Genomic DNA, 115343 nt, shown 5'->3' with positions numbered 1-115343 from the left:
CGGCGATGTGTCGCGGGCCTTCGACCGGGTCTGTGTCAACGGTTCCCAGGCGGCCGCCGCGGGCAGGATCATGCGGTGTAGCACCGCGGTACCGGCCAGCAGGAGCACCGCGATGATGGCGTCGAGCCAGTAGTGGTTGCCGGTGCCGATCACGATGACGGTGGTGAGGGCGGGGTGGGCGAGGGCGAGCCAGCGCCAGCGGGTGCGGGTCGCGGCCACCACGGCGACGGCGAGTAGCAGTGCCCAGCCGACGTGGAGTGACGGCATGGCGGCGAACTGGTTCGACATGCCATCGGCATGGCTTGGGCCGTAGACGGATTGGCCGTGCAGGGCCGCTAGGTCGACGAATCCGCGTTCGGGCAGCATGCGCGGCGGCGCGAGCGGCAACAGGACGTGCAGCAGCAGTCCCGCGCCGGTCAACCCGACCATGAGGTTGCGCGTCAGCCGATAGTGCCGGGGACGGAAGACCCACAGCCACAGCAGCACTCCGACGGCGACGGTGAAATGCGCTGTCGCGTAATAGAAGTTGGCCGAGACGGCCAGCAGATCCCAGCGCAGGAACGGCGCCTGCACCGTGGTCTCCGCCAGCATCCCCAGTCGGCTTTCGACACCGAGGAGATCGTGCGCGTTGCCGTAGGCGCGCGCGGTGTCGTCCGCCGTGATCAGCCGACCGAACCGATAACCGAGGTACAGCACGGTGATCAGCGCCAGCTGCCGGATCGCCTCTCCGCCGCGACCGTGCACCGCCGCCCGCACTCGTTCGAACGTTCCGGCAACCGAAACCCCGAGTTCCAGCCCCGGACCAGGGAAACCGACAGCCACCATCGCCCGTGGCCTCCTTCGCCATTGAACAAAACGCCCGAGACGTTTAACCGGAGGTGCATACTCCGTTTACCGTAACAGCGTCTGCCCGTTGGCAAACCGGTCTGTGACCCGAGGAACAGGCGGTCGGGCTCAGTGTGTTTCGCGGCGGACGAAATTGGGGCGCAGGTCGTCGTCGGGCGGGTCGAAGTAGCGGTGGAAAGTGGGCGTGAGTCCGGACGAGATCGGCGGATTGATCCAGGTCCAGTCGGTGGGGCAGGTGCGACCCGCGGCCTTCTCCTTCTCCACGTGGTCACAGAACTGTTTCGCGACGGTGTGGTGGTCGACGATGTGCACGCCCGCCTTGCGATAACTGTGCAGCACAGCGCGATTCAGTTCGACGAGGGCTTGGTCGCGCCAAAGCGTGCGCGGATGCGAGGTGTCCAGGCCCATCATGTCGGCGATCAGCGGGAGCATGTTGTAGCGGTTGGTGTCGCTGAGATTGCGCGCGCCGATCTCGGCGCCGACGTACCAGCCGTTGAACGGCGCGAACGGGTAGATCATGCCGCCGATCTCCAGATTCATGTTGGAAACAGCCGGTACCGCATGCCATTTCAGGCCGAGTCCGGCGAACCAGTCGAAATCGGGATGCTCGATGTGCACCTCGCGCGCCAGCTCCCTCGGCACGTCGAACCACCTGATCGGTTCGTCGGGCGTACTGATCAGCACCGGCAGGATGTCGAACGGCGTGCCCGCGCCGCGCCAGCCGAGCTTCCTGGCGAACTCGGTGATCGAGACATTGGCCGCGTCGCCGGTGACCGTCCCGTCGCCGTTGCGGTAGCCCGCGTAGCGCAGCAACTGCGGGCTGACGATGCGGTACTCGCGCCCGTCGCTCTGACGCGGCGGACCGACGGTGATCATGGACTGCACCGCGCCACCGTTGGTCGCCATGTGTAGGTGCTGCCAGCACACCTCGGCCAGGTCGCGCGCCGAACGCACCCGCCGCGCGTCGAGCAGTTTCAATGAGCGCCAATGCTTTCGGCCGACGCAGCGGGCGTGGTTGCGCCAGGCCAGCTTGGCGCCGATCAGGATTTCCTCGGCGGTCTGCACGTAGGTGCCGGTCTGGCGCAGCTGTTCGAGTGCGGTGCGGCGGCGCTGTGCGCAGAGGTGGGCGAGTTCGGGTTGCCGGTAGAAGTCGTCGCATTCGCGCAGGCGACGCGCAAGTGCCGAATCGAAAGGCACGGTGTCGGCGGTGTTTTCGAGCGGTCGAGCGGGTAACACGTGGTTCACGATCTTTTCTCCGGTCGGGCATCAGGAACTGCGGCAAACAGACGGACACAACGATCGAGCAGAGAATTCGCGCGCGTGGCGCGTCGGACACACCCGTCTGGTCGGTGGCGCGCGGTCCGGCGTTAGCAGGATCCGTCGAATTAGCCTCTGCGTTGCCGGAAAACCGATCGGACGGTGTGGACGCGGGCGCGCCGAAGGCCGACCTCTGCCGGGGTCACGGCTGTGTACGGTCATCGCGGTCCCCATCGACGCCTGAAGAATCGCCCGAGAGGGAGCGTAAGGCCGGTGTGCTGGCGGTGTGCCCGAATTCGAAACAATCGTGAACGCCCGAATCGCGAAAGTGGTGCTCGTCACAAATCATTCGAATGCGGATCGGAAGTCGAGATCGCGGCCCACGGTCTGGCACCATGGCAGACATGCTGTCTCGGCGTTGGGCGCGGCGACGGCTCGCAGTGGTCGCCATGAGCGCCGCATTGTTGGTCGGTGCGGTCGGCGCCGGTGCGCCTGTCTCGTTCGCCGCGCCCGACAAGCCGAGCACCGGCTCCTCCGATGGGCCCGCCCCGGCCGAGCCGACCACGGCGCCACCCGTCGCGCCCTCGATCGAGCGGATCGAACCGATCACCGACCGCCGGGTGCGCGTGTTCGTGAACTCGCCCTCGATGAGCCGCACCGTGCAGGTGCAGGTGCTGCTGCCGCGTGACCAGAGCCGCAGCAGGCCAACGGTTTACATGCTGGACGGGCGCAGCGCCGAAGCCGACACCAACAATTGGATCGAGCTCGGCAAGGCCGACCGGTTCTTCGAAGACAAAGACGTGAACGTGGTGCTCACCGTCGGCGGCCCGGCCAGCTTCTACACCGACTGGCAGCGTCCCGACCCGGTGCTCGGCACCAACCGGTGGGAGACCTTCCTGACCAGGGAACTTCCGCCGCTCATCGACGCGGAGTTCGATGGCAACGGGCGCAACGCGATCATGGGCGTCTCGATGGGCGCCGAGGCCGCGATGATGCTCGCCTTCCGCAGGCCGGAGCTGTACCGCGCGGTGGCCGCGCACAGCGGCTGCTTCTCCACGGGCACCGATATGGGCCAGGCCCACGCGCGCGCCGTGGTGGCCACCTATCAGGGCGAGCCGGACAACATGTTCGGTGAAGCGAACGACCCGGACTGGCTCGCGCACGACGTGCTGCTGCACGCGGAAGCCTTGCGCGGCAAGGCGATCTACTTGTCCGTCGGCAGTGGCCTTCCTGGCAAGTACGACGCGCCGGGCAACCCGGACCTGGTCAGCACCGTCGCGTTCGGCGGACCGCTGGAGGCGGCGACCAACGCCTGCACGCGCAGGCTGGTCGATCGGTTCACCTCGCTGCGGATCCCGGTCACCGCGAATTTCCGTGCCACGGGCACGCATTCGTGGCCGTACTGGGGGGACGAGCTCGCCGCGTCCTGGCCGACGATCTATCCCGCGATCCGCTGACCGAGCGCCTGGCCGACGAACGGCAGCCCGGTCGCTTTTGTTGATCGCGGTCTACGGGTTGGGCGGGTCGTGGGGGAGCCGCCGGTCGTGCGACTCCACTCGAAGACCTTCCCACGCAACGGCTGGCCGCGCACGTTAGCCCGTTCGGCGTCCTCCCGCGCCGAAGTTCGCCGAATCGGCACTCTCAGACGAAGCGGGACAGGACCTCGGGATCGGTGGCGAACGCGAGGAACTGGTCGTTCTCGTGCGAGTCGCCGACGGTGACCCGCACGCCGTCGGTGCCGTACGGCCGCACAAGCACGCCCGCTTCCGCGCTCGCCTCGCCGAACTCGACGCTGCGCGCGCCGAGCGGCAGCCAGACGAAGTTCGTCTCGCTCGGCGGCACCGAGTAGCCCGCCGCGAGCAGCGCCGCCCGCATCCGGTCGCGCTCCAGAACCACCGCGTCGGTGCGGTCGAGCAGCTCGTGGCGCGCCTCCAGCGAGGCGATCGCGGCGGCCTGGGCCACCCGGTTCACGCTGAACGGGATGTGCACCTTCATCAGCGCCGCGATCACCTCCGGATCGCCGACCGCGTAGCCGACCCGCAGGCCCGCGAGACCGTACGCCTTCGAGAAGGTGCGCAGCACAACCACATTCGGCCGGGTGCGGCCCAGCTCGACGCCGTCCGGACGGTCCTGCGGTGTGAGGCGCAGGTACTCGTAGTACGCCTCGTCCAGCACGACGAGGACGTCCGAGGGGACCGCGTCCAGGAAGCGGATCAGCGCCTCGCGGCCGTGCGCGGTGCCGGTCGGGTTGTTCGGGTTGCAGACGAAGATCAGCCGGGTGCGCTCGGTCACCGCGGCCGCCATCGCGTCCAGGTCGTGCGTCAGCTCCGGCGTCAACGGGACCTGCACGGCCGTCGCGTTGCCCACCTGGGTGACGATCGGATACGCCTCGAACGAGCGCCAGGCGAACAGCACCTCGTCGGTGGGTGTGGCGCAGGTGATCTGAACCAGTTCCTGGCACAGCGCCACGCTGCCGCAGCCCACCGCCACGTGCGCCGGCGTGACCCCGAGGAACTCGGCGAGCGCTGCGCGCAGTTCGGCCGCCTGGTTGTCGGGGTACCGGTGCGCGAGCTCCGCGGCCTCGGCGATCGCCTTGGCGGCCGCGGGGAGCGGCGGCAGGGTGGTCTCGTTGCTGGCCAGCTTGACCGCGCCCGGGTGGCTGCGGCCGGGGGTGTAGGCCGGGATGGCGGAGAGGTCGGGGCGGATGCGCGCTGTCACCCCTCCACCCTAAATGGGCTGCTGGACGGAGTCCGTCCCTAGCCTGCGCACGGTCGGAACGGATTCGGAGGTCTGCGTGAACGGTGGTGCCGAGGGTACGTCCGTTCCCGATTTTCACCGAGCCGGAATCGCGGCTTCCGTACCGGAAAAGTTGCGGGTAATGGCTGCTCACGTGCAAATTCTCGCGAAGATCAGCGGCTCGCCCTACGCTGGTTTCATGTCGGGCATTTATGACGATATCGCCCCGCTACGCGGTGGCGACGACCTCGAGCAGCGCCCCACCGAAGGCAGCCGGGTGCCCATCACCGTGATCGAACCGGAGGGCAACTCGCGCGGCGGAATCGTGGTGTTGCACGAATCCCGGGAGTTCAGCGGCGCACTGCTGGAGTTCATGCGTGCGCTGGCGATCGAGGGATGGACGGTCGTCGCGCCCAATCTGTTCCACCGGGCCAACGGTGACGAGCCCGAACACGAGGTCTTCGGCGACGAGCTCTTCGACGATTTCGACGCCTGCTTCGACTGGCTGACCAGGCGCGGCGTCTTCCCCGACTGCATCGGCGTGCTCGGCTTCGACCACGCGGGCACCGCCGCCTTCCTGGTCGCCACCAACCGCCCGATCGGCGCCGCGGTCAGCATCGCCGCCGCGGGTATCACCGAACCGCTCACCGACGAGGCCGAGGCGCTCGTGCGCGTCGCCCCCAACCTCCAGGCCCCCTGGCTCGGTCTGTTCGGCTCCGACGACCCGAACACCCCGCCCGCCGACGTCGACCGGCTCCGCGACGCCGCCGCCCGCGCCTCCGTCGCCAGCCTCGTGGTCACCTACCCGGGTCTGCACCACCGTGCCGACAACCCCGGCGCCGATGACGACGACAACACCACAGCCATCGCTTCCCAAACCAGGATCTTCGACTGGTTCGACAGCAACTTACGCTGATAACCAGGCGTTTTGTTATCTGGTCGTTGGGTCATGTAACCTTCATGCTCGGCGGTTCGAAAGGACCGGTGCCCTCGAAGAGAAGGCTCCAGGAGGCGTGCCAGAGCGGCCGAATGGGACTCACTGCTAATGAGTTGTCCCTTCACGGGGACCGGAGGTTCAAATCCTCTCGCCTCCGCCACACCCGGTCCGCCGGGTAACAACTGAACACAGCTATGCGCCCGTAGCTCAACGGATAGAGCATCTGACTACGGATCAGAAGGTTGGGAGTTCGAGTCTCTCCGGGCGCACATCGCGAAGCCCCCGCCGATCGGCGGGGGCTTTCGCATTAGTAGGCGAGGCGCAGTCGCATGGTTTGTGTCACACCCCTGGGCTCGTGGCGGACGATCGCAGCCTCTGACCCCGAACGCAACAGCCGGGTTACAGGGGTACGCCGATCCAGGATGCGAAGTTCGACAGGCTATCGGTTCTGCGGCGTTCGGCCGACGCGATGGCGTATAGCGTCTCCCGCACTGATGGATGCAGTCGTGTCTGCTGCGGTGCGACCGCGCGGGCGGCACCAAGTGCACGCAATGCCTTGTCAGGTTGGCCGACCAGTACCCAGGCGCGCGCCACGTCCTGCCAGTGGTGGCCCGCGCGAGGAGGCGCGATTTCGGTGGGCAGAACCAAGGCCGAACCTTCGCGGGCGGCCCGGTCTGGGTCGCCGGATTCCAGCGCGACCGCGCACGCGTGGATGCCAACGTTCCCGGGGCCGAAGAGGGTGCCGTACAGATCGGACTCACCTGGCATCGCGCGGGCGAGGCGGCGCGCGTCCTCGATGTGCTCGGCGGCTGTGTCGGGGCGGAGCCCACGCGCCGCGACGATCGCGCCGCACAGGTGCCCGTACCCGCGAACAGCGTTCGCGGCTTCGTCGTCGCCCTCGATGATGTCCAGCGCGTCATCGACCAGTTGCAAGCCGGTGTCATTCGCGTTGTGGTACATCAGGATTCGCGCGCGCTTGATCTTCGCTTGAGCTGTATACAGCGGATCGTCAGCGGCGGCAGCGGCCCATTCGAGCCGGTCCAGCACGGTCGGGGCCAGATTCACGAACCCGAAGCGTCGGCACAGCCGCTCAGCGGTCACGTACGCGGCCGACAGCAGCGAGAACACCTTGCCCCGGTCGTCGCCGCTCGAGGCGTGGAGAGCGCCGTAGAGCTGGCGCAACAGCACCGGGAGTCGTGCGAGCGCGACGCGGCCCTTGTCGTTGCGGTACGCGGTGTCCACAACGGCCATGTCGGTGGCGAGTTCAGCCAGCGACGGCGGTTCGATGGCGCGCACGTACGGCCCTTCGGCGAGCACCGCACGCAGCTCGGCCAATCCGTCGAGCGGGCCGTCTTCTTCGATGATGTCGTAGTACGGGGCACCAGTCAGATGCTCGGGCTCGACTCCCAGCACGGACGCGACCGCAGCGATGAACGCCGGTGACGCCGGCTCGCGGTTCTGTTCGACCGCGCGGACCATGGAGACGCTGTATCTGGCTCGCTGTGCGAGCTGTATTTGCTTGAGACCGGCAAGTTTGCGAAGGCTGGCGATTCGGTCACCGGTAGTTGCCACCGGGGGACCTCCGTAGCTCGAGGCGTTCACATTGGTTCACGTCCGAGACTACCGAGTCAGTGGTAACCGGATCCGGTTCTGTTACTCGACTGGCACTCGCCGCCAGTGATGGCCGTCACCCTATTGGCAACCCTCGCGTCGGGTCGAGCTGGACTCCTCGACGCGGGGGCAAACCAACGACAGGGAGGACGAAGGGGATGCCCGCGCACAGGAAGGGGGTCGCAATGGGCTCGGATGGAATGGGTCTGGATGACCCGCAGCCACTACGCCGAACCGAGACCGAGGCGACCATGAACACCCCGTCGCCCAGCGCAGTGCGCACGGTAGCTGCTGATACACCCCGTTCCCGCGTGGAGTACTACCGCACGGTGTGCCACCTGCCCGCCGTGGTCCAACCCGACACGGGCCGAATCGGTTTCACCGCGGGAATGGTGTGGGCAGTGTCGATGCCCGCCGACGTCGGCCAGATGGTCAAGGTCGAGTTGGACGCCAAGCAGCAAGGTGGCGGGCCGATCATCACCACACCCCGGACGGCGACGTGGACGTATTTGGTCCGCTCCGACATACCCGCAACGATGATCGCGGCCGAAGCAGCCTTGTACCGCCATCGCCGAATAACGGTGCTCGGTAACGGCGACTTCGTGGCGCTGCCGTCCCCGGCCGATCAGGGCTCGGAGTACCGAGGATGGATCACCACCGCGCACTCGGTGTTCCGGCCTTCGGGGCGTGCGGTGCTGTATGCGGTGCATGCCTGTCTGGCCCCGACCCGACAGCCCGCGTTATGAGCACCGCTGCGCCTCCTCCGGCCGGGTCGCCGTCGCCCACCGAACCCGATGTGCACCTGAGTGTGTTCCTGCACGGGCAGCGCATGGACTTCGTCGCGTGCCTGACCGCCGCGTTGATCTTCGTTCAGGAGCATCAGGCCCGCCACTACGTCGACGCGGTGTCCGTCGACTTGGACAAGCGCGCGTTCCCGCGTCTCCCAAACGAACGTCTGTACCTCGAGAGGTAGCACCTGTGACCGACCACGCCAGCCGACCTGCACCGCTTTCCGGACTGGGGTGACATGAAACGTGCAGCGACACAAAACAAGCCAGCGCACCGATCGCAATGGCGGCTCGTGTTGCGCGCCCACCGCAGGAGTGCCGTCCCTACTCTGTGTACGGCGCTTCGTGGAGCCTGGCGTTGTGCGGCACTGGCATCAGCGGCAACCGAATACACATCAGAGGAGGAACCCCATGGGGACCGACGATCAGTTGAGCATGGATCTCGGGGTCGAGGTCGAGCTGACCGCGTGGGATAGGTGGGTCGACCCGGAACGGCACGCGGCACAGGCGCGAGAACTATGCAATCGTGCCGCGCTGCCTGCGATGCCACAGGAGCCATGGGACTTCGAATCGCGCGAGGTAATTCAGCTCAGCGAGACTATCGGTGAGCTGCTTCCCGATTTGGAAGCTGTCACCCTCCCTGAGAACGCAGATACCGTCGATCAACTGGTGTGCCTCATTGGAGAATGGTTTGTCCGATATCTCGATGCGCGATGGATCGACCTGAACAAGATTCCTTCCGGATACAACGACTGCGAATTGTCGATCTACCGTGACGTCAAGCCGGGTATCGCCTTCAAATTCGATGGATGGAAAGCATGCAGTGCTGCGCTGCTCGTGCAGTTCGTTGTCGAGAACGAATTCATCAATATTGCCGAACTGGTGTCCGTGGCATTCTGGCGGCACCGACGCGCGGACGAAGGCGGTTTCTTGCTTTCGGAGCTCAGAACTTCTCTTCCTGATCACCCTCCCTTTATTTGAGTAGGTGATGAGGCCGGTTTGGCGCACGTCGGGGGTGGGGTTTCGGACATGCCGGACGGATACGACAAAGATCGCGGACCCTACGACAGCAACGAGCGCGGCCGGATATTCGAGAGCGGCACCGACCGATTCTACCGAGACCGCGAGCGCGGGTACGTCTACCAATCCCGAATATACGAAGCCGGAGATGAAAAGATCCGCTTCGACAAGGCGAAGGACGACCGCGGCAAAGTCTCCACCATCGAAGACAAATCTGGGAGGATCGGCGGAAAGAAGGACGAGAAGCAACTGAGAGTTTTGCGAGCCCTTCTCGAAAGAGGAGAAGTTAACCAACACTTGCTCCGCTCGGTCGAAGGCGAATACATATCCAAAGAAGCACGTGAACTCATCGACGGCTTGAGCCGAGACTTCCCCAACCAGTTCACCCACCAACTAATTTCACGAGCCGACGCCCGCGAAATCTGGGCACGAGGACTGCACCTGGAGCGGGGCCAACAGCTCGAACTACCTGGGGTGCGCGAGAAGGCGCGCGAACAGGCGGCACGCCAGCGGCAAGCGCCCGCCCCCTCCCTGGTCAAGCAACGCGAATTGCCCGCCGTATCCCTGGTTCGCACCGAAGAACAGCAACGAGACCGCTCCCGCCGCAGTGAAGACGCGCGGCAGCGGAAGGAACGGGATCGCGCAGCACAACTCCGGGAAGCGCAGGAACGGCTGTCACGTGCCGTTGCCGATCAGAACCGACGATTGGCCGCAGCGAGGGAGCAGGGAAAGCCGCTGGCCGCGCAGGAGCTGAAGAGGTCGCACGACAGCATTACGCATCAGCTCGACACGGTCCGGGCTATGGAGGCCGCCCAAGCGCGCGAGACGCTGGAGAAGGCTGGCCTGGGCGCGAAGCAGATAGAGGCGATGGAGCCCATTCTGAAGCAGGGCCGTGAGACTCCGCGGCTGGACATGGTGCGCGATATCGACGCGCTTGGTTCTGCTGTGCAAAATGCGGCGAAGGCTCAGCAGCGGCGCGAAGAGATCGAGCGTCAACGCGAGCAGGTCCGCGATCGCGTCGACCGCAGCCCCCTGCCGCGCGAGGTGGCGCAGATCCTGGAACTGGGCAGGCCGCAGCCGGGAGAAACGCCACGACCCGCGCCGGGGCGCGAGGCGAGTCAGGCGCGATTGCATTACGACGTCGCGAAGGAGCGCCAACGGGAACAGGAGCGGCATCGGCAGCGGGGGCTGGGGCGCGAGCCAGAGGGAAGCGCATAGCGGCCCGTGACAGGGCCGGGTTTCCTGTCTGTGTCAGGCGGCCGAACCCGCCCGGAATCTGCGGATCTCCTCGATCGGCGTCGCCAGCTCGCCGTCCTCAGCCGCACCGGCCGACCAGGCGCTGCGCCAGGGCGTCACGAGCACCGCGCGGACCCGCGACAGTGGCTCACCCTTGGCCTGAGGCAGCGTGATCGCCGACTGGTAAACGACAGGGCCTCCGCACCCTGTGCGGAGGCCCTGTCAGCTGTTTCTTATGTCCGTGAGGGGAGGCTTTCGCCCGCGAATCTCTCGGCTCGTGACGTCAAGTGTACGTTTTCCGCGTGCCGAGCGCCAAGCCTGCCAACGAGTCAGCGATTTGCGACGTGTTGAGCGTCCCCCGGTCGACCACCTACATCCTCGCCACCGGGGGCGACAAGGCCAAGGCGATGGAGCTATACGGCTGGAACGCGCGGATTGCGGCGGCGTTCATGTTGCCCTCGCACTTCGCCGAAGTCTGCACTCGCAACGCGGCTGCCGATGCGCTCGATGCGATCTACGGTGCGCGGTGGCCGTGGCATCCCACGTTCGAGGGCAGCTTGCCCTCGCCACGGCCGCCGACGTTCAACCCGCGCAGGAACCTGGTCGATACACGCAATCGGGAGTCGACGACCGGCAAGGTCATCGCGGAGTTGAAGTTCTCGTTCTGGCAGGCCCTGTTCACCTCCCGACACGACGTCCGTCTCTGGGAACCGCACATCCTGGCCTTGTTCCCCAACGCTTCCGCGATGACGGCTCGTCAGCTGCGGCGCCGGATCTACGACGATCTCGAGGTGATTCGGAGGCTGCGCAACCGCATCGCTCACCACGAGCCGATCTTCACCCGCAATCTCGGCGACGACCTCATGCGGATGCTCGAACTCGTCGAACTTCGGTCCACGCCCACTATCGACTGGGTCTTGGCGCTGGAAGACGTCAGCGGCATCCTCGCCGAACGTCCCTGACGTCGTTGCCGCCGCGGTATGCGGTCGCTGCCGCGAAGAAGGATGCTGACCGCAGCGTTCCGCAGGGCCACTACAAGCGTCACTGCAAGGAGATCTGAGTTATGTCGGACGAGAAGCGGTTGTGGGAGATTCGCCTGGGCGTGATCGCGTCCGAGGAGCAAGCACGCGCAGTGGCCGAGCAGGTCGAGCGGCTCGTGTGTCCAGACCCCGACCATGCTCCTCCGTGCCGGATTCCGTGGAGCATCAGCGTCGATGCCGAGGAAGATATGAGCGAGGATCGTCGGCGGGAATACGAGGACGTGGTGGAGCAACACCGGATCGAGTCCGGCACCGTCTGACAGCGGATCCCCGAGCAAAGTCAGAACCTGGGCGCACGGTCGAATGCCGCCGAGACAAGTGTTCGGCGGCCATTCAGCATCCGGACAGCAGAGCCACCCACGTCCTTCGGCCTCGGCGCACGGCATGCGTGCATGAAGAGCATCCAACTACGGATCAGAAGGTTGGGAGTTCCGGGCTCACGTCGCCTCTCGCTCCATCGATCCCGACCTTCGGGATGGGATCGTGCGGCACGCGCCCGCGCGGGACGCATGCCCGGTACGGGGCTTCCGTCGGGGCCGACCGGTGGGTATGCGTAGTGGATATCCGAGAACGCGGGTAGCGGGGTACGCGTGTGGTGGGGGTGGGGGTGCGGGAGTCTTTGGGGGAGGCGGATCGGGTCTGTGGATCGGGTTCGGGGGGTGTGCCGATGGTGGGGGTGGCTGCGCCGGGTGTGCAGCGCTGTCGACCGCAACAACTGGCCTGGCATGCGAGGAGACGTCACATGGCCACGAAGCGGGAGCAACTGCTGGTAGCGCTGCGGGAGTTCATCAGGAGCGAAGGCAGCGAGTATTTGAACGACCCGAACATCTCGTCGATCGGCGTCGGATACAAGATCGTCGACGGTGCGCCGACCGAACAGCTCGCGGTGCAATTCACGGTCGACGAGAAAGTCGAACCCGAGGCGCTGGAATCGCTGAATACCGAAGCGATTCCGGATTCCATCGAAGTGGACGGCGTCAGGGTGCCGACCGATGTGATCCAGCGCAGCTACGAACCGTCGTTCCGTGTCGTCGCGGAACCGGAGCCGCCGCCGAGCAAGGTCAGGTGCGATCCGATTCGGCCGGGCATCAGCGTGTCGAACGTCAAGGGCACGGCGGGCACCGTCGGCTGCATCGTCTACGACAAACACGACGGCACACCGCTGGTGCTGAGCAATTGGCACGTGCTGCACGGCCCCGACGGCCGGATCGGCGACACCGTGGTCCAGCCGGGGCCGCGCGACGACAACCGGATCGACCGCAATCGCCTCGGTGTGCTGAATCGCTCGCATCTCGGGATCGCTGGCGACTGCGCCGTCGCGACCGTCGAGGACCGGCGGATCGATGACAGCGTCCTCGGAATCGGCGTCACCCCAGCGCGATTGGGTGAGCCCGAGCTCGGTGACAAGGTCGTCAAGAGCGGCCGCACCACCGGCGTCACGCACGGCGTGGTGCGCCGGATCGACACCATAGTGAAGTTGCGATACGGCTCCGCGGGAGTGCACAACATCGGCTGCTTCGAGATCGGACCCGACCCGGCCCGCCCCGCGGCCCACGACGAGATCAGCCGAGGCGGTGACTCGGGATCGGTGTGGTTGTTCGAAGAAGGCGGATCGACCACGGGTGTGCTCGCGGGCTTGCACTTCGCGGGCGAGTCCGAACACAGCCCCGACGAGCACGCCCTCGCGTGCCTGCCGCAGTCGGTGTTCGAGAAGCTCGAGATTACGCTGCGCCCGCCGACGCCCGTGGAGGCGGCCGAGGCGGTGCGGAAGGGATACGACCCGAACTTCCTCGCCACCTCCATCGACGCGCCGAGCGTCGATACGGCGCTGCGGAACGACCTGGTTCAGCTCGACGGTTCCGAAGTCGTTGCGTACACGCACTTCTCGCTGGCGCTCAGCAAATCGCGGCGGTTCGCCCGCTGGGTCGCCTGGAACATCGACGGATCGAGTCTGAAGAAGATCGACCGCGTCGGAATCGAATTCGTGAAAGACGCGCGTCTGCCCGCCGAATTCCAGACCGGCAACGAGCTGTACCGGGACAACCGCCTCGACCGAGGACACATCGCCCGCCGGGCCGACCTGCTGTGGGCGGCGCTTCCGGAAGCGCAACAGGCCAATACGGATTCGTTCTTCTACACCAACATCACCCCGCAGATGGACGACTTCAACCAGAGCGGCAAGGACGGCCTCTGGGGGCAGCTCGAGGACGCGGTGTTCGCCGACGTCCAGGTGCAGGATCTGCGGGTCAGCGCGTTCGGCGGACCGGTGTTCCACGACGACGACCGCGTGTACCGCGGGTCGCGGATTCCCAGGGAGTACTTCAAGATCCTCGCCTTCGTGGACGGCGGTGATCTGAAGGCCCGCGCCTTCCTGCTCACCCAGGGACTCGATCAGCTCGAGGCACTCGACCTCGACGAGTTCCGGGTCTTCCAGGTCGCGATCGCCGAGGTCGAGGAACGGACCGGCGTGCGGTTCGGCCCGGAACTTCGCAAAGCGGACACGTTCACCGTTCTTGAAGGAGTCGAGCAACGACGGCCACTGGACTCGCTCGCCGATATCCAATGGTGACGCCCGCCGCCCCGGTCGGCGCCGGGAATACCGTCTGACCACGGCGTTCGAGTAGCGGAGTACTCGTGATTCCGGCCGCGAAACGCGCGACCATGAAGATCGAACTCTTCCGCGGACGAACGGACGGAGGCCAGTCATGCGGGACGTGGTCGTGTTGATACCGGGGATCGGCGGTTCCGTGCTGGCCCGCGACGGCAAGGAGCTGTGGGCTCCCACGCCGGGCGCGGTGCTGCGCGGAGTGTTGTCCCTCGGACGCAGCATCAAGAGGTTGCGGCTGGACGGCGATGATCCGGCTGCCGCCGACGTGGACGGCGTCGTCGCGACGCGGGTCGTGCCGGATCTGCACATCGTGCCCGGTCTGGATTGGAAGATCGACGGCTATACCCGTTTCCGCAAACAGCTGATCGAGCGGTTCGGGGCGGTCGAGGGCGAGAACTACTTCGAGTTCCCCTACGACTGGCGGCGCGACAACCGGGTGGCCGCCGCGAAACTCGCCAGGTCGGCGCACGATTGGCTGCGGAACTGGCGGGAGAAGTCCGGCGCCGCCGACGCGAAACTGGTCCTCATCGGGCACTCGATGGGCGGCATCGTCTCGCGGCTCTACCTGGAGCAGCTCGACGGATGGAAGGACACCCGCAGGCTGATCACCTTCGGGACGCCCTATTCCGGGTCGATCAACGCACTCGACTTCCTCGCGAACGGCTTCCGCAAGAGCTGGGGACCGTTCGACGTCGACCTCTCCGACCTGCTGCGCTCGTTCACCTCGGCGTATCAGCTGCTGCCGTCGTACCGCTGCGTGGCGGGGTCCGACGGCACGTGGCTCAATCTCGACGACGCCAGCTTGGACTGGAGCCGCACCGGTGTGGACGCCGCCCGGCTGCGTGATGCCGTCCAGCTGCACCGCGGCTTGCGCGAGCAGGTGAACGACCGGATCGCCGAAACCGGACCCGGTTACGAGATCCGGCCGGTCATCGGCGACTTCCAGCCGACGCGGTGGGCCGCGCGACTCACCGACGGCCGGATCGAGGTGCTGTGGGCGCGCAAGGCGGCTGGCGAGGACGGCGGCGACGGCACGGTCCCGAAAGTGTCCGCGATCCCGCACGAGCTGATGGACGGCTGGCGCAACGCCTCGTTCGTGAGCCAGAAGCACGGGTCGTTGCAGAACGACGATCCGGTACTCGACCACGTCGGCGGCGTGCTGCGCACGGCCGAGTTCGGTGGCGTCGACGTCTTTCCGGCCGTGAAGGACCCGGTCGCGCTCGCGGTGGAGGACGTCACGACCGACGAACCGATGGTCGTTCGCGCGAAGACCGCCGACCCCGCCGCGGCGCTGGTCGCGACGGTGGAGGATCTCGGCCGCGGCGTGTCCACCAGGCATCCGCTGACCGAGGCGTCCGACGGTTGGCGAGAGGTCGTTCTGGCCGACGTTCTCCCCGGTGACTACCGGGTGACCGTGTCCGCCGACACCGTCCATCCGGTGACCGATCTGGTGAGCGTTGTCGACCTCGACGAGCTCGCCCGCAGCGCGGAAGGGCCGGGATAGCGATGCCACCGGACCCCGCGCAGGCCTTCCACCGATTCGACATCAGCGTGCTGGATGCCGGTGGACGCGTGTGGGTTTCGGCATCCTCGCCGCAGGGCGCGGTGTACGCGGTGCCCCGCCCGCCGCCCACCTGGACTCTGCCGGATGGCTTCGAGACGCCGTCCGAGTGGCTCAACGCGGTCGTGCGCAATGCCTGTTCCGGCGTCGAACCGGCCGCGATCGATATCGGGCGGGTACTGACCCGACTGGTGTTCGAGGTACCCGAGATCGACAATCTGTTCGCGCGGACCCGAGGCGCGGCCCGGCACGCCGGGGCGCAGGTGCTCGTCCGCATCCAGTCGGCGCCCCAGCACGTCAACGCTTGGCCGTGGGAGCTGCTGCTCGACCCGGAGAACGGCATCGCCGACGGGGTGGACTTCCTCGGCTGTGCTCGGGACACCCACATCCTGCGGCTCGGGCGCTTCCGCACCTATCCGGTTCAGCAGGCGCCGGAACCGATCGAGGCGCCGTTGAACGTGCTGATCGTCATGTCCAGCCCCATGCCGAAGGTCGGTGAGCAGAACCAGGAGGCGCTGTTCGACCTGTACGCGGCGAAGCGCGCGTTGCTCGACGGCCTGAAACCGCTCGTGCGACAGGGCAGGCTCAACATCGTCGTCGAGGACCGGCCGTCGACCGAGCGGATTCGGCAAACTATTCGCCGCCAAGCCGACGGGTTCCAGATTTTCCACTATCTCGGGCACGCAGCGCCGAACGGCTTCAAGCTCGAAGACGCGAGCGGCCGTGGCCGTTTCGTGCACAACGCGGAACTCTGCAAAATTCTGTCCGAACTGCCCGACCTGCGGCTGGCGGTCTTCGCGGGGTGCGAGACCGCGCGGGCGCCCGCCGCTGCCGCGGGCGACGACTGGCGCGGTCAGATGTCCACCGCCGACCACTTCGTGCGCGACGTCTGCCCGATGGTCATCGGCATGCAGACGGTGCTGCCGTTCGGCACCGAGAAGATCTTCACCAGCTCCTTCTACGAATCGCTCGCCGCGGGACACACGGTGGCGACGGCGCTACGGCTGGCCAGACAGGCGATCGCGACCGACGAATTCTCCGGCGGGGCCCTGCTGAACTGGGTGGTGCCGACGCTGCACGTCGGCGCCAACGAGCCGGGCGCGCTGATCGACAAGCGCACCCGCGGCAGGCCGATCGTGCTGCGGCCGCGCGTCTACCGCCCGTTCGGCATCGCGCAGGGCGACCCGAGGTTCATCTCGCGCCTGACCGAGCTGCGGCAAGCCATCGACGTACTCGGCGGAAAGACGCAGGCCAGGCTCCTGCACGTCAAAGGTGTTGCGGGCAGCGGTAAGTCGGCGTTCGTGGACCGCGTGCTCGACGATCTCGACGACGACGTCGTCCGGGTGTTCGTCGCCGCCCGCTGGCTGCTCGACGAGTCCAAGGTCCGGCGCCGCGATCACAACCCGGTCGGGATACTGCACGACGCCGTGGCCGCCGTGATGACGGACAGCGGAATGCGGCTGCCGCGCGGCAGTCTGGCCAAAGACCCGATAGATCTGTGGGGGAACCTGCTCGGCAAGCTCGAGCACACGCGCTTCGTGCTCGCCGTCGACGAGGCGGAACTGCTCGCGGGCGACGAGCGCGGCGCCGCCGCGTTGCGCGCGCTCGGAGAACTGCTGGACCGCCGCCTGCCCGCCAGGGTCGCGATCACCTCGACCAACGGCGTCGCCGGATTGACCGACCGCGCCGACATGCCATCGCGCACCCGAGAGATACGACTGGACCTGCTGGCCTGGCCCGAGGTGTGGCAGTGGATCCGCAGCAATCAGCCCGTTCTCGTCCGGTTCGGACCCGCCGTCCTCTCGCGCCTGTACGCCGATCTGCCGCGCCTCGAGCAGTGGGACCAGCTCGCCGACCGAGTGCGGTCCCTCGCCACACCGCCGTCGGCGGAATCGCTCGCCGCCCTCGCGCGGGAGAACGTCGAGGAGGTCGCCACACCGGTGGACACGCAGGACCTGTTCACCGCGGCGCCGGACCCGAACCGGACGAAGCGCCCGCTGCGGCTCGCCCTCGCCGGGGCGACGTCGGACACCGCAGGTGAGCTCGCGCGCACGATCACCCAGTTCGCCGGTGAACGCGGCGTCGCGGGACGTGCGGTGCTCTTCGGAACGGCCGACAGCGCGGCGGCGTTCGCCGAAGTGGTTCCCCTCGACAGCGTGACGGATCAAGAGCGGTTCGCCCAGCGGGCGTGCGCCGACATCGTGGTGGTGGACGACGTCTCGGACGCGGCGCTGCTGCACGGCCGGGACCACCTCGTCGTCGGTGGCGCGGCCTCGGGGGTCGAGCACGCCTCGGGCACCGCCCGGCGGCGCCTGTTGATCGCGGGCACCGTCGACCATGCCGGGCCGGTCGATGTCGTCGTCGACCCGACGCAGCCCAGCACGTCCGCGGAGACCGAAGCGGCCATCGCGGCGCTGATCGTCTGGGCGACCAACCGCTCGCAAGACGCCGAACACGTCCGAACGCTGCTGCTGGAGACAGCCGAGAAGAAGCGGCTCTCCGACGGGCGCACGGTGCGACGGCTCAATGTGACGACCGCGCTGGACACGCTGCGCAAACGCGACATTGTCGAAACGATCGGATCGGACAAGCTCGACCTGCCCCAAGTACTGGCCAGGACGGGCGCCAGATCGGATCAGGCCATCTCGCTTGTCGACAAGCTGGTCGAGAACGGCGCGCTGGTCAAGACCGTCAACGACGGCGTCGAATGGTTCACGCGGCCGGATCGGTGACGCCGCTCAGCGCCAGCCGGGGAGCTCCGGCAGCGGGCCGGACAGATCCTCGCCGGACGAGCGGCCGATGAGCCACGCGAGCAGGGAGGGGGCCGGGCCGAGGACGGTGTGGGTGGGGGTGCCGGGGGTGAGGGACGTGGTGAAGTCGAGGTCGCTGGCTTGGATGTCGAAGGGTGGAATGTCGGGGGTGAGGAGGTTGGCGATGTCGCCTGCGACGCGGGGCAGGGCACGGGTGACGAAGGAGGTCGGCCAGTCGGCGGGGGTGTAGGAGGCGGCGAGGTCGACGTGGTGAATCTCGACCTCCAGCAGGCGCATCCACGGGACTTCGGCGGCGGGTATGGCGCGGCCCTGGCGGGTGCGGACGGTGGCGGTCCAGGCCTCCGGTGGCGCGGTGGTTGCGAGGGCCGACCAGCGATTGGCGGCGGCTTCGATGTCGCGAAGTTGTTCGGCGATCGGCCGCGGCGCGCCCGCGTCGATGTCGAACTCGCGTAGGAACGGGCTCGCGTACTGCGGGGTCTCGATGCCGGTGCGGGCCCAGATCAGGAGGTTGACCAGGCTGTCGGCGTTGCGCGCGAGGTGGGCGAGCACGTGCCCGCGGGTCCACCCCGGCAGCAGCGAGGGTTCGATGACGTCGCCGTCGCCGAGACCGCGCACGGTGTCGAGCAACCGCGCGGTCGCGTCGGCGACCTGGTCGAGCAGTTCGTGCGGCGTGGGATCCTGCGCGTCGCTGGTCACGCTGTCGACCTTAACGGGCGAGACCGGCCGCGGACCGTCGAACCGCCCACGGCCCGAGGCCTATTCGGCGACGAGCCGGTCCAAGCTCCGATCGGTGACGACCGCGTCGGCCTCGATCTCCACCAGCAGCGCGGGCGTGATGAGTGCCTGTACCTGGTACATCGACGCGGCGGGCCGGATCGATCCGAACACTTCGGCGTGCGCGGCGGCGACCTCCGGCCACCGCGCGATATCGGTGACGAAGATCCGCGTGCGGACCACGTCGGCCAGCCGCGCGCCTGCCTCGTCGAGCGCAACGGCGATGCGGCGCAAGGTTTCCCTGGTCTGCTCGCCGATGTCGTCGCCACCGACGGCGGTTCCGTCCGGCCCCGCCGCGGTGGTCCCGCTGACCGCGACGAAGTCGCCGACGCGCACCGCCCGCGAGTAGCCGACGACGTCTTCGAACTCGGATTCGGAGGAGATGTTCACGCGCTCTGTCATGGCGACAGCATGCGTCAGCCCGAAGCGCCCTCGCCAACAAATAATTCGACACCGAACCGTCCGCCGCCACTCACTGGGTCCGGTCGACCGGTTCGGCCCACTCCCTGCCCTCGACGACCACGGCGACGGCCAACGTGAGCAACCACAGCGACATCGACCCGACCTGGATCCGCTGGGCGATGCCGAGCGCGTAGTCGCCGGACAGGTTGTCGGCCACCAGCATCCACACCGTCGCCGCGGACCCGACCACCAGCGCGACGACCCCGAACTCGCGCAGAATCCGCCAGCGGTGATAGCGGAACGCCGCAAGGCTGAACGCGAAGACCGAGACGGCGATCGAGGTGACCGCGAGCGTGCTTGTCAGCGCGTGCGGCTGATGCAACTGCGGGAAGAGCTGGTTCGGTTCGCCGCAACCCGGCTCGCCGGGTGTGCAGTCGCGCAGCGGGAGCAGCGCGTCGGCGATGGTCGCCGCGCCGAAGCAGGCCAGCGCGACCCAGCCGACGGTGGTCAGCCTGCGCCGAGGAAAGATCAGCAGCCCGGCGAGCGCGGCCGGGATGAGCAGCGCGCCGGCGATCTTGTCCGCCGTTCCGAACACCTCGCGATAGGGCTTGCCTTCCGCGTCGAGCTCGCTGAGGAAGGAGTTCACCGGGTCGGAGTCGATGGGCAGCACGAACTCCAGCACCCAGGACGAGTAGCAGAGTCCGGCGATCGCGATCGCGGCGGCGATCGGCCAGGACGCGATCGGCGCACGTCGTTCGGCGATCCTGCTCCCGTCGTCGGTCACGCTGCCATTGTCGGCGAACCGTTCTATGGGTGGTTCGAGGCGAAAGATGCGTGTTTCCCGCGGTTCGCACGGCTTCGACAGGCGGTGCACAGGCTACTGTCAGCTTGTCCGGCCAGTCTGGAGTGGAAGCGAGGAGGTTTCCATGATCGGATACGCGACAGCCGCCGCCGGTTTGGCGATGATGGCGACGATGGTGGTGTCGGGTTATCTCGCCGCCCACGCGCCACGCACGCTGGTGCGCGTACGGCACCGTTAGACCCGAGTCAGCCGGGTTCCCGGAGCGCGGCCTGCACGCGATCGGCCGCCGCGGCCGGGTCTTCGTGTTCCCAGATCCGCACCACGTGCCATCCTGCGGCGTGCAGGGTCGCGTCGGTGGCGCGATCGCGCGCGACATTGCCCGCGAGCTTGGCCGCCCACCACTCGGCGTTGTTCTTCGGATAGGTCGCGTGCTCGGGGCAGCTGTGCCAGAAGCATCCGTCGACGTACACCGCGACCTTGCGCCGAGGAAAGACCACGTCGGCGCGGCGGCGTTGGCCGGGTATGGGCGCGCGATCCACGAAATAGCGCAGCCCGCGCCGGAACAGCTCTCGGCGTAGCGCCAGCTCCGGCGCGGTCCCGCTGCGTCGCTGTCTGGCCAGTCGGGCGCTGGTCACGGCGTCGGTGCGTGGACGTTCGATCATCGGCTCAGGCCGCCCAGCCGCCCATGCGGTCCAAGTGGTTCTCCACATCGGTGAGGAAACCGTCGGGGAACCGCAGCGAGCCCATCCCCGCCCTGCGCAGGAATCCGGCGGTGGCGCGCGCGGAGAGCAGGCGCGAATCGGTGAGGAAGTTCTTCAGGTCCTCGTAGGGCTCGTGCACCGGCCAGGTCGACACCGGCACCCGGTAGGCCGTTCCATTCCGGCCCCACGCCGCCGTCGGCCACGGTTGGCCGGTCAGCAGTACCCGGTCGTGTGGAATCGGATCCAGCGGCGCGGCGAGTCGCGCGCCGACCCAGGCCGCCATCCGCACGCTCACCGCGTTGCCGATCAGTTTCCAGCGGTGTCCGTGCCGGATGCCGCGGACGGTGGTGGCGGGCGCGGTCCAGTCGGCGGCGAAACCCTGCAATCGTTCTCCGTCGACAAGGCCGGGCGTCACGATCTCGCCCGACGGCAGTCGCACGGCGGGCGGGCTCGCGATGCCGAGCGCCGACCCGCCTTTCAAGGTGGGCACCGCATTCACCGCCCAGCCAAGTCCGCGCACGCCCTCGGTCCAGTAGAACCCGCACGGGTCGCTGCCCGCGTCGCCGAGCTCGAGCGGTCCCGCGTCTTCGCCGAAGAGCACGCGGCGCGGGTCCTCGGTGCGCGAGGCCAGCATCAGCACCCGCTGGCGGCGCTGCGGCAAGCCGAACGCGCGCGCGTCGACGACGCGGTATGCCCAGGTGTAGCCGAGCTCGTCCAACGCCTCGGTGATGTGCCGCATGGCCGCGCCGCGGCCCAATTGCAGCATGAACGGGACGTTCTCGATCAGCAGCCAGCGCGGCCCGCGCTTGCGCCGCACCAGGCGGAACACCTCGTCGACCAGACCCGAGCGCTGGCCGGTGATGCCCGCCGTGCGGCCCGCTTGCGAGAGGTCCTGGCAGGGAAAACCAGCCGCGACGAGTTCGGTGCCCGCCGGGATGCCGCGCAGGCGGGTGATGTCGGAATGCAGCGGGACGTCGGTGAAGTGCGCGGCGAGCACCGCCTGAGCGCCCGCGTCGATCTCGCAGAGCAGCTCGGAACGCCAGCCGTGCTCGGCGAGACCGAGCTCGAGCCCGCCGATCCCGGCGAACAGCCCGACCATCCGCCCGCCCGTCACAGTCATCCCTTCTCGCGATTCCACGACGGGCGCCAACACGTCCGCGCTCCGCGCCCCGCACAGCACGTTACTCGAGCCCGTCGGCGCGGACCACCGGCAGGACCACCGGGCCGCGCCCGCACGCCGTCACTGCCGCTGTGCGAATTCGCGCGTCTTGCTGCGGATTAGCTCGACCTCCCCGGATAATGCCAATCGGCCGAATCTAGATCACGGCTGCTTCTCTTGCTCTTCCGCTTGGCCTTTCGACGCCGACGGCGTCGACGCGCAGTTCCCGGAACACCCATGCGAACGCCAGGAAAGTGAGTTTCGATGCAGTCTCCGTCCACCAAGCGTGGCAACTTCCCCGACGTCGTGGTGACCAGCCTCGCGGCGACCACCTCGATCGCCGGCGATGTCGACTCCACCTGGAAGGGGTTGTTGAACGGCGAGAGCGGCATAGACGTGCTCGAGGATCCGTTCATCGACCAGTTCGAGTTGCCTGTCCGTATCGGCGGGCACCTGAAGGTCGCCCCCGCTGCCTGCCTGGCCCCCGACGAGGTCCGCATGCTGGCGTACGTCGAGCAGATGGCCACCGTGCTCGCCCGCGAGGTGTGGCGCAACGCGGGCAGCCCCGAGGTGGACCGAGATCGGCTCGGCGTCTCCATCGGCACCGGGCTCGGCGGCGCGGAGGCCATGATCGACCAGCGCGACAAGATGAACAACGGCGGCTACCGCAAGGTCTCGCCGCTGGCGGTGCAGTGGATCATGCCGAACGGTCCTGCCGCGTGCGTCGGCATGGAGGTCGGTGCGCGCGCCGGCGTCTGCACCCCGGTCTCGGCGTGCTCGTCCGGATCGGAGGCGATCGCGAACGCCTGGAAGATGATCGTGATGGGCGACGCGGACATGGTCGTCGCAGGCGGCGTGGAGGGCTCCATCCAGGCGCTGCCGATCGCGGCGTTCACCATGATGCGAGCGATGAGCACCCGCAACGACGATCCCAAAGCGGCATCGCGCCCGTTCGACGCGGACCGCGACGGATTCGTCTTCGGCGAGGCGGGCGCGATGATGGTGCTGGAGACCGAGGCGCACGCCAAGGCCCGCGGCGCGACCATCCACGCCCGCCTGCTCGGCGCGGGCATCACCTCCGACGGCTTCCACCTCGTCGCCCCCGACCCGGAGGGCACCGGCGCCGCGCGCGCCATGACCAAAGCGCTGCAAACCGCCGGTCTGTCGAAAAGCGATGTCTCGCATATCAACGCGCACGCCACCGCGACCCCGATCGGCGACACCGCCGAGGCGCTGGCGATCGGCAAGGCGGTCGGCTCGCACGCGTCGGTCTACGCGCCGAAATCCGCGCTCGGCCATTCGATCGGCGCTGTCGGCGCGCTGGAGTCGGTGCTCACCGTGCTGAGCGTGCGCGACGGCATCGTCCCGCCGACGCTGAACCTGGAAAACCAGGACCCCGAGGTCGACCTGGACATCGTGAAGGGCGGCGCGCGGCAGGGCCGCATCGACTACGCGATCAACAACTCGTTCGGTTTCGGCGGGCACAACGTGGCGATCGCGTTCGGAAGGTATTGAGTCGCGGGAAGGCGGTGAGTGATGCGCGCACCGCATGACTGCGGGCGGCAGACCTGCTAGCCTTCCCGACGCTCCGCTGTCGATCTGTGTTCGGTGTCACCGCGCGGTTCTGCCCGCGGTGCGTTGGAAAAAGGATGGCGATGATCCGCGAGACCTTCGGCGAATATCTCGACGAGCAGGGCAACATCACGATCCTGGGTGACAAGACCCTGATCGACTTCGTCGACAAGCACACCGCAACGAACCCGGACGGCCTCGCGTACCGGTTCATCGACTACTCCCGCGAGCGCGACGGCGAGTACCAGGACCTGACCTGGAGCCAGTTCAGCGTGCGGCTGCGCGCGGTGGCGGCCCGGCTGCAGCAGGTGGCGCAGGCGAGCGACCGGGTCGCCATCCTGGCGCCGCAGGGCCTGGACTACGTGATCTCGCTGTTCGCCGCGGTGTACGCGGGCGCCATCGCGGTGCCGCTGTTCGATCCGGAGGAGCAAGGACACACCGACCGGCTGAACGCGGTGCTCGCCGACTGCGAGCCCTCGGTGATCCTCACCGTCTCCACCGCGGCCTCGGGGGTGCGCAACTTCTTCCGGCACCTGCCCGCCGCGCAGCGCCCGCGCATCATCGCCGTGGACGCGATCCCGGACGGTGTCGGCACCAGCTGGGTGCGCCCGGACATCGACATCGACAGCGTCGCCTACCTCCAGTACACCTCTGGCTCCACCAGGACGCCCGCGGGCGTGGAGATCACCCACCGCGCGGTGGGTACGAATCTGTTGCAGATGATGGACGCCATCGGCGTGAGCGAGAACGCGCGCGGGGTCACCTGGCTGCCGCTGTTCCACGACATGGGCCTGCTGTGCGTGATCCTGCCGACCGTCGGCGGCGGGTTCATCACGATCATGTCCCCGAGCGCGTTCGTTCGCCGTCCCTACCGCTGGATCAAAGAGTTGGCCGCGGTCTCCGATGGCGCAGGAACTTTCGCCGCCGCACCGAATTTCGCCTTCGAGCACGCCGCGGCGCGCGGTCTGCCGAAGCCGGGCGAGGATCTGGATCTGTCGAACGTCATCGGTCTGATCAATGGCAGCGAGCCGGTCTCGGTGACGTCGATGAAAAAGTTCAACGACGCGTTCGCCCCTTACGGCCTGTCCAAGACCGCGATCAAGCCCTGCTACGGCATGGCCGAGGCGACCGTGTTCGTCTCGGCGACGAGGGCGCAGGACGAGGCCAAGGTGATCTACGTGGACCGCGGCGAACTGAACGCGGGCCGGATGGTCCAGGTCGAGCCGGGCACCGACAACGCCATCGCGCAGGTGTCCTGCGGTTACGTGTCGCTGTCGCAGTGGGCGGCGATCGTCGATCCGGAGACCGGCGTCGAGCGGGCCGACGGCGAGGTCGGCGAGATCTGGTTGCACGGCAACAACATGGGCATCGGCTACTGGGGCCGGCCGGAGGAATCCGCCGCGACCTTCCGCAACCGGCTGCACCGGCGCCCGGAAGGCAGCCGCGCGGAAGGCGCCGCCGAGGACGCGAACTGGATGCGCACCGGCGATTTCGGCGCGTACTTCGATGGCGAGCTCTTCATCACCGGCCGGGTGAAGGACCTCGTGATCGTGGACGGCCGCAACCACTATCCGCAGGACCTGGAGTACACGGCACAGGAGGCGAGCGACGCGCTGCGCCCCGGCTTCGTCGCCGCGTTCTCGGTGCCCGCCAACCGATTGCCGTCCGAGAGCTTCGAACAGGGCGGCGCGACAACCCGATTCGACGCCGAGGACACCTCCGAGCAGTTGGTCGTCGTCGCCGAGCGCGCCACCGGCGCGGCCAAGGCGGAGCCCGGACCGATCGCCGACGCGGTGCGCGGCGCCATCGCGCGGCGGCACGGTGTGACGGTCCGCGACCTGCTGCTGGTGCCCGCCGGATCGATTCCGCGCACGTCCAGCGGCAAGATCGCCCGGCGCGCCTGCCGCGCCGCGTATCTGGAAGGCACGCTGCGCGGCGGCTACCGGCAGCAGGCGTTCCCCGACGCGGAGGATCGCGAACCGGAGGGCGCGGGCATCCGCTGATCCGGCCTCCGCCTACAGCGGAGTCTCGGTGGTGTACTCGAACTCGCGCACGTCCGCGCCGACGATCCGGGTCTCCAGCCCGTCCGACGGGCCTTCGCCGCGAAAGCGTTCGGCGTCGGCGCGGGTCGACCACCGCTCGTACACGTTGACCCGGTCGGGCTCCACCAGATCCGCGCCGAGACAGAAGTCGAGGCAGCCCTCGGCCGCCCGCGCCTGTTCGACGACCTCCCGGCAGCGCGCCAGGTAGTCGTCGCGATCGGTGACCCGTAGATATCCGGCGACGATCAGCATTCCCGCAGCTTAGCCCGGTGGCGGGAATGCGGTGGGGCGAAAAATCGGTTGGCCGGAGCGGGTGTTGGTGTCACCCTGGGATGTCGGATCCCGGTGCGAACATCGCCGGGGAGTCTGAGGCACGGACACCGCGATCCACGAACCACGAGGGGGAGCCTTGTCAGTCACGCTGGAGCTGCCGTCGGCCGAATCGGACGCGGACAGACCCGAGCGGCCCGCCGCGCCGACGCCGGGCCGCATGCATTCCCTGCGGCGCTTCGCGCCATACCTGCGCCCGCACCGGGCCGCCCTGATCGGGGCGACCGCGCTGGCGGTGCTCGCGACGCTGACCGCCGTCGTCATCCCGCTGCTGATCGCGCGCATCATCGACGGTCCCATCGCGCACCGCGATCTCGGCGGTGCGGTCGTGCCGGTGTTGTTGGTGCTGCTGCTCGGCCTGCTCGAGGCGTTCGGCATCTGGGGTCGGCGCTGGCTGGTCTCCAAACCCGCGACGGCGTTCGAGATCACCTTGCGCGCCAAGATCTTCCGCAAGCTGCAAGCGCTGGCGATCGGCCGTCACGACGCCTGGGAGTCGGGTCAGCTGCTCTCGCGCGCCGTCGACGACCTGGCCACCATGCGCCGGTTCGTCGCGTTCGCCGGGCCGTTCCTGGTGATCCACATCGTGGTGATCCCGGTCGGCCTGCTCGTGCTGTGCGCGCTGAGCTGGCGCGTCGGCCTGATCTTCGGCCTCATCGCGATTCCGCTCGTGTTCATCGCGACCAACTTCGAGCGGCGCTACGCGGTGGCCTCGCGGCGCTCGCAGGACCAGTCCGGTGATCTGGCGACCACCGCGGAGGAATCCGTGCAGGGCGTGCGCGTCCTCAAGGCGTTCGGCCGCGGTCTGTTCTTCGGTTCGCGATTCACGGCCCAGTCGCGCGAGTTGCAGCAGACCGAACTGCTGAAGGTGCGCCTCGACGCCAAGCTCTGGTCGGCCATGATGGGCATGCCCCAGCTCGCCATCGCCTTCGCGCTCGGCTACGGCGGTTACGCGGTGGCGCACGGCACGATGACGCTCGGTACCCTCGTCGCGGCCATCACGCTGGCGACCTTCCTGCAGTGGCCGATCATCTGGACCGGCTTTCTGCTCGCCGAACTGAACGACGCGCGCACGGCGGCCGACCGCTACTGGGAGATCATCGACACCCCGATCGACATCACCGATCCCGCCGATCCGGTGCGGTTGCCCGAGCGCGTCGCGGGCGAATTGACCTTGGACAACGTGCGTTTCGCTTTCCCGCGCGGGGAAGACGAGGGTGCGGACGCGACACCGGACGCGGAACGCGAAGTGCTGCGCGGCGTCTCGTTGACCGTACGGCCCGGCGAAACCGTGGCGCTGGTCGGCGCGACGGGCAGCGGAAAGACCGCTCTGCTCAACTTGATTCCGCGGCTCTACGACGTGACCGGCGGCGCGATTACCATCGACGGCATCGATATCGCGGCGATGCGGGTCGCGGACCTGCGCTCGCTGGTGACGGTGGCGTTCGAGGACCCGGTGCTGTTCTCGGCGAGCGTGCGCGAGAACGTCGCGCTCGGCGATCCGGAGGCCACCGACGCGGACGTGCGCCGCGCGCTCGACATCGCGCAGGCCACGGACTTCGTGGACAAACTGCCGTGGGGCCTCGACACCAGGATCGGCGAGCAGGGCCTGAGCCTGTCCGGCGGCCAGCGGCAACGGCTGGCCCTGGCCCGCGCGGTGCTCGGCCGCGACGGCGCCGACGACCGCGCCAGGATCATGGTGCTCGACGACCCGCTGTCGGCATTGGACGTCGAGACCGAGGAGCGCGTGCAAGAGCGGCTGCGCACCGTGCTGGCGGGCGCGACAACGCTGCTCGTCGCACACCGGCCCTCCACCGCGGCGCTGGCCGATCGGGTCGCGCTGCTGGCCGAGGGCCGCATCGTCGCCGAGGGCAGCCACGATCATCTGCTGCGCACCAGTGCCCGTTATCGCGAACTGATGGGAGGCGTCTCGTGAACGCGACCGAGACGGTGCCGAAAGACGCCGCGAGCGAGCCGGATTCGGCCGCGCGCGACGAGGTCGCCGACTGGCGCGGTATCGCAAGCGAGGACAAAGAGGTCACCGAGACCGGAAACCTCGTGCTGGCCGGGCGGTCCCGGCGGCTGCTGCTCGACCTGGTTCGCCCGTACCGCAGGCTCGCGGTGCTCGCGCTGGTGCTGATCGTGGTCGACAACGCGGCCACCGTGTCGGCGCCGCTGTTCATCGCCTACGGGCTGGACACCGGCATTGCCGAAGGGGCCAAAGGCAATTGGACGCCGCTGACCTTCACGGTCGGTGGCTACCTCGGCGTGCTCGGCATCAGTGTGCTCACCACCTTCACTTTCTTGCGGGTCTCGGGCAGACTCAGCCAAAGCGTGCTGTTCGACCTGCGGGTGCGACTGTTCGAGCACATGCAGCGGCTGAGCGTGAGCTTCCACGAGAAGTACACCTCGGGCAAGGCGGTCGCCCGGCTCACCGGCGATATCGAAACCCTCCAGGAACTGCTGGAGAGCGCGCTGAACCAGGCGCTGAGCGCGATCCTCTCGGTGGTCACCATCGCGGTGCTGCTCGTCTACCTCGACCAGACGCTTGCGGCGATCGTGCTCGTCGGTTTCGTGCCGCTCGCGCTGGTCACCAGGTGGGCGCAGCGCAGGCAGCGCGCGGGCTACCGTCGCACCCGCGGCGCGATCGCCAAGGTCGTCGTGCAGTTCGTCGAGTCCATGGGCGGCATGCGCGCGGTGCAGGCCTTCCGCCGCGAGCAGCGCAACGAGGCGGTGCTTGCCGTCGAGGACGTGGAGTACCGGACCGCGACCACCGCCGCCATGCGCGGCATGGGCGACTACGCCGGGCTCACCCGGCTGCTCGGCAACCTCACCACGGTGATCGTCATCGTGGTCGGCGCGTGGCAGGTGATCGAGGGCAACCTCGCCGTCGGCGTGCTCGCGGCCTATCTGCTGTACCTCAACGAGTTCTACGGTCCGCTGGACGAACTCGCCCAGGTGTTCAACTCCTACCAGTCCGCCGCAGCGGCGCTGGAGAAGATCTCCGGCGTTCTGGAGGAGGAGCCCTCGGTGCCGGAACCGAAGGATCCGGTACCGATCGGTAAGGCCGCGGGCGCGGTCCGGATGGACGCGGTGTGGTTCGGCTACGACTCCGCGCCGGGTCCGGAGGCGCTCGACGAGGAGACGTCGGCCGGGCGCGGGCCGGTGCTGCCCGAGTTCTCGCTGGAGATTCCGGCGGGGCAGGTCGTCGCGCTGGTCGGCGCGACGGGTGCGGGCAAGTCGACCCTGGCCAAGCTGCTGACCAGGTTCTACGACCCGTCCGGCGGCACGGTCACGCTGGACGGGATCGACCTGCGCCGCATCGCCGACGCGGACCTGCGGCGCAATGTCGTGATGGTCACCCAGGAGTCGTACCTGTTCTCCGGTTCGGTGGCCGACAACATCCGGCTCGGCAGACCGGACGCCACCGACGCCGAGGTGCACGCCGCGGCCCGCGCGGTCGGGTTGTACGACTTCGTGGTGAAACTGCCCGAGGGTTTCGACACCGACGTTCGCAAGCGCGGCGGCAGGCTCTCCGCTGGTCAGCGGCAGTTGGTCGCGTTCGCGCGGGTCTTCCTCGCCGATCCGGCGGTCATCGTCCTCGACGAGGCCACGTCGAGCCTGGACATCCCCAGTGAACGGCTGGTGCAGCGGGCGCTGGAGACGGTCTTGCGCGACCGGACCGCCGTGATCATCGCGCACCGGCTGTCCACGGTGGCGATCGCGGACCGCGTGCTGGTGCTCGAGCACGGCCGGATCGTCGAGGACGGCGCGCCCGCGGAACTGATCGAAGGCGCGGGCCGGTTCGCCGGACTGCACGCCGCGTGGCGCGAGTCACTCGTGTGATGCGGTAAGGCGGCCTTTTTCGCTTACGGTAGATACGTGACCAATCCAGCCCCCGCCCCCGACAGCAAACCGGCGGCACCTCGGTGGCCGGCGATTCTGACGTGGCGCGCGCACAACGCGACGCGCATGGAATCGGTGCGCGTGACGCTGAACGGCAATCGCATCCGCGCCGCCGGTCGCATGATCGGCGGCGCGTGCGAGGACCACCCCGCCTTCAGCGCGTCCTACGACCTGGTCACCGACGAGAACGGCGCAACGAAACGGCTCTCGCTGCGCACGACCACCTCGGCGGGGGAGCGGCACGCCTCGATCGCCAGGGACGAGGAGAACTACTGGCTCGTGGACGCGGGCGGCAGCCACGTCCGCTCCACCTTCGCGGGCGCGCTGGACGTGGACGTGGTGCTCAGCCCGTTCTTCAACACCCTGCCGATCCGCCGCTACGGTCTCCAGCACGCGGTCGACGATCTCGAGGTGCCGGTGGTGTACGTGCGCCTGCCCGATCTGCTCGTACAGGAGGCCAGCCTGATCTACAGCGCGGGCGCCGACGGGATCAGCGTGCTCTCGCCGGTCTCCAGCGCGACGGTCACCGTCGACGAGGACGGCTTCCTGCTGGACTACCCGGGGCTGGCCGAACGCATCTGAACCGCGCGCCCCGACCGAAGGTGACCCGCACGCCGTCAGACGGACTGAATGTCACCGTCGTCCGGAGAATTTCCGGGTGTGGGGTGGGTTATGGGTTCACCGTCGTGAGCACGCCGCCGCGCCGGCCCGCCTCGCGCAGGCGCTCCAGCCAGTCGTGGTCGCCGGGGTGGACGTCGGTGATCTCCCAGCGTCGCGCGGTCTCGTAGTCGTTCCGTGCGTCGTGGCCCGCGCGGGTCAGGTCGGCGAGCGAACCGTCCTCGGCCAGGGTGTCGCGGGCCGCGCCGAGCACCGTCAGCGTTTCGTCGAGCACGGCGAGCAGGGCGTCGGCGTTCGGTTCGCAAATCGCGCGCACCAGCTCCGGCGCGGTCCCCGCCACCCGGGTGCCGTCGCGGAACGAGCCCGCGGCCAGGCCGAGCGCGAGCGGCCCGCCGCCCGTGCCCGCGATGGCCAGCGCCTCCGCGAGCACATGCGGCAGATGTGAGATCCGGGCGACGGCCCGATCGTGTTCCTCGGCGACCACCGGAACCACCACCGACCCGCAGTCCAGCGCGAGCCTTGCCACCCGCCGCCACGGGTCCGCGTGCGTGCCCGGATCGACGCCGACCGCCCACACCGCGTCGCGGAACAATTCGGGATCGGTGGCCCCCCAACCGGATTCGGACGTGCCGGCCATCGGATGCCCGCCGACGTAGCGGGCGGCCAGACCGTGTTTGCGCACTGCCTCCGCGACCGGCGCTTTGACGCTCACCACGTCGGTGAGCACGCAGTCGGGCGCGAAGGTGGCCACCGAGGCGAGGATGTGGTCGACGGCGGGCATCGGCACCGCGATCACGATCAGCGCGTCATCGATCGCGGCCCGGCCGAGCACGCCGGGCAGGTCGTCGTCGACGTCGAAACCGTCGGCCCGCGCGGCCGTCACCCCGGCCCGCGATCTGTTGTAGCCGAATACCGGATAACCCGCCGCCGCGGCGGCGCGCAGCAGGGAACCGCCGATCAAGCCCGTCCCGAGGACACACACCGGTGCTTTCTGGTCGCGAGTCACCGGAACAGATTCGCATACGACTTCAACATTTGAGCTCGAGCCGACTACCGTTGCGGCCATGGCAGCACAGCGCTCGGGCACGAACAGGGCGGCGTCGGAAGATTACGACGACGTGGAAGGGTTCGCAGTGGCGGTTGTCCGCGAAGAAGGCAAATGGCGGTGTAGTCCGTTGAGCCAGGCGGCGCTCACCGATTTGTCCGTCGCGGAAAACGAGCTGAAGGCATTGCGCAGCTCCGGGGCGGTCTTCGGGCTGCTTGACATCGACGACGAGTTCTTCATCGTGCTGCGCCCCGCGCCGAGCGGCACCAGGCTGCTGGTCTCGGACGCCACCGCCGCGATCGATTACGACATCGCCGCCGATGTGCTCGAGGCCTTGAATATCGAAATCCCCGATATCGATCCCGACGAACTCGACGACATCGAACCGTGGGAAGAAGGCGATCTCGCGGTGCTCGCCGATCTCGGTCTGCCGGAGCCGGTGCTGAGCGTGATCCTCGCCGAGACCGACCTGTACCCGGACGAGCAGCTCGGCATGATCGCCCAGCGGCTTGGCTTCGCCAACGAACTCTCGGCGGTGCTGGACAAGTTGCCGCGGTGATCGCGGTGCGCGCATGAATGTGCAGATCATGTGCCGACTCGCCTCGCGTGCCGGAGCAGGGGGCTGGCGAGGCTGCGGCATGAGCGAGCGAGTCATGTGCCTGATTGCCTCGGGAAAGCCGAGCGTCTGTCAGGGGCGGGCATGAGCGTTCTGCCCGAGAACCCGCTGGTGTCCGACGTCGCGATGATGCGCGCCGCGATCGACGCGGCCGCGGCCGCCGATCCGCGCGACGTGCCCGTCGGCGCGGTGGTCTTCGACGCGTCCGGACGGGAGCTGGCCCGCGCCGCCAACGCCAGGGAGGCCCTCGGCGATCCGACCGCGCACGCCGAGGTACTCGCGCTGCGCCAGGCCGCAGCGGTGCACGGCGACGGCTGGCGACTGGAAGGCGCGACCCTGGCCGTCACCCTCGAGCCGTGCACGATGTGCGCGGGCGCGCTCGTCCTCGCGCGCGTCGGCCGCCTCGTTTTCGGCGCGTGGGAACCGAAGACCGGCGCCGTCGGCTCCCTGTGGGACGTCGTCCGCGACCGCCGCCTCAACCACCGCCCGCAGGTCCGCGGCGGCGTCCTCGAACCGGAATGCGCCGCCCTCCTCGACGACTTCTTCCGCACCCAGCGCTGACGGCCCCGCACCCCGCCTCTCCAGGCGATTTAGCGATCCGCACCCGGTCGGGTAACCTAGTCGGCGGTGGCGTGTCCGAGCGGCCTAAGGAGCACGCCTCGAAAGCGTGTGAGGGGTAACCCCCCTCCGAGGGTTCAAATCCCTCCGCCACCGCCAAAGCCCCTCACTTGTTCACGCAGGTGAGGGGCTTTCTATTTCATCGGCACTCGCACCGAACTCTCGCCGACTGTTCGCGAACGGACACCCGCCTCGACGCGCCGTCGGCGCTTCCATGTCATAGCTATGGCGGCTATGGTTTTTTCATGACCGAGAAGCCGACGACCATCACCACATCTCGAAGCGTGCACGCTGACCTGCAACGACTCACGCCGAAAGGGTCCACGCTCGGTGACACCGTGGCCCGGTTGATCGCCGAGCACGAGCAACGCCGAACGGTCAATCGCCTCGCCTACGAGTCACGGATGGCCGCCGCGAGGAGCAACGCGCGGGCCGTGGCAACCGCCGACCGGCTCACCGAACGCCTCGTCGCCGAAGCCAAGGCGCGGGCGAGTCGCCCGTGATCAACCTGGGGTATGTCCTCGATGACACGGTGATCCGCGCGTACCTCGACGGCAGCGACACGGTGACCCTGCTGTTGTCGAACCTCGCCGCGCAGCCGATGCAGATCGCTGTCCCCGCCGTCGCCATGGCGGTCGCCCAGTCCGGTCATACCAACGAGCGACTCGCCGAATGGGCCGGTGTCGTGGAAAACGTCGAGAACATCGAACTATCCGGCCTCGGCGACATCATCGAGATCGGCGCGGTGTCGGTGGTGCTCGGTGACCTCACCGAGGACCGCCCCTCCGTCGCCGATGCCTCCGCTGCCCACACCGCCGCCGTCGCGGCCCACCTCGGCCTGGCCGTATTGACCGTCGAGCCGCAGCGGTGGGCGCCCTACCGATCCGAGCTGCCATGGCTGGAGGTCGCGCACCTTGCCGAGGAACCCGACGACCTCTGAGGCCCGTCTCGCCGAGTCCTTATCCGGTTCGAGTGCGGGCATGACTCGGTGTCACCGACGCCGACCGCGCCGAGGCCGCCGCATTCACCGCTGCCGAGAACACCGCCGCTGCTGAGGCATCCGGCGGCACCGCGCGATCGACGGTGTCGACTCCGGCGCACTGAGTTCGAATCACTCTCTCAGGTAAGGGCTTTCAGGTGTCAGGCTCCGAGGCGGCGAGGAGGGTGTCGCCGTGGTGGCGGATCCATTCGGCCATGGATTCGATCGGGCCGTCGACAAGGCTCGTGCCCAGGATGGTCAAGCCGTATTCGACGCGCGGCGGGGCCTGGGCGAAGCGGTGGCGTTCGATCAGTCCGTGGCCGAGGAGGCGGTGCAGCGCTTCGGTGAGGGCCTTGTCGCTGATTCCGCCTATGGCAGTGCGTAGTTCGCTGCGGCGGCGGGGGCCGTTGTGGAGTGCGGCGAGGACGACCGGGTCCCAGGTGTGGGTGAACAAGTCGGTGGCCGCGCGTAGTCGGCAATCGGCGACGAGCTGCTCGCAGTGGTCCTGGTAATCGCCCATCCCGCGATGATCACCTGTCTGTCGCGCACCGATCGGTGTGTATCGGTTTTCCTACCGTAGCCGTCGTCCGAGTGGATACGACAAGGGAGACATGATGCGGATCGGGATTCTCGGGACGGGCGCGATGGCCGCGGCGTTGGGCGGTCGGTGGGCGCGAGCGGGGCACGACGTCACGGTGGCCGGGCGCTCACAGGACAAGGCTCGGATGCTGGCAACCCGCCTTGGAGTGCGGGCGACCACGGTACGCGAGGCTGTCGCCGAGGTCGACGCGGCGTTCAACGCGCCGTCGCCACACACCTCGCATACGCCTCACACAGGTGTCGGGTGTGTGAAGCGTATGCGAGGTGTGTGGTAGCGCTCAGGTGCGCGCAAATTGTCCGGTTCGGGCGGTGAAACGGCGAATTCGGGGTATACGCCGAGCAGATGGAAGCGGGAAGGGATGTGACGCCTAATGCGCCGCCGAGCCGTCCGCGTGGGAACGATGCGCGAGAGTTACATGAGAATCGGAAGTGTGATTGTCCTGATCTGGCTGTTGATCGGTGTGGTCGCCGCGGCGCAGCGGGACTACTTCGACAGCGGTCCGGTGAACTGTGCCGGATTCGGCACCATTGCGGTCACCGTGATCGCGGGCCCGCTCAACTACATGGGCGTGAACCCGAAGATCGCGGATTGCAATGTGCCGGAACCAAGTCCGTAATCGGCGCGGATAACGCGTCGGGCGACGGAGTCCCTGCCCCGGTGGTCACCGCGACCGCCGGGGCCGGTCTCGTTCCAGCGCCGGTGCCTACACGTGCGGCCCGGCCGACGCCGCGACCGCGGGCAGACGCTACTGGCTCGGCGCGACGACTTGGAGCACGATCTTGCCGCGCGTGCGTCCCGTCTCGCCGTAGGCGTGCGCCTTCGCGGCATCGGTGAGCGGCAGCACCCTGTCGATTTCGGGTCGCAGCTTGCCCGCAGCGACGAGCTCGGCGATGGCGGTCAGACCCGCCGAATCCGGTTCGACCACCGGCCAGTCGGCACGGACACCCCGCGAGTCCGCATCCGCTGGATCGGGCAGGCCATCCGGTCCGGCCAGCGTCACCAGGCGGCCGCCGCGCCGCAGCACCGGAAGCGAGCGCACACCGTAATCCCCGCCGACGCTGTCGAGCACGATATCGACCTCACCCGCCACCGCGGCGAAATCGACGGCGGTGTAGTCGATTACCTCGTCCGCGCCGATCGCACGCAAGAACTCGTGCTTGTCCGCGCGCGCCGTGCCGATGACGTAGGCGCCGTGCGCCTTGGCGATCTGGACCGCGAGGTGTCCGACGCCGCCCGCCGCGCCGTGGATCAGAACCCGTTGCCCCGCACGCAGTTCGGCGGTGTCGATCAGTGCCTGCCACGCGGTCAGGGCGGCCAGCGGCAGGGCGGCCGCCTCGATGTGGGAGATGTTGCCCGGCTTGCGCGTGAACTGACGCGTGGGCGCGACGACGAATTCCGCGTACGCCCCGGCCTGGCGTGGGAAGGCGGGCATGCCGAAAACCTCGTCGCCGGGTTGGAACAGGGTGACGCCGGGCCCGACGGCCTCGACGGTTCCCGAGACGTCCCAGCCGACGATCGGCACTTCGCCCCAGGTGACAAAGGCGCCACTGGCCCGTGTCTTCCAATCGACCGGGTTGACCCCGGCGGCGTGCACTCGCACCAGGATCTCGGTCAGGCCCGGTTCGGGACGCTCGATCTCGATCGGGGTGAGCACCTCGGGCGCGCCCCACTCGCGGGCGGTGACAGCGAGCATCGTTGGCATTTGCGGTCCTTTCGGTCTGCTCGTTCGGTGAGCGGAGACCAGATTGCCGTCCGATCCCCGTCCGCGGTGCTGGCCGGACGGACAATATGTGACAGGATCTGGCCATGACCGCTCGACCGCACCGCGTCGTGGTGCTCGCCCTCGACGAGGTACCGCTGTTCGAATTGGGCATGCCCGCTCGGGTATTCGGTCAGGCATTCGATGCCAAGGGGCGCCCGCTCTACGAGGTGATCGTCTGCTCGGTCGACGGTGCGCCGATCCGCTCCGACGCGGGCACCATGTTGGCCGTCGAGCACGGACCCGAAGCGCTCGAAAAGGCCGACACGGTGCTCATCCCGCCCACGTGCGCCCTCGGTGACCTGCACGTCGGCGGCCCGCTTCCGCCGCGCCTCGCCGAGGCGTTCGCACGGATCGGACCGGGGGCCAGGCTGGTCTCCATCTGCACCGGCAGCTATGTGCTCGCCGCCGCGGGCGTCCTCGACGGCCGACCGGCGACCACGCACTGGATGCGGACCGAGGAGTTCCGCCGCGCCTACCCCCGGGTGCGCCTCGACGAGGATGTGCTTTTCGTGGACAACGGTGATGTGCTCACCTCGGCGGGCGTAGGCGCGGGCATCGATCTATGCCTTCACCTGGTGCGCCGCGATCACGGCACCGCTATCGCGAACCAGGTCGCCCGCCGCTGCGTCGTCCCGCCCTGGCGTGACGGCGGCCAAGCGCAGTTCATCGAACGTCCAGTGCCCGAGCCGATGATGACCTCCACCGCCGCCACCCGCGCGTGGCTGCTCGATCGGCTCGACAAGCAGGTCTCGCTGGAGGAGATGGCGGCACACGCTCGCATGAGTGTGCGCACCTTCACCCGCCGTTTCCGTGACGAGGTGGGCTCGACGCCAGGTCGCTGGTTGCTCGCTCAGCGTCTGGAACGGGCCCGCGACCTGCTGGAGAACAGTGACCTCAGCATTGATCTCGTCGCCCACCGCGCCGGTTTCGGTACCGCCAATTCGCTTCGCCAGCACATGCGTTCGGTTCTCGGCACCTCTCCGAACACCTACCGCCGCACCTTTCGGCGTACGGCCTGACCGGTCGCGACGGAATCGCGGCCCCGGTGGCCTTGGTGACCGCCGGGACCGCCTTCGGTCAGTGCACGAGCTCCGGCGCGGCCCGCTCCAGGCGGATCGCCTCGCTCGTCGCACCCGCGCGCGTTTTCAGTGGTTCCGCGTCGGCGGACAACGCGTCGGTTCGGCCTCGCCGCGCCATCTCGTCCTGCGCGCGACGGCCCGAATCGGCCGCGAACCAAGCCGAGCCAGCCGCCGCGACAACCACCATCGCGACCCCACCCCACTGCGCCCCGCGCAGACCTTCACCGAGCAGCACCATCCCCGCCACCGCGGCGACCGCGGGCTGCAAACTCATCCACACCCCGAACACCGACGCCTCGATCTGTCGCAGCGCGGTCAGCTCGATGGCGTGTGGCACCAGCGACGAGCACACCGCGACTACCGCGATCCCAGCCAGCAGCATCGGATCGAGCAGAGCCGAACCACCTTGCGTCACAAGGAAAGGCAGCGCCAGCGCACCGCCGAACGCCATGGCGAGCGCGAGTCCGTCGTGTCCGGCGGTGTGCCTGCCGACCACGGCGCCGCACGCGATGTACGCGCCCCATCCCGCGCCGGCGAGCAGGGCGAAGAGCACGCCGGTCCACGACATCGGACCGCCGGAATCCATGAGCAGCAGCACGCCAGCGCCCGCCGTCAAAGCCCACAGCGCGTCGCGCAGCCTGCGCGATCCGAGCAGGGCGACGGTGAGCGGCCCGAGGAATTCGATGGTGACCGCGACGCCGAGCGGTATCCGCTCGATCGCCGCGTAGAAGCTGAGATTCATTGCGGCGATGGCGATTCCGAGCCCGGCGATACCGGGAAGCGCGCGCCGGTCGACCCGGAAAACGGGCCGCCAGATGAGCAGACCCAGCGCACCGGCGACGACGATGCGCAGGCAGGCGACCACGTCCGCGCCAGCGAGCGCGAAGAGTTGTTTGGCAACGGCCGCGCCGAGCTGAATGGACACCATCGCACCGAGCACGAGCAGCGGAGCGGGCACCCGATCGACGGGGCTCCGAGTGGGAAGTGGGGGAAAGGTACGCGGCGGTATTTCGACCGAAGTGACGACCACGAGCCGAAAACTAGGTACCCAAAGTAAAAGTAAATTGACTGTCCGGTTGCCGCGCAAGTCTTCCCCGGTGGCGAAATGTCGGCCGAATTGTGGTCGAGCGCACTGGGAGTAACCGGTGGGCATGGGGGTATCTCCCCCGTTACGCCAGTCGGCGCGATTGTGGAAGGAAGCGATGACTATGCGCGAGCGAGTGACTCACGGGCGGGCTGCGCGCGAATCCGGGATGCGGTGGTTCAGTCTGCTGCTCCTGGTGTGGTTGGCCATCGGCATGATCGCCGCAGGTCAGCGTCAGTACTTCAACAGCGGACCCATCAATTGCGCCGGATTCGGCACGATCGCGCTCACCGCGATCTCCGGCCCACTGAATTACCTGGGACTGAACCCCAAAGTGTCGAACTGCGTCATGCCGCGGCCGAGCGAGTAACTCGGTAGCGATCCGGGTGGTCGGCTATCACCGGAACGGCTCCACACCCGAACGGGTGCGGAGCCGCTTCGACCGGGCGACCGTCAATCGCGGACGGCGACCGCTTCCCGCGCCGCGGCCGATTCGGCCCGCAGCGCGTGCAGCCGCGCGCCCTCCACGTCGATATCGGGCACGATCCGGTCCAACCACTTCGGCATCCACCACGCCCACTCGCCCATGAGAACCAGCAGCGAGGGGATCAGCACCATCCGGACCAGGAACGCGTCGAGCAGCACGCCGGCGGCCAGCGCGAAACCCATGGATTTGGCGGTCGGGTCGGATTCCAGCAGGAACGAACCGAACACCGAGATCATGATGATCGCCGCCGCGGTGACCACGCGGGCGCCGTGGTGGTAGCCGTTGACCATGGCCTCTTTGGGCGAGGCGCCGTGCACGTATTCCTCGCGCATGCGCGTCACAAGGAAGACCTGGTAGTCCATCGCCAAACCGAACACCAGGCCGATCAGCATGATGGGCAGGAAGCTGACGATCGGGTGCGGATCGTCGATCAGCCCGAGCTTGCCCTCCTGGAAGATCAGCACGGTCGCGCCGAAGGTCGCGGCCATGGAGAGCAGGAACCCGAGCGCGCCGGTCAGCGGCACGAGTATCGAGCGGAAGACCAGGATCAGCAGGACGAACGCCGCCCCCGCGACGATCGCCATGTACGGAACGATCTTGCTGAGCAGCACGTGGTCGATGTCGGCGTAGATGGCGGTCGTGCCGGTGATGCCGTACTGGATGCCGTACTCGGAGTTCAGTCCCGCCTCGGCTTCCCGTGCGTCGCGCACCAGGTCTTTGGTGTCCTGGTTGTTCGGTCCCGCCTTCGGCACGCCGTCGAGCAGCGCGCCGTTGCCGTCCCGGCTCAGCGTCGGCTCGGTGACGTAGTCCATGTCGGAGTAGGACATCAGCTTGTCGCGCAGCGCGGTCAGCGCCTCGGTCCGGCGCTCCTGCGGCACGTCGGTGAGGTCGACCGCGACGTTGAGCACGCCGTTGCTGCCCTCGCCGAACCCTTCGGTGCGCAGCTCGTATGCCTTACGCACGGTGGATGTCTTGGGCATGCTGTCCTCGCCGGGCAGGCCGAGGTTCAGGCCCGCGGCCGGTGCGGCGAGCAGGCCGAGCACCACGATGCTGAGCACCAGCGTGACGACCGGGATGCGGCCGATCAGCCGGGCGACGCGCATGCCGTTGGTGACGACGGTGTCGTCTTCCGGGTCGTGCTTGGCGATGAGCGGCAGCTCGGGTTTGAACAGGAACCGGCCGAGCGCGCCGAGCAGTGCCGGCATCAGCGTCAGCGCGACGAGCACCGCGAAGGCCGCCGCGACCGCGCCGCCCAGACCCATGAAGGTCAGGAATCGAACGCCGACGATGCTCAGGCCGACCAGCGCGATGATCACGGTCAGCCCGGCGAACACCACCGCCGAACCCGCCGTGCCCAACGCGGTCCCAGCGGCTTCCTCGGCCGAATCCTGCACGGCCAGTTCGTGTTTGTATCTGGACACGATGAACAGGGCGTAGTCGATGGACAGCGCGATGCCGATCATCGAGGCGAGGAAGGTGGTGAAGCTCGGGATGGACAGCACCGAGGTGCCGAGGAAGATCAGCGAGGTGGCCGCGCCGAGGCCGACGATCGCGGTGACGATCGGCACGAAGGCGGCGACGATGGCGCCGAAGGCCACCACCATGACGATCAGCGCGACCCCCATGCCGATCATCTCCGACTTGCCGCTCGGCGCCTGCTGCTCGATCGCGATGGTTCCGCTCAGTTCGACCGTCAGCCCGGCAGCGCGGGCGTCGTCGGCGACGTCGTAGGCGGCGGCCCGGTTCTCCGGGGTGATGTCGGCGAACTCTTTGATGGTGAACGGCACGCTGAGCACCGCGACGGTGTCGGGCGCGGTCTTGTTCAGCACGTTCAGCGGGGCGCCGCTACACGTGGAGACATTCGGCTCCGGCACCAGGCAGCCCATCTGCTCGGCCGCCGCGATCGGGTCTACCAGCGGCTTGCCGTGATCGACGATGCCGAGTTGGTCGAGTCTGCTGATCAGCGCCTCGATCGCCTGGTGATTGGCCGGATCGGTGAGCTTCTGCCCTTCCGGCGCACCGATCACGTAGGTGCCGGTCACCGCGTCGAATTCGAACGCCGCCGACATTCCGGGAAAGTGTTCGTCGAGGATCTCCGTGGCCCGCTCCGACGGCAGGTTCGGCAGGCTGAAGTCGTCGGTCATCGGCTCTTTCAGCTGGGCGCCCAGCGCGCCGAGCAGCATGAAGAGGACGAGCCAGACCGGCAGGACTATCCACTTGCGGCGAAAGGCGAACTTCCCCCACCGGTACAGATACACGGACACAGGTTCTCCTCGCGGTTTTCGGATCGAGCCGGTTCTGGAACGAACACGCGGCTCACCCGCCCCGCGCTCGCGAACTACCTCCGCCGCGCACCGATGCGCAGGCGGTCTACCGAGCAAAGAGTCGAACACCCCGAGTCTGCTGCGTACTGGACTCGAGTTCAAGAAAAAACGCCGTCGGCCCCGCACCATGGTGCGGGGCCGACGGTCGGTTCGGCGGAATCCGATCAGCTCACGGCGACCGGTTCCTTCTTCTTCAGCTCGACGGACTTCTGCTGCAGATCGCGCAGCTTGGTGCCCTCGACGTCGATGTCAGGCACGATCCGGTCCAGCCACTTCGGCATCCACCAGGACCACTTGCCCATGATCACCAGCAGCGACGGGATCAGCACCATGCGGACGATGAAGGCGTCGAACAGCACGCCCGCCGCCAGCGCGAAACCGAAGGACTTCGCGGTCACGTCCGACTCCAGGATGAAGGAGGCGAACACCGAGATCATGATGATCGCGGCGGAGGTCACCACGCGGGCGCCGTGGTGGTAACCGGCCACCACCGCTTCCTTCGGCGACTTGCCGTGCACGTACTCCTCGCGCATGCGGGTCACCAGGAAGACCTGGTAGTCCATGGCGAGACCGAAGACGAGGCCGATGAGCATGATCGGCATGAAGCTGACGATCGGCTGCGGGTCGTCGATCAGGCCGAGCTTGCCCTCCTGGAAGATCAGCACGGTCGCGCCGAAGGTCGCGGCCATGGAGAGCAGGAAGCCGAGCGCCGCGGTCAGCGGCACCAGGATCGAGCGGAACACCAGGATCAGCAGGATGAACGCGGCGCCCGCCACGATGGCGAGGTAGGGCGCGATCTTGCTGAGCAGCACGTGGTCGACATCGGCGTAGATGGCGGTGGTGCCGGTGATGCCGTACTCCATGCCGTACTGCGCCTTGAGTTCGCCTTCCGCGTCGCGGGCGTCGCGCACCAGGTCCTTGGTGTCCTGGTTGTTCGGGCCCGACTTCGGCACGCCGTCGAGCAGCGCGCCCGCCTTGTCCTCGCCGCTGAACTGCGGCTCGGTGACGTAGTCCATGTTGTCGTAGGACGCGAGCTTCTCGCGCAGCGCGTTGACGGCCTCGTCACGCTGTTCGGGCGCGACGTTGCTCAGATCGACCGCGACGTTGAGCACGCCGTTGCTGCCCTCGCCGAAGCCCTCGGTGCGCAGCTCGTAGGCCTTACGCACGGTCGAGGTCTTGGGCATGCTGTCCTCGCCGGGCAGCCCCAGGTTCAGACCGGCGGCCGGGGCGGCGAGCGCACCGAGCGCCACGATGGACAGCACGAGCGCGGCCCACGGGGCCTTGCCGATCAGGCGGCCGAAACGCATGCCGTTGGTGACAACGGAGTCGTCCTCCGGGTCGTGCTTGGCGACCAGCGGCAGCTTCGGCTTGAACAGGAATCGGCCGAACGCGCCGAGCAGCGCGGGCATCAGCGTGGTCGCGGTGATCACCGCGAACGCCGCCGCGATCGCGCCGCCGAGACCCATGAAGGTCAGGAACTCGACGCCGACGATGCTCAGGCCGGCCAGCGCGATGATCACGGTCAGACCGGCGAACACCACAGCGGAACCGGCGGTGCCGAGCGCGGTGCCCGCCGCCTCTTCCGGCGAATCCTGCACGGCGAGTTCGTGCTTGTAGCGCGAGACGATGAACAGCGCGTAGTCGATGGACAGCGCGATGCCGATCATCGAGGCGAGGAACGTGGTGAAGCTCGGGACCTCGATGAACGAGGTGCCCAACAGGATGACCGAGGTGGCAGCGCCGAGGCCGATGATCGCGGTGACGATCGGCACGAAGGCCGCGACGATGGCGCCGAAGGCCACGATCATCACGACGAGCGCGACGCCCATGCCGATCAGCTCGGCGGTACCGCTCGGCTGCTCCTGGGTCTGGGCGATGGAACCGCTCACCTCGACGACGAGGCCGGAGTTGCGCGCGTCGGCGCCGACGTCGTAGGCCGCCTTGCGGTTCTCGTCGGTGACGTCGGTGAACTTCGCGATGCTGAACGGCACGCTCATGAACGCGACGGAGTTCGGGTCGTCCTTGCTGAGCACGTTCAGCGGGGCGCCACTGCACTGCGACGGATCCGGGTTCGCCAGGCAGCCCATCTTCTCCGCGGCGTCGATCGGGTTCACGATCGGCTTCTCGTGGTCGACGATGTCGAGCTGGTTGAGCTTGGCGATGAACGCCTCGACCGCCGCACGGTTCGCGGGATCGGTCAGCTTCTGCCCTTCGGGCGCGCCGATGACGTAAGTTCCGGTGACGGCGTCGAACTTGAAAGCCTCGGACGCACCGGGGAAGTGCTTGTCGAGAATGTCGTTGGCCCGTGCCGAGGGCAGCTCGGGCATGCTGAAGTCGTTGCTCATCGGTTTGCTGAGCTGCGCGCCCAGACCACCCAGGAGCACGAAGAGGACAAGCCAGACCGGAAGCACTATCCATTTCCGGCGGAAAGCGAACTTTCCGAATCTATAGAGGTAAACGGACACGCGGGTACTCCTAGCGATGACTGGTACGTGCTGGATCATGGCGCGTAGACAGCACTCTCGCGGGGCGCCCTGCCTGTCCCCGCCTCCACTTTCGCTTTCTGCCTACCGTGCGGTAGGTAGACTACCGAGCGAGTAAGTGGAGGTACAACCTCAATTTTGGTGGCAACGTTAGCCCCGCGCAGAATTGACGAGAGGATCATCCAATGGCCGGCCCCGACGCACCCGACAGCGTTATCGCAGGTAGCGGCACTAAGATCGCGATCCGCGACGCCGCTGTGAAGCTATTCGCCGCCAAGGGATTCGAGCAGACGAGCCTTCGTGAGGTCGCGGATGCGGTAGGAATCACAAAGGCTTCGCTGTACTATCACTACCCCTCGAAGCTCGATCTGCTATTGGCCATCATCGATCCGATCATCGACCACCTACGTTCGGTCGTGGAGGACATCGACGCCGTTCCGTACAACGCCGAGGGTGTGCGCGCGGTGTTGCGTGCGCACCTGCGCGGGCTCATCCGGCACCGCGACGCGGGGGCGCTGTGCGTGCGCGACGCGGTGGCGATCGTCAACGCGATGGCCGACCGATATCCGGACCTGATGGACTCGAATCGGGTGCTGCGCGACTGGCTGGCCGGTCCGAATCCCACCGACGAGGCGCGGGTGCGGGCCTGCGCGGCGCTCGAGGTGCTCGGGGTCGCGCTGATTTCGAAGGAGCTGGTGCCCGGCGCGGAGGACTCGTTGCTGGAGACCACGCTCCTCGACTCGGCCACCTGCGTGTTGACCGCCTGCGGCACCGCGTAGATTCGTGCGCGTCGTCGAACACGCCTGGGAGTAGCCGTGCACATCACCGCGAAGGTCGATTACGCGGTGCGAACCCTGCTGGAGATCGCCCGGGCAACGCCGGACGCCAAGATCAAGGCCGACTCCATCGCGGCCGCGCAACGCATTCCGCCCAAGGTGCTCGAGACCGTGCTCGGCGAGCTGCGCCGCGCCGAGCTTGTCGTCAGCAGGCGTGGGCCGGACGGCGGATACTCGCTGGCCAGGCCCGCGGCCGAGATCTCCATCGCCGACGTGATCCGCGCGATCGAGGGCCCGCTCGCCTCGGTGCGCGGGCAGCGCCCCGAGGACGTGAAGTATCCGGGCGCGGCCGAGCCCTTGCAGTCGGTGTGGATCGCGTTGCGTGTGAACATCCGCGCGGTGCTGGAGAACGTGACCGTCGCCGACATCGTCGCCGACCGGTTGCCCGAGTTCGTCGATGCGCTCACCGGCGACCCCGGCGCCTGGGAGCGGCGCTGAGCTGCGGTTCCGCCTAGAGGAAAACGCCACGACGGGTGTCCGCGATTGCCGGTAGCCTGCGAAGCATCATGTTGATCCGACTGCTCAGAGCTCATCTGTACCCCTACCGCGCACAACTGGCGGGGGTCGTTGCGCTCCAGCTGGTTTCGGTCATCTCGATGCTCTACCTGCCCAGCCTGAACGCCGATCTGATCGACAACGGCGTCACGAAGGGTGACATCGGTTACATCTGGACAACGGGCCTGTGGATGCTCGCGGTCACGGGTGTGCAGATCGTCGCGTCCGCGTTCTCGGTCTATCTCGGCGCGCAGGCGGCCATGGGCGCGGGTCGTGACCTGCGCGGCGCGCTGGTGCACCGGGTCGGCACCTTCTCCGCGCGCGAGGTCGGCATGTTCGGCGCGCCCTCGCTGATCACCCGCAACACCAACGACATTCAGCAGGTTCAGCTGCTCGTCGTGATGTCGGCGACCATCCTGGTGATGGCGCCGATCATGTGCGTCGGCGGCATCGTCATGGCGCTGCGCGAAGACCTGGGTCTTTCCTGGCTGCTGCTCATCGCGGTGCCCGCGCTGGCGCTGGCGATGGGAGTCGTCGTCGCCAGGATGGTGCCCGGCTTCCGCGACATGCAGGAGCGCATCGACGCGGTCAACCGGGTGCTGCGCGAGCAGATCACCGGCATCCGGGTGGTGCGCGCGTTCGTCAGGGAGCGGCAGGAGACCTGGCGGTTCGGCGTCGCCAACAGCGAACTCACCGAGGCCTCGCTGCGGGTCGGCAGGCTGATGGCGCTGATGTTCCCGACGGTCATGCTGATCAGCAATGTCACGGCGGTGGCGGTGATCTGGTTCGGCGGGCACCTGATCGACTCGGGCGAGATGCAGATCGGCTCGCTGACCGCGATGTTGTCCTACATCTTGCAGATCCTGATGGCGGTCATGATGGCGTCGTTCCTGGCCATGATGGCGCCGCGCGCCGCGGTCTCGGCCGACCGGATCGGCGAGGTGCTCGCCACCGAGTCCTCGGTGCTTCCGCCGCGCCTACCGCAACCGTTCAAAGGCGACCCGGCCTCGATCGACTTGCAGTTCTGCGAGTTCGCCTTTCCCGGCGCGGAGAAGCCAGTGCTGCGCGCGATCCGTTTCCAGGTGGAGCCGGGCACCACGACGGCCATCGTCGGTTCCACCGGTTCCGGCAAGACGACGCTGCTGAACCTGATACCGCGGCTGATCGACGTCACCGACGGCGCGGTGTACGTGGGCGGCACCGATGTCCGCCACCTCGACCTGGAAGTGCTGCGCGAACAGATCGGTCTGGTTCCGCAGAAGGCGTACCTGTTCTCCGGCACGGTCGCGAGCAACCTGCGCTACGGCAACCCGGACGCCACCGACGAGGAACTGTGGCGCTGCCTCGAGATCGCGCAGGCCGCCGACTTCGTGCGGGAGATGCCGCAAGGACTGGAGACGCCGGTGGCGCAGGGCGGCACCACGGTCTCCGGCGGTCAGCGCCAGCGCCTCGCCATCGCGCGAGCACTTGTGCGCAGACCGCGGATCTACCTGTTCGACGACTCGTTCTCCGCGCTCGACGTCGCCACCGACGCAAGGCTGCGCGAGGCGCTCAAGCCGGAGACCGAGAACGCCTCGGTGATCATCGTGGCCCAGCGCATCGCGACCATCCGCGACGCGGACCAGATCATCGTGCTCGAAGACGGCGTGATGGCGGGCATCGGCACCCACGAGCAATTGCTGCGCGACTGTCCCGAGTACCAGGAGATCGTGGCGTCTCAGCTGAGTGTGGAGGAGGCGCGATGAGGCCAGGGGCTCCCACTCCCGGGTCACCGGACGCGAAGGCGAAGTCGTTCGGTCCGTCGCTGAAGCGGCTGCTGCGCAGGCTCGCCCCGGAACGGTTCTACGTCTGGTGCATCGTCGGCCTCGCGGTCGTCTCGGTGGTGCTCAACACCCTCGGCCCGTACCTGCTCGGCAAGGCGACCAACCTGGTCTTCGACGGCGTGGTCGGCAAGAACCTCGAGGCGATGCGCGGGCTGTCCAAGGAGCAGGCCGTCGAGCGGCTGCGCGAGAGCGGCAACGACACCCTCGCCGACATGCTCAGCGCCATGAACGTGATCCCCGGCGTCGGCGTGGATTTCGGCGCGGTGGGCCGGGTCCTGCTGCTCGTGCTCGCGCTCTACGTCGGCGCCTCCGTGTTCGGCTGGTTGCAGGCCTACCTGCTCAACATCGTCATCAACCGGACGGTCAAGCGGCTGCGCGGCGAGGTCGAGGACAAGATCCATCGACTGCCGTTGCGCTACTTCGACTCACAGCCGCGCGGTGACGTGCTGAGCCGCGTCACCAACGACGTCGACAACGTCTCGCAGAGCTTGCAGCAGACCATGAGCCAGCTGCTCATGTCGGTGTTCTCGGTGATCGGCATCCTGATCATGATGTTCTGGATCTCGCCGCTGCTCGCGCTGATCGCGCTGCTCACCGTGCCGGGCGCGATCGTCGTCACCGCGCAGATCGCCAAGCGGTCCAAGCCGCACTTCGTCGACCAGTGGAAGTACACCGGCCTGGTCAATGCCCAGGTCGAGGAGGCATACACCGGCCACGAGGTGGTCACCGCGTTCGGACGAGGCCGCGAGGTCGGCAGGCAGTTCGACGAGCGCAACCAGGCGCTTTACGAATCCAGCTTCAAGGCGCAGTTCATCTCGGGTCTGATCATGCCCGCGATCATGTTCCTCGGGAACGTGAACTTCGTGCTGGTTGCACTGGTCGGCGGTCTGCGGGTGGCCACAGGTCATCTCTCGCTCGGCGAGGTGCAGGCGTTCATCCAGTACTCCAGGCAGTTCAGTCAGCCGCTGACCCAGATCGGCGCGATGGCGAACCTGCTGCAATCGGGCGTTGCCTCGGCCGAGCGGATCTTCGAGATCCTCGACGCCGAGGAGCAGAGCCCCGATCCGGTCATGGAGAACACCAGGCCGGTGGATCGCGGGCGGGTCGAGTTCGAGGCCGTCTCGTTCCGGTACGTGCCGGAGAAGCCGGTGATCGAGCGGCTTTCGCTGGTCGCCGAGCCGGGGCACGTTGTCGCGATCGTCGGGCCGACCGGCGCGGGCAAGACCACGCTGGTGAACCTGCTCATGCGCTTCTACGAGCTGGACGCCGGGACGATCACCATCGACGGCGTCGACATCACCGAGATCACCCGCGATCACCTGCGTTCCCGGATCGGCATGGTGTTGCAGGACACCTGGCTCTTCCGCGGCACCATCCGGGAGAACATCGCCTACGGCAATCCGAACGCGAGCGAAGAGGAGATCCTCGCCGCGGCGAGGGCGGCCTACGTCGACCGGTTCGTGCACGCGCTGCCCGACGGTTACGACACGATCATCGATGAGGAGGGTTCGGGCGTAAGCGCGGGTGAGAAGCAGCTGATCACCATCGCCCGCGCCTTCCTGGCCAAGCCCTCGATCCTGATCCTGGACGAGGCGACCAGCTCGGTGGACACCCGCACCGAACTGCTCGTCCAGCACGCCACCGCCGCGCTGCGCAGAGACCGAACGAGTTTCGTCATCGCCCACCGCCTTTCCACCATCCGCGACGCCGATCTGATCGTCGTCATGGAGGCGGGACGGATCGTCGAGCACGGCACGCACGAGCGGCTGCTCGAGGAGCGCGGTGCGTACTACCGGCTCTACAGCGCGCAGTTCGCCGCGGCGGCGGCCGAAGCCTGACGCGTGTGCCCGCGGTCTCTGTCGCCGCAAGGTCGTACCATCGTTATGGGGCCGTGACATTCGGTCCTGGATACGCCGAGCCCCCGCAGCAGGTGGCTCCAGCGGGGCCCGAGGTCTTTGGTCGGGCGCCCGAAGTCGACGCGAGCACTCCGGAATTCGTAATACTCGAGGGGTGCTGCCGTCTTGCCGCGAAGTCCTCGGCGGTCCACGGTGCAAGTAGGAGATCAAGGTATGAACAACCCTGATGAACCGCTCGACGGCACCAATGGTGATCTCGCGCCGCAGGTGTCCGGCGAGTTCATCGTCTACAACACCGAAGACGGCCGCGCCGAAGTGCAGCTTCGCACGGTCGACGGAACCGTTTGGCTGACGCAGCGTCAGATGGCCGAGCTATTCGACAAAGACGTCAGGACGATCAACGAGCACATCAAAACGATCTATGCCGATGACGAGTGTGTGATGGAGGCAACTATCCGGAAATTCCGGATAGTTCGTCACGAGGGCGGGCGGCGCGTCGAACGCGAGATCGACCACTACAACCTCGACGTCATCCTGGCAGTCGGCTACCGCGTCCGGTCCCCGCGCGGCGTGCAGTTCCGCCGCTGGGCGACCACCGTCCTGCGCAACTACCTGATCAAGGGCTTCGCCATGAACGACGCCCGACTCAAGGATCCGCAGGGCGTCGACTACTTCGACGAACTGCTCGAACGGATCCGCGATATCCGCGCATCCGAGAAACGGTTCTACCTCAAGGTCCGCGACGTGTTCGCGGTGTCGAGTGTCGACTACGACCCCAAGTCCGCTGTCGCGCAGACGTTCTTCGCCACAATCCAGAACAAGCTGCTCTACGCGGTTTCCGGGCACACCGCCGCGGAACTCGTCGTAAAGCGTTGCGACCCAGAGAAGCCGAACATGGGCCTCACGGTTTGGAAGGGCGCGGTTGTCCGAAAAGGTGACGTCAATATCGCGAAGAACTACCTCGTCGAGTCGGAGCTGAAGCAGCTCAACAGGCTGACGACGATGTTCCTCGACTTCGCCGAGGATCGTGCGGAACGCCGAGAGCAAATCCGCATGGCGGACTGGATCACCATGACCGACAAGTTCCTGGATTTCAACGAGCGTGGTGTGCTCCGCAACGCCGGGCGAGTGTCGGCCGATGAAGCCAACCAGGTCTCGGCAGCGCGCTACGCGACGTTCGAGGCCAGACGTACGCGGATGGAGGAGGACGCCGCGGATATCGCTGAGCTGGAGGCCATTCAGTCGGAGGTCGAACGACGCGGCAACCCGCCTCGCTAGCTCGGTCATTCGCAGAGTTGGGGGAGGAGGGTGGTGTAGACCCAGTCCTCCCAGCGCTGGGGGGTCCAGCCTCTGGTGCGGACGAGTAGGAGGAAGAGTTCGGTGCTGAGCAGGCCGTAGAGGAGGTCGGCGGCTTCTTCCGGTGAGACGGCTTGGCGCGCACCGGGTTTCGTCATCAAGGTGGTGGCGGTGCGTAGTTGCACGGTGTAGCGCGGGTCCGGCTGGTCCGCGGGCCACATCGCCGCGACCTCCGGGTCGGTCGCCGCGGCCGTCTCGATCACCTTGTGTATCGGCGCGATACGTTCGAGGACCGGGCGGGTGCCCGCGATGTGCGCGCGCAGGTGCTTCTGCGCTGTCGCCGCGGCCATGGCGGTGCGGAACCACTCGCGTTCCATGGTCGCGACCGGTTCGTCGTCGCCCGCGATCGTGACGTCGACCAGCTCCTTCAGCAGTGTGCGTTTGTTGCCGAACGTGAAGTAGATGGTCTGCACCGCTACGCCCGCGCGCGCGGCGATCTCTTGCAGGTTCGTCGCGCCGTAGCCCTGCTCGACGAACAACTCGCCTGCGGCGGCCAGTATCCGCCGACGCGTCTCCAGGGCTTTGAGGGCCCGCTTGGTCGTCCCCTTGACGGCGCTCATGACCGAAGTCTATATCTGATTAGAGTCGAACTCTAGTGAGGAATCGGTCATGACGGTGGTCATTCTCGGCGGATACGGCACTGTCGGGCGCGAAGCGGCCGGAGCGCTGGTCGCCGCTGGTCAGCGCGTGCGGCTCGTCGGCCGTCGTCCCGAGCGGGCGCGGGCGGTAGACGGCGCCGAGATGGTTCGGGCGGACATCGCCGACGACCGGCAGCTGGCCGAGGTGCTGGACGACGCGTCGGTCGTGCTGATGTGCGCCGAACTCGACAACGCGAGGGTCGCGCGCGCCTGCTTCGAACGCGGCGTGCACTACTTGGACGTGAGCGCGTCGCACGGGGTGCTGCGCGGCATCGAGGAACTCGACGACCTGGCGGCGGCGCACGACGCCGTCGGTGTGCTCAGCGTCGGACTGATACCGGGTGTGTCGAATCTGCTGGCCCGCCGGGTGGTCGAATTCTCGGGCGGGCGGACGGTTCGAATCGGCGCCGTCCTCGGATCCGGCGAGGCGCACGGTCCGGCCGCGCTGCGCTGGACACTCGACGGTCTCGGCACCATGTCCGGCTCCTGGCGGATGGCCTTCCCCGGGGGCGGTCGCATGGTCCACCGCTTCCCGTTCTCCGATCAATACACACTCGTGCACACCCTGGGGATCGATGAGGCGCGGACCGGTCTCGCCCTCGACTCCCGCCCGTTGACCTGGTCGATCGGCGCGGCACGTCGGCCGCTCCTCGCGCGCCTGATGCGCGGGCGCGTGGTCGAGTGGTTGCTCGCGCGCGTGCACGTCGGCTCGGAACGGTTCGCGGTGGTCGCCGAGTCGGGTGCCACGTCGGCCTGGTTCGTCGGCCACCGGCAGAGTCACGCAACTGGCCTGGTGGCCGCCTTGCTGGTGCAGCGCGTCGGATCCTTTCCAGCCGGAGTTCGGCACATCGACCAATTGGTCGAACCGGGTGAGTTTCTCGCGGAGCTGGACGCCTACGGGTTCGAGTCGCACCTGCCGGAATGAGCGGGGACTGCCCGCGAGGGGTCGGATGGGCACGCGGTGGGCGACGCGACCGGCGGTTGACCGGCGGCGGTCGCGCGGTTCGATTCCGCGGGCGGCGGCTGGCGTTGCGGGCGGCGGCGTGGTCGTGCGTTGGTGATGCGGATTGGCGACGGGCGGCGGTGTCCCCGACGGGTGCGGGATGCGGTGGGCGGCGATCACCGTGGTCGGGCCGGGTGTCGACGTCAGGGTTGGATGGGCGATGGTCGCGGGCGGACGGCGAGGCCAGCGCTTGGCAACGAGCGGCGAGCGGCGGACGGGTGGCGGACGAGCGGCGAGCGGCGAGCGGCGAGCGGTGGACGAGCGACGGGCGGCGATGACCGCGGGCGCGGCAGGCGGCGATGGCGGCGGTCGACGACCGCGAGGGTGCTAGAGCGGGGCGGGTGTCGGTGGCAGCGGACGGGCGGCTCGGACCGGCGGGTGGCGCGAGTTCGGGTTTCGCGGCGCGGTGCGTGCGGCGGGCGATCCGGGTGGTGGCGTGGTCGTGCGTTGGTGATGTGGGCTGGCGGCTGGCGGCGGTGGCCCGGAGCAGGGCCGGATGCGGCGGGCGAGGCGGCAGCGGTTGAGCGGCGGATGGCTGCGGGCGAGCAGGTGGGCGGCAATGACCACGGGCGCGGCAGGCAATGGCGGTGGTCGAGCGCCGGGTGGCGGTGGCAGCGGACGGGCGGCGCGGGGTGGGTTGGGGCGCCTGAGAGGATGAGGGGCGTGTCAGCAGCGGAATCGTTCTCCTTCAGCGTTGGCGCCCGGCTGGACGGGCGGCACGGTCGCTCGGGTGTCATCCAGACGCCGCACGGCGCTGTCGCGACGCCGGCGTTCATCCCCGTCGGCACGAAGGCGACGGTCAAGGCGGTGTTGCCGGAGACGATGAGCGAACTCGGCGCGCAGGCGCTGCTGGCGAACGCCTATCACCTCTACCTGCAACCGGGCGCGGACATCGTGGACGAGGCGGGCGGACTCGGCGCGTTCATGAACTGGCCGGGACCCACCTTCACCGACAGTGGCGGCTTCCAGGTGATGTCGCTTGGCGTCGGCTTCAAGAAGGTGCTCGCGATGGAGGCCGTCGACGTGCGCAGCGACGACGTGATCGCGGCGGGCAAGGAGCGCCTCGCCACCGTCGACGACGACGGCGTCACCTTCCGCTCGCACCTGGACGGCTCCACGCACCGGTTCACCCCGGAAGTCTCGATGGGCATCCAGCACCAGCTCGGCGCGGACATCATGTTCGCCTTCGACGAGCTCACCACGTTGCTGAACACCCGTGCCTACCAAGAGAAGTCGCTACAGCGCACGCACGAATGGGCGCAGCGCTGCATCGACGAGCACGAGCGGCTGACCGCGGCCCGCACGCACCGGCCATACCAGGCGCTGTTCGCCGTCATCCAGGGCGCGCAGTACGAAGACTTGCGCCGCAAGGCATGTCGCGAACTGGAGGCGATCCGCGGCATTGGCGGAACGGGTTTCGACGGTTACGGCATCGGCGGCGCATTGGAGAAGCACAATCTCGGCGCCATCGTCGGCTGGTGCTGCGACGAACTGCCGCAGGACAAACCGAGGCACATGCTCGGCATCAGCGAGCCGGAGGACATCTTCGTCGCGGTGGAGAACGGCGCGGACACCTTCGACTGCGTGAATCCGTCGCGCGTCGCCCGCAACGCCGCCATCTACGTCGCCGAGGGCCGCTTCAACATCAACACCAGTCGCTTCCGCCGCGATTTCACCCCGATCGACGAGACCTGCGACTGCTACACCTGCGCGAACTACACCCGCGCCTACATCCACCATCTCTTCAAAGCCAAGGAGATGCTGGCCGCCACGCTGTGCACGATTCACAACGAGCGCTTCACCGTTCGCCTGGTCGACCGAATTCGCGCCAGTATCGACGACGGCACTTTCGACGAGTTCAAAGCTGAAACATTGGGCCGCTGGAAGGGCCGCATCCGCACGCCGTAGTCGCAGGCCCGCATTGTCCGAGGCGCATCCCCGCCTCGCCTTCGGCGGTGTGCGAGGCGGGGATTGAGCGACTCGCGCTCTACGCGTGCAGCGGGTCGACCGCGCGTGGCGCGTAACCGGGCTCGTGCTTCTTCAGCAGCGCGATCACCCGGTAGGTGAGCGGCATGACGAGCACCTCGACCAGCGTCTTCCAGAGGAAGCCGATGATCACGTAATTCACGAACTGCTGCCAGGTTTCGATGCCGATGGCGGCCGCGGCGATCGAGCAGAAGATCAGGGTGTCGGCGAATTCGCCGACCACGGTCGAGCCGATCAGCCTGGCCCACAGGTATTTCTCCTTGGTCCGTTCCTTGATCAGCACCAGCGTCGCGGAATTCAGCAGCTGGCCGACGAAATACCCGGCGAGACCCGCGATCACCAGCCGCGGCACCGGACCGACGATGCTGCGCAGCGCCTCCTGGTTCTCGTAGAAACCGGCGGAGGGCAGGCGAAGCACGATCGCGAAGCACAGCACGGTCAGCACCAGGGCGCCGAAGCCGTAGTAGATGGCGCGCCGGGTGGCGCGGAAGCCGTACACCTCGCTCAGCACGTCGCCGAGGACGTAGGCCAGGGGAAAGAGGAAGAACGCGCCGTCGGTGACGATCGGCAGGATCTGGAGCGGTCCCACCGTGACCGATTCGTCGCGGAAGAATTCGACGCCCTTGGTGGCGCAGATATTCGAAATGATCAGCGTCGCGGTGAACAGCGCGACGATCGGTGTGTAGTACCCCCGCGCGACCTGGGCGAATGCCGCGTGGTCCGGCGCGGGGCGCCCAGACCCCTCGTGTTCTTCGGATTTATGCACATCACTCACGGGCATCATCCTCCCAGCTGGGGCTTGGTCGCGTGGGGCGGTCGGTCGTGCAGGGCGGACCATCGCCGCTGCCGTGCGAAATTTTGGGCGGACCGGGTCCCCCTGCGCCCATTACGCTGTACCCATGACGAATCCCGGCGATTCCGACGAGTGGTGGAAGCAGTACGGCGGCCAAGGCGTGTCGCCGGACTCCGGCGCCCAGGGCTCGGTACCGCAGTATCCGAACTCCGAACCGACCGGGTACCCCTCCACCCCGCAGTATCCGCAGCAGCCGCCGCCGTCGCAGCCGCAGTATCCGCAACAGCAGCAGCCGTACCCGAACTACCAGCAGCCCGCGAGCGGTTCGCCGTACCAGTCGGGACCGGCGCCTTATCCGCAGCAGCCGAATTACGGTTATCCCCAGGGCTATCAGCCGTACGGCCAGCCACCGAGCCAGGGATCCAACGGTCTTGCGATCGCCGCGATGATCGTCTCCATCGCCGGTGTCGCGTCCTGCTGCTTCCTGCTGCCGAGCATCATCGGTTTGGTGCTCGGTGTCGTCGCGCTGAATCAGATGAAGCAGTCCGGCAACTACGAGGGCAAGGGCATGGCTCAGGCCGGTGTGTGGGTCGGTGCGGGCGGCCTCGTGCTCGGCGTTCTGTACTGGGTGCTCAGCTTTGTGGGCGTCGTCGCGGGGTGGTGAGTCGCCAAACGATCCGCAGCGAACGGCTCGCGCCGGCGACGGCTCGCGCCGGAAGCGGCTGATGCTGAAACGGCAGGACGCTGAAAACAACTGGCGCTGACAGCGACTCGCGTCCAAGACTGGCGCCGAATGGCTCGTGCCGAAACGACTCAGGGGCGCTCCCTTGCGGGAAGCGCCCCTGAGTGTTTGCCGGGGTGGGTCAGCCCTTGACGACCTGGGTGCCGCCCGCGAACTTGTCGTGCCAGCCCTGCTTGTTCGGGTCCTGCTCGATGGTCACGGCGATGTAGATGCCGAGACCGAACGAGGCCAGGTTGCCGAGGCAGTAGACGATGTTCAGCGCGACGAACAGGTTGCGCTTGAGCGAGGTCACCGGGTCGATCTTGGCGGCGCCGCCGGGCGCGACCACTCGCATGCCGAGGAGCTTCTTACCGAGGGTGGTGCCCTGCGTGGTCTCCATACCGACGAAGTAACCGGTCACCAGAGCGAAATAGACGGCGAGCCCGAGGATCGACGAGATCAGGTTGGAGGGCAGGACGGCGAGGAGCACGAAGTACACGATGCCCGCCGGAATACCCGCGATCACGTTGTCGATCAGACGCGCGCCGAACCGCGGCAGCAGCTCACCGGGCTGCGCACCGCCGAAACCACCTGCCCCGTAACCCTGCTGCTGCGCGTACTGCGGCTGGCCGTACGGATCCTGGTTGTACTGCGGCTGCTGCCCGTACTGCGGCTGCTGGCCGTAAGGGTCCTGGCCGTACTGGGGTTGCGCACCGTACTGCTGCTGCGGCTGCCCGTACTGCTGCGGCTGCTGCTGCCCGTAGGGGTCCTGCCCGTACTGCGGCTGCTGCCCGTACTGGGGCTGGCCCTGCGGGTACGGCTGGCCGTACCCGCCCTGGGGATTCTGGTTGGGGTCGTACCCACCGCTCGTCATGCTGTGTCCTCGTGGTGATCGGTTGATCAGTGGTCGATTCGGTACGTTACGGACACCCGCTGGGTTGCAACAACCCATCGACGGCCAGGATCCAAGGTTCTCGCGGCAGTCGCGCCGGATCGAAACGTTCGAGGAGCTGCGACGGCGTGCTCGCGGTGTAGCCGAGCGAGCCGGCGAGCAAGCTCACAACCTGGTCGGGCGTGTTGCCTAGGGCGCGTCGGTCGGCGAGCGTCACCGCGCCGTCGCGCTTGGCCAGCCGTTGACCATTTTCGTTGAGTACCAACGGCACATGCGCGTAGCGCGGGATCGGCAAGTCGAGCAGGCTCGCCAGGTAGGCCTGGCGCGGGGTGGACGGCAGCAGGTCGTCGCCGCGCACCACTTGGTCTACGCCCTGCTCGGCGTCGTCGACCACCACCGCGAGGTTGTAGGCGGGCGTGCCGTCGCCGCGGCGCAGCACGACGTCGTCGACCGGGCCTCGGTAGCGGCCGTGCAGGTCGTCGACGACTTCGAAATCTGCGGCCGCGGCACGCAGTCGCAGCGCGGCGGGCCTGCCCTCGGCCCTGCGGCGCGCGCGAGCCTCGGGGCCAAGGGTGCGGCAGATTCCCGGGTAGGCGCCCATCGGCCCGTGCGGTGCGGTCGCGGCCTGCTGGATTTCCCTTCTTGTGCAGTAGCACTCGTAGGTCAGACCGGCGGCGGTGAGCCGCTCGATGGCGGCGTCGTAGTGCGGCAGGCGCTCGGATTGGCGCACCACCGGGCCGTCCCAGTCGAGTCCGATGGCAGCGAGATCGGCGAGCTGGCGTTCCGCCGCGCCGGGGCGCACCCGATCGAGGTCGTCGATCCGCATCAGGAACCGCCGTCCGCTCGATCGCGCGAACAGCCAGGCGAGCAGTGCGGTGCGCAGATTGCCCAGGTGCAGGTCGCCGGACGGGCTCGGCGCATAGCGGCCAGCGCCTTGAGCGAGTGAGTCGAGCTGGGCGGCGGGCACGACTGCCATGGTAGGCGTCCGCGCCGACGGTTATCGGACGCGCAGCCGCGGCTTGAGGTCGTCCTCGGTGATCGCGGCTCCGGAGTCCAACGCGGCGAGCAGCGTTTCGGCCCGCGCGATGAGTCCCGCGCCATCGATGTCATAGGGCAGCGTGCGGTTTCGGAGTTCTGTCGAGTCGTCCGCGCCGTCGTCATGACAATCGTCGTCCGAATTGCCGCTATCGCCTGGTTCGTAGGCCCGCAGTCGGCCGACCGCGCGACCGAGCAGGGTACGCGCGCCCTTCGGATTACCGCGTTGTATGTGTGTCAGGCCGACCGCGTATTGCGCGAGTCCCTGCCACAGCATCCTTTCGGCGAACGGTCCGTTCTTCCATGCCGCCTCCAATACCTCGTGTGCATTGAATGCCAGACCGTCGTCCAAAAGTTGCTGGGCAAGGGTAAGAGTTTGCTGGGGTGGCAGATTCAGATCGTCCGGAATTCTCGGCACGCCCTCGCTACCGAGTGGTAGCGGGCGGCCGAACCGGTCTCGTGGGCGGGGGTTGCGGGCGCGACCTGCCTCGTCGCGTGGGCGTTCGACCATAAGGTCCATGATCCACGCGGTGTCCAGTCTGCGCCGCGAGGGGCGGCCCTCGGTGCCTCGATCGACGGATCACGGACCAATCACGCCGGAACAAATGCATGCCCTCCGCGCCTTTTCGCCGGAAATCTCAGGACCGGCAATGTCTCCGCAACTCGAGGCCTTCGCAAGCTTGGCAAATAGGATGGTTGAACTGGCAAGAGACCGGCAAATCCTTCGGTGAACCTGCTAGGGTTTAGCCCGCGGGGGCAACCCGCGGGGCGTATTCGTCCCGAACTTCAGTGCGATACCGCGCACCGATATGGTTGCGCGCTACCACCAGGCGCACCACGGTATTCGACGTTCCACGCCGGATGCCGGTGCTAGTTAGAACGATCTCGGTTGGAAATTCCCGTTCTCGACGCAGCAAAGGAGCTAGTGCCGTGGAAGTTGATTTGACGGGCGCTGTGTGGCGTAAGAGCACATACAGCGGCCCCGACGGGAACTGCGTGGAAGTGGCATTTCTCGACGGCGGCAATGTGGCTGTCCGCGACACCAAGGACAAGGGCGTCGGCCCGGTCTTGGCGTTCACCCCTGGCGAGTGGGACGCATTCCTGAGCGGAGTATCGGCGGGGGAGTTCGGCAAGGCCTGAACATCAGGTCCGACGAGCTGTCAGCACGGGCCCCGGGTCCTATCGGCTCGGGGCCTTCGCGCGCTCGAATTCGACTGCGAGCTATTCGGTTTCGTCGTGGCCGTTTCCGGCGACGCGATCCTGGTAGCGCCGCAACACCGCGAGCTGACGGTGTTCCTCTTCGTGCTCGATGGCGAGGTTGCGGTTGGACTCGGCCACCGGATCGGCGCGCAGGAAGCTGCCCGTGCCCGGCTTGCCCGCCGAACCGAGGCGGTTCATCTTCTTCGGCACCGCCGCGCCCTGGTACTCCAGCGGGATCGGGTGGCCGTGGTCGTCGACCGGGCCGAGCGGCTGGTGCACCTCGATGTACTCGCCGTGCGGCAGGCGCTTGACGACGCCCGTCTCGATGCCGTGGTCGAGCACCGCGCGGTCGCTGCGTTGCAGGCCGAGGCACAGGCGGTAGGCGATGAAGTACGCGATCGGTGGTCCGAGGAGGACGCCGATGCGGCCCGCCCAGGTCGTCGCGTTCAACGAGATGTCGAACTTGTAGGCGATGATGTCGTTGACGCAGGAGATCGTCAGCACCACGTAGAACGTGATCGCCATGGCGCCGATCGCGGTGCGCACCGGAACGTCACGGGGGCGTTGTAGCAGGTTGTGGTACGCCTCGTGGTCCTTGGTCAGGCGCTTCTCGATCCAGGGGTAGGAGATGAGAAGGACGAACACCAAGCCCATGGTCAGCGCCACCCAGAACGAGGCGGGGACCGTGTAGCGACCCAGGTACAGCTCCCACGGCGGCATCAGGCGCGCCAGACCGTCGGTCCACATCATGTAGAAGTCCGGCTGCGAACCGGCGGAGACCTGGGAGGGGTTGTACGGTCCGAGGTTCCAGATCGGGTTGATCTGGAACAAGCCGCCCATGAGGCCGACGACGGCGAGCGTGAAGGCGAAGAATGCGCCCTGGTCCGCGGCGAACACCGGGACGATGCGCGCGCCGACCACGTTGTTCTCGGTGCGACCTGGGCCGGGGAACTGGGTGTGCTTCTGGTACCAGACCAGTGCGATGTGGGCGGCGATCAGCGCGAGCATGATCCCGGGGAAGAGCAGCACGTGCGCGATGTAGAGGCGCGGGATGATGATCTCGCCGGGGAAGTCGCCGCCGAACATCAGCCAGTGCATCCAGGTGCCGATCACCGGGATCCCGATCGTGATGCCCGAGAACGCGGCCCGCAGGCCGGTGCCCGACAGCAGGTCGTCGGGCAGCGAGTAGCCGAAGAAGCCCTCGAACATCGCCAGGATCAGCAGCAGCGAGCCGATCACCCAGTTCGCCTCGCGTGGCTTGCGGAAGGCGCCGGTGAAGAAGATGCGGAACAGGTGCACGATGATCGAGGCCGCGAACAGCAGCGCCGCCCAGTGGTGCACCTGGCGCACGAACAGACCGCCGCGTACTTCGAAGGAGATGTTCAGCGCGGTCTCGTACGCCCGCGACATGCCGACGCCGCGCAGCGGCTGGTAGGCGCCGTCGTAGGTGACGTGCGCCATCGATGGGTCGAAGTACAGGGTGAGATAGATGCCCGACAGCAGCAGGATGATGAAGCTGTAGAGCGCGATCTCACCGAGCAGGAACGACCAGTGGGTCGGGAAGACCTTGTTGATCGACCGCTTCATGAATGCCGCGCCGCGATATCGCTGATCCGCCGCATCAGCTTGTTCGCCGGCTGTTCGCGCGAGTCCGTTCGCCATGGCCGACACTCCGCTCGTGCGTGTGTGGAATGGGTCTACTACAGACGGTAGCAGCGTTGCCGCGCGGAATCGATAGTTTTCGGGAGGGCTATCGTCTCCCGCGTGAGTTCGATGGCGCCACAGGACGCGACCATGTTCTGGCTGTCGGCCCGAACCCGCAACGATCTGTTCCTCCTCTACAGCTTCGCCGACGCGGGCGCGCCGACCGAGACGCTGCGCACCGCCGTCGCGGCCCGCAGCGCACGGATACCGGACCTACGGGTCCGGCTGCGCGAGACGCCCGGTGATCTCGACTATCCGTCATGGGTGCCATGTGAATACTCCGCGGAGCAGTTCGTCGAGCACCCGCTGCCGCGCCCGGACTGGGCCGCGGTGGAGGCCGCGCTCGGCGACCTGCTTGGCACGGGCGTCGACGCCACCGTTCACCCGTGGAAGTTGCACGTCTTCCGCGGTGTCGCGGGGGCGCCCATGCGGGCCTCGGACGACGAGCTCGCCACCGTGGTGGTGCTTCAGATGTCGCACGCGCTGGCGGATGGGAGGCGGGCGGCGGGGATCGCGCGAAAGTTGTTCTCCGAGGGGGATGCGTACGACGGTGAGCCGAGGGCTGCGGGTGCGGCCGGACGCGCTGCGGATGACCGCGTTGTCGGCCGGCCGGCGGCGCGGATATCCAGGGAATTCGCCGCAGATCGTGCGGCAGGGCATGCCGACGAACCCGCGGAGGATCACGCGGCCGGGTCGTCCGCGGAGGATCACGCGGTGGGACAAGCTGCCCATCGGACGGCGGGAGAACTGATCGACCGGGCGGTCGACAAGAACCGCGCGGAACTCCGGCAGGCGTTCGGCGGGGCAGCGGTTGCGCCAGTCCGTAGACGTGGCAGTTCCGGTACCACCGATGGGGTGCGGCGGGCCGAAGTCTCCAAGATCGCCGCTGAATTCTTTGCGACCCTGCGAGATTCGCGGATTCCGGGCGCGGTGTGGGGTGCCGCTCGGATACCCGCCGGGATGGTTCGCACGGCGGTTCGCGGATATCGCGCGTATCAGGCGCAGTCGGAGTTGGCCGAGCTGACGGAAGCGGGAAAGGTGCCGCCGCCGGGTCCCGGGTTCGCGCCGAGCGCGGTGAACAAGATTGGGGCCGAAGGGGTTATCGACCATCGGGCGCGGATGATCGTGTGCGCTGCCGAGGAGCTTCGCGTTCCCGGCTGGACGATCACCGTCGTGGTTCTGACCGCCGTGTCCGTCGCGCTCGCCGAATACCTTGCGGCGCAGGGTGAGTCGGTTTCGCGACTCGGCGCTCAAGTGCCGATGGCGCTTTCGAGTGAGTCGTTGTCCCACAACAACTATCGGAGCCTCGGCGTCGAACTGTTCATCGACGAACCGGATCTGCGTCTGCGTGCCGACCGGATCGCCGCCGCGCTCGCCGAACGGCGGCTTCGCGCCCAGCATCCGCTGCTGTCCGCTCAGGATCGCGTCACCGCCGTAACCCCGGCTCCCATCCTGCGCCGCGACGTCGACCGCTATCCCATAGACAACGTGCCAGACTCGATCGCGGGCCACACGGTCGTCTCCAGCGTCCACCGCGGACCCGCCGATCTCACCTTCGGCGGCGGCACCGTCCGCTGCACCGGCGGCTTCCCCGCCCTCGGCGCGGTCATGCACCTAACCCACGGCGTGCACGGCCTCGGCGACACCGTCACCGTCTCCATCCACGCCGACGCCGCGGTCATTGATGTGGATTCATACGCCGACCTGCTCCGCACGGCGCTGTTCGAGGTGACGGCGACGCTCGCGCACCGCTGAGGCGAACCTGCGGCCTGTCCGCTGCACCGCGGACAGCTGGCGGCACCGCTGTTGCTACTCCTCTTTCTCCTCGACCAGCCGATCGAAGACCCGCGTGTAATACGCGACGAAGAACCGCCGCCCCATCAACCGCGCCATCGCCAACCCCACCTGGGACGACGGGCGAAGGGCGGTGTTGTCCCACACCCCGTGCACGTCGCTGCCGCCGTCTTCGGCCGGCCGAATCGTCAGCTCGTGGAAACTGCCCGGCGCGAGGTAATCGCTGTCGACCACATGCATGCGCACCGTCCCCGGCGTCGACCAGTCGTAGCTCCAGCGCGCCGAGATCTTCGGAAAGTCCTGCCCCTCCAGCACGTCCGCGGTGTGCTCACCCACCTCGAACACCCGATACTGCCGCGCCGACAACGCGGGCCACCGCCGCGGCCGCTCCGCGGAGAAATCGGTGTACAACTCGATGACCTGCTCCGGCGAAGCCACGGTATGCAGGTCGAACTCGAACCGAGTACGCATCTCCCCTCACTGACCACCGAACCTCGCAGAGCCCGAGTCTAGGCCCGCCCACCTGCCCGTAAGTTCGCTTTCCGCCCACGCGGGGCGTGCTGGGGTTCATCTTGCGTTCGGTCGGGGGCGGTTGCCTGTAGGGTCTGGGACTCGTGGTGGACAGTGGAACTCTCGCTCCGCGCGAGGTGTACAAGTGGGGCTTCATCACCGGGCTCGGAGTGGTCGCGGGGTATGTGGCGGTTCTGCTGGCCAACGCTCGGCATTTCTATACCGACGACACCGAGTCCCAGTACGCCCCGCTGTGGGTGATGATGGGCAGGCGGCTGCGCGACGGTGATTTCCCGATGCTGGTGCCGGAGCACTGGATGGCGGGCAACTACACCATCGAAGAGGCCGGCCTGCTGAATCCGCCGCAGCTGCTCATCGATCTGATCGCGCCGTCGGTGGACAACCTCGCGCTGTACGCCACGGTGGTCAAGCTGATCTTCGCGATCGTGCTCGGCCTCGGCGTCTATCGGATCTGCCTGGCGTACGGGTCGCGGGCGCCGTGGGCGTCTCTTGCGGGCGTCGCCATCCCGTTCAGCGGCTGGCTGCTGTTCTTCGACGAGGCCAGCTGGATGACCGCGTTCACCGGCACCGCCTGGCTGGCGCACGCGTGGGCGTCGGGCGTGCGGTACGCGCGCGGTCGCTCGGGACCGATCCCCACCTTCGTCTTCCTGTATCTGGCCATCTCGGTGCAGTACATCTTCCCGGCGGTCGAGGCGGGAATCATGATCGCGGCGGTGGCCGTCGGCGAACTGGTCTACCAGCGGACGTGGCAGCCGTCGCTCCGTTTGCTCGCGGTGTCGGCCTGCGCGGCGCTGGCCGGGCTCGCGACGTACCTGCCGAGCATGCTCTCGGCCAAGGTCACCTGGCGCGGCACCGCGCAGATCAACAACGAGCAGCTGCTGACCGTGCCGTGGTCGGAGTCGTTGAACGCCAGCCTGCCGAGCACCCTGCCCGCGTTCACCAGCTGGTGGGGTTACGTGCAGCCGATGCCGGTGGTCTACATCGCGTGGTTCGTCATCCCGGCGCTGGCCTTCGTCGACTGGCGTAAGGCCCTTGATTCGGCGCGCGAACTCACCGCACCCGCGCTGTTCACGGCGATCGTGCTGATGTGGACCGCGGGCCCCGGCGCCATCGGCCCGCTGCGCTGGCCCGCCCGCGTGCTGCCGATGGTGGCGCTCGGGCTGCTGGTGCTCGTCTGCGTGCTGCTCGGCCGCTTCGCGACGTTCGACGACTGGCGCAGGCGCGGGCTGATCGCGGCGGGCTTGATCGGCTTGCTGTGGCTGCGTTCGGTTTCGGCAGCGCCGCAGGAGGCGGTGTGGCACGTGGTCGCCGCCCTCGCGGTCGCGGCGCTGGGCGCGGCGGTGGTGTGGCTGGCCCGAAATCGCGGCGCCGCGGCGGCGTGCGCGCTGGTGCTCGTCTCGATCTTCCCGATCGCCTACCTCCAGGTGTGGTCGGCCCAACCGACCCCGCTCGGCTGGAACCTGCCGGAGCAGCGCTCGCAGATGAAGGCCGCCTTCCCCGATTTCCCCGGCACCACCCTGCAACTGGGCGACCGCGGCCGCATCCCGCCCGCCGAACGCACTTTGGACGGCGCGTACGGATCGCTGGTCTTCGGCAACTACGCCAAGGACCTGGAACTCACCTACGTCAGCGGATACACGCCGAACGGCCACTTCCAGTTCGGCGAAATGCTGTGCATGCTCTGGGACACCAGCGTCTGCCCCGACGCCTTCCGCAGGGCCTTCGCCGTCGAGCCGACCACCGGCAAGACCATCGTCGACCTGATGAAGGTGGACCGGGTCGTGCTGCACACCGCCCTGTTCCCGGACGCGCGCAACCAGCCCGCACCGCAGGGCTGGAAGTGGGTCGACTACCCCGGCCACGAGAAGTACATCGCCGTGCTCGAACGCGAGAACGGCCTGCTCTCGACGGTCGACGGCCGCATCTCCGCCACCGACGGCGTGACCGCCACCTCCCTCGCCGAATCGGACACCACCAGCCGGGTCCGGGTGAGCTCGGAGCGCGGCGGCCGGGTGGTGTTCGCGCGGCTCGGCTGGCCTGGCTACCGCGCCACGCTCGACGGCCGCGACCTCCCGGTCCAGAACGTCGCGAAAACCTTTGTCGCCGTCGACATTCCGGCGGGCACCCAGAACGCCGAACTGGAACTCGCCTGGCGGCCGCCCGGCTGGCAGATCGGCGCGGCGAGTGCGCTGGCCGGGTTGCTCGGCGTCGGCGTGCTGCACTGGCTGTACCGCCGCGGCCGCCGGGAAGACGAGCCCGACATGGCCCCGGCGGACGAGACCGGCGAGGCCGAGCTGGCGGACGCCGTCCGATGAACACCGTCGACCAGGCCGAACTGGATCCCGGGCCGCTGCTGCGCGTCGTGCGGCGGCAGGAGATCGCGTTCGCCATGGTCGGCATGGTGAACACCGGACTCGGCATCGCGCTGACGGTGATGTGGCTGGCGATCTTCGACGGCCGCGTCTCCGCCGCGCTCGCGCCCGCCGCCGCCTACAGCATCAGCATCGTGATCGCGTTCGTGCTGCACCGCACCTTGGTCTTCCGGGTGCGGGGGCAGGTGCTGCGCGATTTCTTCGCGTTCGTCGCGGTGAATTCCGGTGGGCTGCTGATGAATATGGTGCTGCTGCAAGCGGCCGTCTCGCTACTGCACCTGCCGAGCATCCCGTCGGCGGTCGTGGTGATGGCACTGGTCGCGGTCGCGAGCTTCTTCGGCCACCGCCATATTTCGTTCCGGCGCAAGGCCGCCGAGCCGGCCTGATGGGCACGACGGGGCTGTAGTCCTTCCGTGCCCGACGCGGCAGCTGGCCGGTGCCGAGGCGCTGTGGCGGTCGGGACGCTGTGGCGTTGGACGGGGCGCTGTGGCAGTCGGGTGCCGATGCGCCGTGGCGGTTCGGCGGCGAGGTGCTGTGGCGCAGTCGGTGCTGAGGCGCTGTGGTGGTTCGGGCGGCGGGGCGCTGTGGTGGTTCGGGCGGCGGGGCACTGTGGCTGTGCGGCGGCGAGATGCGGTGGCCAGGCAGAACGGTTGGCGGCCCGGTCTTTTCGAGCCTACGCGGCCGAAGCAGGGACGCGCTCGGCGGTCGGGAGTGGTTCGATGCCGAGTTCGGCCCTCGTGGCCTTGACGACCGAGAGCTCCTGCTCGACGGTGCTGGCAATCGCCTTGTGCCACAGCGTCCGGATGTCGTCGAGGTCCTCGACGGTCGCGTCGGCGTCGAGGGTCAGCGTCAGCTTCTGGACGGTGATGTTCGCGGCCGCGGTGAGCGTGCGCAGCAGGTCTTCGCAGCGGTTGGGGATGCGCGGGCTCGCGAGAATGCGCAAGCGCGTGACAGATCCGCCGCACTGCCCGATGCTTTCGTGCAGCTCGAGGCCGAACCTGTCGATCTCCCCGATGTAGGTGAAGTCCTGACTGGACAGCTGCTGCCGGACGGCGGCCGAGGTCTCCAGCAGTGCGGAGACGGCCGCGAGCACCGATTCGCGCCGCCACTTCTCGTGCTCACGCTGTTCGGCCGACTCCGTATTCCGTTGCGCCGCTTCGATCGCGGCCCTGCTGCGCTGCTCGGCCGCCGCGTTGACCGCCTCCACGTTCCGCTGCGCCGCCTCGAGCGCGATGCTGCCGCGCTCGTCGGCCGCGTCGATCGCGCGACGGTTCGTGCGGTTGGTGAGGAGGACGCCGACCAGCACGACGAAGGCGACGACCAGGGAACTGAAGAGGGGAAGCCACTGAGTCACCCCGGAATCATCGCAGCCGACGCGCCTTCCCGGCGTCGGCCTCGCCGACAACGCGTTCGGATGTCGGCGCGCCCGCGATGACGGGCGGTTCACGCGAGGTCCGCGGGGACACCGGAATTCACAGCATTGACCTCGAGCAATGTTGAGGTCCTAGCGTCGGTCGCGGACGAAAGGAACACCGTGACAACACTGGTAACAGGCGCGACCGGCAACACCGGCCGCCATGTCGTACAGGAACTCGTGCGCCGAGGCGAGCGCGTCCGTGCGCTCACCCGCGATCCGGCCGCCGCGAAACTCCCATCGGGCGTGGAACTGGCAACCGGAACCCACACCGCACCGGAGACCTTGGGCGCGGCGCTCGTCGGAATCACCCGGCTGCACATCACCGTGACGGCCGGGCTCGCGGAGGTCGGCGAGGAACTGGTCCGCCGCGCCGTCGACGCGGGCGTTCGTCGCATCACCGTCGTGTGGGGCGGCGCGGTCGGACCCGTCGAGCAGGCCGTCGCCGACTCGGGTGTGGAGTGGACGCGCCTCGAACCGCAAGAGTTCATGTCCAACACGCTGACCTGGGTCGACTCGATCCGCGCCGAGGGCGTGGTCCGCGAACCCTACGACTTCCCGAGCGCCTTGGTACACGAGGCCGACATCGGCGCGGTCGCCGCCGCGGCGCTCGTCGAGGACGGCCACGCGGGTCAGGCCTACAACCTCACCGGGCCGGAGTCGCTCACCTCGCACGAACGACTCGCGATCCTGTCCAAGGCGATCGACCGCGACATCGCCTTCGACCGGATCTCGCACCAGCAGGCGATCGACCGGCTCCTGGCCATGGGCGTCTCCCAAGCCGACGCCGATTACGTCATCGGCTGGTACGCCGCACCTCCGGCCGAAGCGACCACCGTCGACGACACCGTGCCCCGCGTCCTCGGCCGCCCCGCCCGCACCTTCACCGACTGGGCCGCCGAACACGCCCACCGCTTCCGCGCCTCTTGAGCCCCAGCGCGGGTAAATCGGTGGGAGAGAAATGGCGATTCACGAAGCGCTCACAACCGCCATTTCTCTCCCACCAGAACCATTCGAGCGACGGCAAGAACTCGGTCATTGCAGGCTCCGCGCGGTCGCCGCTGAATGGTGCTGTCGAGTAACGGCTTTCGCGCCGCGGTAGACGTAATACCGGGAGGGCCATGCGAGGCTGTCCGCTACCGTAACCACTTCACCGGCAAATCGGTCGGCGAAGGTCCGTGGAATGGAGCCAACTGTTCGATGAAGTTTTCCGCACTACGCAGCATGGCCGCTCCGCGGACCGCGGCGCTCGCGCTCGCCGGCGCGCTGGCGGTGGCGGTGGCCGGGGGCGACGCTTCCGCGGAGCCGCAGAAGTCCTCGGCCGTAACGTCCGTGGTCAAAGAGGGGCGCACCTGGCACCTGAAGGTCTACTCCGCCGCGATGGACACCGAAATCAGGGTCGACGTGCAGCGTCCGGCCGACGAGTCCACGCCCGCGCCGAACCTCTACATGCTCAACGGCTTGGACGCCGGTGAAGGAACCGCCAGCTGGAAGGCCGCAACGCACGCCCTGGACTGGCTGGCAGACAAGCAGGTCAACGTCATCCAGCCCATCGGCGGTCGCGGCAGTTACTACACCGACTGGAGGCAGCGGGACCCGGTGCTCGGGCTGAACAAGTGGAAGACGTTCTTCACCGAGGAACTGCCTCCGCTGCTCGACGAGACGTTGCACTCGACGGGGCTCAACGCGCTGGCCGGTCTGTCGACGTCGGGCACGTCGGTGTTGCAGCTGGCCGAGGCCAAACCGGGGCTGTGGAAGTCGGTAGCCGCCTATAGCGGCTGCGCGCAGATCGCCGACCCGATCGGGCAGCAGTTCGTCAAATTGGCCACCGAGACCTGGGGCGGTGGCAACACCGACAACATGTACGGCCCCGCCGACAGCCCGCTGTGGGCCGAGAACGACCCCGTCGTCAATGCCGAGAAGCTGCGCGGCACGTTGCTCTACGTCTCCAGCGGGAGCGGCATCCCCGTGCTGGAGGACGTTCAGTACTACCTGAGCACCGCACCCGGCCCCATGGGCGCGGTCAACCTGAGTCTCGGCGTCATCATCGAAGCGGCCGTCAACGGCTGCACCGCCAATCTGAAGAACCGGCTCGACTCGCTCGGCATCCCGGCGACCTTCGAGTTCACCCCGGTCGGCACGCACTACTGGCCGTACTGGGAAGAGGCGTTGCACGACTCCTGGCCGCTGCTCGCCGAGGGCATGGGGCTGAACGGCTGATACCCGCGCGGTTGTGCATGAGCTCCCGGTGTCAGCGCGGTGTCCGGGGGCGTGCGAGTGCGAGGCCGATGATCGCGGCGACGACCGCGACGCCGACGTCGGCTACCGCGCCGATCACGACCCACTTCGTCGGTGACGAATTCTCGCTCGCGCTGTCGGTGGAATGCACGATCGGTTTACCGCTCGAGCCCGCGTCCTCGCCGAAGACGCCGCCGGTCTACCCTGTCGTGTAGGCGGGCCCGGCTCCGGGTTCCCTGCGACGGTCAGGTCGAGTCGCATGGGGACCGGGGTGGCGGCGCCTTCGGTGAAGGTCGAGCCCAATTCACCGCGATGTCATACCAACCCGCGACCGATTGCTTCCTGACCTTGGAATCGCTGGCATCACGGTTGGCGTAGCGGACGGCGCGGTGGCAGTCGCCGGGTCGTTGGTCGGCAGCACGCCCGCGCTTCCGGTGTAAGCCGCTGTGTCGAAGTCGATTTCCTCGCCGAGCGGCGAATACAGGGTGGTGGCGATGTTCGAGATGACGTCGAGGCCCTGCTTCCCGTTCGCGTCGAAGTGCACCCGGTAGGCCAGGCCCTGACCCCAGTTCAGCCGAACCCGGTAGAAGACGTACTCGCCGGGCCGCAGCGTATCGGTATAGCGGCTGCTGCCTTCGAGTGTCACCGCTTCGGTGAACGATCCTGGGTGACGGTGAGGGCGACGCCGTCGCTGGATCTCGTCGCTTGTTCGGTCTCGAAGGATAGACAGTCTCGCCGTCGCGGCCGTAGACCCTTGACTGGAGGGTGTTGAAGTCGTCGGTCACCGACACGCCCGGCACCCTCGGGAAGGAGACGATGCCGGTGAAGTACGCGGTGGCGCCTGTGGGGACGTCGACGGCGTAGTAGCGCCTCTCGCCCTGCCCGATGGTGTCCAGGTCCGCAACGTCCTCGACGCGGTAATAGCCACCGCGCTCCCAGGACGTCGTACCCGAAGTCGCGGCCCTCCCAACCGGGATGGGCAATGTGTACCCGACCGCACCGTCCCCCCGCTGACAGTCCAGTCGCCGTGCACCCCTGCTGACTTGGCCACCTTTCGCCAAATTCGGGCCAGGCTGCCGGTTCATGAGTGCGCGGCGCCGCAAGCCTTCATACAGTCCCGTATGGAAGGTGTGAGAGGTGGCGATACGTCGTGAAGATCGTGGGTTCGGTGTCTTCGGAGAAGACGAGGGTCCGGCTGCTGTTCGCCGCCGCGATACTGATGGTGGTTGTCGCGGTCGTGCACGAGGCAGTGGGGTATTTCTGGTACGTCGATCCGCTGGTCGAGGAGGCGTCGGGAATATCGAACAGCGTGGAGTCCGGTTCTGAGGGGCAGCCGGTCATGATGGCGGTGGCCATGTATCACTTTGTCGGATGGGTGTTCCTGGTGATGGGACTGGCCCCCGGCTGGGCCGCCCGATTGATGCGTGGCGGCGAGTACCGGACGGCGCGGGCGCTGCTCGTGGTCACTCTGGCGTTGTTGTGGGCGATGGTCGCCACGTTCGTCGTGGTCAACGCAGCGTTCCGCGGGTTCGATGACATTCTGATCCTCGCGCAATGGACCTTCTTTGTGCCGTCGCTGCTCCTGGTCCACCTGGCTCTGCGTGGAATGCCGACCAGTCAGGCCGAGCAAGTAAGCAGATGAAGCGACGCATCGTGGTGCTAGTGCCCGTCCGCAAAGGTTGGACACGCAATCCGACCGAAGATCACCGTTGATCAGCGCACCGGGATGAAGGTCACCCTCGGTCGGTTCACCGGACACGCAGGTCGGGTGAATGAAGGTCACGTCCAGTCGGTCTGGCGGGATGGAGGGGGCCTTCGGTCGGTTACCGCGCCGACCATTCTGGGCGGAGCCGCCATGGCGACGCCTACGCGGGGTTAGCGGTCTGAAACGTAGTGCGGTAGGCCTGCGGTGAGATTCCGACAAGGCGGGTGAAGTGGTAGCGCAGTGTGTTCGATGCTCCGAACCCGGTTTCTTCGGCGATTCGGTCTATGGACATGGCGGTGGTTTCGAGCAGCTGTTGGGCGCGGTTGGCGCGTGCGCGGAGCAGCCACTGTAGCGGTGTCGTGCCGATCTGGGCGCGGAAGTGCCGGTTGAGGCTTCGGATACTGGTTCGGGCGTGGCGGGCGATGTCGTGCAGCGTCAACGGGCGGTGGAGGTTGGCTTCCATCCAGTCCAGCGTGTCCTGCAGGAATGCGTCATGGCCGCGGGGGTCGGGATACTCGATGAACTGTGCCTGACCGCCGTCGCGTTGCGGGGGCATGACGATACGCCGCGCGGTGGCGGCGGCCCGGGCGGCGCCCAGGTCGTGCCGGAGCATATGCAGGCAGAGGTCGAGTCCGGCGGCGACACCGGCGGAAGTGAGCACCAGGCCGTTATCGATGAACAGCACCTCGGGGTCGACATCGATCCGCGGATAGCGTTGGGCCAGTTCGGCGGCGTGCTGCCAATGGGTCGTCGCCCGCTTCCCGTCGAGCAGGCCGGTCGCCGCCAGGGTGAACGCGCCGATACAGACCGACGCCAGCCGGGTTCCGCGCGCGGCGGCGGCGCGGAGTGCGTCCAGCGCGGGTTCTGGCGGCTGGGCGAGGTAGTCGACGCGGCTGGGAATGATGATCGTGTCCGCGTCGACCAGGGTGTCCAGGTCCCATGCGGTGTGCAATCGGACAGCGCCGAGACCGGCGTCGGTGGCCACGCTGCGGCCAGGCGCGGCGATCCGAATGTCGTAATGGTCGCTACCGATTGCTCTGTTGGCAGTCCCGAAGACCTGCCCCGGGATGGCGAGCTCGAAACCGACTACGCCGTCGAGTGCGAGAACCGCGACGATATGCACGGCCAGAATTTAGCGCATATCGGCATTCTGGCCACTGGTTGGGTTGTGCTGCGGGCAGCAGGATTTGAGCTGGAACAACCCAACGAGCTAGGAGCGCCCACTGTGGCTGACGATCTGCCTGACCTCTACACCGAGTTCCGACTTCCCGAGACCGCGCTGGCGACAGCGGCTTATCGGTTCGCCGAACAGACCGAACCTGCCTTCGTGTTTCACCACAGCGTGCGCAGCTTCATATACGCCCGGGTGCTGGCCGAGCGGCGCGGGCACTTGCCTGCTGTCGACTACGACGAGGAGTTGCTGTTCCTCGGCTGCGTCCTGCACGACCTCGGTTTGACCGAAAACGGCAACTGCGACCAGCGATTCGAAGTCGACGGAGCGGATGTGGCCGCCGCGTTCTTGCGTGAGCATGGAGTCGATCAACGCCGGATCGACACGGTATGGGACGCGATCGCCTTGCACAGCAGTGAGGGGATCGCGAGCCGCAAATGCCTCGAAGTCGCGCTGACCCAGGCGGGCACCGGCGCCGATGTGCTCGGACATGACCGCGAAATCCTGCCGGCCGATTTGGTGGAGCGAGTGCACGCCGTACTCCCGCGGGCCGATATCGGCTACGCCTTGACCGATGCGATTGTGGCGCAGGCTATCCGGAAGCCGAGCAAGGCCCGCCCGCTGACCTTCCCGGGCGAGCTGGTGCGCAAGCACTTGCCGAACGGGGCAATGCCGGAATGGCACGATCTGCTGGCACAAAATGGATGGGGGGATCGCCCTGTTGCCGCCCGCACCGAGGGCTCGGCCAGTACTCCGGAAGAGCTGGGCATGTTGTTCATGAAGAACCTGGCCGCGGGCGACCTGGAGGGCCTGGTGTCGTTGTACGAACCGCAAGCGACGTTTGTGCCTGCTCCGGGCGTTGTCGTCTCCGGTGCCGAGGCGATCAGGGACAGCCTCCGGGGCTACATCGAGCGCGGTGCGCGTATCTCCCTGGAATTGCGGAAGATTCACACTGTCGGGGATCTAGCCGTGCTGTCCAGCCTCGCCACGGCTACCGGTGTGGGGCCGGGCGGGGAGGAACTCGCCACGACGACGACCGAGGTGGCGCGGCGGCAGCCGGACGGCCGCTGGCTGTACGTGGCCGATGATCCGTTCTTCGCGGCCTGACCGCGTCCCGACCATACGATTCCAAGTGCGGAAAGCGCCGCTGGTGTGAAGTCGCTTGTGCGGTAGCGTGTTTCGGCTTGGCTCGAATTCGGCGAATCATGGCTTCTCCGCTGCTTCCGGGCGCCCCGTTGCCCGGAGATGCTGGAATCATGGCGAAGATCATGAACCCCGGACCGCTGGAATTGCCCGTCGACGAGGTCGGTCGGCTGCTCGCGTCGGCCGCCGATCTCGTGCTCCGGTATGCCGAGGAGGTGCCGGACGGTCCGGTGGCGCCCGCCGAGGCGAATAGCGACGGTATTCGGGAGTGGTTGGCGGACTACGACTTCCGTACACCTCGCCCGGCCGAGGAAATACTGCCCGAGGTGATGGGTGCGTTGCGGCGGTGGGGTGTGCAGACCGCCCATCCGCGGTATTTCGGCTTGTTCAACCCGACTCCCACCTGGTGGGGTGTGGCAGGCGAACTGCTCGCCGCTGGCGTCAATCCACAACTGGCGGCGTACAGCCATGCTCCGGCGGCGGTCGAGATCGAGCGGCATGTGCTGCGCTTCCTCGCCGACCGCCTCGGGTTGCCGGAAACGTCGGAAGCCAGTTTCACGGTCGGGGGCGCGGAGGCGAACTTGACCGCGGTGCTTGTCGCGCTGACCTGCCGTTTCCCCGGCTTCGCCGAGCGTGGTCTGGCCGGGGTGCCAGAACGGCCGGTTTTCTACGCCTCTGCTGAGAGCCATCTGGCGTGGTTGAAGATCGCACATCTCACCGGGCTCGGTCGCGAGGCTGTACGGCTGGTGCCGGTCGACATCCGGCACCGGCTCGATCCGGTGCGGTTGCGCGAGCTGTACGAGGCGGACATCGTCGCGGGACGCGCGCCCTTTCTCCTGGTCGGCACCGCTGGAACGACCGGCGGCGGAATCATCGATCCGCTCGGCGAACTGGCCGGTCTGGCTCGTGACTGGGGAATACACTTCCACATCGATGCGGCATGGGCCGGCGCGGTGGCCCTGTCTGATCGGCTGCGGCCGCTGCTGGCGGGCGTGGCGGCGGCGGACAGTGTCACGGTGGACGCGCACAAATGGTTGTCCGCACCCATGGGTGCGGGAATGTTCTTCACCCGGCACCACGGTGCGTTGGCGGACACCTTCCACGTGAGTACCAGGTTCATGCCCGATACAGACGGCGTGGATCCGTACACCACAAGCGTGCAGTGGTCACGCCGCTTCGCTGGACTGAAGGTCTTCCTCGCCATGGCCGCGGTGGGCGAGCGTGGGTTCGCGGCTCAGGTGGAACGCGACGTCGCGCTGGGCGAGTTGCTCGCCAGCCGGCTGGCCGAGACCGGGTGGCGGCGGATCAACGAGACCCCACTTCCGGTCGTCTGCGTCGTCGACTCCGAAGTGGATGCGACGGGATCCGAGCGCAGTATGCGCTGGCATACCGCTGTTGCCGAACGCGTGGTGCGCAGCGGGCAGGCGTGGATCGCCCCGATCGGCCTTGCCGGACGCCCCGCCCTCCGGCTGTGCATCACGAGCTACCGCACCCAGCCGCGCGACATCGACCAGGTGGTCGCCGCCCTCGACAAGGCCCGCGCCGCGATCCGCGCGGCCACATGAGCACGTTTTCGCGGACAAACCCCGACGGCGACACCGCCTTCCATCTCGCGAGGGACGTCATAGGTAGGGCGAGGGCCGATCCCGGCTTCCTCCGCGACATTGCTTGGGCGCCGTCGTGGGATGCGGTCGATCCCATGTGTTTGCATTTTCACACCTGGGAGTTCTCCAGCAGCGCCAGTGCGTGCTTCCGGAATTCCGGGTCCGCTTTCGCCGCGTTGCCTGCGTCGAATGGTGGTTGGGGGTCGTATTCGAGTGCCAGCTGGATGGCTTTCGCCGTGGGCTCGTCGGTGAGCTGGGATGCCAGGTAGAGGGCCATGTCCAGGCCGGCCGATACGCCCGCCGCGGTAATGAATTTGCCGGAGTGGACGTAGCGTTCGGGCACGTATGTCACGTCGAAGGTGGATTCGAGGTATTCGGCGGAGGCCCAGTATGTTGTCGCCCGGTGGCCGTCGAGGAGTCCGGCTCGGGCCAGGATGATGGAGCCGGTGCAGACCGATGTGGTCCAGCGGGTGTGTTCGTTGATACGGCGGATCCATTGCAGCAGTTGCTGATTCGCTGCTGCGCCGATGGTGCCACGGTTGCCGGCGCCGGGTACGAGCAGGACATCCAGGCGGTCGATCTCGCTGATCGAACGATCCGCCACAATGGCCACGCCGCCGGTGTCGGTACGCACCGGGCCGCGCTGCTCGGCGATCATCGTCACGCTGGCATTCGGGACGCGGGCGAGTATCTCTGCGGGACCGGCGGGATCGAGGAGGCTGTAGCCGTCGTAGAGCAGGATGCCGACATCGGGTCCGTCGCCGGTGCGTGGCCCCTTGGCGCAGGCGGCGCCGGCGGCCTGGATAGTGACGCCTGCCGCGGCGAGTGCGGCGGTGCCACGCAGCATGGTTCTGCGGGTGGGATGGGTCATGCCACCGGAGTCTCGTGTTTCGGCGCGTCCCGCAGTGACGGCATGTCCGGCATCCTTCGAATCTTGTCCCCGCTGATGCCATAGTGATCCAGGAACGCCTGGCGCAGTGTCTGCGCCGAACCGAATCCGCAGCGGCGTGCGATCGCGGCGAGTGACAGTCGGCTGGAACGGAGGAGGTGAGCAGCGGCCTCGGTGCGAGTGGCGCGAACGGCCCGTGCCGGGGTGGTGCCGAGGTGCGTGGAGAACAGGCGGGTCAGATGGCGAGTACTGATGGCTGCGCGGGCGGCGAGGGTGGCAGGAGTCAGGTCCTCGGTCAGGTGTCCGGCGATGTATCCGGTGAGATCCCGGACCAGGCGATCGCCGGGCGGGGGTGCGGCCAGGAACATGCTGATCTGGGCTTGGTCGGCGGGGCGGTGCAGGTAGGAGACGAGTTCGCGGGCGACGGCGCGGGCAAGGGTGGGACCGTGGTCGTCCTCGATCAGGGACAGGGTCAGGTCGAGAGCGCTGGTAACACCGGCGGAGGTGTAGATATTGCCGTCGCGGATGTAGAGCGGAGCGACATCGACGGCCACGGTGGGGTGGCGGGCAGCTAGGTGTTCGCCGTAGCCCCAGTGCGTGGTGACGCGGCGATGATCGAGCAGGCCGGCGGCGGCCAGGACATAGGTGCCCGTGCAGATGGACGCGACCCGGCGGCTGCGGTCGGCCAGGCGGCGCACTTGGTCCACGAGGCGATCATCCGCGGCGGCGGCTTCGCTTCCGACTCCCCCTACGATCATGAGAGTGTCGAGGCGGCCCGTCACGGTTTCCAGATGACGGGTCGCGCCGAGGATTATTCCCGCAGAACTTCGGGTCGCTCGGCCGCCGACGGTCCCGAGTTCGATGGTGTACGGCGGGGTGGCGCCGTAGCGGTTGGCGATATCGAGCGCCCCACTGGGACAGGCGATGTCGAGGATCTGGGCATCGTCGTAGGCCACAATGAGAATCCGCCGTGAGCTGTCCATAGCGCCAGATCTCAGCACGCCCGGCGCGAAGGCGCCCAGCTGGGTTGCCATATCGGGCCGGCCCTTGCTGGTGCGGAATGCCGTGATTCGCAGGGCGTGACTGCATCTGCGGAAACGGCTGTAAGCGGCACTGAAGCCGCCCAGAACGGGCGTTATGGTCAACAACACTGAGCGTTGCCAGCATGGATAGGCTGAAACGAAAAACGCCCCTGACCAGACGATTGAATCTGATCAGAGGCGTTTGCCGTGGCGGAGGATAGGGGATTTGAACCCCTGAGGGCGTTAACCCAACCCGCGTTCCAGGCGAGCGCCATAGGCCACTAGGCGAATCCTCCGTGGAGCAGCATACCGGTTGCCCCCGGTCGGACACCAAATTGGGATCGGTATCCGGGGGAGGGGGAGCGGGTTCGTGCTGGTCGGGGCGGGTTCTCGGCGCGGTGGTCGGCAAGGGGTATGGCGGTGTTTCGGCCCCGTGCGGACGGGGCGGCGCGGACCCGCTACACTGGCCGACGGATCCCGCGCGGCGCGCATCCTGTGAACTCCCCCAGGGCCGGAAGGCAGCAAGGGTCAACGGGCTCTGCCGGGTGCGCGGGGTCCCCTATATTCCGGCCGATGTCGAAGATCGGGCACTCGCCCTCAGTTCCGAAAGATCGCCGAACGGGTGCGGCCGTCCTCGAACCGCGGATGCCCGTATCACAGGCGGAGGTATCGCCCCAATTCCGAGCAACACACGGGTAACGTGGTCAACGGTCCACCGACGGTCGGACGACTTCGGTACGGACATCGACCCCAACGCCACTTCGCTGCTTCGAAAGGCTGCTCAGGATGCCCCGGCAAACGCAGATCGGTTTGATGAGCCATGAGGAGCTCGTGTCCGAACACGAGTCCCAGACCGCGAACTACGCGACGCTCAAGACCGAGAAGCTCACGCTGGACCTGACTCGCGGAAAACCTTCGCCGGAACAACTCGATCTCTCGGCGGAACTGCTCTCGCTGCCCGGCGACGGCGACTACCGCGACGGCACGGGCACCGACTGCCGCAACTACGGTGGGCTGCACGGTCTCCCGGAACTGCGCGCCATCTTCGGCGAGCTGCTCGGCATCCCCGTGGACAACCTGCTCGCGGGCAACAACGCGAGCCTCGAGCTGATGCACGACGTCATCACCTACGCGATGCTGTACGGCACCAACGATTCCGCGCGCCGCTGGGCTGCCGAGCCCACGCTGAAATTCCTCTGTCCCGCACCGGGTTACGACCGCCACTTCGCGATCACCGAGGCGCTCGGCTTCGAGATGATTCCGATCCCGATGCGCCACGACGGCCCTGACACCCACCGCATCGCCGAGCTGCTCGCCGCCGACCCGCAGATCAAGGGTCTGTGGGCGGTGCCGAACTACTCCAACCCGACCGGCGTCGTGTTCTCCGAAGATGTTGTGCGGGAACTGGTTTCGATGCCCGCGGCCGCGCCGGACTTCCGCCTGTTCTGGGACAACGCCTACGCGGTGCACCCGCTGACCGACACCGCCGCGCCCGTGTTCGACGTGCTCGGCATGGCCGCCGCCGCGGGAAACCCGAACCGGCCCATCGTGTTCGCGTCCACCTCGAAGATCACCTTCGCTGGCGCGGGCGTCAGCTTCCTCGGCGCGTCCACCGCGAACCTGGACTGGTACCTCTCGCACGCCGCGAAGAAGAGCATCGGCCCCGACAAGATCAACCAGCTGCGCCACCTGCGTTTCTTCAAGGACGCCGAGGGCGTGCGGGCGCACATGCAGAAGCACCGCGAGATCCTGGAGCCGAAGTTCGCCCTGGTGCTGAAGATACTGGAGGACCGGCTCGGCGCGTCGAAGGTGGCGTCCTGGACCGAGCCCAAGGGCGGCTACTTCATCAGCCTCGACGTGCTGGAGGGCACCGCGGCCCGGGTGATCGCGCTGGCCAAGGACGCGGGCATCGCGCTGACCGCCGCCGGTTCGGCGTTCCCCTACCGAAACGACCCGGAGGACAAGAACATTCGCATCGCCCCCAGCTTCCCGAAGCTTCCGGAACTGGAGAAGGCGATGGACGGCCTGGCCACCTGCGTCCTGCTGGCGGCCACCGAGAAACTGCTCGGCAAGTAGCGGCCGGCGGCTGCCCGACAACCAGCACCGAACCAGCCGGTCGACAACCAGCACCGGGCGGCCGCTCATCGACCAGCACCGAGCGGCCGCCCATCGGCTGGCACCGACACGCCGCTCGATGAATAGAACGAACGACGGCCCTCCGCACACCGGTGCGGAGGGCCGTCGGCGTAAGACGCTACGACCAGACGCGTTCTACCGCGCTTCCAGCAGCGTTTTCAACCGCGCCAGATCCGCCCGGTTCGCCCGCCGCATGGCCGACTCCATGACCGGCGCGACCACTTTGCCGAAGCCAGCGGGCTCCCCGCGATTGCGCAGCGTCATTAGCGTGCCGGTCCCGGCCGCCGCCCACGTGTAGGTGGTCTCCATGGGAAACGGCCCCTGCGCGGTGCTCATCACCAGCCGCGAACCGGGCTCGTACTCGACGATCTCGTAGGTGTAGACCAGCCGCCTACCGAGGAAGTGCGCGACGAACTCCATACGGGAGCCCACCCGCAGCGGCGGCTCGGTCCGCCACTCGACGCTGCGGATGTTGGCGTACCACTCGGGCGCGTTCGTCGGATCCCCCGCGTACGCGGACACGACCTCGGGCGGCCGTTCGATGATGGTCTCGGTCAGCACGTCGACAGCCATCGCGTGCGCCTCAGTGCGGCTTGTGCGCCAGCACCGCGAACATCGTCACCGACAGATGGATGTCGCCGCTGGCCGCGCCGCGCTCGAGGTCGGCGAGCAGCTGGTCGCGCTGCGCCTCGGTGATGGAGCCCCGCGCCACCGCCATGGCCGAGATGCGGGTGACCAGCGAGCCGGCACCCACGCTGCGGTCCTGCACCAACGCGTGCGAGCCGATGTCGTCGACGACCAGGCCCGCCTGGGTCAGCAGGCCGGGCAGCCTGCGGCCGGAGAGCGGGTTCGTGGTCGCCGAGACCAGCGTGTCCAGCACCTGCCGGACCACCTGCCGGTCGCCGGGATGCACGATCGCGGTGTCCCAGTCGACGTCCATCACCACCGCACGCCCGCCGGGACGCAGCACCCTCGCGATCTCGTTCGCCGCGCGAGCAGGGGCGGTCAGGTGCTGGAAGACGCGCTCGCACAGCAGCGCGTCGAAGGTGTCCGCGCCGAACGGAATGCCGTAGGCGTCGCCGGAGTGGAATTTCGCGCGCGAGCCCAGCTGGGACGCGCGGCGCTCGGCGGAGGCGAGCAGGTGCGGATCGGGCTCGACACCGACCGCCTCGCCGGTCGGTCCGACGGCGTCGGCGAATGCGATGACCTCCGAGCCGGTGCCGGAGCCGACGTCGACGGCGTGTTCGCCGGGTTGCAGTGCGAGCGCGTCGTGTGCCCAGGTGCGCAGCCGCCGGATACCGGGCAGCGTGGCCTGTAGGTCGCGCACGTCGACCAATTGATCCTGGCCCGCGCTGTCGAAGCGATCGGGGCGCAATGAATAGGTGTCCATGGGCGCGTATCCGTCCCTAGGTATTGCCGTCGTCTCAGGCATGGCCAGAGCCTACGCGCGGCTGTGGCGTGCCGCACAGCTGGACGCGGGTGAGATGATCGTCAGACGGAACGCGCCGACAAGCCGAAAGGAACGACGGTGACCGTCACACTGTGTCTCGCGCAGGAACCGGAGGCCGACAAGCTCCTGTCGGAGGACCCGTTCGCCCTTCTGACGGGCATGCTCCTCGATCAGCAGTTCCCACTCGAACACGCCTTCCGCGGTCCGAAGAAGATCGCCGACCGGATGGACGGGTTCGATATCCACAAGATCGCCGAGGCCGATCCGGAGGCGTTCGAGGAACTCGCCGCGACGCCGCCCGCCATCCACCGCTACGGACGCTCGATGGCGCGGCGCACCCAGGAACTGGCGCGCTATGTCGTCGAGCATTACGACGGCGACACCGCCGCGATTTGGACGAACGGCGATCCGGACGGCAAGGAAGTGCTGCGCAGGCTGAAGGCGCTGCCCGGTTACGGCGACCAGAAAGCGCGCATCTTCCTCGCCCTGCTCGGCAAGCAGCTGGGAGTGCGCCCGAAGGGCTGGGAAAAGGCAGCCGGGGCGTATTCGGAGAAGGATTCGCGACGCTCGGCGGCCGACATCACCGATGCTCAGTCCCTGCTGGAGGTGCGGGCGTTCAAGAAGCGGATCAAGGCCGAAGCTAAGGAATCCGCAGCGAAATAGCGCAACGCGCACGGCCGGAGCGAAGGCGGCGGTGCGCATTTTGCTCGGCGGTTGCCCATTCCAATCTCGCTGCTTTTTTCCCTCGTCCCGAAGGCGCCGGTGCTCGATGCTTTCCCTCGAACGAGCTCCATCGGATGAGGGATAGCAGTACATATGAGAATCAGGAAGCTCGCCGTGGTCGCGGCACTCGTGACCATGGCGACCGGTGTCACCGCGGGTACCTCGGTGGCAGATCCGGAGACCCCCGCCGGGGACGTCATCAACTACACCGCGACGCAGACCGAGACCGCGGCGATCATCAGCACCGACGCGGGCTCGATCGTCGCCGAGGACGGCGCGCTGAAGATCAAGGCAGCGGACGGCACCGTGGTCGCTGGCACGCCGCTGAAGTTCCGGCTCGACGAGTTCGAGTTCCCGATCGCGGCGCAGATCTCCGATCGCACCGCGACGCTGACGCCCCAGCTCGATCTCGATCACGCGACCTACAAGCCGGTCGCGCTGCCGTTCGAGGACAAGGCGCCGTGGAAGTCCGAGTACGACCGCGAGGTCGCGGCCTGGACCCGGTTGACAAGCACCATCAGCATGGGCGCAACGATCGGCACGCTGGTCGGCGGCCTCGGTGGCGCCGCGGTCGGTTGCGTGGTCGGCGGCATCCTCGGTGGCGCGGCGGTCGGCGGCACCATCGTCGGACTGTTCGGGCCCTTCCTGCCCGCCGCTGCCGTCGGCTGCATCGCCGGTGCGGCCGCGGTCGGTGCGCTCGGCACCATCGCGGGCCAGATCTTCGTGACGGCGCCGGTCGCCATCGGTGCGCTCGTTCAGTACTTCTCGACGGTCAACGCGCCGTTCAACGCGCCCGCGAAGTAGTCCGTTCGCGCGCCTGGAAAACGGCCCCGCCCAATGCCTTTCGCTTGGGCGGGGCTTCGGCGTGCGCGCCTCTGACCAGGCGAAACGCTGTGTCCTCGCACACCGAGAAGCGCGGATGCTTGGTGCGCCGGTGAATTCGGTGTTACCTTTTTTCCATGTCCATCAGCAGCCCCTCCGCCTTGCGGGTCACCTACGTGACCGCCGCGCTCGGCCTGCGGCTGCCGCTGACCAGGGAGCTGTGTCGCTCTCTTCGTCGCAGCTGAGCCGCCTTTTCGGCGTGCGCGCTGCCTCGTCGCCGCTTCTGTAGGCACGTCCCGTTCGCAGGCGGGACTTCAGCAAGGACTCTTCATATGTCGATCCCTACCCTGGAACGATCCGCTTCGCGGGTCGCCACCGGCCGCGTCCGTGTCCAGCGCCCCGTCGTCGCTCCGGAACTCCGCATCTCCGACAATCCGGCGGCGGCCGTGCTGCGCGCCGCGACCGGCGGCCCCATCTCGCGCGACAATGCCGCGCGCGCAACGGGTTCGAGCATCGCGACGGTCAACCGCCAGGTGTCGGCGCTGTTGAACGCCGGACTGCTGCGTGAGCGTCCGGACCTGACCACCTCGGGTGCGGTCGGCCGGCCACGGGTGCCGTTCGAGGTCGACCACGACACCTATCTGACCCTCGGCATCCACATCGGCGCCGCCGCGACCAAGATCGTCGCCGCCGATCTGCGCGGCCGGATACTCGGCGGTCTCGCGATCGCGACCCCGCAGACGGGCCAGGAATTCGCGACGACGACCGTCGCGCGTAGCGCGAAAGCCTTTCTGCAGCGCTGGCATCGGCGAAAACCGCTGTGGGCGGGCGTCGCGATCGGTGGCCGCGTCGACCCGCTGACCGGCGTGGTCGACCACCCCAAGCTGGAATGGAAGGGCGCCCAGGTCGGCGCGGTGCTCGGTGACGTGCTCGAGCTGCCGGTCTCGGTGGCGCCGCACGTCGAGGCGATGGCGGGCTCGGAACTGCTGTTGCCGACACCGGAACCGCGCGAGGGTCAGCAGCGCGGCAGCAGTCTGTTCTTCTACGTCCGCGAAACCGCGGGTATCGCAGTCACTCTCGACGGCCGCGTGCACACTCCGAGCAACGGCCCTGGGTCGATCGCGCACCTGCCCACCGGCTCGGACGTCGAATGCACCTGCGGACGGCGCGGCTGCTTGGAGGTCACCGTCGGCGACCGCGCGCTGCACGCGCGGGCGGTCGGGCGCGGAATCATCCCGGCGTACAACGGAACCGCGGGCTCGACCATCGCGGACCTGTACCGCGCGGCCGCGGGCGGGTCGGTCCCGGCGCGTGAATTGCTCGCCGAGCGGGCCGCCATGCTCGGCAGCACCGTCGCGCTCGTGCGGGACATGCTCAACCCGGATCGCGTCATCCTTGGCGGGCAGGCGTTCACCGGCTACCGCCCCGGCATCGCGCACGTCGCGGAGGCGTTCCGGCGGAGTTCCACCCTCCCGCCGACCGACATCCGCATCAGCGGATTCGGCGGCAAGGTCCAGGAATTCGCCGCCGTGGTCACGTCGCTCAGCACGCTCTACGCCGACCCGCTCGCCGCCATGCGCCGCAGGTTCCCCGACTGACACCGAGCCGCGATCGCCGACCGGTACCGAATGGCGTTGGCCGATCGACGCCGACACCATGTCGCCGACTGATCGCGTCGAAACGCCGAAGGCCGGGTCCTCTTCGGAGAACCCGGCCTTCGGCGTGTTTTCGTCAGTGGGCAGACGATCCGGTGAACAGTCCCTCGAGCGCCGTGATGAAGAACGGGAAGTGGGCGGCGAATCGGTGCAGGTTCTGGTCGCGTTCGAAGCTGCCGAACCAGTAGAGGCCGGGTTGGGCGTCGGCGGCCGGGTTCAGGTCGCGGAAGGCGCGAATCCAGTTGTCGGCGCGGCCGCCGACCACGGTGAACGGCAGCGCGCGGGAGAACACCGTCTCCTGGTCGGTCGGCGGAATCTGTTCGCGCCGAGTGGCGTCCAGGCCGCGCTGCAGTGCGCGCACCTGGCCTGCCAACCTGCGACCGTCCTGGGTGCGCACCGGTAGGTACTTCGGCATCAGCACGGTCGCCACGCCCGCGAGCAGGATCGCGACGCCGACCAGCGCGGAGCCCGAGGTGACGGCCAATCCCACCGTCGCGGCGATGCCCGCGACGATCAGCGCGCCGCCCACCCAGACCGGAAGCCCGATGCGGGATCGGTCGGCGAAGGCGCCGCGGCGCACCGCGTCATCGATCATGGCCTTGCGGATCGGCTCGGCCTGCACCCGTCCCGGCGCGCGCAATTCGGCGACGGTGACCGCGTCGGCGCCCTCCGGCAGCAGCGCCGCGTACACCGCCTTCTCGTAATCGCGCAGCTGGTCGTCGGCGGCGTTCACCCTGGTGATGCGCCAATCGTTCTCGCCGATCGGCGTGATCCAGATGTAGCGCCGCACCGCGAGATCCACCACGGTGGCGGCGATATCGATCGGGTCGGCGTGCTCGTCGAGCAGCACGCCCGCCTCACCGGGCAGGATGCCGTCGGGCGAGGTGAACTGCACCTGGTTGCCGTCGCGCAGCAGCGGGTCGACGGTTTCGGAACCGCTTCCCGCCGCGGCGTTCTCGCGACGGGCGCGCAGCACGAACGCGGCCAGACCGGCAAGCGCGAGCAGCAGCACGCCGAAGGCGGCCAGCACCGGACCGGTCACCGAGAACGGACCTGGCGCGCTCTTGTCCTCGATGTCGGCGTTCGCGGGGACCGTGCCGGGCGGAAGTTGCAGGGTCAGGTCGATCGCGTCGCCCTTGTGCAGGTCGGTCTGCTCGAGCCAGAGCACGCCGTCGGCCTCGATGCGCACGTCGGCGCACGGCCTTGTATTGCCGGGCGGCCCGAGTTTGCAGTCCACGATGGCCATTTCGTAGCTCGGGCTGATCACCGAGGCGCTGATGGACGCGATGTCGGCGTTCATCACGCCGAGCCAGTGGAACACCTGGGTGCCGGGTGCGTCGCTGACGGTGTTGTGGATCGAGTACTTGTAGCTGGACTCGCCGGGCTTGGCGTCGATGGTGAACTGATCGTTGGCGACCGTCGCGGTGCCCGCACCCTGCGCGTCGATATCGGTGACCACGAACCGCCGTTCCACGTCGTCCTTCAACTGAAGACGCAGGGGCAGCGACATCTTGAACGATTCGCCGGGCGGCACGGTGACCGTCTCGTCGACTTCGAGCACGCCCTCGCGGCTGAGTTTCAGATCCGCGACAATGGTCACGCCCTCGGGCGTCGGTTCGCTCTGGGCACCCGGCGCGGTCGCCACCAATCCCGCGAAGGCGAGAATCAGCGCGCCCGCGGCGGCCCCCCGAAATGTCAGCATGGGTGCCTACTCTAGACAGGTTGCTATTCTTCGTCAGCGGCTGTCGACGATCACCTAGGGCGAGGGGGTACGGGGGAGTGACCCAACCACCGTACGGATATGGACCGGTTCCACCTGGTGGATACCCCGCTCCGCCGCCCGGCTACGGGCCGCGTCCCGGTTATGGCCCGCCACCCGGATACCCGCCGCAGCCCGGCTACGCGCCGCCGCCCGGGTACGGTCAGCGCCCGGGATACGGTCCGCCGCCGGGCTATTCGGCGCCGCCCGGCTACGGCCAGCCGCCCGGGTATCGCCCGCCGATGCCGCCCCCGATGCCGTACGGCCCGCCGGGTCGGCCGCCGCAGCCGCCGCGCAAGGGCGGTGGAAGCAAGATCGTCTCGCTGCTGCTCGTCGTGGTGTTCCTGGTCGCGGGAGCGTTGGTGCGCACCGCGATTCGCAGCGACCGCAACGACCGCGCCTCGGGACCCTCGCCCAGCTTCACCTACACCCCGGACGGTTCCCAGGGCGCCGCGGAGACGGGCAACAACCCGCTGCTCACCGATCCGAACGCGACGCTGCTCCCGGCCGACTGCGATTACTCCCCGTGGAGCACGCAGGTCGAGACCGCGCGCAAGTTCTTCGAGACCGCGGCGGGCTGCCTCGAGGCGGCGTGGAAACCGGTGTTGCAGAAGGCGAATCTGCCGTTCACGCCGCCGACGCTGAACGTCAGCGCGTCCACCGCGGGCATCTCCACCCCGTGCACCGGCACCACCACCAACTTCGCCGCGTTCTACTGCCCGGCGAACAAGACCATCTACATGCCGATCAGTCAGTTGCAGACCGATCTGTTCAAGGACAACTGGGTGGTCTACCTGTCGGTGTTCGCGCACGAGTACGGCCACCACGTGCAGGCCGTGTCCGGCATCCTGCGCAAGGCCAACAGCGAGCGGGTGGACGCGGGCACGCGCAGCCAGCGCGGACTGGAGCTCTCGCGGCGAATCGAGTTGCAGGCGCAGTGCTTCAACGGCATGTACCTCGGCTCCTCCGAGGACGGCGGCGCGCTCACCACCGCGCAGATCGGAGTCGCCAAGCGCGACGCGCGCGGTCGAGGCGACGGTCCGACCGACGCGCGCGATCACGGTTCCTCGGAGAACAGCGGCGACTGGTTCGAAGAGGGTGTCGACAAGAACCGCACCAACCAGTGCAACACCTTCACCGCGCCCGCCAACCGGGTGAGCTGAGATGACAACGCCGCCATACGGTTACGGACATCAGCCACACTATCCGCCGCCGTACGGCCCACCCGGGTACGCGCCGCCGCCGGGATATCCGCCGCCGGGCTACCCGTACCTGGGGCACGCGCCGGCGCCGTATGGTCCGCCGGGCTATGCCCTTCCGCCCTACGGCTCGCCGGGTTACGGGCGTCCGTATCCGCCGCCCAGACGCGGAGGTGGTCTGGGGGCGGCACTGGGAGTGCTGGGGATCTTCCTGATGGTCGGCTCGCTGATCGCCGCGGCGATCGCGGTGGCGGCCAGTGAGAGCGAGAACGACCGCAGGACAACGGCATACACGCCGAGCTACACCTACACCCCGACGATTCCGTCGTCCTCGGCGGCGACCACCACGTCGGCGGCACGCCCGACCACAAGGGCGAGCAGTTCCGTCCGCACCACCTCGGCGACTACGACCAGACCCGCGGGGCCGCAACCGGTCGCGAAGCTCGGTGACCATCCGTTGTTCGCCCACGCGGACACGGGACTGAACAACATCCACTGCGCGTTCCCGCGCTGGGCGCCGAATGTGGCGGCGGCTCAGGCGTTCTACCAGGCGGCCTCCACCTGCCTGGGGCAGATGTGGAAAGGCCTGCTCGATTACGAGAAGCTGCCGTTCTCGCCGCCGAACATCAGCGTTCCCGCGCGCGGCGTCGACGCGGTCTCGCCGTGCACCAGCTCGGGCGGCGACTACGCGGCGTTCTACTGCTCGATGAACAACACGATCTACATGCCGCTGGACAAGATTCAGACCAACCTGTACGGGGACAACTGGATCATCTACCTGACGGTGTTCGCGCACGAGTACGGCCACCACGTCCAGGCGATCACCGGCATTTCCAAGCGATCGCACGAGGAGCGCTACAACGCGGGGCCGCGCAGCGCGCGGGGTCTGGAGTTGTCGCGTCGCCTGGAGCTGGGCGCGCAGTGCTTCGGCGGAATGTTCATCGGTTCGTCCGCCTACGTCGGCTCTGTCACCGGCAACCAGGCCGAGTACGCGGTACGGGACAACTACACGCGCGGTGACGACGCCGGTGACGCCCGCGACCACGGATCGAAACAGAACTACGGTCTCTGGTACGAGTACGGCTACCGGAACAACCGGGTCCAGAAGTGCAATTCCTGGGTGGCCTCACCCGACGCCGTGTCCTGAGCCGCGAGATGGTTCGACCGAAGGTGACATTCGGTCGGCTGGTCAGGATGTCTTGCGCCAGTGCGGGAGATTTCGGTCCAGCCAGGCGTCGGCCTCGTCGGGGGTCGGGGTGCTGCCGATCATGTTCAGCACCGTGTGTCCGAGGCAGGCCGCGGTCATGATGCGATCGGCGAATTGCTCGTGATCGCCCCACGGCAGATGGGGTTTCGCGATCAGCAGCGAGGCGACGCCGTGCGCGACGGTCCACATGTCCAGCACGATCGGCAGCGGGTCGCCCTGCGCGATCGAGCCCTCCGCCATGCAGGCGCGCACGGTCGCCGCGAAATGCTGGAACGCGCCGCTGGTGAGTACCTGGTCGACCGCGCTGCCGCTTTCGGTCGGCCCGGTCGCCACCCGGTACTGCTCCGGGTGCTCGAGCGCGAAGCGCACATAGGCGAGGCCCTGGTCGCGCAGCTGATTCATCGGCGAAACGGCGGGGTCGGTTGCCGCGCGCAGCGCCTCGGCCAAATCCTCGAAGGCCGTGGCCACCGCCGCCTCGATCAGTTCGTCCTTGTCGGCGAAGTGCCGGTAGATCGACGGCGCGCTCACCCCGACCAGCTTGCTCACCTCGCGGATCGACACCGCGTCGGCCCGGCCGGTGCGTGCGAGCAATTCCACTGTGGCGGTGAGTATCTCGGTACGCAACTGGGCGCCGGAACCGCGCGGTGATCGAGGTCGGCGGTGAAGGGTCATGAGCGTCCCGCGTGCTCCGGTTCCCGTGCGATGGTGCGGTGGTCGACGTCCTCGGTGAGGCCGATCTTGTCGTGCAGCCGGACCAGCGGTTTCGGCGCCCACCAGTTGGCCGAGCCGAGCAGGCGCATCAGCGCGGGCGCGAGCAGGGCGCGGATGATCGTCGCGTCGACGAGCACGGTGAGGGTAAGACCGAGACCCATCAGCTGCATGAACGAGACGTTCGAGGTAACCATCGCGCCCAACACGATAGCCATCAGCACCGCGGCGGCGGTGAAGATCCGGCCGGTGCGCGCGACGCCGATGGCCACCGCGCGATCGTTGTCGTGCGTGCGCAGCCACTCCTCGCGGATCCGCGAGAGCAGGAACACCTCGTAGTCCATGGACAAGCCGAAGGCCAAGCAGAACATCAGGATCGGCATGGTCGGCACCATGTAGCCAACGGCGGTGAAGCCGAGCAGGTTCGACAGGTGCCCCTCCTGGAACACCCACACCATCGCGCCGAAGGCCGCCGCGAGCGACAAGGTGTTCAGCGCCAACGCCTTGATCGGCAGCACGACGCTTCCGGTGAACAGGAACAGCACGACGAAGGTCGCAAGCACGATGAGCGCGCCCGCCAAGGGCAGCCGGTCGCCGAGCGCGGCAAGCGAATCCGCGTTGACCGCCGCGGCGCCGCCGTACAGCGCGGGCGCGGGGGCGGGCACCGCCTTGATCGCGTCCAGCTGACGTTCGCCGTCCGGGGAGAAGGGATCGACGTAGCTGACGACAGTCAGATAGGTCCCGGTGTCGTTGGCCATGCCGGGCGGCGCGACACCGACCCGCGCACCGTTCGCGAAGGTCCCCGCGCTGGACAGCACGGCGGGCACGTCAGGCAGCTCGGACAGTCGCGCGGCGTAGGCGCCCACCGCCGCCGCGTCACCGGTGTAGCCGTCCAGCACGATCGTGGTGCTCGCGCCGGGGTCGGCCTGCGGGAAGTGCGCGCGCAGTTCGTCGCCGACCTGCCTGCTGGTCGACGACGTGGGCAGCACCCGGTCGTCGGGGTAGCCGAACTTCACCGAGAGGAACGGCGCGCCGAGGAAGAGCAGCAGCGCGATGATCACCACGGCCACCGGCATCGCGTACCGCATCACCACCGTGACCAGCCGGTACCAGCCCGACTGCTCCGGCGGCACCGGGCCGGCGGGTGCTGGTCGGCGGAACAGCCGCCGCAGCGGGACGCGCAGGTCGAGCGCGTTGACCCGGTAGCCGAGCAGCACAAGCGCGGCGGGCAGGATCACGATCGCCGCCGCGGCGGCGGCGACGACCACCGCGACGCCCGCGTAGGCGAAGGACTTCAGGAAGTACAGATTGAACACGCTCAGCGCGGCCAGCGACAGCGCGACGGTGAGCGCGGAGAACAGCACCGTGCGCCCCGCGGTCTGCACTGCGCGGATGGTCGCCGCCGTCGGGTCGAGGCCGTTGCCGAGTTCCTCGCGGTACCGGCTCACGATGAACAGGCTGTAGTCGATCGCCAGCGCGAGCCCGAGCGCGGTCGTCATGTTCAGCGCGTAGATGGACACGTCGGTGACCAGGGTGAACAGCCGCAGGATGGCGAGGGTGGCGGCGATCGCGAACAGGCCGACGGCCAGCGGAAGGGACGCCGCGACCAGGCTGCCGAACACCAGAACGAGCACGATCATCGACAGCGGTATCGCGATGCCCTCGGCGACGGCCAGGTCGCGGGTCGTCTGCTCGTTGACGTCGTGATAGATCGCGGCGATGCCGCCCTGGCGGACGGTGATGCCGTCGGTGGTGCCGGTCAGCTGTTCGGTGAGCTCGCCCGCGGTCTTCTGGACGGCGGTCTCGTCACCGGTGAGGAACGCGGCGATCAGTGCGCTCGATCCGTTGTCGGTGCTGCGCAGCGCGGTCGAGAAGGGCGGCGGCGTCGTCCAGTAGGACTGGACGGTCCGCACCTCATCGTGTGCGCGCAGTGCGTCGACCAGCCGGAGGCCCGCTGCCCGCGCTGCCGGGCTGTCGACGCCGTCCTCGGCGCTCACCAGCAGCACGAAGTTGGGGGAGGCGCCGCCGAAGTTGTCCTCGAGCATTCTGGTGACCTGCGAGGATTCGGCGTCGTCCGAGGTGAATCCGCCGGACTTCAGGTGCGCGGCGGCGGTGGCTCCGAAGAGACCGCAGCCGATCACCAGTGCCAGCGCGGTGATCAGGATGGCGCGCGGGTATCGCGTGGTCAGTACTGCGATCCGATAGAGCATCGCGGCTCCCCTCCGTGAGTTAACGGGGTTAGCGTAACGCCGTTAACCAACGGATGTCGAGGGTGGAGCCGCGGGTGGCAGCGCTGGGGATCGACGCTCAGCCACGGTTCTTGCGGGTCAGCGCGCGCCTGCCGCGGCGGCCGGGGATCGGCAGATCGTCCTCGACGGCGACCCATTCCGCGGTGGTGAGCCACAGTTCCTGCGCCCGCGCGTCGGCGGTGTCGTGGAAGACGCGCCGCCCGCGATCGTCGCGCAGGTCGCGGGCGAGGCTGGACCAGCGCGGCGGGCGGCCGTGCTCGTCGAGGTGCTCGGCGAGATAGCCGGTGACCAGCGTCCCGATCGTGTTGACCGGCCGCAGCGAGACCCGGTTGCCGTACTTGGCCGCGTGGAAACGCCTTGCCGCGCAGAGGGATTGCGGATTCGCGTTGGACGCGATCCAGCCGGCGCGCTGGGCCCGTTCGATCAGCCACAGATGTTTGACCGCGTTGGGCGCGATCACCCCGATGCGCTCCTTGATCAGCGTCGTCACCGGCTCCGAGGAGAGGATGTCGCGGCGGGTGGGGCCAGTGCCGTGCGTCATCCAGTGCTCGTGCGCGAGACGGGCGAGCACGCGGCCGAAGTCGTCGATGCTGCGTTGGGCACGTCGGCCGAGGCGCTCGATGCGCTCGGCCTCGCGGCGCATCTCGTTCTGCGCGGTGAGGGTGCGGATCGCGGCCATGGTCGGCACCTGACCGCGTTCGAGTAGTTCCAGGATGGCCGAGGCGGTGGACGGGTCGGCGGCGGCCGCCACCGGCAGCGAATCGCGCTTGAGCGCGAAATCCTGGGGGCTGATCGCGCGGCTGAGCAGTCCGACGGCGGCACGATCGTCCGCGAAGTCGGTATTCGAGAGCCAGGCGGCGGCGATGTCGTCACACGACGGCACGGGAACGTTCCTCCGATATACGCGGTGGGAGTTCGGCGATGTCGCCCTGGGGCCGGAAGATTGCCCAGGTTGTGCCCCGGTCGGGATGAGGGACCGGCCGGGGTCACCAACCTGATGAAGGTTTGGCTACCGAAGTTGCCAATAGCCACCGTAGCCAGGGGCGCCGGTAACTGTCACCCGGGTTGACTTATTCGTTATCTCGGTAAAAATCGGATAAACCGGGGCGTGAGTACGCATCTCCGCTGGCTGGAAAGTTAAACGGACGGTTACGCCGCCGTGCGGATGGTCCATGATTTCAAGATTGCTGTCGAGTTGCCATTTCGTGAGAGGAACGAAGTGGCGGAAGAAGTCTCCGAGAATTATGTGATCTATATCACAAATTCGACCAGTTTCGCGATGCTGCGCTCGAGGCGCGAAGGTCCGCGGCGGGCTGTAGGTCGTGAGCCCCCGGTCGCCGCCCGCTTTGTCGGTGGTCGCCGGTAACCTCTGGCCGTGGCTCTGTACCGGAAGTACCGACCGGCAACGTTCGCTGAGGTGGTGGGTCAGGAGCACGTCACCGACCCGCTGAGCACCGCGCTCGACACCGGACGGATCAGTCATGCCTATCTGTTCTCCGGACCACGGGGCTGTGGCAAGACCTCCTCGGCTCGCATCCTCGCGCGGTCGCTGAACTGCGTGCAGGGCCCGACCTCGCGACCGTGCGGCGTCTGCCCGTCCTGCGTCGCGCTCGGTCCGGGCGGACCGGGCAATCTCGACGTCATCGAACTCGACGCCGCGAGCCACGGCGGTGTCGATGACACCCGCGAGCTGCGCGACCGCGCCTTCTACGCGCCGGCCGAATCCCGGTACCGCGTCTTCATCGTCGACGAGGCGCACATGGTCACCACCGCGGGCTTCAACGCGCTGCTCAAGATCGTCGAGGAGCCGCCGGCCCACCTGATCTTCATCTTCGCCACCACCGAGCCCGACAAGGTGCTGCCGACCATCCGCTCGCGCACCCACCACTACCCGTTCCGGCTGCTGCCGCCCGCGACGATGCGCGGGCTGCTCGGCAAGATCTGCGAACAGGAAGACGTTCCGGTCGAGGAAGCGGTGTACCCGTTGGTGATTCGCGCGGGTGGCGGCTCGCCGCGCGACAGCCTCAGCGTGCTCGACCAGCTGCTCGCGGGCGCCGGGCCGGAGGGCGTCACCTACAACCGCGCGGTCGCGCTGCTCGGCGTCACCGACGTCGCGCTCATCGACGACGCGGTGGAGGCGCTGGCCGCGGGCGACGGCGCCGCGCTGTTCGGCACCGTGGACAGCGTCATGGAGGCCGGGCACGATCCGCGCCGTTTCGCCGTCGACCTGCTCGAGCGCTTCCGCGACCTGATCCTGTTGCGCGCGGTGCCCGACGCCGCCGACCGCGGCCTGGTCTCCGGCCCCGGCGACGTCCTCGACCGCATGCGCGAGCAGGCCCAGCGCATCGGCCCAGGCACCCTCACCCGCTACGCCGAACTGCTGCACGAGGGCCTCGGCGAGATGCGCGGTGCGACCGCGCCGCGCCTGCTGCTCGAGGTCGTCTGCGCACGCATGCTGCTGCCCTCGGTCTCCGACACCGAATCCGCCACCCTCCAGCGCCTCGAACGACTCGAGCGTGGTTTCGCGGGCGGAGCCGTCGCCCCTCTCCCGCCCACCGCCTCCGCCGCCGACGCGCCCCCCAGCGCCGCGCCCGCTCCGGCCCGCTCACCGGGTGAGCCCTCGCGCCGCCGTGGTGCGGAGGCGCTCGCCGCGCTGCGCGAGAGCAAGACGCGTGGCGCGAACTCCGGACCGGACGAAAGCGGCACGGGTGCCTCCGGTGGAGCGGTCGGTCAGGGCAGCCCGGCACCGGACGCCGATGCGCGGGAAGACGTCTCCGTTCACCGGCCCGAGCGGGCTGACGCCGCCGTCGTGGGTGCGCCCATCGCGCAGCAGGACGCTGTCAGGGCGAACGCGGGCGATACCGGTGTCGAAGCGGGGCAGTCGCCTCCCCGGGCTGCCGACGAGGGCTACGCGAAGGCCCCAACCGGGCAGCCCGCGCCCGGAGACGGACCCGCCGGGGGGCGAAACATGGCGGCGGTTCACTCCGCGCCAAGCGCCGTCCAGGCCGATGCCGGTATCCAGGGCAACGCGGACGCGCCCGCCGGGCGTTCCGCGGCCTCGCAGGACGGACCCGCCGAAGGCCGCGGCACGGCAGCGGGGGTGCCGGTCGAATCAGCGCCGAGCCGCGACGCGGCTGGGGCACGTTTGGCCGAGCGGTCCGCGACTACGCCCGGTTCCGCCGAACGTACGGGATATGAAGCGGCGCAAGAGGTTTCCGATGCAGCGGCCGCTTCCGGTCAAGTGCCCGGGGGCTCGGCGGCGGCTCGCGGGGGTGACGACGTGCCGGGCGCGCGGGCTGCCGCGGGCGCCGAATCGATGGCCGCGGCGGCGGGTCGCGTGGGTGACGATGTGGCGGGCGCGCGGGCTGCTGCGAGCGCCGAATCGGTGGCCGCGGCGGGGCGCGTGGGTGACGATGTGGCGGGTGCGCGCGCTGCTGCGGGCGCCGAATCGGTGGCCGCGGCATTGCCGGACGAGCCCACTGGCGCGATGGGCGGGTCCGCTGGCGCGATGGACGAGCCCTCCGGCGCGCAGGGCGACGAACTGCTGCGGGCCGTGGAAGGGGCGTGGACGGAGATCCGGGCCAAGGTTCGGGAGTTCGGGCCGACGGTGCAGGCGTTGCTGTCCGGTGCCTCGGTGGCGCGGGTCGACGGCGCGGTCATCGTGTTCGCCCATCAGCACGCGCCGCTGGCGCAGCGCCTGTCCGATCCGCGCAATGTCGAGGCCGTGCGGTCGGCGGTGCGCGCCGTGCTCGGCAGCGACCACGAGATCCGGTGGGAGGCGGGCGGCGCGGTGCCGCGTCCAGCGGCGCAGCAGGCGAACCGCGGGCGCGGAGCGGGGGCGGGTGCGGCCGGGCGCGGTTCGGGCGCGCAGGGCGGACGCGGCGATGGTGGTCCGCCGAAGTTCTCCCGACCCAGTCAGACCAGGGCGAACGCCGCGGGTGACGCGCCCGCGCGGCAGCAGCGGCCCGCCGCGCCCCCTCGGTCCGGCGAGGACGACATCCCGCCGCCCGACTACCCCGATCTACCGGACGATCCCGGTCCCGGCGACTACCCGCCGCCGGATCCGGTCGGGTACGAAACGACCTCCGGCGGCGCTGGATCCGGCTCGGGTGGGGTGCCAGGCCCGTCGACTCCGGAAGAGGAGCAGGAAATGCTGGCCGAAGCCGCCAAGCCGGTGGCTCCTGAGGCTCGCCACGACCCCGACGAGGTCGCCCTGGAATTGCTCAGGAGTGAGCTGGGTGCCACACGGCTGGATGGTTGACAACCACCGCCTCGAGGACGTTAAGTTAACCGGAGTTCGCACACGACGGTAGTATGAACGGGTGGCCGTGAGCTCCGGTGTGGCGGCGTTCTATGGTATGCCCAGGCGTACGGGCGTGTCCGGAACGTGCGTCCGCAGGTGCTTGCCAAGTTTTGTACAGCGTTATGCGGTGCGGGCGACGGGCCCGGAGACGGAACCTCGCGTCACCACGCTGGGCCTCGGGAGCACGGCAAACTGAATACGGACGGTCGGTCTCATGGCCGGTCGGCGAGGTTACCCGCGGCCGTGCCGCACAACGCGGTGCAGGCGCACCCCAAGGAAGGAAACACTCCGATATGACCACAGAGGCCTACATTTACGAGGCCATCCGCACTCCGCGCGGCCGCGGCAAGAAGAACGGTTCGCTGCACTCGGTCAAGCCGATCGACCTGACTGTTGGTCTGATCCAGGAGCTGCGCAACCGCTTCCCGAACCTCGACGAGGACCGGATCTCCGACGTCGTCCTTGGTGTCGTCAGCCCGGTAGGCGACCAGGGCATGGACATCGCGCGCACCGCGGTGACCGTGGCCGGCCTGCCCGACACCGTCGGCGGCGTCCAGCTGAACCGTTTCTGCGCCTCCGGTCTCGAGGCCGTCAACATCGCCGCCCAGAAGGTGCGCTCCGGCTTCGACGACCTGGTCATCGCCGGTGGCGTCGAGTCGATGTCGCGCGTCGCCATGGGCTCCGACGGTGGTGCGTGGGCCCTCGACCCGGCCACCAACTACGACTCCTACTTCGTTCCGCAGGGTGTCTCCGCCGACCTGATCGCCACCATCGAGGGCTTCAGCCGCGACGACGTCGACGCCTACGCCGTTCGCTCGCAGGACCTGGCCGCCAAGGCCACCACCGGCGGCTACTTCGCCAAGTCCATCGTTCCGGTCAAGGACCAGAACGGCCTTGTCGTGCTGGACCGCGACGAGCACATGCGCCCCGGCACCACCGCCCAGGACCTCGCCAAGCTGCAGCCTTCCTTCGCCATGATCGGCGAGATGGGCGGCTTCGACGCGGTGGCGCTGCAGAAGTTCCACTTCGTGGAGAAGATCAACCACGTGCACCACGGCGGCAACAGCTCGGGCATCGTCGACGGCGCCGCGCTGGTGCTGATCGGCTCCGAGGAGGCCGGCAAGGCTTCGGGCCTGACCCCGCGTGCGCGCGTCGTCGCGACCGCCACCAGTGGCGCCGACTCCACCATCATGCTGACCGGTCCCACCCCGGCCGCCAAGAAGGCGCTGGCCAAGGCGGGTCTGACCCTCGACGACATGGACCTGGTCGAGATCAACGAGGCGTTCGCCTCCGTGGTGCTGAAGTTCCAGAAGGACCTGAACATCCCGGACGAGAAGCTGAACGTCAACGGCGGCGCCATCGCGATGGGCCACCCGCTTGGCGCCACCGGCGCGATGATCACCGGCACCATGGTCGACGAGCTGGAGCGCCGCAACGGCCGCTACGCGCTGATCACCCTGTGCATCGGCGGCGGCATGGGCGTCGCGACCATCATCGAGCGGGTCTGATCCCCAACCGACAGCTGAGAATTCAAGGAGACACAGAGCTGTGAGCGAAACCAACATGATCGGTTGGGAGCAGGATTCGGACGGCATCGTCGTACTGACGATGGACGACCCGAACCAGGGCGCCAACACGATGAACGAGCTGTACAAGACGTCGATGACCGCGACCGTCGACCGGCTCGAGGCCGAGAAGGACAGCATCACCGGTGTGGTGCTGACCTCCGCGAAGAAGACCTTCTTCGCAGGCGGCGACCTGAAGAACATGATGAAGGTCGGCCCGGAAGACGGCCAGGCCCTCATGGACGAGCTGGGCACCATCAAGAGCGCCCTGCGTCGCCTGGAGCAGCTGGGCAAGCCGGTCGTCGCCGCCATCAACGGCGCCGCGCTCGGCGGTGGCCTGGAGATCGCGCTGGCGTGTCACTACCGCATCGCCGCCGACGTCCCCGGCTCGCAGATCGGTCTGCCGGAGGCCACCCTCGGCCTGCTGCCCGCGGGCGGCGGCATCATCCGCACCGTGCGCATGCTCGGCCTGCAGAACGCATTGATGCAGGTGCTGCTGCAGGGCCAGCGCAACAAGCCGGCAAAGGCCAAGGAGATCGGCCTGGTCAACGAGCTGGTCGGTTCCGTCGAGGAGCTCGTTCCCGCTGCCAAGGCGTGGATCAAGGCCAACCCCGAGGGCGGCGTGCAGCCGTGGGACAAGAAGGGCTTCAAGATCCCGGGCGGCACTCCGTCGACCCCGGCCTTCGCCGCCAACCTCCCGGCCTTCCCCGCCAACCTGCGCAAGCAGATCAAGGGCGCGAACATGCCCGCGCCGCGCGCCATCATGGCCGCCGCGGTCGAGGGCGCGCAGGTCGACATCGACAACGCCTCGCTCATCGAGTCGCGTTACTTCGTGCACCTGCTGACCGGCCCGGTCGCGAAGAACATGATCCAGGCGTTCTTCTTCGATCTGCAGTCGATCAACAACGGCGGCTCGCGTCCGAAGGACGTGCCGAAGAAGGAGATCAAGAAGATCGGCGTGCTCGGCGCCGGCATGATGGGCGCGGGCATCGCGTACGTCTCCGCCAAGGCCGGCTACGAGGTCGTGCTGAAGGACGTCACCATCGAGGCGGCCGAGCGCGGCAAGAACTACTCCGAGAAGATCGAGGCCAAGGCCCTCTCCCGTGGCAAGACCACCGAGGAGAAGTCCAAGGCGCTGCTGGATCGGATCAAGCCGTCCGCCGACGCGGCCGACTTCGCGGGCGTCGACTTCGTGATCGAGGCCGTCTTCGAGAACACCGAGCTCAAGCACAAGGTGTTCCAGGAGATCGAGGACATCGTCACCCCCGACGCGCTGCTCGGCTCGAACACCTCCACCCTGCCGATCACCGGTCTCGCCACCGGCGTGAAGCGCCAGGAGGACTTCATCGGCATCCACTTCTTCTCGCCGGTCGACAAGATGCCGCTGGTGGAGATCATCAAGGGTGAGAAGACCTCGGACGAGGCGCTGGCCCGGGTGTTCGACTACACCCTCGCGATCAAGAAGACCCCGATCGTCGTCAACGACAGCCGCGGCTTCTTCACCTCGCGCGTGATCGGCACCTTCGTCAACGAGGCGATCGCCATGCTCGGCGAGGGCATCGAGCCCGCGACCATCGAGCAGGCGGGCGCGCAGGCGGGCTACCCGGCCGCGCCGCTGCAGCTGTCGGACGAGCTGAACATGAAGCTCATGCTGAAGATCGCCAAGGAGACCGAAGAGGCCATCGCCCGCGGTGACGCCACCATGGGCAAGAAGCGGCACCCGGCCATCGACGTCATCGAGTACATGGTGAACGAGGGTCGTCCGGGTCGCCTGGAGAAGGCCGGCTTCTACGAGTACGACGAGAACGGCAAGCGGACCGGCCTGTGGCCGGGCCTGCGCGAGCACTTCAAGTCGGTCACCGACTTCAACGTGCCGATCCAGGACCTGATCGACCGCATGCTGTTCATCGAGGCGATCGAGACCCAGAAGTGCTTCGACGAGGGTGTGCTCGAGACCACCGCCGACGCCAACATCGGCTCGATCTTCGGCATCGGCTACCCGGCCTGGACCGGTGGTGTGCACCAGTTCATCGTCGGTTACCCGGGCGGCCAGGAGGCCTTCGTGGCTCGCGCCGACGAGCTGAAGGCCAAGTACGGCGACCGCTTCGAGGTTCCCGCCTCGCTGCGCAAGTAATCGCGCCGCGTAGGTAGTTACGCAACGGCGAAGCCCGCCACCGCTTTTCGCGGTGGCGGGCTTTCGCCGTCTCCGGGCCGGATTTCCGATGGAGTTCACCGCGCGGTCCGCGAGTGCCGATACCGTGTGGCTCGTGCGCAGCAAGATCGGACTCCTTCTCGCCGTCGCGGCCTCGGTCGTCACGATGCCCGCCGCGCAGGCGGAACCGAATGTGCGGCTGTTGGGTCAGCAGATCCTGCCGCACGGCATGGACTTTCACGGAACCACCGTCGGCGGGCTTTCCGGCATCGACTATCGGCCCGCCACCGACGAGTACGTGCTGATCAGCGACGACCGCTCGGAACGCGCACCCGCCCGCGGCTATACGGCCCGCTTCACCGTCGACGACCAAGGCGTCGGCCCGGTGACATTCACAGGGACTCGGCCGCTGCGCACCGCAGACGGCGGCTTGTACCCACCGAAATCCGTTGACCCCGAGGAGATTCGGGTCGATCCGTGGACCGGTGACTACTTCTGGACCCAGGAGGGCGAGCGCGCGGGCGACGTGCTCATCGATCCGGCCGTGCGCGTCGCGCGGCCGGACGGGACGTTCGTTGCCGAACTGCCGATCCCGGACAACGAGCGGATGCGGCCGGATTCCGGGCCGCGCCGCAACGCGGTGCTGGAGGCCGCCACCTTCGCCGCGGGCGGCGCGCTGTTCGTCACGGCGATCGAGGGGCCGCTGCTCCAAGACGGACCCGAGGCGACCGTGAGCTCGGGCGCGATCTCGCGCATCACCGTGCGGGCGCGGTCCGGACCGCTGCTCGCGCAGTACGCGTACCCGATGGAGCCGGTGTTCGCCGAGTCGCGGCCCGAACCGGGGCGCGGCGGCAACGGCGTCGCCTCGATCCTGGCCGCCGACCCGCTCGACCCGACGAAGTTCCTGGTGCTCGAGCGCGCGTTCGTGGACGGCGTCGGCAACAGAATCCGCGTCTACGAGGCCGACATCGCGGGCGCGACCAACGTGCTCGACGCGCCGCTCGGCAACGCGCGTCCGGTCGCCAAGCGGCTGCTCGTCGACCTGGACGACGTCGGCCTTTCGCACATCGACAACATCGAGGGCATGACATGGGGACCGCGGCTGCCGTCCGGCGAGCGGACGCTGGTGCTGGTCAGCGACGACAACTTCGCCGAGAACCAGATCACCCAGATCGTCGCGCTCGCGGTGCGCTGAGCACCGAGCTCAGTCGGCGCGGAGTTCCTCCGTCGCTTCGAAGTACGCGTCGGCGGCCCTGCGAAAGTAGTCGAACAACAGCTCACGCTGCTCGGGCCGATATTCGGCGATGATCTCGCCGACGCGTCGCCGGGCCGGGCCGAGCACGCGATCCAGTTCCGCGGGCGTTTCGACCAGTTCGACGGTGACCTTGCGCCGGTCGCCGCGCACCGGGACTCGCCGGACGTACCCGGCCTCTTCCAGGCGGTCGACCAGCCGGGTGGTCGGGCCGGTGGTGAGACCCGTGCGCGCGCCGAGTTCGCCCGGCGTCATCGGGCCGCCGAGTTCCAGGACGTTGAGCGCGTAGAGGTCGGTCGCGCCCAGGTCCACCGCCCGTGCTCCGGCCTGTCCGTGCAACATGAGCGCGCTCAGATAGCGGCGATAGACCGCGCTCGCCTCCGATCGCGCCATTGCCTCCGGTTGCGCTGTGCCCGGTTGCGTCGAGTCCGATTGGGCTGAGTCCGATCGCGCGGAAGCGGATCGCCCTACGTCCGACCGCCTTGCATCTGATCGCATTGCGTCCGATCGCGCTGTTGACACGATTACCTCCGTCTCCTAATCTCTTCCTCAACGAAGAGAAATCTTCGGCGAAGAAAGTTCTTCTACGCAGTAATCTATCACGGAGGGCGTCATGACCACCATCGATTCGGCCACAACCAGCACCGCGCACCCGCGTCGCCGCAAGGCGATCCGCGTCCTCGCCGCGTCGGCGCTCGCGCTCGGACTCGCCGTCGGCGGCGGATACCTCTGGCTGGACAAGACGGCCGAGGTGCGCAATCTGGGGACCTCGGACTGCTCGGACGCCGTCCCGTCCGGAGCCGCCGCGACGCCGGAAGCCGCAGCGGAGATCTGCGCGGCCCTCGACCGGCTCACGGACGCGTGGGCCGCGGGCGACGCCGACGCCTTCGGCAGCGTCTTCACCGAGGACGCCACGTACACCACTTACGTCGGCACCTACTACGAGGGCAGGGACGATCTCGTCGAAGCGCACCGCGCGCTGTTCGACGGTTTCCTGAAGGGCACCAAGCTCGCCGATTCCTACCTCGGCATCCGGTTCTACGGTCCCGGCACGGCGGTGGTCACCAGCCGCGGCGACACCTACAAGGGCGAACGCAAGGGCGCCGACGAGCTGACCAAGATCCAGACCTACACCCTGGTCGAGCAGGACGGACGCTGGCTGATCGCGGCCTTCCACAACACCAAGCGCGCCAACGTCATGGAGCGGATCTCGTTCCTGTTCGCGCCCGACACGAGGCCGGCCGCCGAGCGCTGATCGCGCGTCGTCGCGATGGGACGACACTGCGGCAATCTTCACCCCTCCGGCCCCGCACCGCGCTACGTTGGAGTATGCGCAGACAATTCGGACACCAGGTCGGCACCGGTGCCCGATGTCGGCGTGTTCCACGATCGCCGGTGACGCCGATTCGATGTGCATTCGAGGTGGTCACGTGAATCCACAGAGGGGTTCGGGCAAGATGAGTCCCGACGCGGCCCCGGCCGATTCGGATACGCGCGGCATCGATACGCGACGCGGCGCGGATACCCAGCGCGACACCCCACGCCCCGAGCTGGCAGGCATCGCCGACGAACTCGCGGCGATGGGTCTCTCCGGGGCCGTCGAGATCGGCAGGGGCGGTTTCGGCGTGGTGTACCGCTGTCTGCAAGTCGCGCTGGAACGGGTCGTCGCGGTGAAGGTGCTCTCCTCCGAGATCGACATCGAGAGCCGGGAACGCTTCCTGCGCGAGGAACAGGCCATGGGCAGGCTCTCCGGCCACCCCAACATCGTCGATATCCTGCAGGTGGACGTCACCGCCAGCGGTATGCCGATCATCGTGATGCCGTACTGCACACACGGTTCGCTCGAACAGCTCATCCGCGAGCAGGGCCCGCTCACCTGGGCGGATTCGCTGCGGGCCGGCGTGAAATTGGCGGGCGCGATCGAGAGCGCGCACCGCGCCAGAATCCTGCACCGCGACGTCAAACCGGCCAACGTGCTGCTCAGCGGCTACGGCGAACCGCAGCTCACCGATTTCGGCATCGCCAGGATTCCCGGCGGCTTTCGCACCTCCAGCAGCCTGATCACCGGGTCGCCCGCGTTCACCGCGCCGGAGGTGCTCAAGGGCGAGGAGCCGACCGTCCGCTCCGATATCTACGGTCTCGGGGCCACGCTGTTCGCCCTGCTCACCGGCCACGCCGCTTTCGAGAGGCAGGCGGGGGAGCGGGTGGTCGCGCAGTTCCTGCGGATCACCACCCAGCCGGTGCCGGATCTGCGCGAGCAGGACATTCCGCCCGATGTGGCCGACGCGATCGAGCGGGCCATGGCGCCCGATCCGGCCGATCGACCGGAATCGGCGTACGAGTTCGGCACGCTGCTGCGCTCGGTGCAGGTGGAACACGGCCAGCTGCCCGACGAGATGGCGCTGCTCGACACGACCGGGCTGCTCGAGGAGTTCGACGGCGCGCGTCCGGTGGTGGAGGCGCAACCGTCCACGCGCACCCGCCCCGCGGTGACCCGGCGCAGCTGGCCGTTGACGTTGCGTCCCGCCGTCTCGCAGCACCCGACCGGCGCGACCACCCTCCCGCCAACCGCCGCGACGAAATTCCACCCGCCGACCCCGGTCCTCGAGCCGGTGCCGCGACCCCGGCTGCTCGACATCCTGCGCGCGGGCGGGCGGCGCAGGCTCGCGGTGCTCCACGCACCCGCGGGGTTCGGCAAGAGCACGGTGGCCGCGCAGTGGCGCGCGGAACTCAGCGGCGGCGGGGTGCCGGTCGCGTGGATCGGCATCGACCGCGACGACGACAACGAGATCTGGTTCCTCGCCCACCTCATCCAGGCCATCCACCGGGTGCGCCCCGATATCGGCGCCGGGCTCGACCAGGCGCTGGAGGAACACGCGGGCGACGCGGTGCCCTACGCCATCACCACGCTCATCAACGAGATCCACGCGGGCGGGGAGACCGTCGTGGTGGTGGTGGAAGACTGGCACCGCATCACCGATCCCGGTACGCACCGCGCGATGGAGGCGCTGCTCGACAACGGCTGCCACCACCTGCGTTTCGTGGTGACAAGCAGGGAGCAGTCCGGCCTGCCGACCAGCCGGATGCGGGTGCACGACGAACTGGTCGAGATCGGGTCCGCGGCGCTGCGGCTCACCGTGGCCGAGACCAAGCAGATTCTGGTGGACCGCAACGGTTTCGCGCTGACCGAGGCGCAAGTGGAGCAGATCCACGAGGCGACCGACGGCTGGCCGGCCGCCATCCAGCTGATCAGCCTCTCGCTGCGCGGCAACGTCGACCCGGAACAGCTGATCGCGACGCTTTCCGAAGGCAGTCACGGCATCCGCGAATATCTCGCCGAGAACGTGCTCGACGCGCTCGAACCGAGGATGCTCGACTTCCTCAGCTCGATCTCGGTGACCGAGCGCGTCTCCGCGTCGCTGGCCGCCGCCCTCTCCGACGACAGCGAGGCCGAGCTGCTGCTCGCCCAGGCCGAGCAGCGCGAGCTGTTCCTGCGGCGCATCGAGCACGACCCGGAGTGGTACCGGATGCAGCCGCTGTTCGCCGAGCATCTGCGCGCCCGGCTGGAACGCACCCAGCCGGGGAAGCTGAAGTCGCTGCACCGCAAGGCGTCCCGCTGGTACGCCGAACACCAGCTGCTGCGCAAGTCGGTGGACCACGCGCTTGCCGCGACGGATCTGAAGATGGCGCTGGATCTGGTCGAGGGCGGCGGCATGGACCTGATCGATGCCTCCCGGCTGGCCACCCTGCTCGGCACGGTGTCGAAACTGCCGGTGCAGCAGGTGGCTTCGCGGTCCAAGCTGCTGATGGCGGTGGCGCGGGCCAATGTGAACCTGCAACAGTCCAGCGCGGCGCGCAGCGCGTTGGGCAGGTTGTCGAACATGCTCGCCCGCGGCTCCTCCGGTGACGCCGATGTGGTCGTGCAGCGGTGCGAGGCCGCGGTGCTCGCCGCCGCCGACCAGATCGCGCGCGACCACACCGAGGGCGTGCTCGACCGCGTCGCGGACTGCCTCGAGCACCCCGAGGAGCTGCCCGCGTGGACGGTCTCCACCGCGGCCAACCTGACCTCGTTCGTGCGGCTGTGCCAGTTCGATTTCGACGGCGCCCGCAGCATCCAGGACTGGGCGGCCGAGTACCACGCCAGCTCCAAGGACCCGCTCGGCGTGGTGTTCGGGCTGTGCGGGCAGGGCGCGGCGGCCTACGAGCAGCTCGACATCGCCACGGCGATGCAGTGTTTCCAGCAGGCATGGGAGACGGCGCGGCTCCGCTCGGGTCCGCGATCGCACGCGGTGCGGGTGGCCTCGGCGTTGCTCGGCGAATTGAACTACCGCCGAGGCGATCTCGATGTCGCCGACCGGCTGCTCGACGAGAGTCACCAGCTGGTCACCCGGATCGGGCCGGTCGACTTCCTGATCCCGACGTTCGTCACCGGAGCGCGGATCAAGGCGGTGCTCGGCGATCTGGCGACCGCCGCGGCCCGGCTGGACGAGGGCGCAAGGATTGCCGCCGAGCACCGCCTGGTCCGGCTCGCCGCGCACATCCGCGCCGAACGGCTGCGGCTCGGCCTACCCGTGGAGTACCTGGCGCACGGCGACGGGCATTCCGAAGCGCTGAGCGTGGTCCACCACCGGTTGGTCGGCTCGGCCGCGCTCACCGCCGAGGCCGAGGAGATCGCGGGCATCCGCGGCCTGCTCGCGCAGAAGCCGCCGCGCTCGGACGACACCGCGGTGCGCCGCGCCCGCGCCCTGCACGGCCGGATGCTCGAACAGGACCGTCCCCGAGCGGAATTGGACACCGCGCTGCTGCTCGCCGAATGCCTCGCCGCGTCCGGCTGGGTCGGCGAGGCCACCGGCCTGCTGCTCCCCGCCGCCGCCACCTGCGCCGAACTGGGCTGGACCCGTCCACTCTTGGACGCGGGCCCCGGTGTCGTCGCCATCCTGCGCGTGCTGCGCTCCGAAATGCACGCGTCCCCCGAGCAGCTGGAGGACGCGGCGCTACCCGCCCTGTTCCTGGAGGAACTCCTGGACTGAAGGGCGGGCAGCGTCAGCTCAGGCTTCCCACCAGGGACGCAGCGGGACCGTCCACGCACCGTTGGGCGGGAGCTTGACGCCGAGCACCTGGTGCAGCTGAACCACGTTGCGCTGGAAGCCGAGTCGGCAGCCCGCCATGTACAGGCCCCAGACCTTGGCCGTTCCCTCGCCGACCTCGGCGACGCAGGCGTCCCAGTTGGCGACCAGGTTCTTGCACCATTCGTGCAGGGTCAGCGCGTAGTGCTCGCGCAGGTTCTCCTCGTGCAGCACCTCGAGCCCGGTGTTCTGGATCTCGGAGATGATGCGGCCGGAGCCGATCAGCTCGCCGTCCGGGAAGACGTACCTGTCGATGAAATCGCCCGCTTTGGTGGTGCGGGTGTTGTCCGGGCGGGTGATGCAGTGGTTCAGGAACAGGCCGCCGTCGCGCAGCTTGTTCTTGATGAATTCGAAGTAGTACGGGTAGTTGTGCACGCCGATGTGTTCGGTGAGACCGATCGAGGACACGGCGTCGAACTCGCCCTCTGGCACGTCGCGATAGTCGGAGTGCCGCACCTCGGCGAGATCGGAGAGCCCTTCCTCGGCGATCTTCCGCTGCGCCCACTCGGCCTGCTCCGCCGAGAGGGTCGCGCCGATGACCTTGACGCCGCGCCGAGCCGCGTAGCGCACCATGCCGCCCCAGCCGCAGCCGATGTCGAGCAGCCGGTCGCCCTCCTTCAGGCGCAGCTTGTCGAAGACGAGGCGGTACTTGTTCTCCTGTGCCTGCTCCAGCGTCCAGTTCTCGTCGCCGTAGGCCGCGCAGGTGTAGGTCATCGAGGGACCGAGGACGTACTCGTAGAAGGTGTTCGAGACGTCGTAGTGGTGGTGGATGGCCTCCGCGTCACGGGTCTTGGAGTGGCGCAGACCCTCGAACGCGATCCGGCGCCAGCGCGGCAGCGTCTCCTGCGGCGGCGGCGCGACCGGCTTGAGCCGCTCCCAGCCGAGCGAGCGCGCGATGGTGACCAGCGCGAGCGCCGACGGGCGGCGGAACTTCAAGTCCTGCATCGCCTTCAGGATCTCGTACGGGTCGCCGGGGTGGACGCCGGTCGCCGTCATGTCGCCCGCGATGTAGGCGCGCGCCATGCCGAGATCGCCGGGCGCGGTGGCCAGGTAGTTGATACCGCGCGGGGTCTTGATGTCGAGGGTGTAGTCCGAATCCTCCGGCCCGGTCGCGCTGCCGTCGTAGGCGGTCAGGCGAATCGGGACCTCGCCGTCGACGAGGGTCTCGAAGATCTCGGCAATGCTCAGTTTGGTTCCCAGGTCCGCGAACACGTCGGAACGGTCCTTGAATGTCGTCATTTCCGTTGCACCGCCTTCGAATACAAATCCAGCAAGCGCTGGTCCGGGTCGTAGCGTTTCTTCAGTTCGGTGTAGGTCTGGCCGCCGTAGAGCGCCGCGAACTCGTCTTTTTCGTAGTACGCGTCGGAATACAGCGATTTGTGCCCGTCGAACTCGGTCACGGTGCGTTCGATGGCGCGGTTGGCCGCGCCCTCCTGCTGCCCGGGAACGGTGGGCACGGCCGACCAGAATCCCACGTTGACGTAGGTACGGTTCGGCTCGATCGGATACAGCGGCCAGGGACGTCCGGTCGCGGCGGGCGCGGCGGTCTCCCGCAAACGCAGCGGGCACAGCCATATCGGCTCGATGGGAATCTCGCGCAGGAACCATTCGACGAAATCCGCGGTGCGCTCCACCGGGACCTCGATGTCCTGCACCACCCGCTCGCGCGGCGGGTTGCCCTTGCGGGCTTCCAGTTTGTCGCCGATGTCGTATTTGTGATCGAGGGCGACGAGCTTCCAGTAGAAGCTGCTGCGCCGGTAGCGCTTCGGCCAGAACCGGCGGATTCTCGGGTTCTGCGTGCCGAAAGCGCGCGAGCACCAGAACCAGTCGGTGTCCCAGCGCCACAGGTAGTCGTGGATGGTCAGGCGATCGCGCTTGGGCCGCGCGCCGTCGTGCTGGATGGAGCGGTAGTAGATGTCCATCCCGGTGTAGTCGCTGACCGGACCTGGCTCGTCGGTCTGCCTGCCGAGCGTCAGGTAACTCTCCTCGGCGGTGAACACGACGCCGTCGAGGTAGTCGACCCGCTCGCCGTCGTAGGACTTCTCGTCCACGATCCGCGTGATCGCGGCCTCCAGTTCGCGCAGGTCGCGGAACCGCACGTGGCGCAGCGCCACGTAGGGCAGTACGGGCTCGAGCTCGATCTTCAGCCGGACGGTGTACCCCAGCGTGCCGTAGGAATTGGGGAAGCCGCGGAACAGGCCGGCGTGCTCGCCATCGGGCCGGGCGGTGATCAGCTCGCCCGCTCCGGTCAGCACGTCCATCTCCAGCACCGACTCGTGCGGGAGGCCGCTGCGGAACGAGGTGGACTCGATGCCGAGGCCGGTCACCGCGCCGCCGAGGGTGATCGTCTTGAGCTGCGGAACCACCAGCGGCGCCAGCCCGTACGGCAAGGTCGCGGCCACCAGGTCCTCGTAGGTGGTCATGCCCGCGACGTCGGCGGTCCGCGCGTCCGGATCCACCGCGACGACCTGGGTCAGGCCGGAAACGTCCAAGCCGGGCGCGGTGTTCTTGGCCCTGGCTCGGAACAGATTGGAGGTCTTCTTCGCCAGCCGCACGTTGGCGTCCGCGGGTATGGCGCGGTAACTCGCCAGAAGGCGATCCACACCCGCTCGGTGCGCGGCAAACCCTGATTCGCGTGCGGCCGGACTGTGACCGGCCTTCCCCAACAGACTCACTGCCACCCCTCGACGCTAGTACGCACCGTGATCTTCGACCACTGATAAACGATCGAGCCGGGATAAATGTCACGGGAATGTTGCATCGGGAATACCCGGCGTTCGGCGTGGCAGTCGTCCGGTCGAACACGCGGTAGGACAACGTGAGCCTGGACGCCGCGCACGCGCGGGCGCAGGGCAGGATAGGGGGCGGTCGAGACACCGCATCCGGACAAGGAGCTCATTGTGGGACAGGTCAGCGCCAGCAGTTCGATCACCGTCGACGCGGATCCGAAGCGCGCGCTCGAGGCCATCGCCGACTACGAGACGGTGCGCCCGCGCATTCTCTCCTCGCACTACCGCGACTACAAGGTCGTCGAGGGCGGCAAGGGCGCCGGCACCGTCGCCGAGTGGACGTTGCAGGCCACCGAGAAGCGCGTCCGTAACGTGCACGCCGTCGTTTCGGTGGCGGATTCCATTGTCACCGAGCGTGATTCGAACTCCACCATGGTGAACACCTGGACGGTGACGCCGGAGGGCGCCGGCGCGCAGATCACGCTGCGCACCACGTGGAAGGGGGCAGGCGGCATCTCGGGCATCTTCGAGGGCATCTTCGCGCCGCTGGGGCTGAAGAAGATCCAGGCCGAGGTGCTGGAGAACCTGAAGCGCGAACTGGCCTGAGCCGGTAGCGAATCGAGCGACGGCGCGGCCGGACCTTTGGATGAGGTCCGGCCGCGCCGTCGCCATTCGATCAGGCCTTGCCGATGTCGAAGAGGTTGCCCTCCGGGTCGGCGAGCGTCGCCCAGTTCCCGCCGTACTCGTCGAAATCGCCGATGTGCTTCGCGCCGAGGGCGACCGCGCGGTCGATCTGTTCGCGCCACTCGGTCGAGGCGAGATCCAGGTGGACGACGTTCTTGCCCGGCGTCTTGTCCGGCACCTTGATGAACATCAGTAGCGGCTTGTGCCCGGACTCCCTACCCACCGTCGCGAAGAACTCGTTGGCTCCTTCGTCGACGCGCTGCTCGAGCAGCTCCGCCCAGAATCCGGCGAGCGCCGCGGCGTTCTCGCAGTCGAAGGTGACGTTGGCGATGGACAGCGTCATGATCGTTCACTCCTGTTCTCGGCGTCCGCCGATGGGCCAGCAGACTTCGGTCCGGTATGCGGTCGGGTCGTCGGTGTCGTTCGGGGCCACCAGGTACAGCTCGCGCACCGGCTCCGGCAGTGCCGTGTCGTGTTCGGCGACGTGGCTGCCCAGCGCGCCGTAGGTGCGGTCGAAGTCCTCGAAGGGGCCGCTGTGCACGGCGATGGCGAAGTGGCGCGCGGGTAGTTCGATCACGTCGAGGCCCTCGGGCGGTTCGATGGCGTCGCGGGTGGGGATCGGCACGAAGGCGACCACCTCGCCTTCGTCGTTCTCGAAGAATTCCGGCGAGTACGTCGCGCCGCCGACCCCCGCGGGCTGCACGCCCGCTGCCGCCAAGGTCTGGTAGAGCAGCGCGAACGACTGTCCGCACCAGATTTCGATGCCGTCGCGCTCGACGAAGCCGACGACGGCCAGTGCCGGAAATGCCGGAATCGACCGGTAGCTCACCGTGATCGGCGCGGGTTCGGTCAGCAGCGAACGCAGCGACGCGACCACCGCCCTTGTCCGCTGCAATTCCGCCTCCATGCGCTCCAGATGCGCACGCAGCGCGCTGTCCCGCGCGGCGACGTCCGGCGCGGCGAGCACGGACTTGATCTCGGGCAGCGGCATGTCGAGGCGGCGCAGGCGCCGGATCAGATGGGCCTGCGCCACCTGCTCGGTCGAGTAGCGCCGATAACCCGAGGCCGGGTCGATCTCGACCGGCTCGAGCAGTTCGATGTCGTGGTAGTACCGCAGCGTTTTCACGCTGAGGTAGGTCAGTCTGGCGAACTCACCGATCGAGACGGTCGCGGTCATGTGTTCAGCGAACACCCTCCAGCGACTGGAGAGTCAAGCGGCCCGCCGGCACATGGTTCGCTCACTCGGTCCGCTCATGCCAAGGCGAAAGTCAGCAGCAGGGTGGTCTGCAGCGCGCCGCGCCACCACGAGTAGCCGAACCAGACGCCGGGGGTCACCTCGCGGATCTCGTCGTAGAGCGGCGGGCTCGGCGACGGGGCGTAGTTCAGCGCCCAGGCCGGGCGGCCGTCCAGCACCGCTGGCGCGCGATACACATCGGCCCGCCAGCCCTCGACGCCCGCGCCGGTCAGACGGTTCATCAGGTGGCCGCCGTCGGGACCGGTGTAGAAGGTCTTGCCGATCCACACGCCCGGTGCGATGCCCTGGATGTAGTTCGGCCGGACCACCCAGCCGTTCTTGACGCCCATCGGCACCGCGCCCTGCGGCGCGTCGTGGAAGATCGCGTCCTGCTGTTCCGGTGAGCAGCGGAAGCGCAGCGAATCCAAGGTCGCGGCCTTGTTGTCGGGATACAGCACGCACCCGCCGCCGTAGTCGGACGCCGCGGGGATCACGTCGGAATCCGCCGGGATAACGCTCGAATCCGTCGGGGCCACCTCCGAATCGGCCGGGGCCACCTCCGAATCGGCCGGGACCGCCGCCGAATCGGCCGGGGCCACGCCGGAATCCGCCGAGGCCGCCGGGGCGCAGAGGACCGAAAGGGCCATGGCGCCCACGAGAAGTACTCGGTTTGTGCTCATTGCTGTCTCCAGAATTCACCGAACCGGGACCCGACCCACGTCGAGGTTAAGTGGGCCGGACCTGACTGTCTCGGTATATCCGGGAGGACTAGGCTGAACCGTGACAATCTCCCCTGAGAGAGGACGAGCAGTGCAGCCCGGTGGTCAATTCGACATGCAGCAGTTACTCGCCCAGGCACAGCAGATGCAGCAGGCGGTGATGGAAGCGCAGGCCGAGATCGCGGCCTCCGAGGTGGACGGACAGGCGGGCGGCGGCCTCGTCCAGGTGCGGATCAAGGCGACGGGTCAGGTGGTCTCGCTGACCATCGATCCGAAAGTTGTCGACCCCGACGACGTCGAGGGCCTGCAAGATCTGGTGATCGGCGCGGTCAACGACGCGATGAGCAACGCGCAGCGGCTGGCGGCCGAGCGCCTCGGCCCGCTCTCCGGCGGCCTCGGCGGCGGTTCGCTGCCCGGGCTGCCGGATTTCTGATCGAGGACGGGACGGTTGTACGAGGGTCCGGTACAGGATCTGATCGACGAGCTCGGCAAGCTGCCCGGCGTCGGTCCGAAGAGCGCGCAGCGCATCGCGTTTCACCTTCTCCAGGTGGAACCGCCGGAGATCGACCGGCTGCAGGCCGCCTTGCAGAAGGTGCGCGACGGCGTGCAGTTCTGCGTGGTGTGCGGCACCGTCTCCGACGGCGAACTGTGCCGGATCTGCGCCGACCCGCGCCGCGACCGCAGCATGATCTGTGTGGTCGAGGAGCCCAAGGACGTTCAGGCGATCGAGCGCACCCGTGAGTTCCGTGGCCGCTACCACGTGCTCGGCGGCGCGCTCGATCCGCTCAGCGGCATCGGACCGGATCAGCTGCGGATACGGGAACTGTTGGCGCGCATCGGCAATCAAGAGGACGGCGTCGACGTCAGCGAGGTGATCATCGCGACCGACCCGAACACCGAGGGCGAGGCGACGGCCACCTACCTGGTGCGGATGCTGCGCGATTTTCCCGGGCTCGCGGTGACGCGGTTGGCCTCCGGCCTGCCGATGGGCGGGGATCTGGAGTTCGCCGACGAATTGACCCTCGGGCGAGCGCTTTCCGGCAGGCGCGCGCTGTAAGCGTCCCCGACACAGTCCCGCGCGGGACTTTCGTCCGATGGGGTGTGCTTGCGGGCCGTACGCGGTCCGCATGGGTCTTCCTCCGGCCGTGCTCTCGAATTACTCTGCGGGGGATGAGCATCGAGTTCCTGCTGACGACGCTCGTCATCGTCGCCACGCCCGGTACCGGCGTCCTGTTCACCCTCGCGGCCGGACTCTCGCGCGGCGTGCGCGCCAGCGTCGTCGCGGCCTTCGGCTGCACCCTCGGCATCGTCCCGCACATGATCGCGGCGGTAACGGGTCTCGCCGCGCTGTTGAACACCAGCGCCGTCGCCTTCCAGACGCTGAAGTATCTCGGGGTCGCCTACCTGCTGTACATGGCGTGGAACACGCTGCGGGACAAAGGCGCTCTCGCCATTCCCGACGCCGGAACGGAACGGGCCGCGCCGCGCGCTCGCCAGGTGATCACCTCGGCGGTGCTGCTCAACATCCTGAACCCGAAGCTGACCATCTTCTTCTTCGCGTTCCTTCCCCAGTTCGTGCCCGAGGGCGCGCCGAACGCGCTGGCCCGCATGCTCGAGCTGAGCGGCATCTTCATGCTGGCCACCTTCGTGGTGTTCGCCGGATACGGCGCGTGCGCGGCGACGGTGCGCACGTACGTCATCGCGCGGCCGGTCGTGGTGACGTGGATGCGGCGGGTGTTCGGTGCGTCGTTCGTTGCGCTCGCGGGGCGGCTCGCCGTGCAGAACCAGTAGGGGTCAGAACTCGACGCGGGTCCACGGAATGCGGGCGATCGCGTCCTTTTCGCCCGTCGTCCAGGACCAGATCAGGTCGGCGACCGCCTTGGGGTCCGCGAGGGTGGCGCCGTAGTGGCGTTCGGGACCGCCGTCGCGGTACTCGACGGTGTACTCGCCCGGCTTGCCGCGGTAGGTCTGGATGTAGTCGTGGTCGCCCCGCTCCACGATCAGGTAGGGGTTCGGCGGCGCGAGTTCCGGAATCCACTGGTCCACAAGGGCTTTGGTGAGGTACGGGAACGTGCCCGCGCCGCCGTGGGTGACGGTGACCGGCACGTGGCCCGCGGGATCGATCAGCCAGGCCAGCTGCGGGTCGTAGATCGCGTAGTCGCGCGGCGTCGCGATCTCGAAAAGCAGCTGCCGCACGTGGCCGATCGCGTCGTACGGGCACGCCACGTGCAGCACCGACCCGTTCGCCGCCCCACCCACCGACTCACCGCTGAGAAAGCTGTCCTCCTCCGGCAGCTCCAGATTCGCCTCGTTGATCTCGGCCGCCATCTCGGCGACCACCTCGGCCTCGTCCACCCCCTGCTGCCCGACCAGGTACGCCTCCACCTCGGCCAGGTTCGCAGCGACACCGGACGGCAACAACACGTGGTCGTAGTTCACCCGGCCAGCGTACGGGGAGCTACCTACCGGCTCTCCGCCCGCACCAGAACCGGACAAGCGGGGCTGACCTACGATTACTGCGACTACCAGCCTGAAGGACGGCCACATGTCGGAGCTGTTCGACTGGTCTTCGCCGAAGACCTACATCTTGCCGGTAGATATGGACGACTACCTGGCCATGCCCGAGGAGATGTCGCGCGACGTCGAGATCAAGGACGGGATGATCGTCCATCGCGAGTCGGCTTCGCCCAACCACAATGCGATCGCCCGCAACATCGAACGCGCGCTGCTGGAAGGCCAAGCCAAACGCGGATCGGCCGAGCCGTGTCTGCGGGTGAACCGCGATATCGACATGCTCGTCTCCGAGGTCCCGCTGCACTACAAGCGCCCGGATGTCATCGTCTACCGCTGCATCGAGCAGCCGAGACCCAAATGGAAGATGAAGCCGACCGTCGCCGATACCGTGCTGGTCGTCGAGGTCGTGTCGCCGACAACCATCACCGCGGACCTGATCGACAAGCGTGCCGAGTACGCCCGCTTCGGCATCGAGAACTACTGGATCGCCCGGATGGCCAACAACGACGGCCCCGCCCTGTCCATCGAGATGCTGACTCTGAACTCGGCAGGCGAGTACGTCTCGGCTGGGCACCGGAGCCGAGGGAGCAGCGCCGCGGCCATCGAGACCTTCGTGCCCTTCGAAACCTATGCCACCTGGCAGGACTTGGACGACGGTATCGACTGATCCGGAGGCGGTCAGGCTTGGCGGCGGGAGGGGGATGGTTGTGTTGTGCAGGCGCAGCCGCCCGCGAGGTCTGCGCAGTCGATGATGAAGGCGTGGCGGGCGTGGTCGAAGGCGATGCAGTCGTCGTCGGTGCACTCGGGTGTGCGGGCCGCGTGGATGATCAGGGTGCCGTGACAGTGGTCGACGGCGGATTCGCAGGTGGGGCAGGTCGCTCGCATGGGACCTCCTGACGATCGGTTGGTCATTCGGTCTTAGCACTCGAGTCCGGACGACGGTGGGAGGCGGGCGGGAGTGTCGGCAACCCTGCGTGGTGGGGATACGCCGTGGTAGAGGTTGCGCGCCGAGCGTGGGCGTCCCGATTCGTGCTATGTCAGTGGCGGGCGAACACACCGCGACTCCGGGCGATCACGCGGATTCACGTGCGAAGATGGCACCACGGTCGACCCACGTCGGCGCGCCCGGCTGGACGCACCGCCTGGGGACCGGCGACCGGTTGCGGCGCGGACCGGACGCACGTCCGTCACGGCGAAACGTCTGACAGCGGAGGTGAGGTCGGCATGGTCGCCGATGCGGTGCCCCCGGCGGCGACGGCCGCCGACGTGCGGGAGCAGATCGCCGAGCAGCTCGCCCGCTACCGGGCCGAGGGCGGTCACACCGGCGCCTACGACGAGTGCGGCAGGCCGACCGGCGGCTACTACGACGAGCTGGTGGACACCGACGGCATCGTGCGGCAGATGTGGTCGGAGCTCTCTGCCGACTTCGTCGAGATCGGCCCGGCGGGGCTCGGCAGGCTGGACACCAGGGTGCGCAGGCTGATCGAGGACGACGGCATCACCTACACCGAGGTGATGCGCGCGGGCGAGGCCGCGATCCCGACGCCGTGGCGCCTCGATCCGATTCCACTGCTGGTCTCCGCCGACGATTGGACCCGGCTGGAGGCGGGTCTCGTGCAGCGCTCGCGAGTGCTGGACGAGGTGCTCACCGACATCTACGGCTCGCGCCGCACCATCACCTCCGGACTGCTGCCGCCGGAGCTGGTGTTCGGCAACGCGGGTTATGTGCGCGCCGCGCACGGCATCACGATCCCCGGCCGCCACCAGCTGTTCCTGCACGCCTGCGACATCAGCCGGTGGAGCGACGGCGAATTCCGCGCCATCGCCGACTGGGCCCAAGCCCCCTCGGGCGCCGGTTACGCGCTGGCCGACCGCCGCGTCGTCTCGACCGCGATCCCGGAGGCCTTCGAGCACTCCAGCCCGCGCCCGCTCACCCCGTTCGCCAGGGCGATGCGGCTGTTGCTGATCGAGGCGGCGCCGGTCGCCGACGACAATCCCGTCGTGGTGGTGCTGAGCCCGGGCGTGCACTCCGAAACCGCCTTCGATCAGGCGTATCTCGCCTCGACGCTGGGTTTCCCGCTGGTGGAGAGCGCCGACCTGGTGGTGCGCGACGGCGCGCTGTGGATGCGCTCGCTCGGCACTCTCAAGCGGGTCGACGTGGTGCTGCGCCGGGTGGACGCGGAGTTCTCCGATCCGCTCGATCTGCGGCCGGATTCGCATCTCGGGGTGGTGGGGCTGGTCGAGGTGTTGCGCCGCGGCGCTGTCACCGTGGTGAACACGCTGGGCAGCGGGTTGCTGGAGAACCCGGCGCTCGCCTGCTTCCTGCCGCGTATCTCCCGTGCGCTGCTCGGCGAGGAGCTGCTGCTGGACAGCGCGCCCGCGTACTGGGGCGGCGACGCGAGCGAGCGTTCGCATCTGCTGGCCAATCTGGACGAACTCATCATCCGATCGACGGTGGACGGGGCCACGCTGTTCGGGCCGGAGCTGACGGCGACGATGCGCGAGGAGTTGCGGCGGCGCATCGAGGTGGACGGCTGGAAGTGGGTCGGCCAGGAACCGGCCCAGTTCTCGGTGGCGCCGGCCGTGCGCGGGTACGGCGGTCTTGCCGCGGCGCCGGTGGGCATGCGGCTGTTCTCGCTGGCCCGCCGCGGCGGCTACACGGCGATGGCGGGCGGCCTCGGCCAGCTGCGCCAGCGCACCGAGCCGGACCGGGTGGTGATCAAGGTCGCCGCCAAGGACGTGTGGGTGCGCGCCGCGCCCGCCGCGACGACCGCGGTAGGCGCCGAAACGCCGCGCGAGGAGCGCGAGCGGCGGGCCGCGCCGATCGTCGAGGAGATCAGCTCGCCCCGCGTGCTCAACGACATGTTCTGGATGGGCCGGTACTGCGAGCGCGCGGAGGCGGCGGTGCGCCTGCTCATCGCCACCCACGACCGCTACCAGGACTATCGCTACCGCCCGTGGTTGGAGGGCGCGGAGGCGCTGCCGGTCCTGATGGCGGCGCTGGCCGCGACGACCTGCTGCGACGCACCGGAGGCGGTGATCGGAAACGGCGGCGCGCTTGCCGAGGGGGCCTCGGGTGGCGCGGAGTCGGAGTTGGGCGGTGGGGAAGCCCGGGCCCTCGGCGGGGGGCCGGGTGGCGGGGAG

The 115343-nt window shown here is 68.2% G+C and carries 102 protein-coding genes, 4 tRNA genes and 1 other RNA gene (1 of these 107 running past the window's edge); 63 read left to right on the top strand and 44 right to left on the bottom strand.

Features of this window, described 5'->3' with window-relative positions:
* Both CRP45_RS18965 and CRP45_RS18960 read right to left on the bottom strand, forming a co-directional pair.
* Positions 1-825, bottom strand: the 5' portion of a protein-coding gene (locus tag CRP45_RS18965; protein WP_097246221.1) for a phosphatase PAP2 family protein. 12 nt of this gene lie to the left of the window's left edge; 825 of the gene's 837 nt are visible here — the first part of the coding sequence; its start codon is at positions 823-825; its stop codon lies off the left edge, out of view.
* Positions 826-954: 129 nt separating this feature from the next.
* Positions 955-2043: a nitric oxide synthase oxygenase gene (locus CRP45_RS18960; protein WP_372508045.1), complete on the bottom strand. Its 1089-nt coding sequence runs from the start codon at positions 2041-2043 to the stop codon at positions 955-957.
* Between the two features lie 464 nt (positions 2044-2507).
* Here CRP45_RS18960 and CRP45_RS18955 point away from each other — a divergent pair, with 464 nt between their 5' ends.
* Entirely contained in the window at positions 2508-3560 is a 1053-nt protein-coding gene (locus CRP45_RS18955) for an alpha/beta hydrolase (RefSeq protein ID WP_097246633.1), read from the top strand.
* Between the two features lie 184 nt (positions 3561-3744).
* Here the strand turns inward: CRP45_RS18955 and hisC are convergent, their stop codons facing one another.
* Positions 3745-4821 carry a histidinol-phosphate transaminase gene (gene hisC / locus CRP45_RS18950; RefSeq protein WP_097246219.1) on the bottom strand — a complete coding sequence of 359 codons (1077 nt, stop codon included), beginning with the start codon at positions 4819-4821 and terminating at the stop codon, positions 3745-3747.
* Positions 4822-5038: 217 nt separating this feature from the next.
* Here hisC and CRP45_RS18945 point away from each other — a divergent pair, with 217 nt between their 5' ends.
* The 3 genes from CRP45_RS18945 to CRP45_RS18935 all read left to right on the top strand — a co-directional run bounded on the left by CRP45_RS18945 (position 5039) and on the right by CRP45_RS18935 (position 6045).
* Positions 5039-5755 carry a dienelactone hydrolase family protein gene (locus CRP45_RS18945; protein ID WP_097246632.1) on the top strand — a complete coding sequence of 239 codons (717 nt, stop codon included), beginning with the start codon at positions 5039-5041 and terminating at the stop codon, positions 5753-5755.
* Positions 5756-5846: 91 nt separating this feature from the next.
* A tRNA-Ser gene (locus CRP45_RS18940) sits at positions 5847-5936 on the top strand.
* Between the two features lie 36 nt (positions 5937-5972).
* Positions 5973-6045, top strand: a tRNA-Arg gene (locus CRP45_RS18935).
* Positions 6046-6175: 130 nt separating this feature from the next.
* On the opposite strand, the gene CRP45_RS18930 is transcribed toward CRP45_RS18935, so the two are convergent.
* The gene (locus tag CRP45_RS18930) at positions 6176-7348 is read right to left on the bottom strand and encodes a helix-turn-helix domain-containing protein (protein ID WP_097246218.1); all 1173 of its coding nucleotides are present in this window, start codon (positions 7346-7348) and stop codon (positions 6176-6178) included.
* Between the two features lie 224 nt (positions 7349-7572).
* Between CRP45_RS18930 and CRP45_RS18925 the strand changes: the two genes are divergently transcribed.
* The 9 genes from CRP45_RS18925 to CRP45_RS18880 all read left to right on the top strand — a co-directional run bounded on the left by CRP45_RS18925 (position 7573) and on the right by CRP45_RS18880 (position 18372).
* Complete coding sequence (locus CRP45_RS18925) at positions 7573-8133, top strand: DNA-directed RNA polymerase subunit beta (RefSeq protein ID WP_143861485.1); 561 nt, start codon at positions 7573-7575, stop codon at positions 8131-8133.
* Positions 8130-8360, top strand: coding sequence for a hypothetical protein (locus CRP45_RS33425; RefSeq protein ID WP_143861484.1), 231 nt, complete (start codon positions 8130-8132; stop codon positions 8358-8360). The genes CRP45_RS18925 and CRP45_RS33425 overlap by 4 nt, the downstream gene beginning before the upstream one ends.
* A gap of 226 nt (positions 8361-8586) precedes the next feature.
* Positions 8587-9156, top strand: coding sequence for a hypothetical protein (locus tag CRP45_RS18920; protein WP_097246216.1), 570 nt, complete (start codon positions 8587-8589; stop codon positions 9154-9156).
* A 48-nt stretch (positions 9157-9204) separates the two neighbouring features.
* Positions 9205-10413 carry a hypothetical protein gene (locus CRP45_RS33420; RefSeq protein ID WP_143861483.1) on the top strand — a complete coding sequence of 403 codons (1209 nt, stop codon included), beginning with the start codon at positions 9205-9207 and terminating at the stop codon, positions 10411-10413.
* A gap of 320 nt (positions 10414-10733) precedes the next feature.
* Complete coding sequence (locus tag CRP45_RS18905) at positions 10734-11393, top strand: hypothetical protein (RefSeq protein ID WP_097246631.1); 660 nt, start codon at positions 10734-10736, stop codon at positions 11391-11393.
* 101 nt (positions 11394-11494) lie between these two features.
* The gene (locus CRP45_RS18900; protein WP_097246213.1) at positions 11495-11731 is read left to right on the top strand and encodes a hypothetical protein; all 237 of its coding nucleotides are present in this window, start codon (positions 11495-11497) and stop codon (positions 11729-11731) included.
* A 482-nt stretch (positions 11732-12213) separates the two neighbouring features.
* Entirely contained in the window at positions 12214-14040 is a 1827-nt protein-coding gene (locus tag CRP45_RS18890; RefSeq protein WP_097246212.1) for a DNA/RNA non-specific endonuclease, read from the top strand.
* A 136-nt stretch (positions 14041-14176) separates the two neighbouring features.
* A complete protein-coding gene (locus CRP45_RS18885) occupies positions 14177-15583 on the top strand; it encodes a lipase/acyltransferase domain-containing protein (protein WP_097246211.1) in 1407 nt (468 codons plus the stop codon).
* A 2-nt stretch (positions 15584-15585) separates the two neighbouring features.
* Positions 15586-18372 carry a CHAT domain-containing protein gene (locus tag CRP45_RS18880; protein ID WP_097246210.1) on the top strand — a complete coding sequence of 929 codons (2787 nt, stop codon included), beginning with the start codon at positions 15586-15588 and terminating at the stop codon, positions 18370-18372.
* 6 nt (positions 18373-18378) lie between these two features.
* Here CRP45_RS18880 and CRP45_RS18875 read toward each other — a convergent pair whose 3' ends face one another.
* The 5 genes from CRP45_RS18875 to CRP45_RS18855 form a co-directional block, all read right to left on the bottom strand.
* Positions 18379-19107 (bottom strand): maleylpyruvate isomerase family mycothiol-dependent enzyme, encoded by a 729-nt coding sequence (locus tag CRP45_RS18875; RefSeq protein ID WP_067789664.1) that lies wholly within the window; start codon positions 19105-19107, stop codon positions 18379-18381.
* 60 nt (positions 19108-19167) lie between these two features.
* Positions 19168-19587: a RidA family protein gene (locus CRP45_RS18870; RefSeq protein WP_097246209.1), complete on the bottom strand. Its 420-nt coding sequence runs from the start codon at positions 19585-19587 to the stop codon at positions 19168-19170.
* A gap of 70 nt (positions 19588-19657) precedes the next feature.
* Complete coding sequence (locus CRP45_RS18865) at positions 19658-20371, bottom strand: DUF998 domain-containing protein (RefSeq protein WP_245910232.1); 714 nt, start codon at positions 20369-20371, stop codon at positions 19658-19660.
* A 263-nt stretch (positions 20372-20634) separates the two neighbouring features.
* The gene (locus tag CRP45_RS18860) at positions 20635-21051 is read right to left on the bottom strand and encodes a very short patch repair endonuclease (RefSeq protein ID WP_097246208.1); all 417 of its coding nucleotides are present in this window, start codon (positions 21049-21051) and stop codon (positions 20635-20637) included.
* A 4-nt stretch (positions 21052-21055) separates the two neighbouring features.
* Complete coding sequence (locus tag CRP45_RS18855) at positions 21056-22210, bottom strand: DNA cytosine methyltransferase (RefSeq protein ID WP_245910231.1); 1155 nt, start codon at positions 22208-22210, stop codon at positions 21056-21058.
* A 303-nt stretch (positions 22211-22513) separates the two neighbouring features.
* On the opposite strand from CRP45_RS18855, the gene CRP45_RS18850 reads away from it, so the two are divergent.
* Together CRP45_RS18850 and fadD32 are read left to right on the top strand one after the other, a co-directional pair.
* Entirely contained in the window at positions 22514-23764 is a 1251-nt protein-coding gene (locus CRP45_RS18850; protein WP_097246207.1) for a KasA/KasB family beta-ketoacyl-ACP synthase, read from the top strand.
* 140 nt (positions 23765-23904) lie between these two features.
* Positions 23905-25824, top strand: coding sequence for a long-chain-fatty-acid--AMP ligase FadD32 (gene fadD32, locus CRP45_RS18845; protein ID WP_179830925.1), 1920 nt, complete (start codon positions 23905-23907; stop codon positions 25822-25824).
* 12 nt (positions 25825-25836) lie between these two features.
* Here fadD32 and CRP45_RS18840 read toward each other — a convergent pair whose 3' ends face one another.
* On the bottom strand, positions 25837-26115 hold the full coding sequence (locus CRP45_RS18840; RefSeq protein ID WP_097246206.1) for a putative quinol monooxygenase: 279 nt from the start codon (positions 26113-26115) through the stop codon (positions 25837-25839).
* A gap of 238 nt (positions 26116-26353) precedes the next feature.
* Here CRP45_RS18840 and CRP45_RS18835 point away from each other — a divergent pair, with 238 nt between their 5' ends.
* Genes CRP45_RS18835 through CRP45_RS18825 form a run of 3 tightly spaced genes read left to right on the top strand, consistent with a single transcriptional unit; the run spans position 26354 to position 30678 of the window.
* Positions 26354-28126, top strand: coding sequence for an ABC transporter ATP-binding protein (locus CRP45_RS18835; RefSeq protein ID WP_097246626.1), 1773 nt, complete (start codon positions 26354-26356; stop codon positions 28124-28126).
* The gene (locus CRP45_RS18830; RefSeq protein WP_245910229.1) at positions 28123-30036 is read left to right on the top strand and encodes an ABC transporter ATP-binding protein; all 1914 of its coding nucleotides are present in this window, start codon (positions 28123-28125) and stop codon (positions 30034-30036) included. The genes CRP45_RS18835 and CRP45_RS18830 overlap by 4 nt, the downstream gene beginning before the upstream one ends.
* A gap of 36 nt (positions 30037-30072) precedes the next feature.
* Positions 30073-30678, top strand: coding sequence for a putative glycolipid-binding domain-containing protein (locus CRP45_RS18825; protein ID WP_084483296.1), 606 nt, complete (start codon positions 30073-30075; stop codon positions 30676-30678).
* A gap of 88 nt (positions 30679-30766) precedes the next feature.
* On the opposite strand, the gene CRP45_RS18820 is transcribed toward CRP45_RS18825, so the two are convergent.
* Positions 30767-31720 (bottom strand): prephenate dehydrogenase, encoded by a 954-nt coding sequence (locus CRP45_RS18820; protein ID WP_245910228.1) that lies wholly within the window; start codon positions 31718-31720, stop codon positions 30767-30769.
* A gap of 58 nt (positions 31721-31778) precedes the next feature.
* Here CRP45_RS18820 and CRP45_RS18815 point away from each other — a divergent pair, with 58 nt between their 5' ends.
* The 5 genes from CRP45_RS18815 to CRP45_RS18795 all read left to right on the top strand — a co-directional run bounded on the left by CRP45_RS18815 (position 31779) and on the right by CRP45_RS18795 (position 33933).
* Positions 31779-32318 carry a tRNA adenosine deaminase-associated protein gene (locus tag CRP45_RS18815; protein WP_067789685.1) on the top strand — a complete coding sequence of 180 codons (540 nt, stop codon included), beginning with the start codon at positions 31779-31781 and terminating at the stop codon, positions 32316-32318.
* A 141-nt stretch (positions 32319-32459) separates the two neighbouring features.
* Complete coding sequence (locus tag CRP45_RS18810) at positions 32460-32936, top strand: nucleoside deaminase (protein WP_067789688.1); 477 nt, start codon at positions 32460-32462, stop codon at positions 32934-32936.
* Between the two features lie 65 nt (positions 32937-33001).
* A tRNA-Ser gene (locus CRP45_RS18805) sits at positions 33002-33092 on the top strand.
* A 146-nt stretch (positions 33093-33238) separates the two neighbouring features.
* Entirely contained in the window at positions 33239-33496 is a 258-nt protein-coding gene (locus CRP45_RS18800) for a hypothetical protein (RefSeq protein ID WP_143861482.1), read from the top strand.
* A complete protein-coding gene (locus CRP45_RS18795) occupies positions 33493-33933 on the top strand; it encodes a hypothetical protein (protein ID WP_097246203.1) in 441 nt (146 codons plus the stop codon). The genes CRP45_RS18800 and CRP45_RS18795 overlap by 4 nt, the downstream gene beginning before the upstream one ends.
* A 193-nt stretch (positions 33934-34126) precedes the next feature.
* Here CRP45_RS18795 and CRP45_RS18790 read toward each other — a convergent pair whose 3' ends face one another.
* Positions 34127-34492, bottom strand: coding sequence for a winged helix-turn-helix transcriptional regulator (locus tag CRP45_RS18790; RefSeq protein ID WP_097246202.1), 366 nt, complete (start codon positions 34490-34492; stop codon positions 34127-34129).
* A gap of 91 nt (positions 34493-34583) precedes the next feature.
* On the opposite strand from CRP45_RS18790, the gene CRP45_RS18785 reads away from it, so the two are divergent.
* Together CRP45_RS18785 and CRP45_RS18780 are read left to right on the top strand one after the other, a co-directional pair.
* On the top strand, positions 34584-34847 hold the full coding sequence (locus CRP45_RS18785) for an NAD(P)-binding domain-containing protein (RefSeq protein ID WP_342747028.1): 264 nt from the start codon (positions 34584-34586) through the stop codon (positions 34845-34847).
* Between the two features lie 141 nt (positions 34848-34988).
* Positions 34989-35189 carry a hypothetical protein gene (locus CRP45_RS18780; protein WP_067789709.1) on the top strand — a complete coding sequence of 67 codons (201 nt, stop codon included), beginning with the start codon at positions 34989-34991 and terminating at the stop codon, positions 35187-35189.
* A gap of 129 nt (positions 35190-35318) precedes the next feature.
* Here CRP45_RS18780 and CRP45_RS18775 read toward each other — a convergent pair whose 3' ends face one another.
* Positions 35319-36275 carry an NADP-dependent oxidoreductase gene (locus tag CRP45_RS18775; protein ID WP_308209498.1) on the bottom strand — a complete coding sequence of 319 codons (957 nt, stop codon included), beginning with the start codon at positions 36273-36275 and terminating at the stop codon, positions 35319-35321.
* A gap of 104 nt (positions 36276-36379) precedes the next feature.
* On the opposite strand from CRP45_RS18775, the gene CRP45_RS18770 reads away from it, so the two are divergent.
* Complete coding sequence (locus CRP45_RS18770; RefSeq protein ID WP_097246200.1) at positions 36380-37354, top strand: GlxA family transcriptional regulator; 975 nt, start codon at positions 36380-36382, stop codon at positions 37352-37354.
* Positions 37355-37412: 58 nt separating this feature from the next.
* Here the strand turns inward: CRP45_RS18770 and CRP45_RS18765 are convergent, their stop codons facing one another.
* The gene (locus CRP45_RS18765) at positions 37413-38444 is read right to left on the bottom strand and encodes an EamA family transporter (RefSeq protein ID WP_179830924.1); all 1032 of its coding nucleotides are present in this window, start codon (positions 38442-38444) and stop codon (positions 37413-37415) included.
* A gap of 178 nt (positions 38445-38622) precedes the next feature.
* Here CRP45_RS18765 and CRP45_RS18760 point away from each other — a divergent pair, with 178 nt between their 5' ends.
* On the top strand, positions 38623-38868 hold the full coding sequence (locus CRP45_RS18760) for a hypothetical protein (RefSeq protein WP_245910227.1): 246 nt from the start codon (positions 38623-38625) through the stop codon (positions 38866-38868).
* Positions 38869-38951: 83 nt separating this feature from the next.
* Here CRP45_RS18760 and CRP45_RS18755 read toward each other — a convergent pair whose 3' ends face one another.
* Both CRP45_RS18755 and CRP45_RS18750 read right to left on the bottom strand, forming a co-directional pair.
* Positions 38952-41249: an MMPL family transporter gene (locus CRP45_RS18755; RefSeq protein WP_097246198.1), complete on the bottom strand. Its 2298-nt coding sequence runs from the start codon at positions 41247-41249 to the stop codon at positions 38952-38954.
* Positions 41250-41473: 224 nt separating this feature from the next.
* Positions 41474-43774, bottom strand: a complete 2301-nt coding sequence (locus tag CRP45_RS18750; protein ID WP_097246197.1) for an MMPL family transporter — start codon at positions 43772-43774, stop codon at positions 41474-41476.
* A 203-nt stretch (positions 43775-43977) separates the two neighbouring features.
* Between CRP45_RS18750 and CRP45_RS18745 the strand changes: the two genes are divergently transcribed.
* From CRP45_RS18745 to CRP45_RS18725, 5 genes are all read left to right on the top strand, one after another.
* Positions 43978-44571: a TetR/AcrR family transcriptional regulator gene (locus tag CRP45_RS18745; protein WP_067789728.1), complete on the top strand. Its 594-nt coding sequence runs from the start codon at positions 43978-43980 to the stop codon at positions 44569-44571.
* Between the two features lie 36 nt (positions 44572-44607).
* Entirely contained in the window at positions 44608-45066 is a 459-nt protein-coding gene (locus CRP45_RS18740) for an RrF2 family transcriptional regulator (protein WP_067789731.1), read from the top strand.
* A gap of 68 nt (positions 45067-45134) precedes the next feature.
* The gene (locus CRP45_RS18735) at positions 45135-46868 is read left to right on the top strand and encodes an ABC transporter ATP-binding protein (RefSeq protein WP_097246196.1); all 1734 of its coding nucleotides are present in this window, start codon (positions 45135-45137) and stop codon (positions 46866-46868) included.
* Entirely contained in the window at positions 46865-48784 is a 1920-nt protein-coding gene (locus CRP45_RS18730; RefSeq protein ID WP_097246195.1) for an ABC transporter ATP-binding protein, read from the top strand. Before CRP45_RS18735 ends, CRP45_RS18730 begins: the two co-directional genes overlap by 4 nt.
* 231 nt (positions 48785-49015) lie before the next feature.
* The gene (locus tag CRP45_RS18725) at positions 49016-50080 is read left to right on the top strand and encodes a virulence RhuM family protein (protein ID WP_097246194.1); all 1065 of its coding nucleotides are present in this window, start codon (positions 49016-49018) and stop codon (positions 50078-50080) included.
* Positions 50081-50085: 5 nt separating this feature from the next.
* On the opposite strand, the gene CRP45_RS18720 is transcribed toward CRP45_RS18725, so the two are convergent.
* Complete coding sequence (locus tag CRP45_RS18720; RefSeq protein ID WP_097246193.1) at positions 50086-50718, bottom strand: TetR/AcrR family transcriptional regulator; 633 nt, start codon at positions 50716-50718, stop codon at positions 50086-50088.
* A 49-nt stretch (positions 50719-50767) separates the two neighbouring features.
* Between CRP45_RS18720 and CRP45_RS18715 the strand changes: the two genes are divergently transcribed.
* Both CRP45_RS18715 and tgt read left to right on the top strand, forming a co-directional pair.
* Entirely contained in the window at positions 50768-51721 is a 954-nt protein-coding gene (locus tag CRP45_RS18715) for a saccharopine dehydrogenase NADP-binding domain-containing protein (protein ID WP_097246192.1), read from the top strand.
* A gap of 732 nt (positions 51722-52453) precedes the next feature.
* Complete coding sequence (gene tgt / locus CRP45_RS18710; protein ID WP_097246191.1) at positions 52454-53707, top strand: tRNA guanosine(34) transglycosylase Tgt; 1254 nt, start codon at positions 52454-52456, stop codon at positions 53705-53707.
* A 79-nt stretch (positions 53708-53786) separates the two neighbouring features.
* Here tgt and CRP45_RS18705 read toward each other — a convergent pair whose 3' ends face one another.
* Positions 53787-54569 carry a queuosine precursor transporter gene (locus tag CRP45_RS18705; RefSeq protein WP_097246190.1) on the bottom strand — a complete coding sequence of 261 codons (783 nt, stop codon included), beginning with the start codon at positions 54567-54569 and terminating at the stop codon, positions 53787-53789.
* 115 nt (positions 54570-54684) lie between these two features.
* Here CRP45_RS18705 and CRP45_RS18700 point away from each other — a divergent pair, with 115 nt between their 5' ends.
* Entirely contained in the window at positions 54685-55242 is a 558-nt protein-coding gene (locus tag CRP45_RS18700) for a DUF4190 domain-containing protein (protein WP_097246189.1), read from the top strand.
* A gap of 199 nt (positions 55243-55441) precedes the next feature.
* Here CRP45_RS18700 and CRP45_RS18695 read toward each other — a convergent pair whose 3' ends face one another.
* Genes CRP45_RS18695 through CRP45_RS18685 form a run of 3 tightly spaced genes read right to left on the bottom strand, consistent with a single transcriptional unit; the run spans position 55442 to position 57737 of the window.
* Positions 55442-56173, bottom strand: coding sequence for an RDD family protein (locus CRP45_RS18695; protein WP_097246188.1), 732 nt, complete (start codon positions 56171-56173; stop codon positions 55442-55444).
* Between the two features lie 46 nt (positions 56174-56219).
* Positions 56220-57167 carry a tRNA glutamyl-Q(34) synthetase GluQRS gene (gene gluQRS / locus CRP45_RS18690; RefSeq protein WP_097246187.1) on the bottom strand — a complete coding sequence of 316 codons (948 nt, stop codon included), beginning with the start codon at positions 57165-57167 and terminating at the stop codon, positions 56220-56222.
* 21 nt (positions 57168-57188) lie between these two features.
* The gene (locus CRP45_RS18685; protein WP_067789879.1) at positions 57189-57737 is read right to left on the bottom strand and encodes a DUF309 domain-containing protein; all 549 of its coding nucleotides are present in this window, start codon (positions 57735-57737) and stop codon (positions 57189-57191) included.
* 419 nt (positions 57738-58156) lie between these two features.
* Between CRP45_RS18685 and CRP45_RS18680 the strand changes: the two genes are divergently transcribed.
* Complete coding sequence (locus CRP45_RS18680; protein ID WP_067789758.1) at positions 58157-58366, top strand: DUF397 domain-containing protein; 210 nt, start codon at positions 58157-58159, stop codon at positions 58364-58366.
* Between the two features lie 81 nt (positions 58367-58447).
* On the opposite strand, the gene qcrB is transcribed toward CRP45_RS18680, so the two are convergent.
* On the bottom strand, positions 58448-60088 hold the full coding sequence (gene qcrB / locus CRP45_RS18675; protein WP_097246186.1) for a cytochrome bc1 complex cytochrome b subunit: 1641 nt from the start codon (positions 60086-60088) through the stop codon (positions 58448-58450).
* 111 nt (positions 60089-60199) lie between these two features.
* On the opposite strand from qcrB, the gene CRP45_RS18670 reads away from it, so the two are divergent.
* Positions 60200-61885 carry a wax ester/triacylglycerol synthase domain-containing protein gene (locus CRP45_RS18670; RefSeq protein WP_245910288.1) on the top strand — a complete coding sequence of 562 codons (1686 nt, stop codon included), beginning with the start codon at positions 60200-60202 and terminating at the stop codon, positions 61883-61885.
* A 54-nt stretch (positions 61886-61939) separates the two neighbouring features.
* Here CRP45_RS18670 and CRP45_RS18665 read toward each other — a convergent pair whose 3' ends face one another.
* Positions 61940-62395, bottom strand: a complete 456-nt coding sequence (locus CRP45_RS18665) for a hypothetical protein (protein WP_218841170.1) — start codon at positions 62393-62395, stop codon at positions 61940-61942.
* A gap of 146 nt (positions 62396-62541) precedes the next feature.
* Here CRP45_RS18665 and CRP45_RS18660 point away from each other — a divergent pair, with 146 nt between their 5' ends.
* Both CRP45_RS18660 and CRP45_RS18655 read left to right on the top strand, forming a co-directional pair.
* Positions 62542-64770: a hypothetical protein gene (locus CRP45_RS18660; protein ID WP_245910287.1), complete on the top strand. Its 2229-nt coding sequence runs from the start codon at positions 62542-62544 to the stop codon at positions 64768-64770.
* Positions 64767-65213, top strand: a complete 447-nt coding sequence (locus tag CRP45_RS18655) for a GtrA family protein (RefSeq protein ID WP_097246183.1) — start codon at positions 64767-64769, stop codon at positions 65211-65213. Before CRP45_RS18660 ends, CRP45_RS18655 begins: the two co-directional genes overlap by 4 nt.
* Positions 65214-65500: 287 nt before the next feature.
* Here CRP45_RS18655 and CRP45_RS18650 read toward each other — a convergent pair whose 3' ends face one another.
* The gene (locus CRP45_RS18650; RefSeq protein WP_097246182.1) at positions 65501-66181 is read right to left on the bottom strand and encodes a hypothetical protein; all 681 of its coding nucleotides are present in this window, start codon (positions 66179-66181) and stop codon (positions 65501-65503) included.
* 180 nt (positions 66182-66361) lie between these two features.
* Here CRP45_RS18650 and CRP45_RS18645 point away from each other — a divergent pair, with 180 nt between their 5' ends.
* Both CRP45_RS18645 and CRP45_RS18640 read left to right on the top strand, forming a co-directional pair.
* A complete protein-coding gene (locus tag CRP45_RS18645) occupies positions 66362-67171 on the top strand; it encodes an NmrA family NAD(P)-binding protein (RefSeq protein ID WP_097246181.1) in 810 nt (269 codons plus the stop codon).
* Between the two features lie 270 nt (positions 67172-67441).
* On the top strand, positions 67442-68461 hold the full coding sequence (locus CRP45_RS18640) for an alpha/beta hydrolase (RefSeq protein ID WP_097246180.1): 1020 nt from the start codon (positions 67442-67444) through the stop codon (positions 68459-68461).
* Positions 68462-68492: 31 nt separating this feature from the next.
* Here CRP45_RS18640 and CRP45_RS33915 read toward each other — a convergent pair whose 3' ends face one another.
* The gene (locus tag CRP45_RS33915; RefSeq protein WP_179830923.1) at positions 68493-68630 is read right to left on the bottom strand and encodes a hypothetical protein; all 138 of its coding nucleotides are present in this window, start codon (positions 68628-68630) and stop codon (positions 68493-68495) included.
* A gap of 153 nt (positions 68631-68783) precedes the next feature.
* A complete protein-coding gene (locus CRP45_RS18635) occupies positions 68784-69125 on the bottom strand; it encodes a hypothetical protein (RefSeq protein WP_097246179.1) in 342 nt (113 codons plus the stop codon).
* Positions 69126-69629: 504 nt separating this feature from the next.
* Between CRP45_RS18635 and CRP45_RS18630 the strand changes: the two genes are divergently transcribed.
* Positions 69630-70121: a hypothetical protein gene (locus CRP45_RS18630; RefSeq protein ID WP_097246178.1), complete on the top strand. Its 492-nt coding sequence runs from the start codon at positions 69630-69632 to the stop codon at positions 70119-70121.
* A gap of 223 nt (positions 70122-70344) precedes the next feature.
* On the opposite strand, the gene CRP45_RS18625 is transcribed toward CRP45_RS18630, so the two are convergent.
* Positions 70345-71307: a GlxA family transcriptional regulator gene (locus tag CRP45_RS18625; protein ID WP_097246177.1), complete on the bottom strand. Its 963-nt coding sequence runs from the start codon at positions 71305-71307 to the stop codon at positions 70345-70347.
* A gap of 102 nt (positions 71308-71409) precedes the next feature.
* Between CRP45_RS18625 and CRP45_RS18620 the strand changes: the two genes are divergently transcribed.
* Complete coding sequence (locus CRP45_RS18620) at positions 71410-72462, top strand: SgcJ/EcaC family oxidoreductase (protein WP_218841169.1); 1053 nt, start codon at positions 71410-71412, stop codon at positions 72460-72462.
* A 149-nt stretch (positions 72463-72611) separates the two neighbouring features.
* Positions 72612-74063: a pyridoxal phosphate-dependent decarboxylase family protein gene (locus CRP45_RS18615; RefSeq protein ID WP_179830922.1), complete on the top strand. Its 1452-nt coding sequence runs from the start codon at positions 72612-72614 to the stop codon at positions 74061-74063.
* A gap of 148 nt (positions 74064-74211) precedes the next feature.
* Here CRP45_RS18615 and CRP45_RS18610 read toward each other — a convergent pair whose 3' ends face one another.
* The 3 genes from CRP45_RS18610 to CRP45_RS18600 form a co-directional block, all read right to left on the bottom strand.
* Positions 74212-74949: a DJ-1/PfpI family protein gene (locus CRP45_RS18610; protein ID WP_097246621.1), complete on the bottom strand. Its 738-nt coding sequence runs from the start codon at positions 74947-74949 to the stop codon at positions 74212-74214.
* Between the two features lie 20 nt (positions 74950-74969).
* The gene (locus CRP45_RS18605; protein ID WP_245910224.1) at positions 74970-76025 is read right to left on the bottom strand and encodes a GlxA family transcriptional regulator; all 1056 of its coding nucleotides are present in this window, start codon (positions 76023-76025) and stop codon (positions 74970-74972) included.
* A 196-nt stretch (positions 76026-76221) separates the two neighbouring features.
* Positions 76222-76309, bottom strand: a tRNA-Ser gene (locus CRP45_RS18600).
* Between the two features lie 173 nt (positions 76310-76482).
* On the opposite strand from CRP45_RS18600, the gene ffs reads away from it, so the two are divergent.
* Positions 76483-76577: signal recognition particle sRNA small type (ffs, locus tag CRP45_RS18595), an RNA gene on the top strand.
* A gap of 222 nt (positions 76578-76799) precedes the next feature.
* The gene (locus CRP45_RS18590; RefSeq protein ID WP_097246173.1) at positions 76800-78089 is read left to right on the top strand and encodes an aspartate aminotransferase type Ic; all 1290 of its coding nucleotides are present in this window, start codon (positions 76800-76802) and stop codon (positions 78087-78089) included.
* A gap of 195 nt (positions 78090-78284) precedes the next feature.
* Here the strand turns inward: CRP45_RS18590 and CRP45_RS18585 are convergent, their stop codons facing one another.
* Entirely contained in the window at positions 78285-78722 is a 438-nt protein-coding gene (locus tag CRP45_RS18585) for an SRPBCC family protein (protein WP_097246172.1), read from the bottom strand.
* A 10-nt stretch (positions 78723-78732) separates the two neighbouring features.
* A complete protein-coding gene (locus tag CRP45_RS18580) occupies positions 78733-79539 on the bottom strand; it encodes a methyltransferase domain-containing protein (protein WP_097246171.1) in 807 nt (268 codons plus the stop codon).
* A gap of 138 nt (positions 79540-79677) precedes the next feature.
* Between CRP45_RS18580 and CRP45_RS18575 the strand changes: the two genes are divergently transcribed.
* The 3 genes from CRP45_RS18575 (at position 79678) to CRP45_RS18565 (ending at position 82742) form a co-directional block, all read left to right on the top strand.
* On the top strand, positions 79678-80262 hold the full coding sequence (locus CRP45_RS18575; RefSeq protein WP_097246170.1) for an HhH-GPD-type base excision DNA repair protein: 585 nt from the start codon (positions 79678-79680) through the stop codon (positions 80260-80262).
* A 153-nt stretch (positions 80263-80415) separates the two neighbouring features.
* A complete protein-coding gene (locus tag CRP45_RS18570) occupies positions 80416-81126 on the top strand; it encodes a DUF8020 domain-containing protein (RefSeq protein WP_097246169.1) in 711 nt (236 codons plus the stop codon).
* 350 nt (positions 81127-81476) lie between these two features.
* Positions 81477-82742 carry an ROK family protein gene (locus CRP45_RS18565; protein WP_097246168.1) on the top strand — a complete coding sequence of 422 codons (1266 nt, stop codon included), beginning with the start codon at positions 81477-81479 and terminating at the stop codon, positions 82740-82742.
* 133 nt (positions 82743-82875) lie between these two features.
* On the opposite strand, the gene CRP45_RS18560 is transcribed toward CRP45_RS18565, so the two are convergent.
* Positions 82876-84501, bottom strand: a complete 1626-nt coding sequence (locus tag CRP45_RS18560; RefSeq protein WP_097246167.1) for a DUF2207 family protein — start codon at positions 84499-84501, stop codon at positions 82876-82878.
* A gap of 299 nt (positions 84502-84800) precedes the next feature.
* Between CRP45_RS18560 and CRP45_RS18555 the strand changes: the two genes are divergently transcribed.
* Together CRP45_RS18555 and CRP45_RS18550 are read left to right on the top strand one after the other, a co-directional pair.
* Complete coding sequence (locus tag CRP45_RS18555) at positions 84801-85721, top strand: neutral zinc metallopeptidase (RefSeq protein ID WP_097246166.1); 921 nt, start codon at positions 84801-84803, stop codon at positions 85719-85721.
* A 1-nt stretch (position 85722) separates the two neighbouring features.
* Entirely contained in the window at positions 85723-86904 is a 1182-nt protein-coding gene (locus tag CRP45_RS18550) for a neutral zinc metallopeptidase (RefSeq protein ID WP_245910223.1), read from the top strand.
* Between the two features lie 42 nt (positions 86905-86946).
* Here the strand turns inward: CRP45_RS18550 and CRP45_RS18545 are convergent, their stop codons facing one another.
* From CRP45_RS18545 to CRP45_RS18535, 3 genes are all read right to left on the bottom strand, one after another.
* Positions 86947-87588 (bottom strand): TetR/AcrR family transcriptional regulator, encoded by a 642-nt coding sequence (locus CRP45_RS18545; protein WP_308209519.1) that lies wholly within the window; start codon positions 87586-87588, stop codon positions 86947-86949.
* A 44-nt stretch (positions 87589-87632) separates the two neighbouring features.
* Positions 87633-89882 (bottom strand): MMPL family transporter, encoded by a 2250-nt coding sequence (locus CRP45_RS18540; protein ID WP_097246164.1) that lies wholly within the window; start codon positions 89880-89882, stop codon positions 87633-87635.
* A 97-nt stretch (positions 89883-89979) separates the two neighbouring features.
* Positions 89980-90804, bottom strand: coding sequence for a hypothetical protein (locus CRP45_RS18535; RefSeq protein ID WP_097246163.1), 825 nt, complete (start codon positions 90802-90804; stop codon positions 89980-89982).
* A gap of 492 nt (positions 90805-91296) precedes the next feature.
* On the opposite strand from CRP45_RS18535, the gene CRP45_RS18530 reads away from it, so the two are divergent.
* The 4 genes from CRP45_RS18530 to CRP45_RS18515 all read left to right on the top strand — a co-directional run bounded on the left by CRP45_RS18530 (position 91297) and on the right by CRP45_RS18515 (position 99136).
* Entirely contained in the window at positions 91297-94182 is a 2886-nt protein-coding gene (locus CRP45_RS18530) for a DNA polymerase III subunit gamma and tau (protein WP_101750193.1), read from the top strand.
* Positions 94183-94517: 335 nt separating this feature from the next.
* Positions 94518-95732 carry an acetyl-CoA C-acetyltransferase gene (locus tag CRP45_RS18525; RefSeq protein WP_067789813.1) on the top strand — a complete coding sequence of 405 codons (1215 nt, stop codon included), beginning with the start codon at positions 94518-94520 and terminating at the stop codon, positions 95730-95732.
* A 40-nt stretch (positions 95733-95772) separates the two neighbouring features.
* The gene (locus CRP45_RS18520; protein WP_097246162.1) at positions 95773-97923 is read left to right on the top strand and encodes a 3-hydroxyacyl-CoA dehydrogenase NAD-binding domain-containing protein; all 2151 of its coding nucleotides are present in this window, start codon (positions 95773-95775) and stop codon (positions 97921-97923) included.
* A gap of 133 nt (positions 97924-98056) precedes the next feature.
* Complete coding sequence (locus CRP45_RS18515; protein WP_218841168.1) at positions 98057-99136, top strand: esterase-like activity of phytase family protein; 1080 nt, start codon at positions 98057-98059, stop codon at positions 99134-99136.
* Between the two features lie 9 nt (positions 99137-99145).
* Here CRP45_RS18515 and CRP45_RS18510 read toward each other — a convergent pair whose 3' ends face one another.
* The gene (locus CRP45_RS18510) at positions 99146-99586 is read right to left on the bottom strand and encodes a MarR family winged helix-turn-helix transcriptional regulator (protein ID WP_097246161.1); all 441 of its coding nucleotides are present in this window, start codon (positions 99584-99586) and stop codon (positions 99146-99148) included.
* Between the two features lie 220 nt (positions 99587-99806).
* On the opposite strand from CRP45_RS18510, the gene CRP45_RS18505 reads away from it, so the two are divergent.
* Positions 99807-100448 carry an SgcJ/EcaC family oxidoreductase gene (locus CRP45_RS18505; protein ID WP_097246160.1) on the top strand — a complete coding sequence of 214 codons (642 nt, stop codon included), beginning with the start codon at positions 99807-99809 and terminating at the stop codon, positions 100446-100448.
* Between the two features lie 202 nt (positions 100449-100650).
* A complete protein-coding gene (locus tag CRP45_RS18500; protein WP_097246616.1) occupies positions 100651-104223 on the top strand; it encodes a serine/threonine-protein kinase in 3573 nt (1190 codons plus the stop codon).
* Between the two features lie 18 nt (positions 104224-104241).
* Here CRP45_RS18500 and CRP45_RS18495 read toward each other — a convergent pair whose 3' ends face one another.
* Both CRP45_RS18495 and CRP45_RS18490 read right to left on the bottom strand, forming a co-directional pair.
* Entirely contained in the window at positions 104242-105558 is a 1317-nt protein-coding gene (locus CRP45_RS18495) for a class I SAM-dependent methyltransferase (RefSeq protein WP_097246159.1), read from the bottom strand.
* Positions 105555-106994, bottom strand: coding sequence for an FAD-binding oxidoreductase (locus tag CRP45_RS18490; protein ID WP_097246158.1), 1440 nt, complete (start codon positions 106992-106994; stop codon positions 105555-105557). Before CRP45_RS18490 ends, CRP45_RS18495 begins: the two co-directional genes overlap by 4 nt.
* Before the next feature lie 225 nt (positions 106995-107219).
* Between CRP45_RS18490 and CRP45_RS18485 the strand changes: the two genes are divergently transcribed.
* The gene (locus tag CRP45_RS18485; protein WP_067789826.1) at positions 107220-107654 is read left to right on the top strand and encodes an SRPBCC family protein; all 435 of its coding nucleotides are present in this window, start codon (positions 107220-107222) and stop codon (positions 107652-107654) included.
* A gap of 70 nt (positions 107655-107724) precedes the next feature.
* Here CRP45_RS18485 and CRP45_RS18480 read toward each other — a convergent pair whose 3' ends face one another.
* From CRP45_RS18480 to CRP45_RS18470, 3 genes are all read right to left on the bottom strand, one after another.
* Positions 107725-108075, bottom strand: a complete 351-nt coding sequence (locus tag CRP45_RS18480; RefSeq protein ID WP_097246157.1) for a VOC family protein — start codon at positions 108073-108075, stop codon at positions 107725-107727.
* A gap of 6 nt (positions 108076-108081) precedes the next feature.
* Positions 108082-108909 carry a MerR family transcriptional regulator gene (locus CRP45_RS18475; RefSeq protein ID WP_097246156.1) on the bottom strand — a complete coding sequence of 276 codons (828 nt, stop codon included), beginning with the start codon at positions 108907-108909 and terminating at the stop codon, positions 108082-108084.
* A gap of 74 nt (positions 108910-108983) precedes the next feature.
* Positions 108984-109646, bottom strand: a complete 663-nt coding sequence (locus CRP45_RS18470; protein ID WP_245910221.1) for a hypothetical protein — start codon at positions 109644-109646, stop codon at positions 108984-108986.
* Positions 109647-109776: 130 nt separating this feature from the next.
* On the opposite strand from CRP45_RS18470, the gene CRP45_RS18465 reads away from it, so the two are divergent.
* The 3 genes from CRP45_RS18465 (at position 109777) to CRP45_RS18455 (ending at position 111476) form a co-directional block, all read left to right on the top strand.
* The gene (locus CRP45_RS18465; RefSeq protein WP_067789836.1) at positions 109777-110118 is read left to right on the top strand and encodes a YbaB/EbfC family nucleoid-associated protein; all 342 of its coding nucleotides are present in this window, start codon (positions 109777-109779) and stop codon (positions 110116-110118) included.
* Between the two features lie 15 nt (positions 110119-110133).
* Positions 110134-110742 (top strand): recombination mediator RecR, encoded by a 609-nt coding sequence (gene recR / locus CRP45_RS18460; protein WP_097246155.1) that lies wholly within the window; start codon positions 110134-110136, stop codon positions 110740-110742.
* A gap of 113 nt (positions 110743-110855) precedes the next feature.
* On the top strand, positions 110856-111476 hold the full coding sequence (locus tag CRP45_RS18455; protein ID WP_097246154.1) for a LysE family translocator: 621 nt from the start codon (positions 110856-110858) through the stop codon (positions 111474-111476).
* Between the two features lie 3 nt (positions 111477-111479).
* Here the strand turns inward: CRP45_RS18455 and CRP45_RS18450 are convergent, their stop codons facing one another.
* Positions 111480-112124 (bottom strand): hypothetical protein, encoded by a 645-nt coding sequence (locus CRP45_RS18450; protein ID WP_097246153.1) that lies wholly within the window; start codon positions 112122-112124, stop codon positions 111480-111482.
* Between the two features lie 106 nt (positions 112125-112230).
* Here CRP45_RS18450 and CRP45_RS18445 point away from each other — a divergent pair, with 106 nt between their 5' ends.
* On the top strand, positions 112231-112866 hold the full coding sequence (locus CRP45_RS18445) for a Uma2 family endonuclease (RefSeq protein ID WP_097246152.1): 636 nt from the start codon (positions 112231-112233) through the stop codon (positions 112864-112866).
* Positions 112867-112877: 11 nt separating this feature from the next.
* Here CRP45_RS18445 and CRP45_RS18440 read toward each other — a convergent pair whose 3' ends face one another.
* On the bottom strand, positions 112878-113084 hold the full coding sequence (locus CRP45_RS18440; RefSeq protein WP_067789845.1) for a hypothetical protein: 207 nt from the start codon (positions 113082-113084) through the stop codon (positions 112878-112880).
* 339 nt (positions 113085-113423) lie between these two features.
* Between CRP45_RS18440 and CRP45_RS18435 the strand changes: the two genes are divergently transcribed.
* The coding region (locus CRP45_RS18435; RefSeq protein ID WP_179830920.1) for a circularly permuted type 2 ATP-grasp protein at positions 113424-115343 on the top strand (1920 nt) is incomplete at its 3' end.

The organism is Nocardia amikacinitolerans (assembly GCF_900215415.1).
In the GTDB taxonomy this organism is placed as follows: domain Bacteria; phylum Actinomycetota; class Actinomycetes; order Mycobacteriales; family Mycobacteriaceae; genus Nocardia; species Nocardia amikacinitolerans.
This window is presented reverse-complemented; position numbering and strand designations above follow the sequence as displayed.

What these genes read in the sequence shown, in the direction of transcription:
- CRP45_RS18955 (WP_097246633.1), top strand. Translation starts at nt 2,508, where the DNA reads ATGCTGTCTCGGCGTTGGGCGCGGCGACGGCTCGCAGTGGTCGCCATG.
- CRP45_RS18945 (WP_097246632.1), top strand. Translation starts at nt 5,039, where the DNA reads ATGTCGGGCATTTATGACGATATCGCCCCGCTACGCGGTGGCGACGAC.
- CRP45_RS18925 (WP_143861485.1), top strand. Translation starts at nt 7,573, where the DNA reads ATGGGCTCGGATGGAATGGGTCTGGATGACCCGCAGCCACTACGCCGA.
- CRP45_RS33425 (WP_143861484.1), top strand. Translation starts at nt 8,130, where the DNA reads ATGAGCACCGCTGCGCCTCCTCCGGCCGGGTCGCCGTCGCCCACCGAA.
- CRP45_RS18920 (WP_097246216.1), top strand. Translation starts at nt 8,587, where the DNA reads ATGGGGACCGACGATCAGTTGAGCATGGATCTCGGGGTCGAGGTCGAG.
- CRP45_RS33420 (WP_143861483.1), top strand. Translation starts at nt 9,205, where the DNA reads ATGCCGGACGGATACGACAAAGATCGCGGACCCTACGACAGCAACGAG.
- CRP45_RS18900 (WP_097246213.1), top strand. Translation starts at nt 11,495, where the DNA reads ATGTCGGACGAGAAGCGGTTGTGGGAGATTCGCCTGGGCGTGATCGCG.
- CRP45_RS18890 (WP_097246212.1), top strand. Translation starts at nt 12,214, where the DNA reads ATGGCCACGAAGCGGGAGCAACTGCTGGTAGCGCTGCGGGAGTTCATC.
- CRP45_RS18885 (WP_097246211.1), top strand. Translation starts at nt 14,177, where the DNA reads ATGCGGGACGTGGTCGTGTTGATACCGGGGATCGGCGGTTCCGTGCTG.
- CRP45_RS18880 (WP_097246210.1), top strand. Translation starts at nt 15,586, where the DNA reads ATGCCACCGGACCCCGCGCAGGCCTTCCACCGATTCGACATCAGCGTG.
- CRP45_RS18870 (WP_097246209.1), bottom strand. Translation starts at nt 19,587, where the DNA reads ATGACAGAGCGCGTGAACATCTCCTCCGAATCCGAGTTCGAAGACGTC.
- CRP45_RS18860 (WP_097246208.1), bottom strand. Translation starts at nt 21,051, where the DNA reads ATGATCGAACGTCCACGCACCGACGCCGTGACCAGCGCCCGACTGGCC.
- CRP45_RS18855 (WP_245910231.1), bottom strand. Translation starts at nt 22,210, where the DNA reads ATGACTGTGACGGGCGGGCGGATGGTCGGGCTGTTCGCCGGGATCGGC.
- CRP45_RS18850 (WP_097246207.1), top strand. Translation starts at nt 22,514, where the DNA reads ATGCAGTCTCCGTCCACCAAGCGTGGCAACTTCCCCGACGTCGTGGTG.
- fadD32 (WP_179830925.1), top strand. Translation starts at nt 23,905, where the DNA reads ATGATCCGCGAGACCTTCGGCGAATATCTCGACGAGCAGGGCAACATC.
- CRP45_RS18840 (WP_097246206.1), bottom strand. Translation starts at nt 26,115, where the DNA reads ATGCTGATCGTCGCCGGATATCTACGGGTCACCGATCGCGACGACTAC.
- CRP45_RS18835 (WP_097246626.1), top strand. Translation starts at nt 26,354, where the DNA reads ATGCATTCCCTGCGGCGCTTCGCGCCATACCTGCGCCCGCACCGGGCC.
- CRP45_RS18815 (WP_067789685.1), top strand. Translation starts at nt 31,779, where the DNA reads ATGGCAGCACAGCGCTCGGGCACGAACAGGGCGGCGTCGGAAGATTAC.
- CRP45_RS18810 (WP_067789688.1), top strand. Translation starts at nt 32,460, where the DNA reads ATGAGCGTTCTGCCCGAGAACCCGCTGGTGTCCGACGTCGCGATGATG.
- CRP45_RS18800 (WP_143861482.1), top strand. Translation starts at nt 33,239, where the DNA reads ATGACCGAGAAGCCGACGACCATCACCACATCTCGAAGCGTGCACGCT.
- CRP45_RS18790 (WP_097246202.1), bottom strand. Translation starts at nt 34,492, where the DNA reads ATGGGCGATTACCAGGACCACTGCGAGCAGCTCGTCGCCGATTGCCGA.
- CRP45_RS18785 (WP_342747028.1), top strand. Translation starts at nt 34,584, where the DNA reads ATGATGCGGATCGGGATTCTCGGGACGGGCGCGATGGCCGCGGCGTTG.
- CRP45_RS18780 (WP_067789709.1), top strand. Translation starts at nt 34,989, where the DNA reads ATGAGAATCGGAAGTGTGATTGTCCTGATCTGGCTGTTGATCGGTGTG.
- CRP45_RS18775 (WP_308209498.1), bottom strand. Translation starts at nt 36,275, where the DNA reads ATGCCAACGATGCTCGCTGTCACCGCCCGCGAGTGGGGCGCGCCCGAG.
- CRP45_RS18770 (WP_097246200.1), top strand. Translation starts at nt 36,380, where the DNA reads ATGACCGCTCGACCGCACCGCGTCGTGGTGCTCGCCCTCGACGAGGTA.
- CRP45_RS18760 (WP_245910227.1), top strand. Translation starts at nt 38,623, where the DNA reads ATGCGCGAGCGAGTGACTCACGGGCGGGCTGCGCGCGAATCCGGGATG.
- CRP45_RS18745 (WP_067789728.1), top strand. Translation starts at nt 43,978, where the DNA reads ATGGCCGGCCCCGACGCACCCGACAGCGTTATCGCAGGTAGCGGCACT.
- CRP45_RS18735 (WP_097246196.1), top strand. Translation starts at nt 45,135, where the DNA reads ATGTTGATCCGACTGCTCAGAGCTCATCTGTACCCCTACCGCGCACAA.
- CRP45_RS18730 (WP_097246195.1), top strand. Translation starts at nt 46,865, where the DNA reads ATGAGGCCAGGGGCTCCCACTCCCGGGTCACCGGACGCGAAGGCGAAG.
- CRP45_RS18725 (WP_097246194.1), top strand. Translation starts at nt 49,016, where the DNA reads ATGAACAACCCTGATGAACCGCTCGACGGCACCAATGGTGATCTCGCG.
- CRP45_RS18720 (WP_097246193.1), bottom strand. Translation starts at nt 50,718, where the DNA reads ATGAGCGCCGTCAAGGGGACGACCAAGCGGGCCCTCAAAGCCCTGGAG.
- CRP45_RS18715 (WP_097246192.1), top strand. Translation starts at nt 50,768, where the DNA reads ATGACGGTGGTCATTCTCGGCGGATACGGCACTGTCGGGCGCGAAGCG.
- tgt (WP_097246191.1), top strand. Translation starts at nt 52,454, where the DNA reads ATGAGGGGCGTGTCAGCAGCGGAATCGTTCTCCTTCAGCGTTGGCGCC.
- CRP45_RS18705 (WP_097246190.1), bottom strand. Translation starts at nt 54,569, where the DNA reads ATGATGCCCGTGAGTGATGTGCATAAATCCGAAGAACACGAGGGGTCT.
- CRP45_RS18700 (WP_097246189.1), top strand. Translation starts at nt 54,685, where the DNA reads ATGACGAATCCCGGCGATTCCGACGAGTGGTGGAAGCAGTACGGCGGC.
- CRP45_RS18695 (WP_097246188.1), bottom strand. Translation starts at nt 56,173, where the DNA reads ATGACGAGCGGTGGGTACGACCCCAACCAGAATCCCCAGGGCGGGTAC.
- gluQRS (WP_097246187.1), bottom strand. Translation starts at nt 57,167, where the DNA reads ATGGCAGTCGTGCCCGCCGCCCAGCTCGACTCACTCGCTCAAGGCGCT.
- CRP45_RS18685 (WP_067789879.1), bottom strand. Translation starts at nt 57,737, where the DNA reads ATGGTCGAACGCCCACGCGACGAGGCAGGTCGCGCCCGCAACCCCCGC.
- qcrB (WP_097246186.1), bottom strand. Translation starts at nt 60,088, where the DNA reads ATGGCGAACGGACTCGCGCGAACAGCCGGCGAACAAGCTGATGCGGCG.
- CRP45_RS18670 (WP_245910288.1), top strand. Translation starts at nt 60,200, where the DNA reads ATGGCGCCACAGGACGCGACCATGTTCTGGCTGTCGGCCCGAACCCGC.
- CRP45_RS18665 (WP_218841170.1), bottom strand. Translation starts at nt 62,395, where the DNA reads ATGCGTACTCGGTTCGAGTTCGACCTGCATACCGTGGCTTCGCCGGAG.
- CRP45_RS18655 (WP_097246183.1), top strand. Translation starts at nt 64,767, where the DNA reads ATGAACACCGTCGACCAGGCCGAACTGGATCCCGGGCCGCTGCTGCGC.
- CRP45_RS18640 (WP_097246180.1), top strand. Translation starts at nt 67,442, where the DNA reads ATGAAGTTTTCCGCACTACGCAGCATGGCCGCTCCGCGGACCGCGGCG.
- CRP45_RS18615 (WP_179830922.1), top strand. Translation starts at nt 72,612, where the DNA reads ATGGCGAAGATCATGAACCCCGGACCGCTGGAATTGCCCGTCGACGAG.
- CRP45_RS18610 (WP_097246621.1), bottom strand. Translation starts at nt 74,949, where the DNA reads ATGCTGCGTGGCACCGCCGCACTCGCCGCGGCAGGCGTCACTATCCAG.
- CRP45_RS18605 (WP_245910224.1), bottom strand. Translation starts at nt 76,025, where the DNA reads ATGGCAACCCAGCTGGGCGCCTTCGCGCCGGGCGTGCTGAGATCTGGC.
- CRP45_RS18590 (WP_097246173.1), top strand. Translation starts at nt 76,800, where the DNA reads ATGCCCCGGCAAACGCAGATCGGTTTGATGAGCCATGAGGAGCTCGTG.
- CRP45_RS18585 (WP_097246172.1), bottom strand. Translation starts at nt 78,722, where the DNA reads ATGGCTGTCGACGTGCTGACCGAGACCATCATCGAACGGCCGCCCGAG.
- CRP45_RS18580 (WP_097246171.1), bottom strand. Translation starts at nt 79,539, where the DNA reads ATGGACACCTATTCATTGCGCCCCGATCGCTTCGACAGCGCGGGCCAG.
- CRP45_RS18570 (WP_097246169.1), top strand. Translation starts at nt 80,416, where the DNA reads ATGAGAATCAGGAAGCTCGCCGTGGTCGCGGCACTCGTGACCATGGCG.
- CRP45_RS18565 (WP_097246168.1), top strand. Translation starts at nt 81,477, where the DNA reads ATGTCGATCCCTACCCTGGAACGATCCGCTTCGCGGGTCGCCACCGGC.
- CRP45_RS18560 (WP_097246167.1), bottom strand. Translation starts at nt 84,501, where the DNA reads ATGCTGACATTTCGGGGGGCCGCCGCGGGCGCGCTGATTCTCGCCTTC.
- CRP45_RS18555 (WP_097246166.1), top strand. Translation starts at nt 84,801, where the DNA reads ATGCCGCCCCCGATGCCGTACGGCCCGCCGGGTCGGCCGCCGCAGCCG.
- CRP45_RS18550 (WP_245910223.1), top strand. Translation starts at nt 85,723, where the DNA reads ATGACAACGCCGCCATACGGTTACGGACATCAGCCACACTATCCGCCG.
- CRP45_RS18540 (WP_097246164.1), bottom strand. Translation starts at nt 89,882, where the DNA reads ATGCTCTATCGGATCGCAGTACTGACCACGCGATACCCGCGCGCCATC.
- CRP45_RS18525 (WP_067789813.1), top strand. Translation starts at nt 94,518, where the DNA reads ATGACCACAGAGGCCTACATTTACGAGGCCATCCGCACTCCGCGCGGC.
- CRP45_RS18510 (WP_097246161.1), bottom strand. Translation starts at nt 99,586, where the DNA reads ATGGCGCGATCGGAGGCGAGCGCGGTCTATCGCCGCTATCTGAGCGCG.
- CRP45_RS18505 (WP_097246160.1), top strand. Translation starts at nt 99,807, where the DNA reads ATGACCACCATCGATTCGGCCACAACCAGCACCGCGCACCCGCGTCGC.
- CRP45_RS18500 (WP_097246616.1), top strand. Translation starts at nt 100,651, where the DNA reads ATGAGTCCCGACGCGGCCCCGGCCGATTCGGATACGCGCGGCATCGAT.
- CRP45_RS18495 (WP_097246159.1), bottom strand. Translation starts at nt 105,558, where the DNA reads ATGACGACATTCAAGGACCGTTCCGACGTGTTCGCGGACCTGGGAACC.
- CRP45_RS18480 (WP_097246157.1), bottom strand. Translation starts at nt 108,075, where the DNA reads ATGACGCTGTCCATCGCCAACGTCACCTTCGACTGCGAGAACGCCGCG.
- CRP45_RS18475 (WP_097246156.1), bottom strand. Translation starts at nt 108,909, where the DNA reads ATGACCGCGACCGTCTCGATCGGTGAGTTCGCCAGACTGACCTACCTC.
- CRP45_RS18470 (WP_245910221.1), bottom strand. Translation starts at nt 109,646, where the DNA reads ATGAGCACAAACCGAGTACTTCTCGTGGGCGCCATGGCCCTTTCGGTC.
- CRP45_RS18455 (WP_097246154.1), top strand. Translation starts at nt 110,856, where the DNA reads ATGAGCATCGAGTTCCTGCTGACGACGCTCGTCATCGTCGCCACGCCC.
- CRP45_RS18445 (WP_097246152.1), top strand. Translation starts at nt 112,231, where the DNA reads ATGTCGGAGCTGTTCGACTGGTCTTCGCCGAAGACCTACATCTTGCCG.
- CRP45_RS18440 (WP_067789845.1), bottom strand. Translation starts at nt 113,084, where the DNA reads ATGCGAGCGACCTGCCCCACCTGCGAATCCGCCGTCGACCACTGTCAC.